Origin of the sequence: Pseudosporangium ferrugineum, assembly GCF_003002065.1 — a bacterium.
In the GTDB taxonomy this organism is placed as follows: Bacteria; Actinomycetota; Actinomycetes; order Mycobacteriales; family Micromonosporaceae; genus Actinoplanes; species Actinoplanes ferrugineus_A.
This window is the reverse complement of the sequence record NZ_PVZG01000014.1, coordinates 1-111479: the sequence shown is the minus strand read 5'-3', so window position 1 is coordinate 111479 and position 111479 is coordinate 1. Positions and strand designations below refer to the sequence as shown.

112 protein-coding genes, 2 tRNA genes, 2 pseudogenes and 2 riboswitches are annotated in these 111479 nt (G+C 72.0%); of the genes and pseudogenes, 67 read left to right on the top strand and 49 right to left on the bottom strand.

What is annotated here, in order from left to right; translation table 11 throughout:
- Positions 1–234 precede the first annotated feature (234 nt).
- The 4 genes from CLV70_RS26880 (at position 235) to CLV70_RS26865 (ending at position 4270) form a co-directional block, all read left to right on the top strand.
- On the top strand, positions 235–855 hold the full coding sequence (locus tag CLV70_RS26880; protein ID WP_342750415.1) for a GOLPH3/VPS74 family protein: 621 nt from the start codon (positions 235–237) through the stop codon (positions 853–855).
- Positions 856–944: 89 nt separating this feature from the next.
- Positions 945–2417: an APC family permease gene (locus tag CLV70_RS26875; RefSeq protein WP_281260492.1), complete on the top strand. Its 1473-nt coding sequence runs from the start codon at positions 945–947 to the stop codon at positions 2415–2417.
- 5 nt (positions 2418–2422) lie between these two features.
- Entirely contained in the window at positions 2423–3046 is a 624-nt protein-coding gene (locus CLV70_RS26870) for a GNAT family N-acetyltransferase (protein WP_106129380.1), read from the top strand.
- Between the two features lie 297 nt (positions 3047–3343).
- Entirely contained in the window at positions 3344–4270 is a 927-nt protein-coding gene (locus CLV70_RS26865; protein ID WP_245908480.1) for an SAM-dependent methyltransferase, read from the top strand.
- Between the two features lie 145 nt (positions 4271–4415).
- Here the strand turns inward: CLV70_RS26865 and CLV70_RS26860 are convergent, their stop codons facing one another.
- On the bottom strand, positions 4416–5432 hold the full coding sequence (locus CLV70_RS26860; protein WP_106129379.1) for an ABC transporter substrate-binding protein: 1017 nt from the start codon (positions 5430–5432) through the stop codon (positions 4416–4418).
- Between the two features lie 111 nt (positions 5433–5543).
- Between CLV70_RS26860 and panD the strand changes: the two genes are divergently transcribed.
- From panD to CLV70_RS26840, 4 genes are all read left to right on the top strand, one after another.
- Positions 5544–5963, top strand: a complete 420-nt coding sequence (gene panD / locus CLV70_RS26855; RefSeq protein ID WP_106129378.1) for an aspartate 1-decarboxylase — start codon at positions 5544–5546, stop codon at positions 5961–5963.
- A 20-nt stretch (positions 5964–5983) separates the two neighbouring features.
- Positions 5984–6322, top strand: coding sequence for a hypothetical protein (locus CLV70_RS26850; RefSeq protein WP_106129502.1), 339 nt, complete (start codon positions 5984–5986; stop codon positions 6320–6322).
- Between the two features lie 67 nt (positions 6323–6389).
- Entirely contained in the window at positions 6390–7205 is an 816-nt protein-coding gene (locus tag CLV70_RS26845; protein WP_106129377.1) for an SAM-dependent methyltransferase, read from the top strand.
- A gap of 16 nt (positions 7206–7221) precedes the next feature.
- Positions 7222–8094, top strand: coding sequence for a helix-turn-helix domain-containing protein (locus tag CLV70_RS26840; RefSeq protein ID WP_106129376.1), 873 nt, complete (start codon positions 7222–7224; stop codon positions 8092–8094).
- Between the two features lie 29 nt (positions 8095–8123).
- On the opposite strand, the gene CLV70_RS26835 is transcribed toward CLV70_RS26840, so the two are convergent.
- The 3 genes from CLV70_RS26835 to CLV70_RS26825 are packed head-to-tail and all read right to left on the bottom strand — an operon-like array spanning position 8124 to position 10474.
- Positions 8124–9152 (bottom strand): hypothetical protein, encoded by a 1029-nt coding sequence (locus CLV70_RS26835; protein WP_106129375.1) that lies wholly within the window; start codon positions 9150–9152, stop codon positions 8124–8126.
- Positions 9149–9478: a PadR family transcriptional regulator gene (locus CLV70_RS26830; RefSeq protein ID WP_106129374.1), complete on the bottom strand. Its 330-nt coding sequence runs from the start codon at positions 9476–9478 to the stop codon at positions 9149–9151. The genes CLV70_RS26835 and CLV70_RS26830 overlap by 4 nt, the downstream gene beginning before the upstream one ends.
- Positions 9479–9523: 45 nt before the next feature.
- Positions 9524–10474 (bottom strand): methionyl-tRNA formyltransferase, encoded by a 951-nt coding sequence (locus tag CLV70_RS26825; protein ID WP_106129373.1) that lies wholly within the window; start codon positions 10472–10474, stop codon positions 9524–9526.
- Positions 10475–10573: 99 nt separating this feature from the next.
- Here CLV70_RS26825 and CLV70_RS26820 point away from each other — a divergent pair, with 99 nt between their 5' ends.
- Complete coding sequence (locus tag CLV70_RS26820) at positions 10574–11875, top strand: lysine N(6)-hydroxylase/L-ornithine N(5)-oxygenase family protein (RefSeq protein WP_106129372.1); 1302 nt, start codon at positions 10574–10576, stop codon at positions 11873–11875.
- 205 nt (positions 11876–12080) lie between these two features.
- Positions 12081–12482, top strand: coding sequence for a hypothetical protein (locus CLV70_RS26815; RefSeq protein WP_106129371.1), 402 nt, complete (start codon positions 12081–12083; stop codon positions 12480–12482).
- A gap of 13 nt (positions 12483–12495) precedes the next feature.
- On the opposite strand, the gene CLV70_RS26810 is transcribed toward CLV70_RS26815, so the two are convergent.
- On the bottom strand, positions 12496–14865 hold the full coding sequence (locus CLV70_RS26810) for a glycoside hydrolase family 3 protein (protein WP_106129370.1): 2370 nt from the start codon (positions 14863–14865) through the stop codon (positions 12496–12498).
- Between the two features lie 33 nt (positions 14866–14898).
- On the bottom strand, positions 14899–15660 hold the full coding sequence (locus CLV70_RS26805) for an SDR family NAD(P)-dependent oxidoreductase (protein WP_106129369.1): 762 nt from the start codon (positions 15658–15660) through the stop codon (positions 14899–14901).
- 23 nt (positions 15661–15683) lie between these two features.
- On the opposite strand from CLV70_RS26805, the gene CLV70_RS26800 reads away from it, so the two are divergent.
- The 6 genes from CLV70_RS26800 to era all read left to right on the top strand — a co-directional run bounded on the left by CLV70_RS26800 (position 15684) and on the right by era (position 23187).
- Entirely contained in the window at positions 15684–17069 is a 1386-nt protein-coding gene (locus CLV70_RS26800) for a serine hydrolase domain-containing protein (protein ID WP_106129368.1), read from the top strand.
- Between the two features lie 572 nt (positions 17070–17641).
- Positions 17642–18697: a PhoH family protein gene (locus CLV70_RS26795; RefSeq protein WP_211303895.1), complete on the top strand. Its 1056-nt coding sequence runs from the start codon at positions 17642–17644 to the stop codon at positions 18695–18697.
- 675 nt (positions 18698–19372) lie between these two features.
- Entirely contained in the window at positions 19373–19843 is a 471-nt protein-coding gene (gene ybeY, locus CLV70_RS26790; RefSeq protein ID WP_106129367.1) for an rRNA maturation RNase YbeY, read from the top strand.
- Between the two features lie 185 nt (positions 19844–20028).
- Complete coding sequence (locus CLV70_RS26785) at positions 20029–21348, top strand: hemolysin family protein (protein ID WP_245908488.1); 1320 nt, start codon at positions 20029–20031, stop codon at positions 21346–21348.
- Complete coding sequence (locus CLV70_RS26780) at positions 21341–21712, top strand: cytidine deaminase (protein ID WP_106129366.1); 372 nt, start codon at positions 21341–21343, stop codon at positions 21710–21712. The genes CLV70_RS26785 and CLV70_RS26780 overlap by 8 nt, the downstream gene beginning before the upstream one ends.
- 494 nt (positions 21713–22206) lie before the next feature.
- Positions 22207–23187 carry a GTPase Era gene (era, locus tag CLV70_RS26775; RefSeq protein ID WP_425440229.1) on the top strand — a complete coding sequence of 327 codons (981 nt, stop codon included), beginning with the start codon at positions 22207–22209 and terminating at the stop codon, positions 23185–23187.
- A gap of 4 nt (positions 23188–23191) precedes the next feature.
- Here era and CLV70_RS26770 read toward each other — a convergent pair whose 3' ends face one another.
- A complete protein-coding gene (locus tag CLV70_RS26770) occupies positions 23192–23986 on the bottom strand; it encodes a DUF4097 family beta strand repeat-containing protein (RefSeq protein WP_106129365.1) in 795 nt (264 codons plus the stop codon).
- Between the two features lie 119 nt (positions 23987–24105).
- Between CLV70_RS26770 and recO the strand changes: the two genes are divergently transcribed.
- Genes recO through CLV70_RS26755 form a run of 3 tightly spaced genes read left to right on the top strand, consistent with a single transcriptional unit; the run spans position 24106 to position 26398 of the window.
- Entirely contained in the window at positions 24106–24924 is an 819-nt protein-coding gene (gene recO, locus CLV70_RS26765) for a DNA repair protein RecO (RefSeq protein ID WP_245908479.1), read from the top strand.
- Positions 24921–25700, top strand: coding sequence for an isoprenyl transferase (locus tag CLV70_RS26760; RefSeq protein ID WP_106129363.1), 780 nt, complete (start codon positions 24921–24923; stop codon positions 25698–25700). The genes recO and CLV70_RS26760 overlap by 4 nt, the downstream gene beginning before the upstream one ends.
- 29 nt (positions 25701–25729) lie before the next feature.
- Positions 25730–26398 carry a hypothetical protein gene (locus CLV70_RS26755; protein WP_106129362.1) on the top strand — a complete coding sequence of 223 codons (669 nt, stop codon included), beginning with the start codon at positions 25730–25732 and terminating at the stop codon, positions 26396–26398.
- 7 nt (positions 26399–26405) lie between these two features.
- Here CLV70_RS26755 and CLV70_RS26750 read toward each other — a convergent pair whose 3' ends face one another.
- Both CLV70_RS26750 and CLV70_RS26745 read right to left on the bottom strand, forming a co-directional pair.
- The gene (locus tag CLV70_RS26750) at positions 26406–27080 is read right to left on the bottom strand and encodes an HAD family hydrolase (RefSeq protein WP_245908478.1); all 675 of its coding nucleotides are present in this window, start codon (positions 27078–27080) and stop codon (positions 26406–26408) included.
- On the bottom strand, positions 27077–27373 hold the full coding sequence (locus tag CLV70_RS26745; protein WP_106129499.1) for an MTH1187 family thiamine-binding protein: 297 nt from the start codon (positions 27371–27373) through the stop codon (positions 27077–27079). The genes CLV70_RS26750 and CLV70_RS26745 overlap by 4 nt, the downstream gene beginning before the upstream one ends.
- 90 nt (positions 27374–27463) lie before the next feature.
- Between CLV70_RS26745 and CLV70_RS26740 the strand changes: the two genes are divergently transcribed.
- Positions 27464–29164, top strand: coding sequence for a CehA/McbA family metallohydrolase domain-containing protein (locus CLV70_RS26740; protein WP_106129360.1), 1701 nt, complete (start codon positions 27464–27466; stop codon positions 29162–29164).
- Positions 29161–29646, top strand: coding sequence for a hypothetical protein (locus CLV70_RS26735; RefSeq protein ID WP_245908477.1), 486 nt, complete (start codon positions 29161–29163; stop codon positions 29644–29646). The genes CLV70_RS26740 and CLV70_RS26735 overlap by 4 nt, the downstream gene beginning before the upstream one ends.
- 35 nt (positions 29647–29681) lie before the next feature.
- On the opposite strand, the gene CLV70_RS26730 is transcribed toward CLV70_RS26735, so the two are convergent.
- The 3 genes from CLV70_RS26730 to CLV70_RS26720 are packed head-to-tail and all read right to left on the bottom strand — an operon-like array spanning position 29682 to position 32492.
- A complete protein-coding gene (locus CLV70_RS26730; protein ID WP_106129359.1) occupies positions 29682–30485 on the bottom strand; it encodes an energy-coupling factor transporter transmembrane component T family protein in 804 nt (267 codons plus the stop codon).
- Positions 30482–31882 (bottom strand): ABC transporter ATP-binding protein, encoded by a 1401-nt coding sequence (locus tag CLV70_RS26725; RefSeq protein WP_106129358.1) that lies wholly within the window; start codon positions 31880–31882, stop codon positions 30482–30484. The genes CLV70_RS26730 and CLV70_RS26725 overlap by 4 nt, the downstream gene beginning before the upstream one ends.
- 16 nt (positions 31883–31898) lie before the next feature.
- Positions 31899–32492 carry an ECF transporter S component gene (locus tag CLV70_RS26720; RefSeq protein WP_106129497.1) on the bottom strand — a complete coding sequence of 198 codons (594 nt, stop codon included), beginning with the start codon at positions 32490–32492 and terminating at the stop codon, positions 31899–31901.
- 65 nt (positions 32493–32557) lie between these two features.
- A riboswitch (TPP riboswitch) is annotated at positions 32558–32664 on the bottom strand.
- An 87-nt stretch (positions 32665–32751) separates the two neighbouring features.
- On the opposite strand from CLV70_RS26720, the gene CLV70_RS26715 reads away from it, so the two are divergent.
- Both CLV70_RS26715 and CLV70_RS26710 read left to right on the top strand, forming a co-directional pair.
- A complete protein-coding gene (locus CLV70_RS26715; RefSeq protein ID WP_106129357.1) occupies positions 32752–33567 on the top strand; it encodes an alpha/beta fold hydrolase in 816 nt (271 codons plus the stop codon).
- A 75-nt stretch (positions 33568–33642) separates the two neighbouring features.
- The gene (locus CLV70_RS26710) at positions 33643–34167 is read left to right on the top strand and encodes a DUF6328 family protein (protein ID WP_106129496.1); all 525 of its coding nucleotides are present in this window, start codon (positions 33643–33645) and stop codon (positions 34165–34167) included.
- On the opposite strand, the gene CLV70_RS26705 is transcribed toward CLV70_RS26710, so the two are convergent.
- The 7 genes from CLV70_RS26705 to CLV70_RS26675 form a co-directional block, all read right to left on the bottom strand.
- Positions 34145–34750, bottom strand: a complete 606-nt coding sequence (locus tag CLV70_RS26705) for a hypothetical protein (RefSeq protein ID WP_245908486.1) — start codon at positions 34748–34750, stop codon at positions 34145–34147. The two genes, CLV70_RS26710 and CLV70_RS26705, sit on opposite strands and share 23 nt — an antisense overlap.
- 30 nt (positions 34751–34780) lie before the next feature.
- Positions 34781–35188, bottom strand: coding sequence for a Fur family transcriptional regulator (locus CLV70_RS26700; protein WP_106129355.1), 408 nt, complete (start codon positions 35186–35188; stop codon positions 34781–34783).
- A complete protein-coding gene (locus tag CLV70_RS26695) occupies positions 35185–35502 on the bottom strand; it encodes an ArsR/SmtB family transcription factor (RefSeq protein WP_106129354.1) in 318 nt (105 codons plus the stop codon). Before CLV70_RS26695 ends, CLV70_RS26700 begins: the two co-directional genes overlap by 4 nt.
- Positions 35499–36383, bottom strand: coding sequence for a metal ABC transporter permease (locus CLV70_RS26690; RefSeq protein WP_106129353.1), 885 nt, complete (start codon positions 36381–36383; stop codon positions 35499–35501). The genes CLV70_RS26695 and CLV70_RS26690 overlap by 4 nt, the downstream gene beginning before the upstream one ends.
- Positions 36380–37162, bottom strand: a complete 783-nt coding sequence (locus CLV70_RS26685) for a metal ABC transporter ATP-binding protein (RefSeq protein WP_106129495.1) — start codon at positions 37160–37162, stop codon at positions 36380–36382. The genes CLV70_RS26690 and CLV70_RS26685 overlap by 4 nt, the downstream gene beginning before the upstream one ends.
- Positions 37159–38088: a metal ABC transporter substrate-binding protein gene (locus tag CLV70_RS26680; RefSeq protein WP_106129352.1), complete on the bottom strand. Its 930-nt coding sequence runs from the start codon at positions 38086–38088 to the stop codon at positions 37159–37161. The genes CLV70_RS26685 and CLV70_RS26680 overlap by 4 nt, the downstream gene beginning before the upstream one ends.
- A 76-nt stretch (positions 38089–38164) precedes the next feature.
- A complete protein-coding gene (locus CLV70_RS26675) occupies positions 38165–38425 on the bottom strand; it encodes a DUF6703 family protein (protein WP_106129351.1) in 261 nt (86 codons plus the stop codon).
- A gap of 34 nt (positions 38426–38459) precedes the next feature.
- Here CLV70_RS26675 and CLV70_RS26670 point away from each other — a divergent pair, with 34 nt between their 5' ends.
- The 4 genes from CLV70_RS26670 (at position 38460) to CLV70_RS26650 (ending at position 41567) form a co-directional block, all read left to right on the top strand.
- Positions 38460–38801, top strand: a complete 342-nt coding sequence (locus CLV70_RS26670; RefSeq protein WP_106129350.1) for an antibiotic biosynthesis monooxygenase family protein — start codon at positions 38460–38462, stop codon at positions 38799–38801.
- Between the two features lie 17 nt (positions 38802–38818).
- Positions 38819–39469, top strand: coding sequence for a hypothetical protein (locus CLV70_RS26660; RefSeq protein ID WP_245908476.1), 651 nt, complete (start codon positions 38819–38821; stop codon positions 39467–39469).
- 60 nt (positions 39470–39529) lie between these two features.
- Entirely contained in the window at positions 39530–40909 is a 1380-nt protein-coding gene (locus tag CLV70_RS26655) for a glycine--tRNA ligase (protein ID WP_106129349.1), read from the top strand.
- Between the two features lie 199 nt (positions 40910–41108).
- Positions 41109–41567, top strand: a complete 459-nt coding sequence (locus CLV70_RS26650) for a DoxX family protein (RefSeq protein ID WP_106129348.1) — start codon at positions 41109–41111, stop codon at positions 41565–41567.
- A gap of 136 nt (positions 41568–41703) precedes the next feature.
- Here the strand turns inward: CLV70_RS26650 and CLV70_RS26645 are convergent, their stop codons facing one another.
- Entirely contained in the window at positions 41704–42186 is a 483-nt protein-coding gene (locus CLV70_RS26645; RefSeq protein ID WP_106129347.1) for an XdhC family protein, read from the bottom strand.
- Between the two features lie 19 nt (positions 42187–42205).
- Here CLV70_RS26645 and dusB point away from each other — a divergent pair, with 19 nt between their 5' ends.
- A complete protein-coding gene (dusB, locus tag CLV70_RS26640) occupies positions 42206–43360 on the top strand; it encodes a tRNA dihydrouridine synthase DusB (RefSeq protein ID WP_106129346.1) in 1155 nt (384 codons plus the stop codon).
- Positions 43361–43411: 51 nt separating this feature from the next.
- Here the strand turns inward: dusB and CLV70_RS26635 are convergent, their stop codons facing one another.
- The 5 genes from CLV70_RS26635 to CLV70_RS26615 all read right to left on the bottom strand — a co-directional run bounded on the left by CLV70_RS26635 (position 43412) and on the right by CLV70_RS26615 (position 46441).
- Positions 43412–43783 (bottom strand): hypothetical protein, encoded by a 372-nt coding sequence (locus CLV70_RS26635; protein WP_106129345.1) that lies wholly within the window; start codon positions 43781–43783, stop codon positions 43412–43414.
- 49 nt (positions 43784–43832) lie between these two features.
- A complete protein-coding gene (locus tag CLV70_RS26630; protein WP_106129344.1) occupies positions 43833–44309 on the bottom strand; it encodes a roadblock/LC7 domain-containing protein in 477 nt (158 codons plus the stop codon).
- A 49-nt stretch (positions 44310–44358) separates the two neighbouring features.
- A complete protein-coding gene (locus CLV70_RS26625; protein WP_106129343.1) occupies positions 44359–45378 on the bottom strand; it encodes a DUF4388 domain-containing protein in 1020 nt (339 codons plus the stop codon).
- Positions 45379–45417: 39 nt separating this feature from the next.
- Positions 45418–45798: a roadblock/LC7 domain-containing protein gene (locus tag CLV70_RS26620; RefSeq protein WP_106129342.1), complete on the bottom strand. Its 381-nt coding sequence runs from the start codon at positions 45796–45798 to the stop codon at positions 45418–45420.
- A gap of 145 nt (positions 45799–45943) precedes the next feature.
- Positions 45944–46441 (bottom strand): DUF4388 domain-containing protein, encoded by a 498-nt coding sequence (locus CLV70_RS26615; RefSeq protein ID WP_158277830.1) that lies wholly within the window; start codon positions 46439–46441, stop codon positions 45944–45946.
- Positions 46442–46589: 148 nt separating this feature from the next.
- Between CLV70_RS26615 and CLV70_RS26610 the strand changes: the two genes are divergently transcribed.
- The 15 genes from CLV70_RS26610 to CLV70_RS26540 all read left to right on the top strand — a co-directional run bounded on the left by CLV70_RS26610 (position 46590) and on the right by CLV70_RS26540 (position 64584).
- Positions 46590–46946 (top strand): VOC family protein, encoded by a 357-nt coding sequence (locus CLV70_RS26610; protein WP_106129340.1) that lies wholly within the window; start codon positions 46590–46592, stop codon positions 46944–46946.
- A gap of 25 nt (positions 46947–46971) precedes the next feature.
- On the top strand, positions 46972–48189 hold the full coding sequence (locus CLV70_RS26605; protein ID WP_106129339.1) for a deoxyguanosinetriphosphate triphosphohydrolase: 1218 nt from the start codon (positions 46972–46974) through the stop codon (positions 48187–48189).
- A gap of 19 nt (positions 48190–48208) precedes the next feature.
- Positions 48209–50053 carry a DNA primase gene (dnaG, locus tag CLV70_RS26600; RefSeq protein ID WP_106129338.1) on the top strand — a complete coding sequence of 615 codons (1845 nt, stop codon included), beginning with the start codon at positions 48209–48211 and terminating at the stop codon, positions 50051–50053.
- Complete coding sequence (locus CLV70_RS26595) at positions 50050–50574, top strand: hypothetical protein (RefSeq protein ID WP_106129337.1); 525 nt, start codon at positions 50050–50052, stop codon at positions 50572–50574. Before dnaG ends, CLV70_RS26595 begins: the two co-directional genes overlap by 4 nt.
- A 34-nt stretch (positions 50575–50608) precedes the next feature.
- Positions 50609–51529 carry an ABC transporter ATP-binding protein gene (locus CLV70_RS26590; protein ID WP_106129336.1) on the top strand — a complete coding sequence of 307 codons (921 nt, stop codon included), beginning with the start codon at positions 50609–50611 and terminating at the stop codon, positions 51527–51529.
- Between the two features lies 1 nt (position 51530).
- On the top strand, positions 51531–52283 hold the full coding sequence (locus CLV70_RS26585) for an ABC transporter permease (protein WP_106129335.1): 753 nt from the start codon (positions 51531–51533) through the stop codon (positions 52281–52283).
- A gap of 297 nt (positions 52284–52580) precedes the next feature.
- Positions 52581–53390: an ABC transporter permease gene (locus tag CLV70_RS26580; protein ID WP_106129334.1), complete on the top strand. Its 810-nt coding sequence runs from the start codon at positions 52581–52583 to the stop codon at positions 53388–53390.
- A 461-nt stretch (positions 53391–53851) separates the two neighbouring features.
- Positions 53852–54991: a YihY/virulence factor BrkB family protein gene (locus CLV70_RS26575; protein WP_106129333.1), complete on the top strand. Its 1140-nt coding sequence runs from the start codon at positions 53852–53854 to the stop codon at positions 54989–54991.
- Between the two features lie 300 nt (positions 54992–55291).
- Positions 55292–56470, top strand: a complete 1179-nt coding sequence (locus tag CLV70_RS26570) for an ROK family transcriptional regulator (protein ID WP_106129332.1) — start codon at positions 55292–55294, stop codon at positions 56468–56470.
- A gap of 101 nt (positions 56471–56571) precedes the next feature.
- Positions 56572–58125, top strand: coding sequence for a sugar ABC transporter ATP-binding protein (locus CLV70_RS26565; protein WP_106129493.1), 1554 nt, complete (start codon positions 56572–56574; stop codon positions 58123–58125).
- Positions 58122–59198 (top strand): ABC transporter permease, encoded by a 1077-nt coding sequence (locus tag CLV70_RS26560; protein ID WP_106129331.1) that lies wholly within the window; start codon positions 58122–58124, stop codon positions 59196–59198. The genes CLV70_RS26565 and CLV70_RS26560 overlap by 4 nt, the downstream gene beginning before the upstream one ends.
- A 62-nt stretch (positions 59199–59260) precedes the next feature.
- Positions 59261–60304: a substrate-binding domain-containing protein gene (locus tag CLV70_RS26555; protein ID WP_106129330.1), complete on the top strand. Its 1044-nt coding sequence runs from the start codon at positions 59261–59263 to the stop codon at positions 60302–60304.
- A 40-nt stretch (positions 60305–60344) separates the two neighbouring features.
- Positions 60345–61529 (top strand): Gfo/Idh/MocA family protein, encoded by a 1185-nt coding sequence (locus CLV70_RS26550; RefSeq protein WP_106129329.1) that lies wholly within the window; start codon positions 60345–60347, stop codon positions 61527–61529.
- A gap of 799 nt (positions 61530–62328) precedes the next feature.
- Positions 62329–63399, top strand: a complete 1071-nt coding sequence (locus tag CLV70_RS26545) for a sugar phosphate isomerase/epimerase family protein (protein WP_106129328.1) — start codon at positions 62329–62331, stop codon at positions 63397–63399.
- A 177-nt stretch (positions 63400–63576) separates the two neighbouring features.
- A complete protein-coding gene (locus CLV70_RS26540; RefSeq protein ID WP_106129492.1) occupies positions 63577–64584 on the top strand; it encodes a sugar phosphate isomerase/epimerase family protein in 1008 nt (335 codons plus the stop codon).
- Positions 64585–64735: 151 nt separating this feature from the next.
- Here CLV70_RS26540 and CLV70_RS26535 read toward each other — a convergent pair whose 3' ends face one another.
- Positions 64736–65038, bottom strand: a complete 303-nt coding sequence (locus tag CLV70_RS26535) for a hypothetical protein (protein WP_106129327.1) — start codon at positions 65036–65038, stop codon at positions 64736–64738.
- A 207-nt stretch (positions 65039–65245) separates the two neighbouring features.
- Between CLV70_RS26535 and CLV70_RS26530 the strand changes: the two genes are divergently transcribed.
- The 4 genes and pseudogenes from CLV70_RS26530 to CLV70_RS42145 form a co-directional block, all read left to right on the top strand.
- Positions 65246–65318 (top strand) — tRNA-Asn (locus tag CLV70_RS26530).
- Between the two features lie 210 nt (positions 65319–65528).
- Positions 65529–66545, top strand: a complete 1017-nt coding sequence (locus tag CLV70_RS26525; RefSeq protein WP_106129326.1) for a helix-turn-helix domain-containing protein — start codon at positions 65529–65531, stop codon at positions 66543–66545.
- Positions 66535–67290, top strand: coding sequence for a hypothetical protein (locus tag CLV70_RS26520; RefSeq protein ID WP_211303894.1), 756 nt, complete (start codon positions 66535–66537; stop codon positions 67288–67290). The genes CLV70_RS26525 and CLV70_RS26520 overlap by 11 nt, the downstream gene beginning before the upstream one ends.
- A 140-nt stretch (positions 67291–67430) precedes the next feature.
- Positions 67431–68066: pseudogene (locus CLV70_RS42145) on the top strand (Crp/Fnr family transcriptional regulator); the annotation flags it as partial.
- A gap of 126 nt (positions 68067–68192) precedes the next feature.
- Here CLV70_RS42145 and CLV70_RS26505 read toward each other — a convergent pair.
- Genes CLV70_RS26505 through CLV70_RS26495 form a run of 3 tightly spaced genes read right to left on the bottom strand, consistent with a single transcriptional unit; the run spans position 68193 to position 71352 of the window.
- Complete coding sequence (locus CLV70_RS26505; RefSeq protein WP_106129325.1) at positions 68193–69263, bottom strand: lipocalin family protein; 1071 nt, start codon at positions 69261–69263, stop codon at positions 68193–68195.
- Between the two features lie 44 nt (positions 69264–69307).
- Positions 69308–70189: a Rieske 2Fe-2S domain-containing protein gene (locus tag CLV70_RS26500; RefSeq protein WP_106129324.1), complete on the bottom strand. Its 882-nt coding sequence runs from the start codon at positions 70187–70189 to the stop codon at positions 69308–69310.
- Positions 70186–71352 carry a monooxygenase gene (locus tag CLV70_RS26495; protein ID WP_106129323.1) on the bottom strand — a complete coding sequence of 389 codons (1167 nt, stop codon included), beginning with the start codon at positions 71350–71352 and terminating at the stop codon, positions 70186–70188. Before CLV70_RS26495 ends, CLV70_RS26500 begins: the two co-directional genes overlap by 4 nt.
- 146 nt (positions 71353–71498) lie before the next feature.
- Here CLV70_RS26495 and CLV70_RS26490 point away from each other — a divergent pair, with 146 nt between their 5' ends.
- Together CLV70_RS26490 and CLV70_RS26485 are read left to right on the top strand one after the other, a co-directional pair.
- Complete coding sequence (locus tag CLV70_RS26490) at positions 71499–72674, top strand: histidine kinase (RefSeq protein ID WP_146164164.1); 1176 nt, start codon at positions 71499–71501, stop codon at positions 72672–72674.
- A complete protein-coding gene (locus CLV70_RS26485; RefSeq protein WP_106129321.1) occupies positions 72671–73363 on the top strand; it encodes a response regulator in 693 nt (230 codons plus the stop codon). The genes CLV70_RS26490 and CLV70_RS26485 overlap by 4 nt, the downstream gene beginning before the upstream one ends.
- Before the next feature lie 155 nt (positions 73364–73518).
- Here the strand turns inward: CLV70_RS26485 and CLV70_RS26480 are convergent, their stop codons facing one another.
- The gene (locus CLV70_RS26480) at positions 73519–74496 is read right to left on the bottom strand and encodes a ribonucleotide-diphosphate reductase subunit beta (RefSeq protein ID WP_106129490.1); all 978 of its coding nucleotides are present in this window, start codon (positions 74494–74496) and stop codon (positions 73519–73521) included.
- Between the two features lie 56 nt (positions 74497–74552).
- Positions 74553–76865, bottom strand: coding sequence for a ribonucleoside-diphosphate reductase subunit alpha (locus CLV70_RS26475; protein WP_342750416.1), 2313 nt, complete (start codon positions 76863–76865; stop codon positions 74553–74555).
- A 72-nt stretch (positions 76866–76937) separates the two neighbouring features.
- A riboswitch (cobalamin riboswitch) is annotated at positions 76938–77147 on the bottom strand.
- Between the two features lie 165 nt (positions 77148–77312).
- Here CLV70_RS26475 and CLV70_RS26470 point away from each other — a divergent pair.
- The 9 genes from CLV70_RS26470 to CLV70_RS26430 all read left to right on the top strand — a co-directional run bounded on the left by CLV70_RS26470 (position 77313) and on the right by CLV70_RS26430 (position 85782).
- Positions 77313–77939, top strand: a complete 627-nt coding sequence (locus CLV70_RS26470) for a DedA family protein (protein WP_158277829.1) — start codon at positions 77313–77315, stop codon at positions 77937–77939.
- Positions 77855–79042 carry a glycosyltransferase gene (locus CLV70_RS26465; RefSeq protein WP_106129318.1) on the top strand — a complete coding sequence of 396 codons (1188 nt, stop codon included), beginning with the start codon at positions 77855–77857 and terminating at the stop codon, positions 79040–79042. The genes CLV70_RS26470 and CLV70_RS26465 overlap by 85 nt, the downstream gene beginning before the upstream one ends.
- The gene (locus CLV70_RS26460; RefSeq protein WP_106129317.1) at positions 79039–79686 is read left to right on the top strand and encodes a DUF998 domain-containing protein; all 648 of its coding nucleotides are present in this window, start codon (positions 79039–79041) and stop codon (positions 79684–79686) included. Before CLV70_RS26465 ends, CLV70_RS26460 begins: the two co-directional genes overlap by 4 nt.
- A complete protein-coding gene (locus CLV70_RS26455; protein ID WP_106129316.1) occupies positions 79677–80279 on the top strand; it encodes a DedA family protein in 603 nt (200 codons plus the stop codon). Before CLV70_RS26460 ends, CLV70_RS26455 begins: the two co-directional genes overlap by 10 nt.
- 80 nt (positions 80280–80359) lie before the next feature.
- Positions 80360–81568: a sensor histidine kinase gene (locus CLV70_RS26450; protein ID WP_146164163.1), complete on the top strand. Its 1209-nt coding sequence runs from the start codon at positions 80360–80362 to the stop codon at positions 81566–81568.
- Positions 81565–82236 (top strand): response regulator, encoded by a 672-nt coding sequence (locus CLV70_RS26445; protein ID WP_106129314.1) that lies wholly within the window; start codon positions 81565–81567, stop codon positions 82234–82236. The genes CLV70_RS26450 and CLV70_RS26445 overlap by 4 nt, the downstream gene beginning before the upstream one ends.
- A gap of 85 nt (positions 82237–82321) precedes the next feature.
- Positions 82322–84085 carry a hypothetical protein gene (locus tag CLV70_RS26440; protein WP_211303893.1) on the top strand — a complete coding sequence of 588 codons (1764 nt, stop codon included), beginning with the start codon at positions 82322–82324 and terminating at the stop codon, positions 84083–84085.
- A gap of 30 nt (positions 84086–84115) precedes the next feature.
- Positions 84116–85234: a hypothetical protein gene (locus CLV70_RS26435; RefSeq protein ID WP_146164162.1), complete on the top strand. Its 1119-nt coding sequence runs from the start codon at positions 84116–84118 to the stop codon at positions 85232–85234.
- Positions 85231–85782, top strand: coding sequence for a hypothetical protein (locus tag CLV70_RS26430; protein ID WP_106129312.1), 552 nt, complete (start codon positions 85231–85233; stop codon positions 85780–85782). The genes CLV70_RS26435 and CLV70_RS26430 overlap by 4 nt, the downstream gene beginning before the upstream one ends.
- A 5-nt stretch (positions 85783–85787) precedes the next feature.
- Here the strand turns inward: CLV70_RS26430 and CLV70_RS26425 are convergent, their stop codons facing one another.
- Positions 85788–86516, bottom strand: coding sequence for a hypothetical protein (locus CLV70_RS26425; RefSeq protein WP_146164161.1), 729 nt, complete (start codon positions 86514–86516; stop codon positions 85788–85790).
- Positions 86517–86770: 254 nt separating this feature from the next.
- Here CLV70_RS26425 and CLV70_RS26420 point away from each other — a divergent pair, with 254 nt between their 5' ends.
- On the top strand, positions 86771–88306 hold the full coding sequence (locus CLV70_RS26420; RefSeq protein WP_106129310.1) for a PepSY-associated TM helix domain-containing protein: 1536 nt from the start codon (positions 86771–86773) through the stop codon (positions 88304–88306).
- A gap of 130 nt (positions 88307–88436) precedes the next feature.
- Here the strand turns inward: CLV70_RS26420 and CLV70_RS26415 are convergent, their stop codons facing one another.
- The 15 genes from CLV70_RS26415 to CLV70_RS26345 all read right to left on the bottom strand — a co-directional run bounded on the left by CLV70_RS26415 (position 88437) and on the right by CLV70_RS26345 (position 104234).
- Complete coding sequence (locus tag CLV70_RS26415; protein WP_106129309.1) at positions 88437–89618, bottom strand: GNAT family N-acetyltransferase; 1182 nt, start codon at positions 89616–89618, stop codon at positions 88437–88439.
- Positions 89615–90841, bottom strand: a complete 1227-nt coding sequence (locus CLV70_RS26410) for an MFS transporter (RefSeq protein ID WP_106129308.1) — start codon at positions 90839–90841, stop codon at positions 89615–89617. Before CLV70_RS26410 ends, CLV70_RS26415 begins: the two co-directional genes overlap by 4 nt.
- A gap of 52 nt (positions 90842–90893) precedes the next feature.
- Positions 90894–91190 carry a putative quinol monooxygenase gene (locus tag CLV70_RS26405; RefSeq protein WP_158277828.1) on the bottom strand — a complete coding sequence of 99 codons (297 nt, stop codon included), beginning with the start codon at positions 91188–91190 and terminating at the stop codon, positions 90894–90896.
- An 11-nt stretch (positions 91191–91201) separates the two neighbouring features.
- Positions 91202–91750: a hypothetical protein gene (locus CLV70_RS26400; protein ID WP_211303892.1), complete on the bottom strand. Its 549-nt coding sequence runs from the start codon at positions 91748–91750 to the stop codon at positions 91202–91204.
- Positions 91751–91906: 156 nt separating this feature from the next.
- A complete protein-coding gene (locus tag CLV70_RS26395; protein ID WP_106129306.1) occupies positions 91907–93064 on the bottom strand; it encodes an NB-ARC domain-containing protein in 1158 nt (385 codons plus the stop codon).
- A 273-nt stretch (positions 93065–93337) separates the two neighbouring features.
- Positions 93338–93880 (bottom strand): flavin reductase family protein, encoded by a 543-nt coding sequence (locus CLV70_RS26390; RefSeq protein WP_106129305.1) that lies wholly within the window; start codon positions 93878–93880, stop codon positions 93338–93340.
- A 4-nt stretch (positions 93881–93884) separates the two neighbouring features.
- Positions 93885–95237 (bottom strand): FAD-binding oxidoreductase, encoded by a 1353-nt coding sequence (locus CLV70_RS26385; RefSeq protein ID WP_106129304.1) that lies wholly within the window; start codon positions 95235–95237, stop codon positions 93885–93887.
- Positions 95234–95584: an avidin-fold protein gene (locus CLV70_RS26380; protein ID WP_106129303.1), complete on the bottom strand. Its 351-nt coding sequence runs from the start codon at positions 95582–95584 to the stop codon at positions 95234–95236. The genes CLV70_RS26385 and CLV70_RS26380 overlap by 4 nt, the downstream gene beginning before the upstream one ends.
- Positions 95581–96882, bottom strand: coding sequence for an ATP-grasp domain-containing protein (locus CLV70_RS26375; RefSeq protein ID WP_106129302.1), 1302 nt, complete (start codon positions 96880–96882; stop codon positions 95581–95583). The genes CLV70_RS26380 and CLV70_RS26375 overlap by 4 nt, the downstream gene beginning before the upstream one ends.
- A 27-nt stretch (positions 96883–96909) precedes the next feature.
- Positions 96910–98022, bottom strand: coding sequence for an NAD(P)/FAD-dependent oxidoreductase (locus CLV70_RS26370; RefSeq protein WP_211303891.1), 1113 nt, complete (start codon positions 98020–98022; stop codon positions 96910–96912).
- Positions 98019–99578 (bottom strand): class I tRNA ligase family protein, encoded by a 1560-nt coding sequence (locus CLV70_RS26365; protein WP_106129301.1) that lies wholly within the window; start codon positions 99576–99578, stop codon positions 98019–98021. The genes CLV70_RS26370 and CLV70_RS26365 overlap by 4 nt, the downstream gene beginning before the upstream one ends.
- Entirely contained in the window at positions 99575–99946 is a 372-nt protein-coding gene (locus CLV70_RS26360; RefSeq protein ID WP_106129300.1) for a cupin domain-containing protein, read from the bottom strand. Before CLV70_RS26360 ends, CLV70_RS26365 begins: the two co-directional genes overlap by 4 nt.
- Positions 99943–101283, bottom strand: coding sequence for a SidA/IucD/PvdA family monooxygenase (locus tag CLV70_RS26355; RefSeq protein WP_106129299.1), 1341 nt, complete (start codon positions 101281–101283; stop codon positions 99943–99945). The genes CLV70_RS26360 and CLV70_RS26355 overlap by 4 nt, the downstream gene beginning before the upstream one ends.
- Positions 101284–101349: 66 nt before the next feature.
- Entirely contained in the window at positions 101350–102987 is a 1638-nt protein-coding gene (locus CLV70_RS26350) for a peptide ABC transporter substrate-binding protein (RefSeq protein WP_211303890.1), read from the bottom strand.
- Positions 102988–103040: 53 nt separating this feature from the next.
- Positions 103041–104234 (bottom strand): acyl-CoA dehydrogenase family protein, encoded by a 1194-nt coding sequence (locus CLV70_RS26345; RefSeq protein ID WP_106129298.1) that lies wholly within the window; start codon positions 104232–104234, stop codon positions 103041–103043.
- A gap of 217 nt (positions 104235–104451) precedes the next feature.
- Between CLV70_RS26345 and CLV70_RS26340 the strand changes: the two genes are divergently transcribed.
- The gene (locus tag CLV70_RS26340; protein ID WP_106129297.1) at positions 104452–105804 is read left to right on the top strand and encodes a hypothetical protein; all 1353 of its coding nucleotides are present in this window, start codon (positions 104452–104454) and stop codon (positions 105802–105804) included.
- On the top strand, positions 105801–106151 hold the full coding sequence (locus CLV70_RS26335) for a TraR/DksA family transcriptional regulator (protein WP_106129296.1): 351 nt from the start codon (positions 105801–105803) through the stop codon (positions 106149–106151). Before CLV70_RS26340 ends, CLV70_RS26335 begins: the two co-directional genes overlap by 4 nt.
- On the opposite strand, the gene CLV70_RS26330 is transcribed toward CLV70_RS26335, so the two are convergent.
- Complete coding sequence (locus CLV70_RS26330) at positions 106052–106681, bottom strand: GNAT family N-acetyltransferase (protein ID WP_245908475.1); 630 nt, start codon at positions 106679–106681, stop codon at positions 106052–106054. The genes CLV70_RS26335 and CLV70_RS26330 overlap by 100 nt on opposite strands.
- 194 nt (positions 106682–106875) lie before the next feature.
- On the opposite strand from CLV70_RS26330, the gene CLV70_RS26325 reads away from it, so the two are divergent.
- The 5 genes from CLV70_RS26325 (at position 106876) to CLV70_RS26310 (ending at position 110113) form a co-directional block, all read left to right on the top strand.
- Positions 106876–108144 carry an NAD(P)/FAD-dependent oxidoreductase gene (locus CLV70_RS26325; RefSeq protein WP_106129486.1) on the top strand — a complete coding sequence of 423 codons (1269 nt, stop codon included), beginning with the start codon at positions 106876–106878 and terminating at the stop codon, positions 108142–108144.
- A 139-nt stretch (positions 108145–108283) separates the two neighbouring features.
- On the top strand, positions 108284–108448 hold the full coding sequence (locus CLV70_RS40165) for a hypothetical protein (RefSeq protein ID WP_170148663.1): 165 nt from the start codon (positions 108284–108286) through the stop codon (positions 108446–108448).
- A gap of 48 nt (positions 108449–108496) precedes the next feature.
- Positions 108497–108570, top strand: a tRNA-Ile gene (locus tag CLV70_RS26320).
- A 148-nt stretch (positions 108571–108718) separates the two neighbouring features.
- Entirely contained in the window at positions 108719–108973 is a 255-nt protein-coding gene (locus tag CLV70_RS40485; protein ID WP_211303900.1) for a type II toxin-antitoxin system RelE/ParE family toxin, read from the top strand.
- Positions 108974–109273: 300 nt separating this feature from the next.
- The gene (locus CLV70_RS26310) at positions 109274–110113 is read left to right on the top strand and encodes an IS5 family transposase (RefSeq protein ID WP_106129294.1); all 840 of its coding nucleotides are present in this window, start codon (positions 109274–109276) and stop codon (positions 110111–110113) included.
- Positions 110114–110211: 98 nt separating this feature from the next.
- Here CLV70_RS26310 and CLV70_RS26305 read toward each other — a convergent pair whose 3' ends face one another.
- The gene (locus CLV70_RS26305) at positions 110212–110646 is read right to left on the bottom strand and encodes a DUF6907 domain-containing protein (protein ID WP_146164160.1); all 435 of its coding nucleotides are present in this window, start codon (positions 110644–110646) and stop codon (positions 110212–110214) included.
- Positions 110647–111072: 426 nt separating this feature from the next.
- Between CLV70_RS26305 and CLV70_RS26300 the strand changes: the two are divergent.
- Positions 111073–111479: pseudogene (locus CLV70_RS26300) on the top strand (hypothetical protein); the annotation flags it as partial.

Here is a 111479-nt window from a genome sequence, read left to right as displayed (position 1 = left end):
TCCCCTTCTTCGCCGCGCGGCGGCGACTCGAAGAATTGAGGTGATCGGCGCGTGGCGTACTACCACGACCCTCGAGCTTTGCACCGTCATGACCCACGCTCGGCCGCCTACGACGAGTCCACGTCGGCCCGCAGCCCGGGGGCTCGGCATGCCGTGCCTGGTGACGCGGTCGGTTCGGCGGAGTCATACCCGGTGACGCTGCCGCACGGCGGCTTGCGGGGCCGAGGGTGGCCGTTGCTGGCCGACGACATGTTCCGGCTGGCGCACCGCGACAGCACAGGCACACCCTTGCTCGACCCGCACGTGGCGGGACTGGGCCTGGCGGCGGCATTGCTGGGCGAGTTGCTACTGACAGGGCACGTCAGCGTGCGAAGTGGGCTGGTCGTCGTCAGCGACAGGGCGGCGCCGTCGGATGTTCTGGCGCACACGGTGCTGGACCAGCTTCTCAGCGAGCGCGAGCAGCATCCGGTGCGGACCTGGTTGGCGTACCTGGGCCGCAGCGCTGTCGAGGAAGTCGCGGCGCGTATAGAGCGTGCCGGCCATCTCCGGGCCGAGGTCTCGCGGCGGATCTTCGCGCGCACCGTCCGGTATGTGCCCACCGATATGAACACCGCCGCGTGGCCGTGGGCGCGGCTGGCACGACTTCTGCGCCGAGGTGGTCCGCTGGACGACTTCGACACCCTGCTCGGTGGTCTGGTGGTCGCCGCGGACCTGCACCGCGTCGTGCTCATCGGCGAGGCCGACGCCTTCTTCACAGCCATGCGCCCTTTGCTAACAGCGGCGGCCGACCCAATCCGGGAGCTGATCACCCACACCCGCGCCGCTGCCGGTGACGCAGTGATCACCAAGACCTGACCCCTCACTCGCCGTTCCCCCTGGCCGGTTCAACCCCTCATTAGGAGTCGACAAACGTGTCCCCTTCACGTCGTGAATCTTCGAGCTCTGTGACAGCGGCATTGGCAAGATCCCGGCTGGGTGTGTGGCCGCTGGTCTGGATCGTGATGGCCGCCGCCGCCCCGCTGACGGTGGTCGCCGGAGGCGCGACGGCCGGGTTCGCCGTCACCGGTATCACCGGTATCCCGCTCGGTTACGTCGTGGTCGCGCTGATCCTGGCGGTGTTCTCGATCGGCTATGTGGCGATGTCGCGCAAGGTCGTCAACGCGGGAGCGTTCTACACCTACATCACCCACGGCCTCGGCAAACCCGCCGGAGTCGCCGGGTCGTTCGTCGCGGTCGTTGGTTACAACCTGATGCAGACCGGCCTCTACGGCGGGTTCGGGGTAGCCGCGCACGACTTCGCCACCGCTCACCTCGGCACGTCGGCGCCGTGGTGGATGTGGGCCATGCTGGCCTGGGCACTCATCGCGTTCCTCGGCGGGCGGCGCATCGACCTCAACGGCCGCGTCCTCGCCGTGCTGCTGATCGCCGAGATCGCCGTCGCCATCGTCCTCGCCATCGTGCAGGTCTCGCATCCGGCCGGCGGGAACACCTCGTTCACCACCCTGTCGCCGGGCAACCTGTTCACCGCCGGGCTTGGCGCGGCCCTGGCCACCGCAATCGCCGGGTTCGTCGGCTTCGAGGGCACAGCGGTGTTCAGCGAGGAATCCAAGGACCCGCAGAAGACCGTCGCCCGTGCCACGTACCTCGCGCTGGCGATCATCGGCGTGCTCTACGCATTTTGCGCTTGGACGATGTCGGTAGCCACCGGCCCGGACCAGATCGTCGCCAGGGCAACCTCGGACGGCTCGCAACTGATCTTCAACCTGTCCAGCCCGTACGTGCCCGCCGCGCTGATCACCCTCGGGCAGTTGCTGTTCGTCACCAGCCTCTTCGCGGCGCTGCTGGCCTTCCACAACACCGCCGCCCGCTATTTCTACGCCCTCGGCCGCGAAGGTGTCCTACCGTCCGCGCTGGGCAAGACCAGCCCGAAAACCCGCGCCCCCATCTACGGGTCTCTCCTGCAGACCGCCATCGCGCTGATAGTGATCGCGACCTACATGCTCGCGGGCTGGGACCCGTTCACCCGCATGTTCTTCTGGCTGACTGTGCTCGGCGGCGTGGCCGTGTTGATCCTTATGTGCGCCACGTCTGTCTCGGTGTTGGTCTACTTCTTCCACCCGCGCCACCGTGACGGCGTCGGCACCGCCCGCGGCATCCTCGCCCCGGCCCTGGCTACGGTGGCGCTCGGCGCGGTGCTGTCGGTGACCCTTGTCCAGATGCCGATCCTGCTCGGGGTCGGCGCGACGTCACCGGTGCGGTGGCAACTGCCGGGCGTCTTCGCCGTCGCCGCCGTCCTGGGTGCGGTGTGGGCGCTGGTCCTCAAGGCCCGCCGGCCCGACGTGTATGCCGTGATCGGCCTCGGTGCCAACAGTGCTGTGACCGAACCGGCCAGCCCGTTAGTCACGGCCGGCCGGTGACCGGTATGACGCAGCCGCACACCACCAGCGCCGCCATACGCTCCGCAACCTACGACGACGCCCCCGCGATGGCCGAGCTGCTCGTCGAGGCGTTCCTGCACGGCGACCTCGGCCCGTGGCTGATCCCGCACCTTCACACCCGCGCTCGCGTCTACCGGCCCTACTTCGCCCTGCTCACCGAGCAGGCCCTCGACCACGGCCACGTTCAGATCAGCGGCGACGCCAGCACGGACCTCGTGGCGGTGGCGATCTGGTACCCGATCGCGGGCGGCCCGCCCCCGGTGGCGGCTGACTACGACACCCGCCTCGCCGATATCACCGGGCAGTACCAGCACCGGTTCGTCGCCTTGGACGACGTGATGCACCGCCATCACCCCTACGACGCGTGGCACCACTACCTGGCGTTCCTTGCCGTCCACCCCGACCGGCAACACCACGGCCTCGGCAGCACCCTGCTCGCCCACCATCATGCCGAGCTGGACGCCACCGGCACCCCGTCCTACCTGGAAGCCACCGGCTCCCGCAACGCCCGCCTCTACGCCCGGCACGGCTACCGCCCCCGCGCCAGCTACCGCATCGGCGGCGACGGACCGGCCCTGCACCCGATGTGGCGACCACCCGCTACCTGACCTCTACTCACCCGACAGGGACGGCCCAGGACGACGAAGCGTTCAACCTCGGCCGTGATGCGGCGTCCCGAACACTGCGACCCGCACCCGGGCGGTGAGCCGGACTCCCCAGCACCGGTGCACCGCCCGGCCCGAACCGCCCCGGCCGACACCGCAACGCCCACTTCCAAAGGCTCTGATCATGACTTCGCCCGCACTGCTGACCTTGTACGATCCACCCCGCAGCAGGACCGACCCTCGGCAGCCCAAGGCGTACAACGCCCTACGTGCCAAGCGCGATGCGCCGCTATCGGCTGCGTGGCAGCCTCCGCCGTCGCTGCAACGACCGATGGGGAGGCGGTCGTCTTGACCCAGCCTGGAGAATGGCTCGACCTCACGCGGCCACAGGCCGCCCGCCGCTACGACGCCCTGCTCGGCGGCAAGGACAACTTCGAGTCCGACCGCGCCTCCGCGCAGCAGATCCGCCAGGAATTACCGTCGGTCGACCTCGCCGCTCGGGAGCTGCGCCGGTTCCTTGAGCGGGTCGTGCACCATCTGGCCGCCGACTGCGGCGTCCGCCAGTTTCTCGACATCGGATGCGGGCTGCCACATGCACCGAACGTGCCCGAGATCGCCCAAGCAGTCGACCCCACCACCCGCGTCGTCTACGTCGACCCCGACCCCCTCGTTGGCGCCCACGCCCGCGCCCTGCTGACCAGCCACCCCGACGGGGCCGCCCACTTCAGGTCCGGCGGCTTGAACGACCTGGACGCGATTCTGGCCGACGACACGGTACGAGACCTCATCGACTTCACCAAGCCGGTCGCGGTCCTGCTACTGGCCGTGCTGCATTTTGTCCCCGACGACCAGCATGCCTACGACGCCCTCGACCACCTCAGGACCGCACTGCCACCCGGCTCGTACGTCGCGGTGTCGCACGTGACCTTCGACCCGCTGTCGGCCGACCAAGCCGACAGGCTGGCGAAACTCGCTGACCCCGGCGCCGGCCACGGACCCTTCCGCGCCCGGACCCACGATCAGCTCACCGCGCTGCTCGACGGGCTCGAGTTGCTGGAACCAGGCGTGGTCTCCGTCGTGGACTGGCATCCCGACCGCGAACCCCGCCCGCAGATCGGAGCCGATCAAGCTGTCGCCTACGGCGCCCTGACCCTTATAACCCTCGCCACCCGCGACGTCGGTCAGCCCTCGACACAGGAAGGACAGACGGCTGATGTTGCGCAATGACCTGACATCGCGTGACCTCACGACGGACACCGGCTCGCTCACGGCGACGATCACAGCCACGTGCCAGGCGCAGTGCGCCGGGGCGGATCGCTGCCGAGCCGCGTAGCAGGAACGGCGCCGATGGCCGTCCCTGCTACGGGTGGTGTCAGGCGGCGTTGGAGAGGTCCGTCACCGCGGTCGCCTTGTCGCCGTCCGTGGCGTTCTTGAGCTGAGGCACCAGCACGTCGAGGGCGTACAGCAGCGCGTTCGGTCCGCTGTAGGCCAGGGCCCCGCCCAGCGGCGTCGAGAAGGACGTGTAGAGGGTGCGGTCCTCGGTCACCACCTTCAGCCGGCTGAAGGCCGGGGAGGTCAGCATGTCCTTCTTGGTCGCGCCGTTGACGAACAGCACGTCGCGGTCCAGCAGGTCGAGGCGTTCCTCGCTGATCTCGTCCTTCTCGGTCTGGGCCGCGAAGCCGAGGGCGTCGAAGAGGGCCCGGCGGGGGTCCTTGGCCGGGATCAGCCAGTGCTGGCCCTTCTCCGGGCCGAAGTCGACGACCAGGGTCTTGCCGGCGAACTGGGGGTTGGCCTGCTTGGCCTCGGCGATCTTCGCGTTGACCTTGTCGACCAGGGCCTGGGCCTCGGCCGGCTTGCCGAGCGCCTTGCCGGTGGTCAGGGTCTGCACGTCCCAGGGGGTCTGCTCGTCGGCGTACGCGCTGGACTGGATGACCGTGGGGGCGATCTGGGACAGCTTCTCGTACGTCTCCTTGGTGATCGTCTCGTAGATGCCGAGGATCAGGTCGGGCTGCTGCTTGATGATCGCCTCGAAGTTCATCTCGGCGGAGAAGGTGCTGATCTTCTGGCCGCCGAGGGCCGACTGCACCCACGGGTACGCCGGGTATTCGGTGAACCATTCGCGGGTGCTGACCGGCACGACGCCGAGGGCGAGGACCGGGTCCTGGTCGTTCCAGCCGACGGTGACGACGCGGGTGGGCTGCTTCTCGATGGTGGTCGAGCCGAACTTGTGCTCGATCGTCACCGGGAAGGCCGCCGCGGCCGCGCCCGACGCCGCCGGGGTGGCGGGCTCGTCGTCGTCGGCTGCGCAGGCGGTGGCGGTCGTGGCGGCGAGCAGGCCGGCCGTGGCGACGGTGAGGACCCGTCGCCAGCGTCGGGTACGGGGGGTCATGGGCGCTCCTGATGATCGGGGGTCCGTTGGCTCGACCTGTAGGTTAGGTTAGGCTAACTTCGCTTCGCTCCCCGGGGTTCGCCCCCACCCTTTTTCTGGAGGACCACAGCCATGCAGCGGACCCTGCTCGGTGGCAAGATCCACCGCGCCACCGTGACCCAGGCAGACCTGCACTACGTCGGCTCCATCACCATCGACAGGACCCTGATGGACGCCGTGGACCTCGTCGAGGGCGAGCAGGTCCAGGTGGTCGACATCGACAACGGCGCGCGGCTCGTGACGTACGTGATCGAGGGCGCGGCGGGTTCCGGCGTGATCGGGATCAACGGCGCCGCCGCCCGGCTCGTCTCCGTCGGCGACCTGATCATCATCATGTCGTTCAAGCAGGTGGACGAGGCCGAGCGGGCCACGTACGAGCCCCGGGTCGCGCACGTCGACGCGCAGAACCGGCTGGTGGACATCGGCTCCGACCCGTCCGCGCCGGTGCCCGGCGCCGACGACCAGCTCTCCGGCAAAGTCCTGGTCCACTGAGGAATCGCGACATGGGCGCGCTGACCGTCTGCCGGGACTGCTGCTGCGGCAGCGCCGACAAGCACCCGGGGGTCGATCATGACGGGCAACTCACGGCCATCCGTGGCGCGGTGGGAGAGCGGCATCGCGTACGCGTGAGCGAATGCCTGCGCGTCTGCGAGCGGTCCAATGTGGTCGTGGTGCACCCCACACCGGCCGCCCGCCGGGCCGGTGCCCGCCTGGTTCACCTCGGTGACGTCCTCGATGATCACCTGGTGGACGCGGTGGTGGACTGGCTCGACGCGGGCGGGCCCGGGAAGGCCGAGGCCCCGACCGTCCTCATCGGATGCATTTTCGACCCGAAGGACTACGCCGACTGACCGGAGATCCGGTCTATGCTTGCCCGCGACGATCGAGCAAGGTGCAGACGACCCTGAGGATGCGCACGTGGCAGACGGTCCGGCCGCCCCCGGCGGAGAACGCGACATTCCCAAGCTGGACACGACGGTGCCGCAGACGGCGCGGATCTGGAATTACCTGCTCGGGGGCAAGGACAACTTCGCAGTGGACCGCGAGGTCGGCGACCAGATCGTGGCCACCCTGCCGCAACTGGCCGAGAACGCCCGCCTGTCGCGGGCCTATCTCGCCCGCGCGGTGCGCTACCTCGCCGGCGAGCGGGGCATCCGGCAGTTCCTCGACATCGGCACCGGCCTGCCCACCGCCGACAACACCCACGAGGTCGCCCAGTCCGTGGCGCCCGACGCGCGCATCGTCTACGTCGACAACGATCCGCTGGTGCTCGCGCACGCCCGCGCGCTGCTGACCACCAGCGCGGAGGGTGCCACCGCCTACGTCGACGCCGACCTGCGCGACGCCGGCACGATCCTGCGCGAGGCCGCGCACACGCTCGACCTCGACCAGCCCGTCGCCGTGTTCCTGATGGGCATCCTCGGCCACATCGAGTCGGACGACGAGGCGCGCGACATCATCGGTTCGATCCTGGACCGGCTGCCCTCGGGCAGCTACCTTGCGATGTACGACGGCAGCGACACCAGCGAGGCCAACACCGAGGCCGTCCGGATCTGGAACATCTCCGCCAACCCCAAGTACCACCTGCGGAGCCCCGAACGCATCGCCGGCCTCTTCGCCGGACTCGAGATCGTCGACCCCGGCGTGGTGTCGGTGACCCGATGGAAGCCCGAGCCGGGGGCGGAGAACGCCGTTGAGATCGACCAGTACGCCGCTGTCGGGCGCAAACCGTAACCAGAGGACCATGCCGATGAGTGCGCCCGAGCAGAACGGCGGGCCCACGGTCCGCCGGCTCCAGCTCGGCGCGCGCCTGCGCAGCCTGCGGCTGGCCGCCGGGATCACCCGGGACCGGGCCGGCTACGAGATCCGCGGCTCCGAGTCGAAGATCAGCCGGATGGAGCTGGGCCGGGTCGCGTTCAAGGAGCGCGACGTCACCGACCTGCTGAAGCTCTACGGAATCACCGACGCCGGCGAGCACGAGCGGCTGCTGGCGCTGGCCCGGGAAGCCAACTCGCCCGGCTGGTGGCACTCGTACGGCGACGTGCTCACCACGTGGTTCCAGAACTACCTCGACCTCGAGCAGGCCGCGGAACTGATCCGTACGTACGAGATCCAGTTCGTTCCGGGCCTGCTCCAGACCGACGCCTACGCCCGCGCGGTCATCATGCTCGGGCACGGCACCGCCTCGGCCGAGGAGATCGACCGCCGCGCCGACCTGCGGATGGCCCGTAAGCAGCTGCTCGGCCGGGAGAACCCGCCCCGCCTGTGGGCGGTGATCGACGAGGCGGTCCTCAAGCGTCCGATCGGCGGCCGGCACGTGCTGCGCGAGCAGATCGCGTACCTGATCGAGCAGTCCACCCTGCGCAACATCCGGCTGCAGGTCATACCGTTCAGCACCGGCGGCCACGCGGCGGCCGGCGGCGCCTTCTCGATCCTGCGGTTCCCGCACGAGAACCTGCCGGACGTGGTCTACATCGAGCACCTGACGAGCGGCCTCTACCTCGACAAGCGCGAGGACGTCGACCACTACGCGGCGGCGATGGGCCGGCTGTTCATCGAGGCCGAGCCGCCGGACCGGACCCCGGAGATCCTGCGCCGGGCCCTGCGCGACCTCGACGACTGAGCGCCGCGGCCGGCAGGGCCCGGCCCCCGTCAGGCCACGACCCGGCTGTTCTCTCGGTTGCCGGGCTCGCCGGCCAGGTCGCCCCGCCGCGGCCGGGCGATGATCGCGGCCACCGCGATGAGCGCGAAACCCCAGATCGGCAGCTGCTCGAGGTCGCTCGGGCTCAGGAACCAGCCCTCGCCGAGGTCCAGCGCGCGCATCAGATCGACGGTGGGCGCGAAGGCGAAGCCGCGGGAGTGCACCAGTTCGCCCGTGCCGACCGGGTCGGCCACGGTCAGGTAGCGCACGAGCGAGGCCACGAAGCCCGCCGCCGACGGGAGCACCGCGACCAGCCCCACGGTGGCCAGGACCGTGCTGCGCCGGGGCCGCCGTGCCGCCCGGATGCGGTGTGCCAGCGCCACCCCGGCCAGCCACCCCGCGGCGAGGCCGAGCAGCGTTCCGGCGATCGTGAGCGGCAGGTACGACGCGGGACGCTGCGGCCAGCCGGCGAGCTGGATCCCCTCGGTGCCGTCGGCGTAGCGGTAGACGTACACGTCGAGGCGGGTCTCGGCGTTCTCCGCGGCGAAGTGGACGTCGGTGAGGCCGGGGGAGGCGTCGCCGGCCGTGACCGGCCCGGTGCGCCAGCCGTCGGCGGCCAGCTTCTGGTGGATCCGTTGCGCCGCCTGCTCGATGCCGGTGCCGGCGGCCACGGGTGCCGAGGCGAACAGATAGCGGTCCGAGGAGCCGCTCTGCTCCAGGCCCGGCAGGATCCGCTGGCTGAGCGCCGCCGCGTCGGGGAGCGCGGGATAGCCGGCCGTGCCCGCCCACGAGCCGAGGGCGGCGCCCAGCGCGCCGCCGACGAGCATCGCCAGCACCGCGGCCACCACGGCGAGCGGGCGGCGGGCCGGCGGACGGAAGCGTTCGCGCAGGCCGTCCAGCACGAGCCAGCCCCGCTCGGACCGGGTCGGCCGGCCGCCGGTGGCCTCCATCAGGGTCGCGACGAGCTCGCCGCCGTGCTTGCGGCGCAGCCTGGCCGGGTAGGCGGCCAGCAGCGTCCGGTGACCGCCGTGCGCGCTCATGCGGCACCTCCGGCGACCCCGGGCCGGAGCCCGAGCTGGTGGTCGGCGACGGCGGCGTGGCGCCGCAGCCGGCCGGCCTCCTCGGCGAGGGCGGCGGCACCGCTGTCGCTGAGCCGGTAGTAGCGCCGGAGCCGGCCGTCGACGGCCTCCTCGCGGTCGATCTCGATCAGGCCCTGCTGATCGAGGCGGTCCAGGGCGCCGTACAGGGTGCCGGGCCGCAGCGTCAGCTCCCCGCCGGAGAGGTCCACGACGGACTGCACGATCCCGTAGCCGTGAAGCGGCCGGGCGGCGAGCGCCGTCAGTATGAAGAAGGTTGGTTTCTGCACGGCGGAGACAGTACGGCCGCCGATGTATAACGTCAAACGTAGTGTTCAGCGCGGGTGGCTCGTCAGGTAGCCGCCCATCGTCGTGAAGTAGTCGTGGGCGGCCAGCTCGACGCCGTCGTCCGTGCGTACGCGCTTGATGAGCAGGGCCCGGCTCCGGCCGCGACGGGCCTCGGCGCCCGCGACCACCGCCACGCCGTCGCCCTCGCGGTAGAAGATGCGGCCCGGGGTGCCGCCGTAGATCGCCTCCGACACGCCCGCCGCCACGATCTCCAGGCGGCGGCCGCGGTGGAAGCAGAACGCCTGCGGGTACGGCGCGGACTGGGCCCGGACGAGGCGGGCGAGCTCCTCCGCCGTCCAGGTCCAGTCGATGCGGATGTCCTCCTCCGCGCGCTTGTGGAAGAAGCTGGCCCTGCTGCGGTCCTGCGGGACGAAGTCGCGGCGGCCGGAGGCGAGTTCGGCAAGTCCGTCCACTGTGATGGGTCCGAAGAGCTCGAGCGTCTTGTGGAACAGGTCCGTGGTGGTGTCCTCGGGGCCGACCGGGACCGAGCGTTGCAGCACGATCGGGCCGGCGTCCAGCGTCTCGTCCATGAGGTGCGCGGTCACGCCGACCTCGGGCTCGTCGTTGAGCAGGGCCCAGATCAGGGGCGAGAATCCCGCGTACGCCGGCAGCAGCGCGTCATGCACGTTGAGCGTCCCGAACGCCGGCAGGGTGAAGACGCGCGGCGGGATCCAGGTGCGCCAGTTGGTGGCCACGATGACGTCCGGCGCGACCTCCTTGAGCGTCTCGTACAGCTCGTCGTCGTCCGGACGCTCGCGGATCAGCACCGGTACGCCCGCCGACGCCGCGAGTTCCTCGACGGAGTCGGACCACACCTTCTCGTACGCGCCCTCGCCACGCGGGTGCGTCACCACCATGACGACCTCGTGTTCCGAGTCCAGCAGGGCCTGCAGCGTGCGGTGTCCCCACGTCTGGAACCCGAACATGACGACTCGCATGGATTTCTCCCTCACCAGGCACTGCGGACGACGGCTGTGCTTAGGTTAGGCTAACCAACACCTCGGGGTCAGGTCGGCCCCGCCGTGGAGGGGACGGACATGTCTGAACCTGAACTCGATGTCGTGGGAATCGGCTTCGGCCCGTCGAATCTCGCCATGGCGATCGCCGTGACGGAGCACAACGGCACCGCCGGCGCGGGTCCGGCGGTCACGGCGCGCTTCCTCGAACGGCAGGCGTCGTTCGGATGGCACCGCGGCATGCTGCTCGACGACGCCACGATGCAGGTCTCGTTCCTCAAGGACCTGGTGACGCTGCGGAACCCCACCAGCGAGTTCAGCTTCCTGCGGTACCTGCACAGCCAGGGCCGGCTGATCGACTTCATCAACCACAAGAACCTGTTCCCGCTCCGCGTCGAGTTCCACGACTACTTCGCGTGGGCCGCCGAGCAGGTCGCCGACCAGGTCACGTACGACGCCGAGGTGCTGTCCGTGAGCCCGGTCGAGGACGCCGCCGGCGACATCACCGCGGTGGACGTGCTGTCCCGGCAGGGCGGGCGGCTGACCACCCACCGGGCCCGCAACCTCGTGGTGGGCACCGGGTTGCGGCCCCGGCTGCCCGAAGGCGTGGCAGCCTCGCCGCGGATCTGGCACACCAGCGAGCTGCTGCACAACCTGCCGCGCCTCCGTGGCACCGAGCCCCGCCGCTTCGTGGTCGTCGGCGCCGGCCAGAGCGCCGCCGAGGCCGTCGCCACCCTGCACACCGAGTTCCCCGGCGCCGAGATCTGCGCGGTCTTCTCCCGGTACGGCTACTCGCCGGCCGACGACAGCTCGTTCGCCAACCGCATCTTCGACCCCGAGGCGGTCGACGACTTCTACCGCGCGCCCGAGGGCGTCAAGCGGCAGCTGATGGAGTACCACGCCAACACGAACTACTCCGTCGTCGACATCGACCTGATCGACGACCTGTACCGCCGGGCGTACCAGGAGAAGGTTCTGGGCCGGGAACGCCTGCGGATGCTGAACGTCTCGCGGGTGACCCGGATCGCCGACGGGCCGGACGCCGCGGTGGCCACCGTCCGGTCGCTGGTGACGGGGGAGAAGACCACTCTGGAGGCCGACGTGGTGGTCTGCGCGACCGGGTACCACCAGGCCGACCCGTACGGCATCCTCGGCGACGTCGCGGAGCTCTGCCGGCGCGACGAGCAGGGGCGTCCGGAGGTGCGGCGGGACTACCGGGCGGCGACCGACCCGCGGCTGCGGGTGGGGATCTACCTCCAGGGCGGCACGGAGCACACCCACGGCATCACCTCGGCGTTGTTGTCCAACACCGCGATCCGGGTGGGGGAGATCCTGGACTCCGTGGTGGCCCACCGTACGGCGCCCGCCCTCGTGGCGGCCTGACCGTTCGGGTTTTCAAACGGGACGTATTTCCAATGTCGACTCATCCGTTCGGCCGAGTTCGAGTCTTGATCGTTGTCCTGATTCGGTACGCGGAGGAGACTTCGTCCTCGCGTTGATCCCTCCCCCTCGACGCCTAGGACGTGTGATGACTCAGCCTCGCCAATCCCTCTCCGCACCGGCCCGGAAGCGAAGTCCGCTCCCGTGGGTGCTGCTCGCCGTGTTCGTCGTCGCTCTCGGCGTCGTGCTCGTTCCCAAACTGGTCGGCTCGGGCGGTAACGACGACCCCGCCCCGGTCGCCGCCTCCCAGGCCGACCCCCTGCTGACCGCCGTCGACAAGTGCGACCCGGTCAAGCAGGGGCTCAAGCTCTCCGACAAGAACCGCAAGCTGACCATCAACGGCGCCGGCAAGAAGTTCCCGGTGGGTCTCAACGAGGACGCCATGACCTGCGTCCTCGACACCATCGGCATGCCCGGCACGCTCATCGACCGGATGCGCTCCACCGTCTCCGCCGACGGCCAGCTCGAGGGCGACTGGCCCAGCTTCACCGCGACGTGGACGAACGACGCCGACAAGGGCCTCGACGTCACGGTGACCCGCACCAGCTGACCCGTTCCCGCGGTCAGATCTCCAGCGAGGCCGACAGGCGCGGATCGTCGAGGGCGTGCGCGGCAGTGATCGCGTACGCCCCCGGCACGGTGCGCCAGCCGCCGTCCCAGACCTGCCAGGTGCGCTCGGGCAGCGCCACCCGTACGGTCACCGTCTCGCCGGGGTGCGCCTCGACCGGGGCGAACCCGGCCAGCGCGCGGGCCGGCCGGGCCGGGGCGTCGGGCCGGCCGCCGATCGGGCCCGCGTACACCTGCACCACCTCACGCCCGAACCGCGTGCCGGTGTTCGTCAGGGTCACGACCGCCTCGGTGGCCGACGCCTCGATCGCCTCGTAGCGCCAGGTCGTGTAGCCGAGGCCGTGGCCGAACGCGTACCGCGGCGGGGTGCCCGCCAGGTCCCACGCGCGGTAGCCGATGAAGACGCCCTCCTCGTACTCGACGACGCCGTCGCGCGGCGCCACCTCCAGCACGGGGCAGTCCTGCTCGCGGCGCGGCCAGGTGGTCGGCAGCCGCCCGCCGGGCTCCTCCACGCCGAGCAGCACGTCCGCCAGCGCCGCGCCCGCCTCCTGGCCCGGGAACCACGTCAGCAGCACCGCCGCCACGTCGTCCGCCCACGGCAGCAGCACCGGCGAGCCGGCGTTGACCACCACGACCGTCCGCGGGTTGGCCGCGGCGACCCGGGCCACCAGCTCGTCCTGCCGGCCGGGCAGCGCCAGCGAGGTCCGGTCGAAGCCCTCCGACTCGACCTGCTCGGTGGTGCCGACCACGACGATCGCCACGTCCGACGCGGTGGCGAGCGCGACCGCCTCGGCCAGCAGGCCGTCCGGGGAGACCCCGGGACCCTGGTGGCCGAGCGTCGCGGAGACCGTGTGCCCCATCCCCGGCTGGAGGGTCTGCCGCAGCACCACTTCCACGGGTACGCCGGCGGCCAGCTCGACCGCCGTCCGCTGCTCCTTCGGCGAGAGCAGCAGGTCGGCGCGGCCGGTGCCGGGCGGGTGCAGCGTCCCGGCGTAGCGCGACTCGCCGCCCACGGACAGGTCGAAGGTGCCGAACCCGGAGACCGCGAAGGTGTGCTCGCCGCCGCGCTCGGGCGTGAACGTGGTGCGCAGCTCGATGCCCGTGACGTCGGCGGGGGCGATGCCGCCGGGCAGATCGCCGATCCAGCGCACCGTCGCCGTGGGCACCTCGAACGCATAGTCCGCGCCGAGCAGCGTCACCGAGGCGGGCTCGCCCAGCGCGGGCAGGAACGGCCGCGGGTCGGCGCCGACCGCGTGCGCCACGTCGACGCCGGGCAGGGCGCGGGTGAGGCCCTCCAGCGGCGAGATCACGTGCGGCGGGGTGACCTGGGCGCTGCCGCCGCCGAGCACCCGGGCGTCGGTGGCGAGCGCGCCGATGACCGCCACCCGGGTCAGCGCGGCGGGCTCCAGCGGCAGGGTGTGGTGCTCGTTGCGGGCCAGGACGAACGACCGGGTCGCCACGGTGTGCGCCACGGCGTCCCCGTCCAGGTCGGCGGGGAAGGACGTGACCGCCGCGGGTACGCCCTTGAGCAGCCCGACGCGCCCGGCCAGCGTGAGCACCCGCCGTACCTTGTCGTCGATCAGCTCTTCCGCCACCTGACCGGCGCGCACCGCCGCGACCAGCGCGGCCCCCCACGGGTTCTCCAGGGCCGGCATGGCGATGTCGAGGCCGCCGAGCGCCGTCGGCACCGTCTCCCGCGCCGCCCGCCAGTCCGACACCACGATGCCGTCGAAACCCCATTCATCCTTCAGTACGTCCGACTGAAGCACCCCGTTCGCGGCCATCGGCAACCCGTTCACGCTGTTGTACGCGCTCATCACGCCCCAGCCGCCGGCCCGCACGACCCGCTCGAACGGCGCGAGATAGACCTCCCGCAGGGCGCGCTCGCCGATCCGCACGTCGACGGTCATCCGGTCGGTCTCGAAGTCGTTGCCCACCAGGTGCTTCACCGTCGTGCCGACGCCGTGCTCCTGCACCCCGGCCACGAACCCGACGCCGATCTCGCCGGAGAGCAGCGGGTCCTCGGAGTAGCACTCGAAGTGCCGGCCGCCCAGCGGGGTGCGCTGCAGGTTCACGGTCGGGCCGAGCAGCAGGTGCACGCCCTTGCGCCGGGACTCCTGCCCGAGCAGCCGGCCGGCCGTACGGGCCAGCTCCGGGTCCCAGGTGGCGGCGAGGGCGGTCGGGCTGGGCAGGGCGATGGACGGATCCTCGGGGGCCCAGCCGGTGCCCCGTACGCCGATCGGCCCGTCGCTCATGATCAGCGAACCCAGGCCGATCCGGGGGATCGCGGGCAGGGACCAGAAGTCCTGACCGCCGAGGAGTGACACTTTCTCCTCGAGCGTGAGCTGGTTGATCAGGTGGTCCATGGAAGCGCTCCCATCGCGTCGGCTGCGACGATCTTACGTGCGCAGGTAAGAGGCACCGTTCAGGTCGATGATCGAACCCGACGCCCACTCGGCCTCCGGCGACGCCAGCCAGTGCACCGCGCCCGCGATCTCCGCCGGCCGCGCGACCCGGCCGAACGGGCTCTGCGCCCGGATCTCGTCGCCCCGCTCCGCCTTCAGATGCTCGTTCGTCATGTCCGTCTCGACGAACCCCGGAGCCACACAGGCCACCCCTATCCCGTACGGCGCCAGCGCCACCGCCAGCGACTGGGCCATCGCGTTCAGGGCTGCCTTGCTCGCGCCGTACGCCGGCTGCTGCGGCTCGCCGCGGAACGCGCCCCGCGACGACACGTTGACGATCCGGCCCCCGCGTTCCCGCATGTGCTGGGCCGCCGCCCACGCCGCGTTCGCCGCGCCGAACAGGTTCACGTCGAACGTGCGGCGCCACGTGGCCTGCCACTCGTCGTACGCCGTACCGAAGACGGGGTGGGGTGGATCCGCCCGGCCGAACGCGCCGGCGTTGTTCACCAGCACGTCCAGGCCCCCGAGCCCGGCCGCCGCTTCGTCCACCATGGCGCGTACGGCCTCGGGGTCCGCCAGATCGGCCCGGACCACGACGTGGCCGGTGCCGGGCAGCTCCGCGGCCAGCTGCCCGGCCAGCGCCGCGGAATCGCGGTGATGGACCGCCACGCGGTCGCCGCCGGCCGCGAACCGCCGGGCGATCGCCCGGCCGATGCCGCGGGAGGAGCCGGTCACCAGGATCGCCCGACCTGTCATACCCCCACCCTAAGATCTCCGCTGTGGAGCCACTCACGAACGCCCGGCAGCGCCTCGAGCGCGCCGTCCGCAGGGTCCAGGCCGACGCCCGGGTGCCGGCCCTGTCCGTCGCGCTGCACCGCGCCGACCGCGAGCTCTGGACCTGCACGGTCGGTTCGTCGGGCAACCCGGAGCATCCGCTCGGCCCCGGCAGCCGCTTCCGCGTCGGCTCGGTCACCAAGACCTTCACGGCCGTCCTGGTCCTCCAGGCGCGCGACGACGGCCTGCTCGACCTCGACGACCCGGTCTCCGCCCACCTCGACGTGCCCGCCCACGGCGGCGCCACCCTCCGCGCCCTGCTCTCCCACACGGCCGGCTACCAGCGTGAGCCGCACGGCGACGTGTGGGACGTGCTGGCCGCCCCCGACGACCGCCGGCTCCTCGACGACCTGGCCCGCGCCGAACGCGTCCTGCCCGCCCACCGCCGCTACCACTACTCCAACCTCGGCGTCGCCGTCCTCGGCCAGCTCGTCGCCCGGCTGCGCGGCGGCACCTGGGCCGAGGTGCTCCAGGAGAGGATCCTCGACCCGCTCGGCCTCGCCGCCACCACGGTCGAGCCCACGGCCGGCGCGGCGGTCGGCTACCTCGTCGACGCCTACTCCGACGCCGCCCGCCCCGAGCCCCAGCTGGACATGGGCGGCGTCGCCCCGGCGGCCCAGCTCTGGAGCACGGCCACCGACATGGCCCGCTGGGCGGCGTTCCTGGCCACCCCGGAGATCATCGACCCGGGCGCCCTGGTGCTGTCCCGGGACACCCTCGACGAGATGCGCTGGCCGCGGACCACGACCGACGAAACCCTCTGGACCGGCGGCTTCGGCCTCGGCCTGATCCTCATCCCCCAGGGCGGCCGCGTCCTGCACGTCGGCCACGACGGCGCCATGCCCGGCTTCCTCGCCGGCGTCTACGGCCGCCGCGGCGGCGAAGGCAACCCGGGCGCCCTCGGCGCGGCGGTGCTGGCCTCCTCCGGCACGGCAACCGAGATCAACGAACTGGTCCACGAACTCCTCACGATCGCGGTCGACGCCGACCCGGCCGAGATCCGCCCCTGGTCGCCCGGCCCACCCGCCCCACCGCAATACCGGGACATCCTCGGCCCCTGGTGGAGCGAGGGCTTCCCGCACACCTTCAGCTGGCACGACGGCACCCTCCAGGCCCGCGCGGCCGACGCCCCGGCCGACCGCCCACCCTCGGTCTTCCGCCCCATCCCCGACCGCCCGGACACCCTCCGCACGGTCTCGGGCCGCGAGACAGGAGAACTCCTCAGACTCACCCGCAACGACACGGGCGCGGTGGTCCGCATGCACTGGGCGACCTACCGCTTCACCCGCCACCAGGAGACCTTCGACGGGATCGCGGTCTCCGAGGGCTGACCACCCGGTCCTGTCACCCGGTCCTGTTGCCCGCGGCCTGTTGTTCGCGGCCCTTGGCGCGCGGCGCGTTGTCCGTGGCGCGTTGGCCCGCCACTCGCCCTCCCCGGCGTGTCACCTCGTCGCCTGCCCCGGGCTGGAGCCCTCTGCTCCCCGTCCACCGCTCGGCCGCCTCGTCCTCGGCGTGCCGCCCGTCCGCCGCCCTGCCGCCCCGTCCTCGGCGTGCCGCCCGTCCGCCGCCCTGCCGCCCCGTCCTCGGCGTGCCGCCCGTCCACCGCCCTGCCGCCCTGCCTGCATCGCCCTACCGTCGTTTGCGCGCTGCCACTGGTCGCTGCGCGCCGCCTATCGGCCGCCCGTCGGCCTTCACCGGTCGCGCGCGCCGCCTATCGGCCGCCCGCCGCGCGGCGCCTCTCATCGGCTGCTGGCGGCCGACCGGTGGGCCGGCGGGAAAACGGCGGATAATGGCCTCGGCGGGTCCGCTCCGGAGCGGATACGATGGCACGATCCTTACGCGCGCCGCCGCAACGGCGGGGATGAGAAAGAGAGCAGGTGGCGTAGGCCGTACGGCCGCCCCTATGACCGGCACCGAACACAGCAGCGCTGCCGCTCGGGTGCAGACCAGGATCTCGGTCTCCGACCCGAAGATCATGGTGAACCTGCTCGGCACCAAGGACGAGATCCTGCGGCTCGTCGAGCGCACCCTCGCCAGCGATGTGCACGTCCGCGGGAACGAGATCACGATCACCGGCGCACCGGCCGACAACGCCACCGCCGAGCGGCTGTTCTCCGAGCTCATCGAGCTTATCGAGAAGGGCGAGACGCTCAGCGTCGACGCTGTCCGGCGTACCGTCGCCATGCTGGAGCAGAACACCGCCGAGCGCCCGGCCGAGGTGCTCACCCTCAACATTCTGTCCCGGCGCGGGCGCACCATCCGCCCCAAGACCCTCGGCCAGAAGCGGTATGTCGACGCCATCGACGAGAACACCATCGTCTTCGGCATCGGCCCCGCCGGCACGGGCAAGACGTACCTCGCCATGGCCAAGGCCGTGCAGGCGCTCCAGGCGAAGCAGATCAACCGGATCATCCTCACCCGCCCGGCCGTCGAGGCGGGCGAGCGGCTCGGCTTCCTGCCCGGCACGCTCAACGAGAAGATCGACCCGTACCTGCGCCCGCTCTACGACGCCCTGCACGACATGCTGGACCCGGAGACGATCCCGCGGCTGATGCAGGCCGGCACGATCGAGGTCGCACCCCTGGCCTACATGCGCGGCCGGACCCTGAATGACGCCTTCATCATCCTCGACGAGGCGCAGAACACGACGCCCGAGCAGATGAAGATGTTCCTGACCCGGCTCGGCTTCGGCGCCAAGATCGTGGTGACCGGCGACGTCACCCAGGTCGACCTGCCCGGCGGCACCAGCAGCGGCCTCCGCGTGGTCCGAGAGATCCTCCGGGGCGTCGAGGACGTGCACTTCGCCGAGCTGTCCAGCTCGGACGTGGTCCGTCACCGGCTCGTCGCCGAGATCGTCGACGCGTACGCCCGCTACGACGCCGACCAGGAACAACAGACCACCCAGCAGTCCGTCCGAGCGGTGCAGGAACGCGCCGCCGGCGGCCGACGGCGGCGCTGAGCCGGCCGTGCCCACCCGGTCGCCCCGCCCCGGACCGCCCACCGGCCCGCCGCGCGACCACGCGCCCACCCGCCCCACCGGGCCCGCCCGGCTCACCCAGCCGTCCCGGCTCACCCAGCCGTCCCGGCACGGACCGCCCACCGGCCCGCGCCGGGGTCGCGTTCCGGTCCCGCACACCGGGCCGGTCCGGCACGGACCGCCTGCCGGTGCGCGAGGCGACCACGTTCCGCCCCGGCACGGATCGCCTGCCGGTCCGCCAGGCGACCACGTTCCGCCCCGGCACATCGGGTCGGTCAGGGCCGGGCCGACCGCCGGCGACGTGCTGGCTCCAGTCACCCGGCCGGTCCGGCCTGCACCGCGCGCCCGGCCGGTCCGGCCTGTGTCGCTCGCCCGGCCGGTCCGGCCTGTGTCGCTCGCCCGGGCGGTCCGGCCTGCGTCGCTCGCCCGGGTGCCGGGCGACCGCGTGCGGGCCGGGCGCAGCGGGCCGTCGCGGCTCGGGTCGTTCGGCGGCCTGCCGGGTGACCGCGTGCGGGCCGGGGGTGCCGCGCCGGTGGGGGTGGTGGGGCGGCATGTGAGGATTGTCGTCGGCCAGGCTCGCGGGCCGGTTCGGCCAATGACCATCGGCGTCGTGCGGAGCGGCGCCGGACACGATCGAGACCAGGGGTAGCGCACCACATGTCCATCGAGATCGCCAACGAGTCGGGAGTCGAGGTCGACACCGACGCGATTCTCGCGGTGGCCCGGCACGCGCTCGAGGAGATGGGTGTCAACCCGCTCGCCGAGCTGTCGATCCTGCTCGTCGACATCGACTACATGACCGAGCTGAACCATCGGTGGATGGGCAGCGACGGGCCGACCGACGTCCTCGCGTTCCCGATGGACGAGGGCAGCGTCGACCACGGGCCGGGCGAGGCGGGCACGGGCGAACCGGCCCTGCTCGGCGACATCGTCCTGGCGCCCGAGGTGGCCGCCAAGCAGGCCGTGGCGGCCGAGCACACGGCGGCGGACGAGCTCCACCTGCTGACCGTGCACGGCGTGCTGCACCTGCTCGGCTACGACCACGCCGAGCCCGACGAGGAGCGTGAGATGTTCGCGCTGCAGGCCCGCCTGCTGCAGAGCTGGCGTTCCGGACGGCGGACCGGCTGATCCCGATGGACCCGTCCACACCGGCCGCCGCCACCGACCCGACCGCCCTCGCCGCCGCGACCCACCCGGCCGTCCTTGCTGCCGGCGCCGACCCGGTCGCGCTTGCCGCCGGCGCCGACCCGGGCGTGCTCGCCGGCGCCGACCCGGTCACGCTCGCCGCGGGGGCCGCCGCCGGGCTTCCCGACGTGCAGCTGATCATTTATGCCGTCGTCCTGGTCTTTCTGGCCGGCCTCGCCTCCATGACCGACGCCGCGCTCGCCACCGTCTCGCCGGCGCGGGCCGCCGAGATGGAGCGGGAGGGGCAGCGGGGTGCGGGTGCGCTCGCCGCCGTCGCCGGGGACGTGGTGCGGCACCTCAACCTGCTGCTTCTGCTCCGGCTGCTGTGCGAGCTGACCGCCACCACGCTGGTCGCGCTCGTCGCCGTGGACAGCTGGGGGGTCGGGTGGCGCGCCGCGCTGGTCACCGCCGGGGCGATGACGCTGGTCAGCTTCGTCGTGGTCGGGGTCGCCCCGCGTACGGTCGGGCGGCAGCACGCGTACGCGGTCGGTAAGGCCACCGCGCCGCTGGTCCGGTGGATCGGGCGGGTGCTGAACCCGCTGGCGTCGCTGCTCATTCTCATCGGTAACGCCGTCACGCCCGGTAAGGGGTTCCCCGAGGGGCCGTTCGGCAGCCAGGTGGAGCTGCGGGAGCTGGTCGACCTCGCCGAGCAGCGCGGCGTCGTCGAGCACGGCGAGCGCGAGATGATCCACTCGGTGTTCGCGCTGGGTGACACCATCGCGCGCGAGGTGATGGTGCCGCGTACGGAAATGGTCTGGATCGAGGGCCCGAAGACGCTGCAGCAGGCGCTCTTCCTGTTCCTGCGGTCGGGCTTCTCGCGGATCCCGGTCATCGGCGAGAGCGTCGACGACGTGCTCGGCGTGCTCTACCTCAAGGACGTGGTCCGGCGTACCCAGAACGGCGACCCCGCGGCGTCCGCGATGCCGGTCGCCGAGCTGATGCGCACGGCGACGTTCGTGCCGGAGTCGAAGCCCGTCGACGACCTGCTGTCCGAGATGCAGGCGGCCCGCACCCACCTGGTCATCGTGGTCGACGAGTACGGCGGCACGGCCGGGCTGGTCACCATCGAGGACATCCTCGAGGAGATCGTCGGCGAGATCACCGACGAGTACGACGTCGAGCGCCCGCCCGTCGAGCACCTGGACGACGGCGCGGTGCGGGTGACGGCGCGGCTGCCGATCGAGGACCTCGGCGACATCTTCGGCGTCGAACTGCCCGCCGACGAGGTGGAGACGGTCGGCGGCCTGCTCGCCCAGACGCTGGGCCGGGTGCCGATCCCCGGCGCGACCGTCGACGTGGGCGGCCTGCACCTGATCGCCGAGGGCACCACCGGCCGCCGCAACCGCATCGACTCGGTGCTGGTGCGCCGCGTCGAACCCCCGTCGGGTGAGCCCACCGACGAGCAGAACGTTCCCGAGACCGAGGAAAGACAGCACGCCGATGCCTGACCTGACCATTCCCGGCGCCCCCGCGGACACCGAACTCAGCGCCGAGGACGCGAAGCTGGTCACCCTGGCCCGCGGCGCCCGGGCCCGGGTGGGCGCGGCCGAGGGAGCTTCCGTACGCGACCAGGACGGCCGCACCTATGCGGCGGCCACGGTGTCGCTGCCCCACCTCCGGCTGACCGCCCTGCAGCTCGCGGTGGCGTCGGCGGTGGCCGCGGGCGCGACGAAGCTGGAGGCGGCGGCGCTGGCCACCGGCGCGGCGACCCTGGACGCCGACAGCCACGCGGCGGTACGCGACCTGGCATCGGACGCCCCGGTCCACGTGGTGGCGCCGGACGGCACGTTGCTGGGCACGGTGACGGAATGACGGGTCCGGCGGGCGGGGGCGAGGAGCGCCGGCTGACCCCGGGCGAGAGAAACGAGCAACGCCGCCAGGAACGCCGCGCAGCCCGCCGCCAAGCAGACTCCGGCGGAACAGGCCGCGGAGCCGGCGGCCGAGGAGCCGGCGGAACGGGCCGGGGAGCCGGCGGAACGGGCGGAAAGGGAACCGTCGGCACGGGGCGCGGAGGCGCCGGGGCCGGCGGAAGCCGGGGCACCAGCGGCGGCGCGGGCCGCGGGACCGGCGGCGGCGCTGCGAGCCGGGGAGCGGCGGGCGGCAGCGCGGGCCGGGGAACAGGCGGCGCGAGCGGCGCCGGCCGGGCAGCCCGCGGCCACGGAGCTGACGCCGGCGCGGGCCGGGGAGCCGGCGGCGCGGGCCGGGGGACCGAGGGCCGGGGGGCCGGCGGTGCGGGCCAGAGGGCCGGAGGTGATGCCGCCCGGGTCGGCGGGACGGGGCGGCAGGGCGGTGCGTCCGGGGAAGCCGTGAGCCCGGGGTCCGACGCGAACGCGCCGGCGGGTGGTGCGCGTACCGAAAGGGGGAGGACGCACCGGCACAAGGCCGCGCGGGCGACGAGGGTCGGGGACGGCACCTACCGTGCCGGGTTTGCGTGTTTTGTCGGGCGGCCCAACGCCGGGAAGTCCACGCTGACCAATGCGATCATCGGGCAGAAGATCGCGATCACGTCGAACAAGCCGCAGACCACGCGGCATGTCATCCGGGGGGTGTTGCATCGGGAGGACGCTCAGCTGGTGCTCGTCGACACGCCCGGGTTGCACCGGCCGCGGACGTTGCTGGGGGAGCGGCTCAACGATCTCGTGCGGGAGACGTGGAGCGAGGTCGACGTCATCGGGGTGTGTTTTCCGGCGGATGAGCCCGTGGGGGCCGGCGACCGGTTCATCTCGACCGAGATCGCCGAGCTCAAGGCTACCGTCGTCGCCGTGGTGACCAAGGTCGATCTGGTGCCGCCGGCGGTGCTCGCCGAGCGGCTGCTCGCCGTGAGCAAGTTGTACGACTTCGCCGACATCGTGCCGGTCAGCGCCGTTTCCGGGCATCAGGTGGACACGCTCGTCGACGTCATCGTGGGGCATCTGCCGGAGTCGCCGCCGCTGTATCCGGACGACGTGCTGACCGAGGAGCCGGAGCAGGTGCTCATCGGGGAGCTGATCCGGGAGGCCGCGCTCGAGGGGGTCCGCGACGAGTTGCCGCACTCGATCGCCGTGCTCGTCGACGAGATGCTGGTCGAGGGAAACCTGACCAAGATCTACGCCAACGTGTACGTGGAGCGCAGCAGCCAGAAGTCGATCGTCATCGGCGCCGGGGGCGCGCGGCTGAAGGACGTCGGCATCCGGGCGCGGGCCGAGATCGAGGCGCTGCTGGGGCGCAGGGTGTACCTCGACCTGCACGTCCGGATCGCCAAGGAGTGGCAGCGCGACCCCAAGCAGTTGCGCCGCCTGGGGTTCTGAGCGGCTACTGGCTGGTGATGGTGGCGTTGCCGCTGCCGGCCCGCACGTCGAGCACCGCCGTCGCCTTCGGGTCCGAGGACACGTCGGATTCGAAGTCGCCGGAACCGACGTGGTGGGCCACCCGGTAGGCGCCCGGCGGCACGGCCAGGTCGACGTTGCCGCTGGACACCCGCGCGGTGACCGACGCCGGCTGCATCAGCTCGAGCTCGATGTTGCCCGAGGTGGCCTCCGCGGTGATCGCGTTGCCGCCGGTCAGGTTCGTCCCGTCGATGTTGCCCGACCGGGTGGTCAGCGTGGCCGGCCCGGCGAGGCCCTCCGCGACGATGTTGCCGGAGCGGGCGGTGGCCGTGGTCCTGCCGGTGATCCGGTCGAGGTGGATCTCGCCGGAGTTCACCGTCACGTCGGCCGACCCCACCTGCACCAGGTTGAGGCCGCCGGAGGTGAGCTCGCCGCGGACGGCGACGCCGGTGGGCGCCTCGATGTCGTACGAGACCCGGCAGTTGGGGCCGCAGCTCGTGTCGACGGCCAGGCTCGTGCCGGTCAGCCGGTACGACACCCCGGGGTCGGCCCCGTCACTGCGCACGATCCGCTTGATGCGTGTCTCCGCGATCGGCGCCGTCCGCACCGAGACGTCGCCGCGGGTGCCCGACACCACCACCTCGGTGATCTTCACCTTCTCGGTGTCGTCGAAGGTCAGCTTGGCGGCCCCGAAGCCCTGGTCGCAACCGGTGAGGGTGGCCGCCGCGGCGGCGGCGACCAGGGTCAGTGCGCCGGCGCGCCGGCTCAGTCTCGCGGTCATGCCGCAAACGCTATGAGCCCGGGTACGTCCGGCGCCATCGGTCCCTCCACCCAGCCGTCCCCGAGATGACCCTGAGATCCGGGTCAGGGTCCGTCGTACCCAGGAGGCAGAATGTCGGGGTGCCCGCCGGATACCGACGCCAGCTCTACCGCGACGACGCGGTGGTGCTGCGCGTGCAGAAACTCGGCGAGAGCGACCGGATCATCACCCTGCTCACCCGCCGCCACGGCCGCCTGCGCGCGGTCGCCCGGGGGGTGCGCCGCACCACCTCGCGGTTCGGCGCCCGCCTCGAGCCGTTCGGCCACGTCGACGTGCAGCTCGCCGGCTCCCCGGAGGGGGTCGGCAGCAGCCTCCACTCGATCAGCCAGGTCGAGGGCGTCGCCCTGTACGGCAAGCGTTTCCTCGCCGACTACCCCCGCTACACCGCGGCCAGCGCGATCGCCGAGACCGCCGAGCGCCTCACCCCGGTCGAGCGCGAGCCGTCCCTGCGCCTCTTCCAGCTCACCCTCGGTGCCCTCAAGGCGCTGGCGGTCGGTGAGCACGCCACCAGCCTGGTCCTGGACGCCTACCTGCTGCGCGGCATGTCCCACGCGGGCTGGGCCCCGGCGCTGGCCGAGTGCGCGGTCTGCGGCACCCCGGGCCGGCACGGCGCCTTCTCGGTGCCGGCGGGCGGCGCCGTCTGTCCCGACTGCCGCCCTCCGGGCGCCGCCCACCCGGCCCCGGCGACGGTCGCCCTGATGCTGGCCCTCACCCAGGGTGACTGGGAGCTCGCCGACACCACCGACCCTCCCGTACGCCGGGAGTGCAGCGGCCTGGTCGCGGCGCACCTGCAATGGCACATGGAACGCAACCTGCGCGCCCTCCCGCTGGTCGACCGGCGCGAGTCCCCGCCGGCCCCGCCCACCTCCATCAGTGATCGACGGGAGATCCCGCAGTGACACGTCCGCCCACCCCGCACATCTCCGGTGCCACGCCGCCGAAGCTGCCGAAGGACGCGATCCCCCGGCACGTGGCGATCGTCATGGACGGCAACGGCCGCTGGGCCAAGGAGCGCGGCCTGTCCCGCACCAAGGGCCACGAGCAGGGCGAGTTCTCGCTGTTCGACACCATCGAGGGCGCGATCGAGCTCGGCATCCCGTATCTGTCGGCGTACGCGTTCTCGACCGAGAACTGGAAGCGCTCGCCGGAGGAGGTTCGCTTCCTCATGGGCTTCAACCGGGACGTCATCCGCCGCCGGCGCGACGAGCTGGTCGACCTCGGCGTGCGCGTGGTGTGGTCGGGCCGGGCCGGGCGGCTGTGGAAGAGCGTCATCTCCGAGCTCCAGACGGCCGAGGAGATGTCCCGCGGCAACAAGACGCTCACCCTGCAATTCTGCGTCAACTACGGCGGTCAGGCCGAGATCGCGGACGCGGCGGCGGCGATCGCCCGGGACGTGGCGGCCGGCCGGTTGCGCCCCGACAAGGTCAACGAGAAGACGATCCAGAAGTACCTCTACCACCCCGAGGTGCCGGAGGTGGACCTCTTCCTGCGGCCGTCCGGCGAGGAGCGCACGTCCAACTTCCTGCTGTGGCAGTCGGCGTACGCGGAGCTGATCTTCCTCGACACCCTCTGGCCCGACTTCGACCGCCGCCACCTCTGGTACGCCTGCGAGCTGTATGCCCAGCGCGACCGGCGCTTCGGCGGGGCCGTGCCCAACCCGGTCGCGCCCGGCTGACCTTGCCGCGCCGATCTACCGTGCGTGTCATGGTGATCGATGCCCTGCGGCGCGGCTGGCCGGAGCAGATCCTGACCGGCCGGTACGCGTTCCGCACCCGGCGGCGTGAGGGTGTCGCCGGAGCGCTCGCCGAGGGTCTGCGGCTGGTCAGCGACGAGCTGCTCGACGCGGCCGACACCCGGCAGTTGCAGGTGCTCGTGGGCGGGCGCCCGGTCATGGTCGTGATGCAGGACGTGCGCGGGGCCTGGCTGCCGGCGCCTCCGGGTCCCAAGGTGTGCGGCATCGACCCGGTCGGGCCGCTGCTCACCCTGCTGCCGGTCACCGAGGGCAACGCCGGGTGGCGGATCGCCGACGTGCTCGACAACCGGCTGGGCCGGGTCATCGGGACGCTCGAGACCACCGGCGGCTTCGTGCGGCCGGTGCGTACGGTCATCCTCGACCCGTCCCGCCGCGTCGCCGGGACCATGACCGAGCCGCTGGCCTCGTTCCTGTTCCAGTGGCTCCAGCTCGGCATCGGCTGGGGCCGGCGCCGGTTCACGTTCCGGGTCGACGGCCGGCCGGTGGCCCGCATCCGGCAGGTCTCGCGGCTGTGGGCCCGGGAGTTCCTGGTCGACGTGTCCGAGGTGGGCGGACGCCTGGACCCGCGGCTGGTGCTGGCCTGCGGCGTCGAGCGTTTCCACCCGCTCAGCACCTCCTGAGCGGCCGTCAGGCGGTGATGACCGCCACCGCCGCGTCCACGTCGGACAGGTCCGGCAGCACCGCGTGCGCCCCCGCCAGCACCAGCTCCGCCATGCTCGTGCCGCCGGTGGCCACGCCGACCGCCAGCGCGTCGTTCGCCAGGGCCGCCGACACGTCGTTCGCGGTGTCGCCGATGACCACGGGCTGGAAGCTCTCGCCGTACTTCGTCTCGGCCCGCTCCCGGCAGCGGCGCACGAGGGTCGCCCGTACGCTGTCGTCGGTGCCGTAGCCGCCGATGTCCGCGTCGAACGCGCCGGCCAGGCCGAAGGCCGCGATCTTCGCCTCCGCGACCTGCGGCACGTTGCCGGTGACCAGGGTCTGCACCACGTCCCCGCGGGTGCTCAGCGAGTCCAGGACGGCGCGTACGCCGGGCAGCAGCGCGCCCTGCTCGGCGAAGAGGTGGCGGGTGGCGTGCACCCGCTCGACGTATCGGGCGAAGAACCGCTCCGGCGTGCAGTCGGTGACCCCGTGGACCTCGAAGACCTCCGCGCAGATGTCCAGGTCCGTACGCCCGCCGAAGCTCGGCGTAGCCCGCCACGCCAGCCCGGTGACCTCGGTGAACGCGGCCTTCCAGGCGTTCGCCGCGACCCCGCCCCCGCGCAGCAGCGTGTAGTCGATGTCCCACATCACCAGCCGTCTCACCGCTCGGCCAGCCGCCGCTCGACGTGCGCGACCTTGGCGTCCAGCGCGCCGGTGACGCCCGGCCGCACGTCGGCCTTGAGGGTGACGCTGACCCGCGGGGCCCGCGCGGCGACGGCGTCGACGGCCTGCTTGACGACCGCCATCACCTCGTCCCACTCGCCCTCGATCGTGGTGAACATGGCATCGGTACGGTTCGGCAGGCCCGAGGCCCGCACCACGCGGACGGCCTCGGCGACCAGATCGCCGACGGACTCGGAGCCGCCGAGGGGCGTGACGGAGAAGGCAACCAGCATGCCGCTCATGGTGACACCGGTCCTCACCTGTTCGCTCGCCGGCCACGACGGCGACATCCCGGGTTGGTGGCGGCCCGCGAGATTGACGCCATGAGCCACGGCCACCACCACCATCACCACGACGACCACGACCCGGTCGTCCCGGCCCTCGACGCCGGCGTACCCGACAGCGAGCTGTCGCCGTCCGACGTGTCGCGCCGCGGTTTCCTGCGCGGCGCCGGCCTGCTCGGCGCCGGGGCCGCCGCCTCCGTGCTCGCCTCGCCGTCGGCCGCCGCTGCCGCCGGGCTGCCGCACGCGCACGGTCCCGCCGGCGGCGGCATCGCGAAGGGCGGCTTCCGCTGGCTGGCCGGCGATCATCACATCCACACCCAGTACAGCTCCGACGCCCAGTACCGGGTGCTCGACCAGGCCCGGCACGGCCGGGCGTACGGGCTCGACTGGGTCGTCATCACCGACCACGGCAGCAACGCGCACGCGAAGATCGGGGTGGAGAAGGTCAATCCCGACATCCGCAGGACCCGCGAGGAGCTGCCCGAGCTGCTGACCTTCCAGGGTCTGGAGTGGAACATCCCGGCCGCCGAGCACGCCACCGTCTTCGTGCACCCCGGCCGCAACGAGGTCGACGTGCTCAAGCGGTTCGAGCAGGCGTACGACGGCTCGCAGCTGCCGTCGGCCAACACCGTGGAGCAGAACGAGGCCGCCGCCGTGGCGGGCATCAGGTTCCTCGCCGAGCAGGTCCGGCAGCGCAAGGTCGAGGGCGCGCTGTTCCTGGCGAACCACCCGGCCCGGCGCGGCATCGACTCGCCGCACGAGATCCGCAACTGGCGCGACGCCGACCCGACCGTCGCGATCGGCATGGAGGGCGCGCCGGGCCACCAGGCCGCCGGCATCAAGGCGCCGAACGGGCGGGGCGGCGCGCGCGGCTACTACGACAACAACCCGTCGGCCGCGTCGTTCGGCGGGTACCCGCTGGAGTCGTACCGCACCTGGGGCGGCTTCGACTGGATGACCGCGACCGTCGGCGGCCTCTGGGACAGCCTCCTCGCCGAGGGCCGGGCCTGGTGGGTCACCGTCAACTCGGACAGCCACGTGGTGCACCTGGACCAGTCGGAACGCGGCCCGGGCAGCGATTTCGAGGCCAACGGCAAATATGACGACCCGATCCACACGGGTACGGTCAACACGGGCGCGGGCGACTTCTGGCCCGGCTACTACGGCCGGACGAACGTCGGCGCGACCTCGTTCGGATACCGGGCGGTCATGGACGGCCTGCGCGCCGGCCGGGTCTGGGTCGACCACGGGCGACTGATCAAGAACCTGGATGCCCGGGTACGGGTCTCCGGCGACCGCCGCCCCGCCACGGGCACGCCGCTCGGCGGGATCCTGCACGCGCGCCGCGGCACGGCGACCGAGCTGACCCTCGACATCGACCTGCAGGACGTGCCGAACTGGGCCCAGTTCGTCCCGGTACTCAAGCGCGTCGACGTGATCGTGGGTTCGGTGACCGGCCCGGTGGCGGACCGCGACTCGTTCCGGGCCCCGGACACCCGGGTGGTCACGTCGTTCGAGGTCTCGCCCGGCGCCGCGAAGCTCACCGTCACGTACCCGCTGGGCCGCCTCGACAAGCCGTTCTACCTGCGCCTGCGGGGCACGGACGGCAACCGCACGCAGCCCGGCCTGATGGGCCCGGCCGTCGACCCGAACGGTCCGCGGCTCGACGTCATCGGCGACGCGGACCCGTGGGCCGACCTGTGGTTCTACACCAACCCCATCTGGGTCCTGCCGAAGTGACCCGCGCCTTCGACGGCCGCCCGGTCATCGGCGTCACCCTCGGCCACCCGGACCCGGCGACGGCGGAGCACTGGCTGTCCGGGCTGCGCCCGGCGCCGGTGCTGGCCTGCACCCACCTGGTCCCCGGCCGGCTGCCGCACGTCGCCTGCACCCTGGTCTTCGCGGGCGAGCCGCCGTCGTCCCTGGCCGCCCTGCCGCCCTTCGAGGGGGAGCGCGAGGGCGGCCGGGCGGTCCTCTACCCGGGGGTCGAACACCTGACCGGCGACCTGACGGTGGAGCGACTGCTGACGGTCAGCGCGATCGGCCGGGTCGAGGTCCTCGGCGGCACCGCGGCGGACCCGTCGGCCGTGATCCGCACGAACGACTTCGTCCGCCCACTGTGGCGCGCCGGCACGCTGACACTGGTCACCATGCCGGCGGCGGACGACCGCCTGGTCCCGTTCGAGACCCGCCACCCCACCCCCTGCTGCACCACCCACTGACCAACCGGCTCGCTCGGCTCACGCGCGGTCCGTCCTCAGCCGAGGATGGGGTGGAAGAAGCCGGTCAGGATGCTGGTTGTCAGGGCGGCGGCCGAGGTCAGGGCCGCCGCTGCCAGCAGGGCCGTGTCCGCGGGGCGGAAGTGCTGGCGGCGGGCGTACGTGCGGGGGGCTCCGGAGTCGAAGCCGCGGGCGTCCATCGCCGTGGCCAGCCGGCCGCCGCGGCGCAGCGCGCCCACCAGGAGGGCGAAGGCCGTCGAGGCGAAGAGGCGGAGGCGGGCCACCGGGTTGCGGCCGGCGTCGATGCCGCGGGCGCGGCGGGCCAGGGTCAGCATCTGCCATTCCTCGGCGAGGAGGGGGACCAGGCGGAAGGCCGCGAGGGCGCCGATGGCGAAGCGGGCCGGCACCCGGGTGTTCTGGATGAGGGCGTCCGCCAGGTCCGTCGGGTCGATGGTGGCGAAGACGATGATGCCCGGCAGGGCCACCGCGAAGACGCGCAGGATCAGGCCGAGGGCGCCCGAGAGCACGCCGGTGGTGACGGTGAACGGGCCGAGCGACGCCAGCAGCGTGCCGGTGCGGTCGGCGGCGAACAGGACCATCGTCGCCAGGATGCCGGCCGCGCCGAGGGCGAGCGGCCAGGCCCGGCGGGCGAGGACGCCGAAGCGGACGCCGAAGAACGGGAGCAGGGCCAGCTCGACCGCCAGGGCCAGGGCCGGGGTGAGCGGGTCGAGGGTGGCGATCAGCGGCAGCGAGAAGAGCAGCGCCGCGCCGAGCTTCGCGACCGGGTTGCGCCGGGCCAGCGGCGCCGACGGGTCGGCGACGGGTTGCAGGAGAAGCGTCACGCGCGCCGCCGGCGGGGGAGGGGGTCCGGGGCCGCGGGGGCGAGGTCGTGGACCCGATCGGCAAGGGCCGTCACGAAGGCGTCGTCGTGGGTCACCGCCACGATGCCGTGGCCCTCGTCGCGCAGGCCGGCCAGGAGCGCGACCAGGTCGATCCAGGTGGCCCGGTCCTGGCCGAAGGTCGGCTCGTCCAGCACCAGCAGGCGCGGCGCGGTGGCCAGGGCCGTCGCCACGCTGAGCCGGCGGGCCTCACCCCCGGACAGCGTGTACGGGTTGGCCTCCGCCAGCGCCGTCAGCCGCAGCCGCGCCAGCAGCTCGTCCACGGTGGCCCGTACTTCGGCGGCGGGGCGGCCCAGGCGGCGCGGGCCCAGCGCCAGCTCGTCGGCGACGCGCGAGGTGACGAACTGGTGTTCCGGCGACTGGAACACCGAGCCGATCCGGCCGGTCAGGGTGGCCGCGCGCCAGCGGTGCGGCGGGCGCGGGTCGGCGAAGGCGGTCACCGTGCCCGAGGTAGGCGCGAGCAGTCCACCGAGGACGAGCGCCAGGGTCGACTTGCCCGCGCCGTTGGGGCCGACCACCGCCAGCGCCTCGCCGGCCCGGGCCTCGATGCTGACGGGACGGAGGCGGTCGCGTACGGCGACGGCTTCCCCGCGTACCAGAGCCTCGGCCGGCGTGGCGACGGCCCGGTGCCGGGGCAGCGGATAGCCCGGCACCCAGACCCCCTGCTCCGCGAGCGACGGGCCGTGACCGGCGAAGACGACCTCGGGGGAGCCGTCGGCGGCGACCCCGCCGCCCGGCGCGAGCACCACCACCCGGTCGATCAGCGGCAGCGCCTGCTCGACCCGGTGCTCGACCAGGATCAGCGTGGTGCCGACCCGGGCGATCGCCTCGCGGATCAGCTCGCCGCCGGCCGGGTCGAGGTTCGCGGTCGGCTCGTCGAGCAGCAGCAGGCCCGGGCGCAGGGCCAGGACGCCGGCCAGGGCCAGGCGTTGCTGCTCGCCGCCGGAGAGCGCGGCGGTGCGGCGGGTGATCGGGTACGGGAAGCCGACCCGGTCCAGGGCGTCGCTGACCCGGGGCCAGATCTGCGCCGCCGGCACGCCGGTGTTCTCCGGGCCGAACGCGACGTCGTCGCCGCTGCGGGCCATGACGAGCTGGGTCTGCGGGTCCTGGAAGAGTAGGCCCACCCCCTCGCCGTCGATCTCCACCGTGCCCTCGGACTCGCCCGAGTCGGCGGGCAGCAGCCCGGCCAGCGCGGCGAGCAGGGTGCTCTTCCCGGCCCCGGAGGGACCGAGCAGCAGCACCCGCTCGCCGTGCCCGATGCGCAGGTCGACGCCGCGGACCGCCCACGACCGGCGCCCCGCGTGGCGCCAGCCGAAGTTCCGCAGTACGACCTCCGCCATCGGTGCGCCTCCGCCGTCAGACCAGGGCCCGGTCCCGGCCGGCCGCGAACCGGTCGAGAACGCCGGTCGGGGCCAGCGCCCGGGTCAGCGCCCAGCCGCCGGCGCCCGCGATGACCGTGCTGCTGACGATGGTGAGCAGCGCGTACGGGATCCGGTAGTCCCAGAGATCGTAGGCGGAGTTCCAGGCGAAGAAGTCGAACAGGGCCGCGCTGAGCCCGGTCAGGGCCCCGGCGAGCAGGGCGGCCGGCAGCTTCCACGACCGGTAGAGCAGCAGCGCGAAGGCGAGTTCGGCGCCGAGGCCCTGCACCAGGCCCTGCGGGATGATCACGGCGCCCCAGCTGGAGCCGAGCAGCGCCGAGATGACCGCGGCGACCGTCTCGGTGTAGAGCGACGCGCCGGGCTTGCGGATGATCAGGCCGGCGAGCACGGCGGGCATCAGCCAGACGCCGTAGAGCAGGGTCTGGGCCGGCGGGAAGAAGGTGAACGCTCCCTCGGTGGCCTTCCAGACGATGCCCCAGGCCCAGAAGATGACGCCGAACGCGACGGCGATGACCGAGGCGATCACGATGTCGATCGTGCGCCAGCGGTACGGGTTGGTGGTGCCCTTCATGTATCCCTCCCAGGGGTGCCGGGAGGAGACGCACGCCACGGACCGGGCGGACCCGGGCGTGGCGCGGCTGGAGAAGACCGAACTCCCTGCGCTGGCATTACCCAGATCAGGTTCGAGGGTCTGCGGGTGTGACCCCGCACTCTCAGCGCTGTGCGCTCCCCTGTCGGTGAGGCTCGTACGCGACGGGCCCCATGGCATGGCATGTGTTTCGATGACGCTAACACCACGCAGGCAGGATGCGCAGCGTAGGAGGCGTCACATGGAGATCGAGGCCCGCGGGCTCACCTTCGGCGTGGTCGCCGGCGGGCCGGAGGACGGCGTGCCGGTGCTCCTGCTGCACGGCTTCCCGCAGGACCACCGGGAGTTCGACCTCATCCTGCCGCGGCTGCACGCGGCGGGGCTGCGGACGTACGCGCTGGACCAGCGGGGGTATTCGCCGGGGGCGCGGCCCGGCGCCGTGGCGGAGTACAGGCTCAGCGAGCCGGCGGCGGACGCGGTGGCGGTGCTCGACGCGCTGGGCGTGGACCGGGCCCATGTGGTCGGCCACGACTGGGGCGCCCAGGTCGGGTGGCTGCTCGCGGCCCAGCACCCGGAGCGGGTCCGTACGCTCACCGTCGTCTCGGTCCCGCACCCGCGCGCGCTGGCCGAGGCGCTGCGGTCGGAGCTCACGCAGCGGTTGCGGTTCGCCTACATGGGCGTGTTCCGGTCGCGGATCGCCGAGCGGCTGCTGCTGGCCCGCGACGGGCTGGTGCTGCGGCGGATGATGAGCGCGATCGGTCCCCGCGCCGCGCTCTACGCCCGCGCGATGGCCGAGCCGGGCCGCCTCACCGGGGCGTTGAACTGGTATCGGGCGCTGTCCCGCGGCCAGCTCGCCGGTGTCGGCAGGATCACCGTGCCGACCACGTACGTGTGGAGCGACGGCGATCCGGTGGTCGGCCGGGCCGCCGCCGAGGCCACCGGCGCCTGGGTCGAGGCCGGCTACCGCCTCGTCGCCCTCCGGGGGATCGGCCACTGGGTGCCGGAGGAGGCGCCGCAGGCGCTCGCCGAGGCGACCCTGGCACGCATCGGCGTTTGACGGTCCGCCGCATCGGGAAACCCGTGCGCCACACGACGGGGAGGAGACGACCGGATGGCCGCCGAGAAGCGTCGCATGAAGAACGAGTCGGAGAAGCAGCGCTGGGACCGCAACTTCGCGGATCTGCTTCAGGAGTTGCGCGTCGCCCAGACCGGCGTGCAGATCCTCTTCGCCTTCCTGCTGACGCTGCCGTTCAGCAACGGGTTCCCGAAGGTGACGGAGTTCCAGAAGGACACGTACGTCCTCGCCCTGATCACCGCCGCGTTCGCCACCGCCATGATCATTTCTCCGGTGGCCTTCCACCGGGCCCTGTTCCGGCAGGGCCGCAAGCCGGAGCTGGTCCGCTACGCGCACCGGATGGCGACCGGCGGCCTCGCGTTCATGCTGGTCTCGATGGTCAGCAGCGTCCTGCTGATCACCGACTACCTGCTGGACTTCTGGATCGCCGTGCTGCTCACCGCGGTGACCGGCGCCTACTTCCTGACCTTCTGGGCGGCGATCCCGTTCGCCCGCCGCAACTGGCTGGACGAGGACGCCGAGGAGGAGGACGAGGACTTCGCCGACGAGGCCGCGGAGCCTAACGTCCCCTCGAAGGCTTGAGCCCCAGGTCCTTCAGCTCCAGCGCGGCCAGCGCGTCGACCGCCGCCGCGTCGCCGTTGCGCCACGACTGCGCGATGTCCGGGCCGAGCTTCGCCAGCTGGTCGAGGGGGCGGCCGGCCAGCGCCCGCAACGCCAGCAGGTCGCGCCCGGCCGGCTCGTTGCGGACCCGGGCGGCGACGCCGGCCCGGCGCATCCAGCGCAACCGCAGCGGCAGCCAGAGGAAGAGCACCAGCGCCAGCGGGACGGCGGCGGTCACCACGGCCAGCGCCAGCGCCACGTCGCCGACGACCTCCTGCTGCTGCCGCCCCGCCTCGGCGAGGTTGTTCGCCGCGCCGGCCGCGCTGGAGAACGGGGAGGTGAGCTCGTCGCCGACCAGCGGCACCCGGCCCACCTTGCCGCCGATGTCGCCGAGGTTGCCCGCGATGCCGGCGCCGGCCTCCTCGAGCTTCTTCCCCGGCACGCCCAGCTTCTGCACGAGGTCCTGGACCCAGAGCGCGGCGCGGATCCAGGCGTAGACCCAGAACACCACGAGAAGATCGGTGAGCAGCTGGCGTACGGCGGTGGGCAGCCGGTCGGCGTACATCTTCACGCGGGCCAGGATCCCACGAAGACGTCAGGAGCGCGCGGCCGCGCATTCCGGGCACGTACCGAAGATCTCCATGGTGTGCGAGACGTCCACGAAGCCGTGCTTGCCGGCGACCCGCTGCGCCCAGGTCTCCACCGCCGGGCCCTCGACCTCGACCGTACGCCCGCAGTCCCGGCAGACCAGATGGTGGTGGTGGCCCTCGCTGCACCGGCGGTAGAGGTGCTCGCCGCCGGGCGGGCGCATCACGTCGATCTCGCCGGCGTCGGCGAGCCCCTGCAGCGTGCGGTAGACGGTGGTCAGGCCGACCCGTTCGCCGCGTTCGCGCAGGATGGCATGCAGGTCCTGAGCACTGTGGAAACCCTCGCAGTCGGCGAGGAGGTCACGCACCGCCGCCCGCTGCCGAGTGTTCCGGACAATAGTAGTTTCGTCCGTCATGTTGCCTCCCTCGCGTGGCTCACGGCGTCGGCGACGATGTGGGCGACGTGTTCGTCCACGAGTGAGTATGCGATCTCGCGTCCACGGCGGGCGCCCCGGACCACCCCCGCGCCGCGCAGAACGCGCAGATGCTGCGAGACGAGCGGCTGCGGGGCGCCCAGCTTCTCGACCAGCTCGTGCACGCAGCGCTCGCCGCCGCCGAGCTCCGCGACGATGGCCACCCGGATCGGCGCGGACAGCGCCCGCAGCAGCTCGCCGGCCGCCTCGTACGCCTCGTAGCCGCTCGCCTGCCCCGGCACGACGTTGGCGCTCATCGGACTCCCGCCTCCAGCACGACGTCGGGGGGTTCGGCGTGGTGCGCGGCCCCTTCGACGCCCAGGCGCCCGCGCAGCACCCGCCAGGTCGCGGCGCCCGCGGTCAGCGCCACGAACGCGGCGATGGCCAGGATGACGATGGTCGCCCCGGGCGCGGTGTCGATCTCGCCAGCCACCCACACCCCGGCCGCCGCGGCGGTCACCCCGATCGCCATGGCCGTCGCCATCGTGCCCCGGAAGCCGCGGGTGACCTGCTGGGCCGCCGCCACCGGCACCACCATCAGCGCGCTGACCAGCAGCAGCCCGACGGTGCGCATGGCGATCGTGACGGTCACCGCGGTGGTCACGGCCATCAGCAGGTTGAGCGTACGGACGGGCAGCCCGGACACCCGCGCGTACTCCTCGTCGTGGCACACCGCGAACAGGGCGGGCCGCAGCCCCAGCATCGCGACCAGCACGGCGACGCCGAGGACCGCGATCACCGTCAGGTCCTGCCGCGACGTGGTGGTCAGCGAGCCGAACAGGTACTGCATGAGGTTGGCGTTGCCGCTGTCCTCGGACAGCCCGACGAGCACGACCCCGCCCGCGATGCCGCCGTAGAAGAGCAGGGCCAGGGCGACGTCGCCGGACGTACGGCCACGCTCGCGCACCAGCTCCACGGCGATCGCGCCGATCACGGAGACCACCACCGCGGTGATCACCGGCGAGCGCTGGAGCAGCAGCCCGACGCCGACGCCGGTCAGCGCCACGTGGCCGATCCCGTCGCCGATCAGCGACAGCCGGCGCTGCACCAGGTAGATGCCGAGGGCCGGCGCGGTCAGCCCGATGATCAGCGCGCCGACCAGGGCACGGATCATGAAGTCGTACTGGAGGAGGCTCATGGGTTCGCCGGCATCCGGTCGGTGGGGGCCACGCAGATCCGGGAGCGTTCCGGCTCGGCGTGCGGGTGGACGTGGTCGTGGCCCGGCCCGGCGTGGTGCCCGGCGGGTTCGGGGACCGCACCCTCGTACGCGATCCGCCCGTCGTGCACGACCACGGCCTTGTCGATCAGCGGTTCCAGCGGGCCGAGCTCGTGCGCGACCAGCAGGATCGTGCCGCCGCGCTCGCCGAAGCGGGCCAGCGCGGCCGCGAACGCCTCCTGGCTGGCCGCGTCGACGCCGGCCGTCGGCTCGTCGAGCACGAGCAGGTCCGGCCGTCCGGCGAGGGCGCGGGCGATCAGGGTGCGCTGCTGCTGGCCGCCGGAGAGGGTGGCGACCGGGTCGCCGATGCGGTCGAGCAGCCCGACGTCCTCCAGGGCGGCCCGGACCGCCTCCCGGTCGGCGGCGCGGGCGGGGCGGAAGATGCCCCGGCGGGCCAGCCGCCCGGACGCCACGACCTCGCCGACCGTGGCCGGAACGCCGCCGCCGGCGCCCATCCGCTGCGGGACGTAGCCGATCCGGGCCCACTCGCGGAAGCGGCGCTGCGGCGTACCGAAGAGGTCGATCTCGCCGCCGGCCAGCGGGACCAGGCCGAGGATCGTGCGGATCAGGGTCGACTTGCCCGAGCCGTTGGCGCCCAGCACCGCGACGACCTGACCGTCGCCGACGTCGAGGGTGACGTCGCGCAGCACGGTGCGGCCCGCGTACGCGACGGCGGCGTGGCGCACCGCGACGGCGCTCACGACGGGCACCCGAGGGCGGCGGTCAGGGCGGTCAGGTTGGCGCGCATGACGGAAAAGTAGTCCGCGCCGGGCTCGCTCACACCTTCGAGCGGGTCCAGGACCGCGGTGCGGGCCCCGACCTCGCGGGCGATGGTCTCGGCGACCTTGGGGCTGACCAGCGTCTCGAAGAAGATCGTGGTGGCGCCGGCCGCCCTGGCCCGCTCGGCGACCTCGGCGAGGCGCCGCGGCGACGGCTCGGCCTCGGGGGAGACGCCCGTGATGCCGACCTCGGTCAGGCCGTACCGGTCGGTGAGGTAGTGGAAGGCCGTGTGGCTGGTGACGATCTCGCGGCGCGCGCAGGTCTTCAGCCCGGCGGCGTACGCCGCGTCGAGCGCGGTCAGCTCGGTCCGCAGCGCCGTCGCCCGCTCGGTGTACGCCGTGGCGTGCGCGGGATCCGCCTGCCCCAGCCGCTCGGCGAGCCTGCCGGCGATGGTCGCGTAGCGCACCGGGTCGAGCCACACGTGCGGGTCGGTGCCGCCCCGGGCCTCGGCGTGCTCCTCCTCGCCGGGCTCGTGCTCGTGCTCCCCGGCGGCCAGCAGCTCGACCGCCGAGCCGGCGTCGAACGCCCGGTCCTTCGCCTCCTGCGCGACGGCCTCGTCCACGGCGGGCTGGAAACCGGCCAGGTACACCACGAGCCCGGCGTCGCTGATCCGGCCGACCTGACGGGGGTTGAGCTCGACGTCGTGCGGCTCCGCGCCCGGCTTGGTCAGCTGGGTGACGTGGACCGCCGGGCCGCCGATCCGCTCGGCGAGGAACTGCAGCGGGTAGAACGCGGTGACCACGTCGAGGCGGCCGTCCGTCACGCCGCTCGCCTTCTCACCGCAGGCACCGGTGGCGCCCAGCAGCAGCACGGCGGCGGTGGCGGCGAGGATCCGGCGGAGCGGCATACCTCAACAATGCGCGATATTGGTAATGATTGTCAAAAGCGCATGTGTTCGGAGTGCCTTGGCGGCGGGCACCGGTTCAGAGGGCCTTGGCGACGGACACCGCGAAGAGCAGCACCAGCATGAGCACGCGTACGGCGCGCAGCGCGGGCGTCTGCACCGGCCACGTCGTGAACGTCAGCGCCGCCAGGGCCAGCCCGAGCGCGAACAGCAGCGCGGCGCCGACGATGCCGGGCAGGAACACGCCGGCCAGGAACACCGCCAGCGCGGCGATGAACGCGGTGGTCGGGTTCACGCCGGCCAGCCTGCGCAGCAGGTTCTCGGACGGGGGCGGGGTCACGTCGGTCTCCTGGGGGTGTGCGTACGCTCACGTCATGCTCGTGCTGAACCGCTTCGTCGTCCCGCCCGACACGCAGGACTCGTTCGTCGAACGGGCGCACGCCGCCCTGGCCGCCCTCGCGGCGAGCACCGGATACACCTCCGGGCGGCTCACCCGCGCGCTGGACGACCCCGCCTACTGGACCCTCGTCACCGAGTGGGAATCCGTCGGAGCCTACCGCCGGGCGCTCGGCGGGTTCGACGTGAAGGTGCACGCCACCCCGCTGCTGTCCGAGTCGCTCGACGAGCCGTCCGCGTTCGAGACCCTCGCCGCCGCCGAGCCCGGCTCCGCGGTGGTGGCGCACGGCAGCGACCGGGCCGCCGAACCCTGGCGCTGAGCCGTACGCTTGATCGCATGACCACCCTCGGCGACCCGGCGTCCGGCGGCCCGTACCCGACCGGCCCGGCGGGCTACCCGGTCCCGGGCGGCGCCGGCCTCGCGGTGCCGGACGCCCCGCCGCCCGCCCCGCCGGAGGCCCAGCCGCCCGCCCCGCCGGAGGCCCAGCCGCCCGCCCCGCCGGAGGCCCAGCCGCCCGCCCCGCCGCGGGGGCCGGGCGTGATCCCGCCGTTCCCGGCGCCCCCCGTCGAGGGCCGCGGCCGCCGCGTCGGGCTGGGGCTCGGCCTCGGGGCCGCGGTGCTCGTGCTCGTCCTCGGCGGGGGAGTCGCCGCCGCCGTCGGCCTGACCACGGTCGCCACCAACGCGCTGAACGAGCAGGCCGACGTGGTGGTCGGCGACTACCTCGACGCGATCCGCGACCGCCGCTACGGCGCCGCCTACGACATGCTCTGCCAGCAGACCCGGGACACCCGGAGCGAGGCCGAGTTCACCCGCGAGGTGTCGGCCGAGGAGCCCATCGCCTCCTACGACGTCGGCCGGTTCGACATGGTGCAGCTCTCCGCGCCGGTGGACGTCACCTATGTCGACGGCTCGACCGGGCGGCTGCGGGCGTACCTGGCACAGAACCGCCGGACGGGCGGTTTCGAGGTGTGCCGCATCGAGGAGTAATCTCCTGATTTTGTCCAGCCCTTTGAGTCCCCGCCGACAACCAGCCGGCGTAGGAGGAACATGCCCGTCGACCGTATCGACGCCGTCGTCAGCCTGGCCAAGCGCCGGGGCCTGGTCTTCCCCTCCAGCGAGATCTACGGAGGCACCCGCTCGGCCTGGGACTACGGTCCGCTGGGCGTGGAGCTGAAGGAGAACGTCCGCCGGCAGTGGTGGCGCACCATGGTCCAGCAGCGCGATGACATCGTCGGCCTCGACTCCGCCGTCATCCTGGCCCGCGACGTGTGGGCGGCCTCCGGCCACCTCGACGCGTTCGTCGACCCGCTGACCGAGTGCCAGTCCTGCCACAAGCGGTTCCGCGCCGACCACCTCGAGGAGGCGTGGGAGGCCAAGCACGGTTCCGCCCCCGCCTCGCTGAGCGAGCTCAACTGCCCCAACTGCGGCAACAAGGGCACGTTCACCGAGCCGAAGATGTTCAACGGCCTGATGAAGACGTATCTCGGCCCGACCGAGAGCGCCGAGGGCCTGCACTACCTGCGGCCGGAGACGGCGCAGGGCATCTTCGTCAACTACAACAACGTCGCGACCGCCGCGCGCAAGAAGCCGCCGTTCGGCATCGCGCAGGTCGGCAAGTCGTTCCGCAACGAGATCACCCCGGGCAACTTCATCTTCCGTACGCGCGAGTTCGAGCAGATGGAGATGGAGTTCTTCGTCGAGCCCGGCACCGACGAGACGTGGCACGAGTACTGGCTCGAGCAGCGCTGGAACTGGTATCGCGACCTCGGCATCAGCGAGAGCAACCTGCGCTTCTTCGAGCACCCGAAGGAGAAGCTCTCGCACTACTCGAAGCGCACGGTCGACATCGAGTACCGCTTCAAGTTCGGCGGGACCGAGTTCTCCGAGCTCGAGGGCATCGCCAACCGCACCGACTTCGACCTGAGCACCCACTCCAAGCACTCCGGCGTGGACCTGTCGTACTTCGATCAGGAGAAGCAGGAGCGCTGGGTGCCGTACGTCATCGAGCCGGCGGCCGGGCTGACCCGCGCGGTGCTGGCGTTCCTGCTCGAGGCGTACGACGAGGACGAGGCGCCGAACACCAAGGGCGGCGTCGACAAGCGTACGGTCATGCGCTTCGACCCGCGCCTGGCGCCGATCAAGGTGGCCGTGCTGCCGCTGTCGCGCAACCCGGAGCTGTCGCCCAAGGCCCGTGGCCTGGCCGACCTGCTCCGCAAGCGCTGGATGGTGGAGTTCGACGACTCGCAGGCGATCGGCCGTCGCTACCGCCGCCAGGACGAGATCGGCACGCCGTTCTGCGTGACGGTCGACTTCGACACCCTGACGGACGACGCGGTCACGGTCCGCGACCGCGACACGATGAAGCAGGAGCGGGTGTCCCTGGACACCATCGAGGAGTACCTCATCAAGCGGCTGCCCGGCTGCTGAGGTAACCCGTTCTTCCGCCGATGGCGGGTGGCCCCACCCCGGGGCTGCCCGCCATCGACGTTTCGGGATGGTTACCCCGTCCCGCTATTTGGGAGCGCTCCCATGGATTTGCTGGGAAATCGATGATTATCGTTGCACTTTCAAGCTTTTCCTGCCAGCCTCGTGCTGTCCTGTACCGGGTCGTCCCGCAAGGAGAGCTATGTCCAGTCATCGCCTCGCCCTGCCCGTTTGGTCGCTGTTCCGCATCGTCGTCGGCCTGCTGTTCCTCTGCCACGGACTAGCCACGGTCTTCGGCGTGCTCGGCGGCGCCCGCGGCACCGGCCAGGCCGTCGCGGCCGGCACCTGGCCCGGCTGGTACGCCGGCCTGATCCAGCTCGTCTGCGGCGCCCTCGTGCTGGCCGGACTCGCCACCCGGCCCGCCGCGATCCTCGCCTCCGGCTCCATGGCGTACGCGTACTTCTCCGTCCACCAGCCGGACGGGCTCTGGCCGATCGAGAACGGCGGCGTCAACGCGGCGCTCTACGCGTGGGTGTTCCTGGCCATCGCGGTGATCGGCCCCGGGCCGTGGTCGCTCGACGAGCTCATCGCCCGCCGCCGCCGCGGCACCGTCGCCGCCCCCTCCGCGCCGGACCCCGTGCTCGCCGCCGACCGCGCCTGAGAAGCGCCGCCGTGCGCGGTCTGCGAAACGCCGCCGTGCGCGGTCCGTGTGACGCTGCCGTGCGCGGTCTGCGAGATGCCGCTGTACGCGGTCTGTGTGACGCCGCCGTGCGGCGCTGAGAGGCGCCGCCGGCGGGTCAGAACGCGAAGCCGCCCGGTCGGTCGTTGCGATCCGCGACGAGGCCCGCCAAGGTCGCCAGGGCGATCTCGGCGGGCGTGCGGCTGCCGATGTTCAGGCCGATCGGGCGGTGCACCCGGGCGATCTCCGCCTCGCCGACGCCGAGCTCGCGCAGGGCGGCGAGGTGCGGGCCCTCCCTGTTCGGGTTGCCCAGGATGCCGATCCAGCGGGCCGGGCCGGCGAGCGCCGCCTTGAGCACGTCGCCGATCTCCGGCCGGTGATGGTCGGTCAGCACGATGTCGGTGTGGCCGGTGATCTCCGCCGCGGCCAGGTCGCCGACGCAGACGTCGCCGTGCGGCCTCGGCAGCCCCCGCAACCTGGTCGGATCCGGCTCCACGAGCGTGCACCGGAACCCCACCTCGATGCCGAGGCGCAGCAGGGCCTCGGCGACCGGGGACTCGAAGACGGCGACCAGGTGGCGCGGGCTCTGTACCGATTCCATGCCTGGAAACTACTGTGCCATGCTCGACGACGTGACCCTCGCTCTCTCCACCGAGCCGCTCGCGCTGGGCCGGCACCGGGTGTGGCCGCCGGTCGTGCTCGCGCCGATGGCCGGCATCACCAACGTCGCCTTCCGCCGGCTCTGCCGCGAGCAGGGCGGCGGCGTCTACGTCTGCGAGATGATCACCACCCGGGCGCTGGTCGAGCGGATCCCCAAGACGCTCAAGATGATCCAGTTCGCGCCCGACGAGGAGTTCCGCAGCCTCCAGCTCTACGGCGTCGACCCGGACGTGACCGCGGCGGCCGTCCGCATGATCGCCGAGGAGAACCTCGCCGACCACATCGACCTCAACTTCGGCTGCCCGGTGCCCAAGGTCACCCGCCGCGGCGGCGGCAGCGCCCTGCCCTGGCGGCGCAAGCTCTTCGGCCGCATCGTCGGCCAGGCGGTCGCCGCGGCGGCCCCGGCCGGCATCCCGCTCACCGTCAAGATGCGCAAGGGCATCGACGACGACCACCTGACGTACGTCGAGGCCGGGCTCATCGCCCAGGAGGCAGGCGTGGCGGCGGTCGCGCTGCACGCCCGTACGGCGGAGCAGCGGTATTCCGGCACGGCCGACTGGGACGCCATCGCGACCCTCAAGCAGGCCCTCGACGTGCCGGTGCTCGGCAACGGCGACATCTGGGAAGCCGCCGACGCGCTGCGGATGGTCGCGCACACCGGCGTCGACGGCGTGGTCGTGGGCCGCGGCTGCCTCGGCCGCCCCTGGCTGTTCAAGGACCTCCAGGCCGCCTTCACCGGCGTCGCGTCGCAGGAGCTGCCCACCCTGGGCGAGGTCGCGGCGATCATGTCCCGGCACGCCCACCTGCTGGTCGAGGCGCTCGAGGACGAGAAGCACGGCTGTGCCGACTTCCGCAAGCACGTCGCCTGGTATCTCAAGGGCTTCCCGGTCGGCGGCGACCTGCGCCGCTCCCTCGCGATGGTGTCGTCCCTCGCGGAGCTCGACGACCTGCTCGCCCGCCTCGACCCGCACCTGCCGTTCCCGCGCGAGTCGCTGGGCCAGCCCCGGGGCCGCATCAACGCCCCGGGCAAGGTCTCTCTCCCGTACGGCTGGCTCGACAGCCGCGACGACGACACCGTCCCCGAGGGCGCCGAGATGGAGAACAGCGGCGGCTGAACGGCGAACGGGGAGGGCCGGCGACCCTCCCCGCTGCCGTACGCGCCGGGCTCAGACGTCGAGGTCGTTCTCGATGCGCTTGAGCTGGTGGCGGGCCATGGCCAGGTTGGCGCGGTCGCGGCGCAGGGCCACGTACAGGAAGAGGCCCTTGCCCGAGCGGCTCGTGAGCGGCCGGATCATGTGGTACTGGGTGTCGAGAGTGATCAGGATGTCCTCGATCTTCTCGGTCAGGTTGAGCATCTCCATCGCGCGGAGCTTGGCCCGGACCACGTCCGTGTTGCCGGCCGCGGCGACCGTCAGGTCGAGCTCCTTGCCGCCGCCGGCCGTGCCCAGCGCCATGCCGCTCGTGTGGTCCACGAGGGCGACGCCGATGGTGCCGTCGATGTCCATGATCTCTTTGAGTGCGGTGTCCATGTCAGGCATGGAGGATCCTCCGTCTTCGTGCGGGATGGTGTGCGGGGTGTGCAGGACCTCAACGTCCTCGGAACGTGCTCTGCAGGGTCGCCATCGGCGTACGCCGGGCCAGCGGCGTCGGCGGCCCCGCCTGCTGCGGAATCTCCGGCCGGACCGGCGCCGGCGCCTCCAGGATCAGGAGCTTGACCAGGCGGCGTACGGTGCGGCGGGCCTCGAGATGGACCATCGCCAGGTTGGCGTTGCCGGAGGTGACGAGGGTCAGCAGGGCGTTGGGCCCCGCGGTGTACGAGGTGATGTATCCGCCGTCGCACTCCACCACGGACTCCCGCAGCTCGCCGTGGTTGACGGCGTGCGCGAAGCGCCGGGCGAGGGCGAGGTGGGCGGCGGCGAGGGCGGCGAGGCTGTCGGGTTCGATGCCGTGGGCGTCGTGCGCCACCACCATGCCGTCGGCGGTGGCGAGGACGCTTCCGGACAGCTCGGGCAGCCGGTGACGGAGGTTGCCGAGCTCCGTCAGTACCGCCGGATCCACCGTCATCCGCGGTCCCTCCTTCGTGTCGGTCGCCGCCGGGCGGGCGGGGCGCGCGTCACCGCAGGGCTCGCAGTGCGGTGCGGATGCGCTTCAGCAAAACTTCGTCGGTGCCGGGATGGACGTGCGCGGTGTCCGCGGCGACCTCCCGGGGGAGCTTGGCGCCGGGTTTGCGCCGGGCCAGCCGCGGCGCCCGGTACGCCGTGCCGTTGGCCGTGGCCGGGTCGGGTTGCCGCTGCTGCGGGGGAGGGTCGCCCGAGGCGAGACCCGGACGGGGGCTCGTGACGATGGGGACCGTCGGGCCGTCCGGACCACCCGGAGCGGGCCGCTGGACGTCCACGGCCGTGCCCCGCGCCCGGGGCAGCCGGACGAATTCCGGCTTGCCGGCCCGTTCCCGCGGCGCGGGCAGCTCGATCAGGCCCGCCGCCGCCAGCCGGCGCAGCTCCTGGATCGTGGCGTACCCGGCCCGGCCGAGCAGTTGCGCCAGGTCCGCGGGGGTCCGCTGGCCGTCGGCGTGCACCAGCAGCTCCCACTGCGGCGCGGTCAGCGTGATCCGCTCGCGGGGCGGCCGGGTCGCCGGGATCACCGCCGCCGTGTCGATCTGCGGGTACGGGAAGATCTCGTCCAGCAGCCGCCCCCGCCGCCGCGACTCCCGGGTGACCGCCGCCGGGTCGACCCGCACCAGCTCGCCGAGCCAATGCGTCGCGCCGTCGAGGAAGTCCACCGGCGCCGACACCGGCGACAGGGCGAAGTACGCGGCGTCGTAGGTGGCACCCAGTACGCACAGTTCCATCTCCCCCTGGGTGATGTGTCCCTGCTCCAGCAACAGCCGGCCGACCGTCGCGTGCGAGGTGCCGGCATCCAGCGCCGCCTGCCAGGTCCGGGGCGCCAACCGGCCGGAGGCGGTCAGCAGCTCGCCGACGCCCGGGGCGGCGGCCGACTCGGCGTACGTCACCAGGCCCTCGACCAGGTAGACCGTGCCGCCGGGCGGTCCGCCGACGATGAGGGCGCCGGTCCGCCGCTCGCCCGCCACCTGCGTGAGCAGCCGGCCGGGCGCCGCGGACTTCGGGGGCTTCACCTGAACTCCTCACTGGTCTCCGGTGCTATGGCTGCGGTGCTACGTCGTGATCAGCTCGTCGGCCAGGCTCTGCATGCGGCGGCGGGCCACGGCGAGGTTGCCGCGGATCCGGTCCAGCCACACGTACAGCACCAGCCGGCTGTCGAAGTCGGTCTGGACGAGCCGCAGCAGGTGGTAGCCCCCCGCGGTCGTGATGATGAGGTCCTCGAGCAGGTCGTGCGGTACGGCCGACACGAACAGCGACCGGCTCTGCGCGGCCTGTACGACGTCGGCCGTGCCGGCGGCCGCGGCCTCGTGGTCCTCGTTGGGTGCGGCTCCGCTCGTGGCGATCGCGAAGCCCGTGGTGTAGTCGACGATGCTGGCGCCGATCGCGCCGGGGATCGCCATGGCCTCCTGCAGACAGTTCTCGACCCCGGGCACATCTCTCCTCAGCCGAGTGATGCGATTGCGGGTGGTTCCGGGTGGGCTGCGCCGGCGGGATGCGCTTCCCGCCGTCACAAGGGGCCATCCTGCGGCGGGCTCGCGGGAGCCAGTCGCACCCGGTGTGCGTCATGGTTCTCGATGCTCATCGCGGCGAGTCCGGCCGCGGCCGGTGCCGCACCGGCCGGGGCCCGCACGGCGCCGGCCGGGCCAGCAGCCGCCGCGCCGCCTCCGGCCCGAGGTTGCCCAGGTCGGCCTGGGCGATCGTGCCGAACCAGTGCCGCTCGCCGGGCACGAAACGCAGCGCGCCCTCGTCGCCCTGCAGCAACGCGTGGGTAGCGGCGGTGATCGATGCCACAACGCGGCAGGCGAGCTCGTGGTGGCCCAGATGGCCGTCGCGCAGCAGCAGCCGGCCGACGCTGCGGGTGCCGTGCCCGGCCTCGTACGCCGCCCGCCACTGCGCCGCCGACAGCCGCCCGCACCCGACCAGCCGCTCGCCGATCCCCGGGCAGGCCGGCGACTCCGCGTACGTGATGCGCCCCGCCACGAGATAGACCACCCCGCCCGGCGTGCCGCCCACGTGCAGGGCGCCGGTGCGCCCGGCCTCGGCCAGCGCGGCCAGGCGATGACTCAGCGAAATCACGATGCCCCTCCTCCTTTCGGCCAGTGTCGGCCGGCGTGCCGGAGGATGACGCACGACGAGTGCGTTGTTCGCGCTCCGGCGCGCCCCGGCGGCCATCTGGGCGTAACATGATCGCCACTTTCGATGGCGTCTCGTGGAGGTTTGCCCTATGCCCGGCACGTGGGAGCAGGTCGTCGTCGACGCGGAGGATCCGGCGCGGCTCGCCCGCTGGTGGGCGGAGGCGCTCGGCTACCGGATCGTGCGCGAGGTGCCCGACGAGGTGGAGATCAGGCGTACCCCCGACGCCCTTCCGGGTCTGCTCTTCGCCGCCTCCCCGGACGCCAAGACGGTGAAGAACCGCCTGCACATCGACCTGCGCCCGGAGGACCAGGAGGCCGAGGTGGAACGCCTGGTCGACATGGGCGCCCGGCCGGTGGACATCGGGCAGCACGACGTGGACTGGGTGGTGCTGGCCGACCCCGAGGGCAACGAGTTCTGCGTGCTCGCCGCGAAGCCGGCCGGGTGATCGCCGCCCGCTCTAGGGTTGACCCATGACGGGCGACGCGGAGCGGTGGGTGAACGAGCCCGCCAAGGACAGCGGCTACGGGCGCACCCAGTTCGAACGGGACCGCGCCCGGGTGCTGCACTCCGCCGGGTTCCGGCGCCTGGCGGCCAAGACCCAGGTGCACACGGCCGGGTCCGACGACTTCCTGCGTACGCGTCTGACGCACTCCCTGGAAGTCGCCCAGATCTCCCGCGAGATGGGCGCCCGGCTCGGCTGCGACCCCGACGTCGTCGACGTGGCCGGGCTGGCGCACGACATCGGCCACCCCCCGTTCGGGCACAACGGCGAGGCGGCCCTCGACGCGGTCGCCCGCCCCTGCGGCGGCTTCGAGGGCAACGCGCAGACCCTGCGCGTGCTCACCCGGCTCGAGGCCAAGGTGGAGGGCGCCGGCCTCAACCTCACCCGGGCCTCCCTCGACGCCAGCTGCAAATACCCCTGGCCCCGGCGCCCCGGCACCCGCAAGTTCGGCGTCTACCCCGACGACCTGCCCGTCTTCACCTGGCTGCGCGGCGGCGCCCCGGCCGGCGAGCGCCGCTGCCTCGAGGCGCAGGTCATGGACTGGGCCGACGACGTCGCCTACTCCGTGCACGACGTCGAGGACGGGGTGCACGGCGGCTACCTGTCGCTGCGCCCCCTGCTCGAGGACCGGGGCGAACGCGCCGAGCTGTGCGCCGACGTGGCCACGACATACTCCGACGAAACCCCGGAAGCCCTCGGCGAGGCCCTCGACCTGCTGCTCGCCGACGAGGTGGTGGCGGGCGCCGCGGACTACGACGGCACGTACCGCGCCCAGGTCGCCCTCAAGCGGATGACCAGCGTCCTGACCGGCCGCTTCGTCTCCTCGGCGGTCGGGGCTACCAACAGCAGGCACGGGTACGGCCGGGTCCGCCGCTACGACGCGGACCTGGTGGTGCCGCGTACGGTCCGCAACCAGTGCGCGCTGCTCAAGGGCATGGCCCTGCGCTACGTGATGCGCGCCCGCGCCGCCGAGTCCTGGTACGAGCAGCAGCGCGCCATCCTGACCTCCCTCGTCGAGCTCCTCTGCGACCGGGCCCCCGGCCACCTCGACCCGATGTTCGCGGCCCTGTGGAAGGCCGCCCCCGACGACACCGCCCGCCTGCGCGTGGTGGTCGACCAGGTCGCCTCGCTGACCGACCCGGCGGCCGTCGCCTGGCACCGGACCCTCTTGGCGGGCCGCGGATAGCGCGAGGCAGTATTGACCCGTGGCGGGCAGGGTCAAGGACGAGGACATCGCGCTGGTCCGCGACCGCACCTCGATAGCGGACGTGATCAGCGAAACCGTGACGCTGCGCTCGGCCGGCGGCGGCAACCTGAAGGGCCTCTGCCCCTTCCACGACGAGAAGACCCCCTCCTTCACCGTCTCCCCCGCCCGGAATGTCTATTTTTGTCATGGTTGTGGTGCTGGTGGGGACGCGATCAAGTTTTTGATGGATGCCGAGCATCTGACGTTCGTCGAGTCGCTCGAGCGGCTCGCCGGGCGGGCCGGCATCCAGTTGCGCTACGACACCTCCGACGAGCGGCCCGGCACGCCCCGGCAGCAGCCCGGGCAGAAGCAGCGCCTCATCGCCGCGCACGCCGCCGCCGCCGAGTTCTACCGCGACCAGCTGGGGCGGGCCGGCGCCCGCAGGGCCCGCGAGTTCCTGGCCGAGCGGGGGTTCGGGCGCGACGCCGCCGAGAAGTACGGCTGCGGCTACGCCCCCGAGGGCTGGGACCTGCTCACCAAGCACCTGCGCCAGAAGGGCTTCACCGCCGAGGAGCTGACCACCGGCGGCCTCGCCAAGCCGGCCCGTTCCGGCTCGCTCATCGACCGGTTCCGCCGCCGCCTGCTCTGGCCCATCCGCGACCTCAGCGGCGACGTCATCGGCTTCGGCGCGCGCAAGCTGTTCGACGACGACGACGGCCCGAAGTACCTGAACACCCCCGAGTCGCCGCTCTACAAGAAGTCCCACGTCCTGTACGGCATCGACCACGCCAAGCGCGAGATCGCGAAGCGCGGCCGGGCGGTGATCGTGGAGGGCTACACCGACGTCATGGCGTGCCACGAGGCGGGGGAGCCGACCGCGGTCGCCACCTGCGGCACGGCCTTCGGCGTCGACCACATCGGCGTGCTCCGGCGGCTGCTGATGGACAGCGACAGCTTCACCGGCGAGATCATCTACACCTTCGACGGGGACGCGGCCGGGCAGAAGGCGGCGCTGCGGGCGTTCGAGGAGGATCAGCGGTTCGTCGGCCGTACGTTCATCGCGGTCTCCCCGGACAACATGGACCCGTGCGAGCTGCGCCTGGCCAAGGGCGATCTGGCCGTGCGCGACATGATCGCCGGCCGGGAACCGCTGGTGGACTTCGCGCTGCGGCAGACCCTGTCCCGCTTCGACCTCGACACCGTGGAGGGCCGCGTCGACGCCATGCGCCGGGCCGCGCCGCTGGTCGCGAAGATCAAGGACCGGGAGAAGCGTCCCGAGTACGCCCGCAAGCTCGCCGGCGACCTCGGCATGGAGCTGGAGCCGGTGCAGCGGGCGGTCGCCGCGGCGATGTCCCCGGACGCACCGGTCGCCGCGCAGCGCCGGGCCGCGGACAGCCCCCAGCGCCAGGTCGAGCGGGAGACGCTGAAGCTCGCCCTCCAGCTCCCGGTGCTGTCCGGCCCGATGTTCGACGCGATCGAGGTCGACGCGTACGGTGACCCGGTTCTGCGGGCCGTGCGCGCCGCGATCGCGGCGGCGGGCGGCACCGCCTCGGCCACCGGGGGTGCGGTCTGGATCGAGGCCGTCCGCGACGCCTGCGAGGATCTCAGCGCCAAGGCCGTGGTCGGCGAGCTGGCGGTGGACCCGCTGCTGGTCGACGGCGAGGCCGACCTCCGGTACGTGCAGATCACGCTGGCCCGGCTGCAGGTCGGCTCGGTGACCACCCGGATCAAGGACCTCAAGTCCAAGGTGCAGCGCCTCAACCCGGTGGCGCACAAGGACGAGTATCTCGCCCTCGCCGGCGAGCTCTTCTCGCTCGAACAGCACGCCCGAGCCCTCCGCGACCAGGCAGCAGGTGCCCTGTGAAACTGTTCCGCCGCAATCCGAAGCTCCCCGCCGGCCGGCGGCCCCCGCTGGAGAGCGAGGAGCGCGTCCTCGCCTGGGCGGCCACCGGGGACGAGGGCGTGCTCGTCGCCACCAACCGGGGCCTGTGGCTGCCGGACGGCCGGCGGCTGGGCTGGCACGAGATCCACCGGGCCGCGTGGTCGGGGCGGGAGCTGCGGATCACCCCCGCCGAGCAGGCCCAGCAGCGCGACGGCTACACGGTGCTGGTGGACGCCCCGGTCATCGGTTTCCTGGTGCTGGAACCCGGAGAACTCCCCGACCACGTCCGTACGCGGGTGAGCCGCTCGGTCGCGTACACGTCGCATCATCCGCTGCCGCCGAACGGCGGGGTGCGCGTGGTCGGCCGGCGGGTCAGCGGGGTGGACGGCCTGACCTGGTCGGTCCGGTACGACGCCAAGACGGCGGTGGACGCCGAGCCGGTCGTCGAGGTCACCGACCAGCTCGTGGCCGCGGCGCAGGAGGCGTCGGCGCCGCCGGCCTGAGTTTTTGTCGGACCCCCTCGCTAGGGTCCCCGGAGTGTCCCTCATTCACGCCCGCGGGCTGGTCAAACGCTTCGGCGACTTCACCGCCGTCGACGGCATCGACGTCGACGTGGCGCGCGGGGAGGCGTTCGGCTTCCTCGGCCCCAACGGCGCGGGCAAGAGCTCGACCATGCGCATGATCGGCTGCGTGTCGCCGCCGACCGGCGGCGTGCTGCGCATCCTCGACCGGGATCCGCGCCGCGAGGGGCCGGCCATCCGCGCCCGCCTCGGCGTCTGCCCGCAGCTCGACAACCTCGACCTGGAGCTGACCGTCCGGGAGAACCTGACGACCTATGCCCGGTTCTTCGGCCTTCCGCGCAAGGTCGCCCGCCGCCGGGCCGACGAGCTGCTCGACTTCGTGCAGCTGACCGAGCGCGCCGACAGCAGGGTGGAGCCGCTGTCCGGCGGGATGAAACGGCGGCTGACCATCGCCCGCGCCCTGGTCAACGAGCCCGAGATCGTGCTGCTCGACGAGCCCACGACCGGCCTCGACCCGCAGGCGCGGCACCTGGTCTGGGAGCGCCTGTTCCGGCTCAAGCAGCAGGGCGTCACCCTGGTGCTGACCACCCACTACATGGACGAGGCCGAGCAGCTCTGCGACCGGCTCGTGGTGATGGACGGCGGCCGGATCGTGGCCGAGGGCTCGCCCCGCGCGCTGATCGAGCGGCACTCGACCCGCGAGGTGGTGGAGCTGCGCTTCGAGGCGGAGTCGCAGGAGGCCTTCGCCGGCAAGCTGGCAGGGGTGGGGGAGCGGCTCGAGATCCTGCCCGACCGCATCCTGCTCTACGTGGCCGACGGGGACGCCGCGGTCGCCGAGGTCCAGGCGCGCGCCCTGCCCCCGGCGAGCGTCCTGGTGCGCCGCAGCAGCCTGGAGGACGTGTTCCTGCACCTCACCGGCCGGACCCTGGTGGACTGACATGACCTGGTACGTGCTCGAATACCACCTCGTCAGCTACCGGCGCGTGTGGCGTGCCAGCCTGCTGTCGTCGTTCGTGCTGCCCCTGCTGACGATGCTGGGCTTCGGCGTGGGCGTGGGTGCGTACGTGACCGGCGGCGTCGGCGGGGTGCCGTACCTCGACTGGATGGTCCCCGGCCTGCTCGCCTCCACGGCCATGCAGATCGCCATCGGCGACTCGTCCTGGCCGGTCCTCGGCGGCTTCGAATGGCAGCGCACCTACTTCGGCCAGGCGGCGGCCCCGCTGCGGGTCGCCGACATCCTCGGCGGCAACCTGCTCTTCGTCGTGTTCCGCACCCTCACGGGCAGCGCGGCCTTCCTGCTGACGGCCCTCGCCTTCGGCACCCTCCACTCCTGGTGGGCGCTGGCGGCCCTGCCGATCGCCGCCCTGGTCGGTCTGTCCGTCGCGGCCCCGACCTTCGCGTACGCCGCCACGATCCGCAGCGACAGCTACCTGGCCATCCTCTTCCGCCTCGGCGTGATCCCCATGTCCCTCTTCTCCGGCGTCTTCTTCCCGGTCGAATCCCTCCCACCCCCGGCCCGCTGGCTCGCCTACGCCTCCCCCCTCTGGCACGGCGCCGACCTGACCCGGTCCGCCACCCTGGGCACCGCCCCGTCCTGGTCAGCCCCCGGCCACCTCCTCTACCTGACCCTCTGGGCAGCAACCGGCTGGTACCTAGCCCACCGCCAATTCACCCGCCGCCTGGTCGTCTGACATGCCCACCCAACCCCCACAGCCCGCCGCACCCCCGCAGCCCGCTCTCCCTCGACCCGTCGGAGTCCCGCAGCCCGCTCTCCCTCGACCCGCTGGGCCCGCTCGACCCGCTCGACTCCCTCGGCCCGCCGGACTTCTTTGGCCGCCGGACCCGACAGCTCGCCGGACGCCCATAGCCCGCCCGGACCCCCATAGCGCGCCCGACCCGCACGGCCCCACCCGCCTTCGACAGCCCGCCTGACTCCCGCCGCCCGCCCGCTCCCGTTGTCCTTCGTCCACCGCCTTGAGGAGCCCCACGTGGTCACCTTCGTCCTGCCGCGGCTCATCTCCTTCGAGGGGGCGGCCCGGCGGTCGGCGTCCGTCGTCGAACGCAACGCCGCGACGCTGCGCAGCGCGTACTGGCTGGTCATGGCCTCGGGTTTTCTCGAGCCGATCCTCTACCTCCTGTCGATCGGCGTCGGCGTGGGCAGCCTCGTCGGCGACCTCACGCTGGCCGACGGCCGGGTCGTCTCCTACGCCGCGTTCGTCGCCCCCGCGATGCTGGCCAGCTCGGCCATGACCGGCGCACTCTCCGAAACCACGTTCAACTTCTTCGGCAAGATGAAGTTCATGAAGCTGTACGACGGGATGCTCGCCACCCCCGTACGCCCCATCGAGATAGCCCTCGGCGAACTGGCCTGGGCGATGATCCGCGGCAACCTCTACGCGGCCGCCTTCCTGATCATCATGGTCGCCATGGACCTGACCACCCCCCTCCGCGCCCTGGCCGCCTGGACCGCCACCATCCTCGTCGGTCTCGCCTTCGGCGCCGCCGGCATGGCCCTGTCGACCTACATGCGCAGCTGGCAGGACTTCGACCTGGTCGCCTCCGCCCAGTTCGCCCTCTTCCTCTTCTCGGGCACCTTCGTCCCGGCCACGGCCTACCCGGCAGCCCTCCGCTGGCTCGTCGAAGCAACCCCCCTCTACCGCGCGGTCGACCTGGTCCGAGCCATCACGACGGGCGGCCTCGGCTGGACCCAACTGATCGACATCGCCTACCTCCTGACGGTGGTAGCAATCGGCCTGTCCGTAGCAGGCCGCCGAATCGAAAAACTCCTCTGCAAGTAACCCACCCCGACGCCCACCCCCGCCCTGCCTGGTGGCGCCCGATCGGATCGTCCGGTCCGACGCTCGCGGCTGCCTCATGCATCCGCGAGCCTTCAATCGGCCGACCCGTCCGCCACAGGAGCGGGCCGTGGAAGCCTGTCCGCCATCCTTGGTCCGCCGTTCGCAGCCAACCGCTCGGCCCGCGGCCCGCAGCCGCCTGCCCGGGCGCCGTCGCTGCCTCATGCATCCGGGATGCCGCGCCCGCCCGGCCGCCCGCCGCGCTCGCCAGTTCGTCGGCGTTCCCGTGTGCGGTGCGCTGACCTGGAGATCCGCTGGACGCAAGCCGGGCCGAAAGTGGTTAAAGGAGCAGGATGGCGGGCATCACCCAGCCAGGTCGCGATTCCGCCGGCCGGCCGGGAGTCAGCCGGTTCGGGCGGACCGCGGTCAGAATCTGACGCGTAGCGCCCTGGAGGTATCCCGCGATGAGTCTTCTTCGCAAGGCCGAGGAAACGTCGCATGAGCACCGCGACGACAAGAACGCTGCCACGGCTCGTGCGGCCGGGGCCAGGGATGCCGCCGGGGCGCAGAAGGGGCTCGATCTTGATGCCGCGGCGACGTCGCGTACCGGGGGCGACCGGGACAACGATCTTTCGGCGCCGGGGCCCGATGCCGGGCCGGACAGTCCCGCGCAGCTGAAGGGCAAGGGTATCTTCGGGGCGCTCAAGCGGACCTTCAAGCAGTTCTCGCAGGACAACGTCACCGACTGGGCGGCCGCGCTCACGTACTACGGGGTGCTGTCGATCTTCCCCGGGGCGCTGGTGCTGGTGTCCGTGTTGGGCATGCTGAGCGACGACGGGCAGCAGACCGTGCAGGAGACGGTGCAGCAGGTCGCGCCCAGCGAGCAGATCCAGAATCTGGTGAACCAGGTTCTCACGCAGGTGCAGGACCCGGGCAAGGCCGGGCTCGCGGCGATCATCGGTATCGTCGCCGCGTTCTGGTCCGCGTCGGGGTACATCGGCGCCTTCATGCGGGCGTCGAACGCGATCTACGACGTGCCCGAGGGCCGGCCGATCTGGAAGACGTTGCCGATCCGGCTCGGGGTGACCGCGGTCATCGGCGTCATGCTGGTCATCTCGGCGTTCATCGTGGTGTTCACGGGCGACGTGGCCCGGGTGGTCGGCGAGAAGATCGGCCTCGGCGACGCGGCGGTCACCACCTGGAACATCGCGAAGTGGCCGGTGCTGGTGATCATCGTCAGCCTGATGTTCGCGATCCTGTACTGGGCCTCGCCGAACGCCAAGACGGGCGGCTTCCGCTGGGTCAGCCCGGGTGGCATCTTCGCGGTGCTGGTGTGGGTGGCCGCCTCCGCCGGGTTCGCGCTCTACCTGGCCAACTTCGCCAACTACAACAAGACGTACGGAACGCTCGGGGGTGTCATCGCCTTCCTGGTCTGGCTGTGGATCTCGAACATCGCCATCATGCTGGGCGCCGAGCTCGACGCCGAGCTGGAGCGCGGGCGTGCCATCGCCGCCGGCCACTCGCCGGACGACGAGCCGTTCCTCCAGCTCCGCGACGATCGCAAGCTCAAGAAGGGCAGCGAAAAGGGCCTGAGTACGTCCTGACCCGGCAAGCCCCGACGGCCGCGGCACCCGCACAGGGCCCGCGGCCGTCGCGCGTCCGGGAAAGGACCCCGGAGACGTCCGGGAAGGACGCCGGAGACGACCGGGCAAGGGCGCGGGCGGCGAGCGGAGAGGGCACCGGCGGCACGCCGGAAGGCGCGAGCCACGCCGTTACTTTTGAATTCCGCGACAAAAGTTTGTAGTGATCAACGAGAAGGTATGGACTACCGCGGCGGAAGGGCCCTAGTGTGACGGGCGTGACACCACACCGTTTCGGCGGTGTGAACGGCCCGGAGGTTGCCCGTGCATCTCGTCGACGCTCCCCATCTGCGCCTTCTCCGTCTGCTGCGGGACGAGGGTCCCATCTCCCGTGCGGAGCTCGGTGACCGGCTCGATCTGACCCGCCCGCGGCTGCTGGCCGAGGTCGAGCGCCTGGTCTCGGCCGGCTACATCGCCGAGGCCGGGATGGCCGCCTCCCGCGGGGGACGCCGCTCCACGCTGGTCGAGCTGCATCCCCGGCTGCGGTTCGCCGCCGTCGATCTCGGTGCCAGCTCCATCGACATCGAGGTCACCAACGGGCGGCTCGAGCCCGTCGCCGCGTACCGGGAGAACGCCGACATCCGCAGCGGGCCCAAGGCGATCCTGCACCGGGTCAACGAGCTGCTGGCGAAGGCCAGGATCGACGGCGCCTTCGAGCGGCTCGACGCGGTCGGGATCGGGGTGCCCGGGCCGGTCAGCTTCCGTGACGGGGTGCCGGTGTCCCCGCCGATCATGCCCGGCTGGGACCGCTATCCGGTGCGCGAGCTGCTCACCCGCGAGCACGGCTGCCCGGCCGTCGTCGACAACGACGTCAACATCATGGCCATCGGGGAACGGCACGGCGGGGTCGCCCACTCGGTCGACGACTTCCTGTTCGTCAAGATCGGTACGGGAATAGGGTGCGGGATCCACCTGGCCGGCGACGTCTACCGCGGGGTGGACGGCTGCGCCGGCGACATCGGCCACATCCAGGTCGACGCGCACGGTCCGATGTGTTCGTGCGGCAATGCGGGGTGCCTCGAGGCACTCTTCAGCGGCGCAGCCCTCTCCCGCGACGCGACCGCCGCGGCGCGCAGCGGGGAGTCGCCGGCCCTGGCCGAGCGGCTGGCGGCCAACGGGGATCTCGGCGCCCGCGATGTCGCCGACGGGGCCGCCGAGGGTGACGTCACCTGCATCCGGCTGATCCGGGACGGCGGGCGCAGGGTCGGTGCCACCCTCGCCACGCTGGTCAGCTTCGCGAACCCGTCGATGATCGTGATCGGGGGCGGGCTCGCGCAGCTGGGCCACATCCTGCTGGCGGAGATCCGCAGCGTCGTCTACCGGCGCTCGCTGCCGCTGGCGACCGGGAACCTGCCCGTGGTGCTCAGCGAGCTGGGCGCCCGCGCGGGCGTCACCGGCGCCGCGGTCCTCGCCAGCGACACGGCCTTCGAGCAGGCGTCATGACCGCCCCGGACGAGGCGGCCGGGAGCGACCGCCGGAAGGAGCCGGCCGGGAGCGACTGCCGGAAGGAGCCGGCCGGGAGCGACCGCCGGAAGGAGGCGGCCATGAACGGCCGCGGGGAGGAAGCGGCGGTGAACGGCCGGGGGGAGAGCGAGGTCGTCCTCAAGCTGGAGGGCGTCGTCAAGACCTTCCCGGGCGTACGCGCCCTGGACGGCGTCGAGCTCGAGGTCCGCGCCGGCGAGGTCCACTGTCTCCTCGGGCAGAACGGCGCCGGCAAGTCCACCCTGATCAAGATCCTGGCCGGGGTGCACCACGCCGACGAGGGCAGCATCAGCCTGCTGGGCCGGCCGTTCGCACCGGCCAGCCCGCAGGCGGCCATGCGCGCCGGGATCGCCACGATCTACCAGGAGCTCGACCTCGTCGACGAGCTGTCGGTGGCCGAGAACGCCTTCCTCGGTCACGAGGAGAGCCGCGGCGGGTTCCTGCGCCGGCGCGCCACTGCCGCCCGTACCCGGGAGATCCTGGGCCGGCTCGGGCACCCGCAGATCCCGCCGCGCCGCCTGGTCCGCTCGCTGCCCGCGGCGGGCAAGCAGATCGTCAGCATGGCCCGCGCGCTCTCGCACGACGCCAAGCTGATCGTCATGGACGAGCCCAGCGCCGTGCTCGCTCATGACGAGGTGGAAAACCTGTTCCGGATCATCCGGGAGCTGACCTCGCACGGCATCGCGGTCATCTACATCTCGCACCGGCTCGAGGAGATCCGCGACATCGGCGACCGGGTCACCGTCCTCAAGGACGGCCGGACCACCGCGGCGAACCTGCCGGCCCGCGACACCCCGACCCGGGAGCTCGTCAGCCGGATGACGGGCCGCACCATCGAGTACGTCTTCCCGCCGCGGGCCGCCGCCGCGCGGGGCAAGCCGCTGCTGGAGGTCGAGGGCCTCACCCGGGAGGGCGAGTTCGCCGACGCGTCGCTGACCGTACGGGCGGGGGAGATCGTCGGGATCGCCGGCCTGGTCGGCTCCGGCCGGTCGGAGCTGCTGGAGACGATCTTCGGCGCGCGCCGGGCGGACGCGGGAACGGTCCGGGTGGACGGCAAGGTCATCCGCAGCATCGGCGCCGCGGTGCGCCACGGCGTCGGCATGGCCCCGGAGGAGCGCAAGAGCCAGGCGCTGCTGCTGGACGAGCCGATCTACCGCAACATGACGCTCTCCTCGTTCTCCGGGTACGCCCGCGGCGGCTTCACCGACGCCGGCAGGGAGCGCGAGGCGGCGCTGCGCACGGCGGACCAGCTGGAGCTGCGGCCCCGCGACGTGAGCCGGCCCGTACGCACGCTGTCCGGCGGCAACCAGCAGAAGGTCGTCGTCGGCCGCTGGCTGCTCGACAAGACGAAGCTGCTGCTGCTCGACGAACCGACCCGCGGCGTCGACGTCGGCGCCCGCGCGGAGCTCTACCAGGTCATCCACGATCTCGCGGCCGGCGGCGTGGGGGTGCTGCTGGTCTCCAGCGAGGTGCCCGAGGTGCTCGGACTCGCCGACCGCGTCCTGGTCATGCGCGAGGGGCACCTGATCCACGAGGCGCCCGCGGACGAGATCGACGAAGACACCGTTCTGGACCTCGTCATGGCGGGGTCCCTCATGGAGGGAGAACCGGCATGACGGATCAGAGCACGAAGCCCGGCGTGCCGGCGCAGTCCCCGCCGGTCGACGCGGGCGTCGCCGCGTCGCTGCCCCGGCAGAGCTGGTGGAAGAGCGACGGAGCGGATCCCGTACGCCGCAACCTCGGCCTGGTCGGCGTCCTCGTCGTCCTGGTCATCATCGGCATCGTCACCCGCCCCGAGCTGTACGGCGACGCCGGCTGGGTGACCGACAACGTCTGGACGATCCTGCAGCAGGCGTCGGCGATCGGCGTGGTCACCGTCGGCATGACGTTCGTGATCATCGGTGGCGGCATCGACCTCTCCGTCGGCGCGATCGTCGCGGTGGCCGGCGTCTGGTCCACCACGCTCGCCACGCAGAGCTACGGCACCGCCGGCATGATCTTCACGGCGATCGTGGTCGGCGTGGTCGTGGGACTCATCAACGGCGTGCTGATCTCGTACGGAAAACTCGTGCCCTTCATCGCCACGCTCGCGATGATGGTCGCGGCGCGCGGCCTGGCCGCCCAGATCTCCGGCAAGCAGACGCAGGTGTCCTCGAACACCACCATCAACGACATCGCCAGCACCAAGATCCTCGGCATCCCGATGCTGGTCATCATCCTGGCGCTGGTCGTCGCGGCGGGCTGGGTGCTGCTCAACCGCACCACCTTCGGCCGCCGCACGGTCGCCGTCGGCGGCAACGTCGAGGCCGCCCGCCTGGCCGGCATCAACGTGCGGCTGCACACCGTGCTCCTGTACGCCCTGTCCGGCCTCTGCTGCGGCATCGCGGCGATCATGCTCACCTCGCAGGCGACCAGCGCGCAGGCCGCGATGGCGAACCTCTACGAACTCGACGCGATCGCCGCGGCGATCATCGGTGGCACGCTGCTCAGCGGCGGCCGCGGCACCATCATCGGCGCCCTGTTCGGGGTGCTGGTCTTCTCCACCATCACCAACCTGTTCGCCATCAACAACCTCTCCACCGAGGTCCAGAACATGGTCAAGGGCGGCATCATCGTCGCCGCCGTCTTGGTCCAGCAGTTCCGCTACCGCTCACTCACCCAGTTGTTCGGGCGCAAGCCCACTTCCTGATCCTGCCCCCCCACCTCACCGGCGACCGTCGACGGCCGCCCGGTCACCCCTGGGAGAAAACGATGAACGCTCTGTCCCGTCGTCGCATCCTCTTCGGCGGCGCCGCCGTGGGCGCCGGCGCCCTGCTCACCGCCTGCACCAGCAACGACCCCGGCGAGAACACCCAGATCAACACCAACGCCGGCGGCGACAACAAGAACGCCGCGCCGGGCCAGAAGGTCGTCATCGGCTTCTCCGCGCCGGCCGCCGACCACGGCTGGGTCGCCGCGATCACCAACAACGCCAAGGCGCAGGCCGGGGCGTACCAGGACGTGGAGTTCCGCAGCGTCGAGGCGGGCGCCGACGCGGCCGCCCAGCGCGCGGCACTGTCCACCCTGATCGCGCAGAAGCCCAACGTCATCGTGCTGCTGCCGCACGACGGCAAGGAGCTCAACGCGGTCGGGCTGCAGGCCATGCGCGCCGGCATCCCGGTGGTCAACCTGGACCGGGCGTTCCCGGACCGGGGCGCGTACCGGCTGCAGATCAAGGGCGACAACTTCGGCATGGGCCTGGCCGCCGGCACGTACATCGGCGAGCAGCTCAAGGCGAAGGGCGTGGCCAACCCGATCATCGGCGAGATCCCCGGCATCGACTCGCTGGAGCTCACCCAGGAGCGCACCCGCGGCTTCAACGAGGCCCTCGCGGTGTACGGCTTCAAGGTCGCCAACCGCCGGCCCGCCGAGTTCACCGCCGACACCGGCCAGCGCGCCGCCACCGAGATCCTCCAGGCGCTGCCGAAGATCGACGCCCTCTGGAACCACGACGACGACCAGGGCATCGGCGTGCTCGCCGCGATCAACCAGACGAACCGCAAGGAGTTCATCATGGTCGGCGGCGCGGGCTCCAAGGCCGCGATCGAGGCCATCGCCGCGGACAACAGCCCGCTGAAGGCGACGGTCACGTACAGCCCGTCGATGGCGTCGTCGGCGATCTCCCTGGCCCGGCTGATCGGGCAGGGCAAGGGCATGGCCGACCTGGTCGAACTCCAGGTGCCCAAGGAGATCACGCTCGCCTCCGAGACGATCACCAAGGAGAACGCGGCCCAGTACAGCAAGCTCGGCTTCTAAAGCGGTCCGCCACTTCGTCGCTTCGTCGTAAGGAGATCTCATGGGGCAGCTGCGGGTCGGCATGATCGGTTACGCGTTCATGGGCGCCGCGCACTCTCAGGCATGGCGCACCGTCAACCACGCGTTCGACCTGCCGCTGTCGGCGCGCCTGTCGGTTGTCTGCGGCCGCGACGAGAACAAGGTCGCGGCCGCGGCGTCCAAGCTCGGCTGGGAGTCGCACGCCACGGACTGGCGCCAGGTCGTCGCCTCCGACGAGGTCGACCTGGTGGACATCTGCACCCCGGGCGACACCCACGCGGAGATCGCGCTGGCCGCGCTCGCCGCCGGCAAGCACGTGCTGTGCGAGAAGCCCCTGGCCAACTCGGTCGCCGAGGCCCGGCAGATGGCCGAGGCGGCGGCGGCCGCGCAGGCGCACGGCGTCCGTACGATGTGCGGCTTCAACTACCGCCGGGTGCCCGCCGTGGCGCTGATGCGCGAACTGGTGGCGGCGGGCCGGATCGGCACGGTCCGGCACGTCCGCGCGGTGTACCTCCAGGACTGGATCGTCGACCCGGAGTTCCCGCTGGTCTGGCGGCTGCGCCGGGACGTGGCCGGCTCCGGGGCGCTGGGCGACATCGGCGCGCACATCGTCGACCTCACCCAGTTCGTGACCGGCCAGCAGATCACCGGCGTCAGCGCGCTGACCGAGACCTTCGTCCGCGAACGGCCACTGCCCCTGGAGGCGGCCGGCCTGGCCGCGTCCGGCAACGGCCACGCCGGCTCGGGCGAGGTCACCGTGGACGACGCCGCGCTGTTCCTGGCCCGGCTCGACGGGGGAGCGATCGCCACGTACGAGGCCACCCGCTTCGCCACGGGCCGCAAGAACGGCCTCCGGGTGGAGCTCAACGGTTCCCTCGGCTCGGTCGCGTTCGACTTCGAGCGCATGAACGAACTCGAGTTCTACGACGCCACGCTCCCCACCAGCGAGCAGGGCTTCAGCCGCATCCTGGTGACCGAACCCGATCACCCGTACATGGCGGCGTGGTGGCCGGCCGGCCACCTGATCGGCTACGAGCACTCGTTCACCCACGAGGTCCGCGACCTGATCGCGGCGGTCGCGGCCGGCGAGGACCCGGCACCGTCCTTCGCGGACGCCCTCCAGGTCCAGCTCGTCCTGGACGCCGTCGAAAAATCGGCGGCCTCGTCCGCCTGGGTCCCCGTGGAGGCCGCCCTGGCAACTGTCTGACCCTGCCCCCGTCGCGAGGGAGACCCGGTTGCGCCCCGGGCCGCCGGACGGACCAGGGAAAAGCCGCCGATCAAAGGGTTCCCGATCGACGGACAATTCAACACCGTTTTCCGGTACGGGCACAGCACGGTCCCGTGGCACCACGCCCGGGCCCGTGCCGTCCCGGCCCCCTCACGCCCCACCGGCCGGTTCACCCCGTCCGCTTCCCGAACCCACCCAGACCACGCCGCCGCACCCACCCGGGCGCCACTTCCCGCACCGCGCCCTGCTCGCCCCGGCCTCGCGCCCGCTGCCGCCTTCTTCGCGGCCCTCGGCCGGCCGTCGGCGGTGCTCCGCACCGTCCTACCTGGTCGCCCTCCGCCCTCGCTCACCCACCCCGGGTGCATCTGCAGCGTGCATCTGCACCCGGCGCGTCCGCACGTGTCTCCGTCCAGTGCATGTCCGAGTGTGCATATGGCGTACAGATAACGCTCTCGCGGGCGGTGTGCCGCCTTGCCCCGGGGCCGCTTCCGGGGCAGCTCACCGCGCTCGACGGCATCGGATATCGTAAATGTCCTTGCCCTATGTGGATCATGTCGTCGCCGGTCAGGGCGTCGCACGGCGAGTACGGCGCTGATCCGAGGGGCGGTCGAGGCTCGTATCCGAGGGTAGACAACCCCACGGATGGAGGCGTCATGGCAACCCGTCGGTCCGCCACGGCGGCAGCGGTGTCTCGCGGCCAAATGGTCCATACTGGACCGCGCACGAACCGATGCACGTGCGAATGCACCGGTGACGCCTCGCTCCAGGAGGGATTCTGATGCGTCTGCGCCACCACTCGGGCCGGGTCGTCCACCTGAGCCACGGCACCGACCTGCGGCCTGCCCGGGATCTCCCGGCCGTCGTCGAGCAGCTCGACGCGTACGCCGCCGCGGTCCGGGCCGGCCAGGACGTGGACACCCTCGGGGTGAGCCTCTGGCTCCCGCCCACCCTCGCCGCCGCCCTCGCGATCGACGGGCGCTCCCGAACCCGGCTTCGCGCCGAACTCGACGCCCGCGGGCTCGAGGTCGTCACGTTGAGCGGAGTGCCCTACGCGGAGGGCGGCGACGAGGGCCCCGAAGCCCCCGACTGGAGCAGCCCGGCCCGGCTCGAGTACACCCTGGACCTGGCGCGCATCCTGGTCGACCTGTTGCCCGACGACGCGGTCCGCGGCGCGGTCAGCACGATCGGCATCGGCCGCCGCGACGGCTGGGACGATCCCAAGCGCAAGGAGTGCTCGCGCATCCTGGGCCGGCTCTCCGGTGGGCTCGCCGAGGTGGCCTGGCAGACCGGCCGCGCCGTACGCGTCGGCTTCCGGCCGGAGCCCGGCGCCGTGCTCGACGGTTCCGCCTCGGTCGCTGCCGCCTTCGCCCGGCTCGACAAGGAGCGCCTCGGCGTCTGCCTGGACCTCGCCCACCTGGCGTGCACCTGGGAGGACCCGGCGGCCTACCTCGACCGGCTCGGCGGCGCGGGCATCTCGGTGATCCAGGCCCGGCTCGCCGCCGCGCTGCAGGCCGCGGATCCGGTGGCCGCCACCGGCGCCCTGCGCGGGTACGTCTCCGAGGGCAACCCCCGCCCCGTGACGACCCCCGACGGCGGGTACGTGCCCGACCTCGCCCAGGCGCTCCGGGAATACCCGCCGGGGCCGTGGCGCGTGCTCTGTCCCGTACCGTGGCAGTCCGAACCGCCCGCGCCGCTGACGGCGACCACCGAGGTCTCGCGGGCGGCGCTGCGGCACCTGATGTCCGGGGCCGTGCCCGGGACCGAATACCTCGACGTCGAGGGCGCCGGCACGGTGGAGCTCGCGGAGCTGGGCCTGTCACCCCCGCAGGACGCCCGCCTCTCTTGTTGAGACGCGCCCGCCCACCTAGAGTTTGACCTGGCACCCCCCGGTACGGGCGGGCCCGCCGGGAGGCGCAGACCCGGCGCGGAACCCGACAGCCCTGACCTTCGCGGTGTGCCGCCGCCGGTCACCCTCGCGCCGGCCCCGGGAACCCTCTTCGTCACGCTTGCGAACAGGGAGATTGACATGGCGCGACCCATCACGCTCTTCACCGGCCAGTGGGCCGACCTGCCGTTCGAGGAGGTCTGCCGGCTCGCCGCCGAATGGGGCTACGACGGCCTCGAGATCGCCTGCTGGGGCGACCACTTCGAGGTGGACCGGGCGCTCGCCGAGGACGACTACGTCGACCGCAAGCGCGAGCAGCTCGCCAAGCACAACCTGCGGGTGTTCGCGATCTCCAACCACCTCGTCGGCCAGGCGGTCTGCGACCACCCGATCGACGAGCGCCACCAGGACATCCTCCCGGCGGCGATCTGGGGCGACGGCGACCCCGCCGGCGTACGCGACAGGGCCGCGGAGCGGATGAAGGACACCGCCCGGGCCGCCGCCAAGCTCGGGGTGAAGACGGTGGTCGGCTTCACCGGCTCGTCGATCTGGCACACCGTGGCCATGTTCCCGCCGGTGCCGCCGGCCATGATCGAGCGCGGCTACCAGGACTTCGCCGACCGCTGGAACCCCATCCTGGACGTCTTCGACGAGGTCGGGGTGCGCTTCGCGCACGAGGTCCACCCCAGTGAGATCGCGTACGACTACTGGACCACCCGCCGCACCCTCGACGCGATCGGCCACCGCCCGGCGTTCGGGCTGAACTGGGACCCGTCCCACTTCGTCTGGCAGGACCTGGACCCGGTCAACTTCATCCTCGAGTTCCAGGACCGGATCTACCACGTCGACTGCAAGGACGCGAAGGTCCGTACGGGCGACGGCCGCCGCGGCCGGATGGCGTCCCACCTGCCCTGGGCCGACCTGCGCCGGGGCTGGGACTTCGTCTCGACCGGGCACGGCGACGTGCCGTGGGAGGACTGCTTCCGCGCGCTGAACGCGATCGGCTACGACGGCCCGCTCTCCGTCGAGTGGGAGGACGCCGGCATGGACCGCCTGGTCGGCGCCCCCGAGGCGCTGCAGTTCGTCCGCCGGCTGGCGTTCGACGCGCCGTCCGCGGCGTTCGACGCCGCCTTCTCGTCGTCCTCCTGACCACCCCACGCAGAGAGCCCGGCCCCGATGGGCCGGGCTCTCTGCGGTGCGGCGTACCTCAATGAACCATTTTCAACCTGACATCGAGCCCGACGGTGCCGCGCCGCCGACCAGCGGCGGGAACTGCCGGCCTCGCCACGTTGAAAAAAGTTCAGTAAGTGGTGCCGGTGCTGTTCGAGCTCGCGCTGGAGGTCGACAGGTCGCCGGTGCTCGACGACGAGGTGCTGGCGGAGTGCAGCTTCTCACCGATCTTGGACTGGTTCAGCTTGTCCTTACCCTCGGTATAAAGCTTGTTGGCCTGCGCCTGGGCGACGCCGGCGGCCTCCTGGACCGTCGGGTGCTCCCACACCTTCTTGGCGTTGGCCGTGATCTCTTCGTACTTCTCCCGGCCGGCCCGGCTGCCCAGGACGAAGCCCGCCGCGAGACCCGTGATGAACATGAGCTTTCCGCGCATGGCGGCTCCTTCCGTTCGGTGACGCGCGTGCGTCTGATCGCTGCATACCCATCCTGCCGCTCAGTCATTCCCCCCGCCCACGTTTCCTCCCGGTAGAGCCCCCGCCGGGAGTGTCGCCCACCCCTCCCGGCGGCGTAGCCCTCGGATGTTGTATTGTTTCTCCGGTCGCCATGACAGCTCGCGAAGCGGGAGGTCGGGGCGCAGCAATCCCCTGTAGCTCAATTGGCAGAGCAGCCGGCTGTTAACCGGCAGGTTATTGGTTCGAGTCCAATCGGGGGAGCTTTTCCCAGGTCAGGGGTCATTTCGGTGGCCCCTTTTTGTCGTACCATCCCTGGTTTCACCGGTTATCGGTTCTCATCGACAGCCTCGGTCATAGCGGATCGACTGGTGGGGCGCTCACGGCGAACCCAGTTGACCGACGCCCGGCCGGCGCACACTGTTCGGTGTTCGGTATTGACCGAACACCGAACAGGGGTGGAGGATGGCACAGATGGATACCGAGGCGCTCGTCATCGACGCGTTCGCCCAGTTGGGGATCGACGCTGATGGGCCCACAGGTATGCCCGATCTCGGTGTCGACCTGGTGCTTGACGCCAACGGGGTGCGCTTGGCACTTCACTTGAAGAGACGTGCTCTGGTGACTGACTCCGTCGCGGAGGAGGCACTCCGGAGGCACGCACCGTCGGCCGGCACGTTGCTCATCGTCGCCGACCGGGTGACCGAGACGGCTCGCAGGATCCTGACCACGCGCCGGGCCGGCTATTACGACCTGCGCGGTCGGCTAGCTCTGCGTACTCGTGGCGTCGTGATCGATGCCGAGGTGGAGCCACTCCAGGAGCGGTCTCAGCGAACGAGCGCGCTGAGCGGAAAGGCGGGGCTGGAGGTGGCTTCCGCCGTCCTGATGCAGCCCATGCGTGGGACGGCGGTGCGTGAGCTGGCGCGTCAACTTGGGCGTTCGGCCAGCACGGTCTCCGAAGTCCTCTCCCTGCTTCGCCGCGAGGAGCTGGTGGACGCCAAGAACGCGGTTACGGATTCTCGCTTGTTCTGGCTTGTTGCCGATCGCTGGGCGACTCCGCGCACGTACCTTGCTCAGTTGCCCTCGCCCGGTGAAGAGCCCATGACTCAGGCTCTGCGTCTCGGCCTGGTGGATATTGAGCAGGAACAAGGCTGGGCGCTCACCGACTCGGCTGCCGCGGCCGCATACGGTGCGCCGCTGGCGTTCCGGTCGGGGCAGGTACTCGACTTCTATGTTCCCGATCAGGCGGTTCGGCATCGCGCCACGACGCTGCTCGGCGCTGCCGGTAGACCTTCACAAGCTCGAGCAGCCGTCAGGATCGCCCCGGTGCCCGCTGTTGTGCAGCGTCGTATCGACCTCGACACGAACCCGATGGAGTGGCCGCTGGCGCACCCTCTGTTCGTCGCGCTCGATCTCGCGCAGGATGTCGGCCGCGGCCGGGAGATTCTGGACGCCTGGACGCCCGACGAACGGTGGAGCCGTGTCTGGTAAGCGCGTTACCTTCATCGGCGAGGCGATGATCACCCTCGTGCAAGGAGTGATCGAGGTCCGGGCCCTGATCGGTCAACCCCCAGTGGTGGTCGGAGGCGTCGCCGTCTTGTCCCGGCTGTCGAATCCGTACCGCGCCACCGTTGACCTCGATGTGGTCGACCGGCTGCTCGGCGAGGTGCCTCACCTTGAGGTACTGCGTGCTGCCGACGGCGCCGAGCCGATTCAGCCCGCAGCAGTCCTCCTCACCACCCCGTACGGCCCGGTGAAGGTTGACGTCCTCGAGGTACGTCAAGTCGAACTCGACATGCCCAGCGACGATCCCGGTGACCGTTTGCACGCCTCAGCTCACGCGTGGGCCAATGACACGGCCACCGACATCACGCTCGAGATCCTCCGAGCAAGCGGTGAGCGCTTCGAAGTCACCACGCCCGTGGCGGAGCCGGGGCCGTTGGTGGCTATGAAGCTTCAGGCGGTGATGAACCGCTCGCTCGACAAGCAGGGGACTGACCTGCTCGACATCATTCGCCTGACCATCGATGAGGCCACCCGACCTGTAGCGCTCGACCAGATCAGCTGCGTTGATCTGTCGATTGCTGACGACATCGCGCTTCACGTGGATCTCTGGTTGGTGCGCCGTCGCGATCAGGCGCTCCGCCGGATCCACTCCGCCGGCGGCGGAGACATCGAATCGGGCGATGTCGAACTGGTCTCCGAACTCCTTCTGGCGGCGTGCGCCCGTCGCTGACCCTGTCGCCTCCGACGCGCTGTCCCGGCATCGCCATTGCCGGGGCATGACGAATGGTGACGAGGCGGACGCGGCCATAACTGGTAGTGCTGCCAACTTGGTAGCCCGCGTACTGTGGTCGCTGTCGATACATTCAGTGCATGCTTGACTACGGTAAGTCTGGGCTGGTTGCTCATCTCCCGCGGGACGAGTGGCACCGGATGCAGCACACCGGAATTCTCGTACGCTTCGAGCCCCGCGATGTGCTCCTGCGCCAAGGGGATACCACCCAGCACGTGCACGTGGTCGTGGCCGGTTGCGTCAAGATCGTCCGGTCAGAGAGTGACGGCAGCCGCGCGATCCTGACCCTACGGGCCGCCGGCGACGTCGTCGGTGACCTGGCCGCCGTCGACCTGCAACCCCGCTCGGCCACGGTCACCGCCCTCACCACCACGGTCACCCGGCTACTGACCGGCCCGCAGTTCCGGCGCTTCCTGACCCGGCCCGCGTTTGCCGCGGGCTTCGCCACCTACACGGTGAGCCGGCTGCGCACCTCGGATGCCCAGCGCACGGCGATGGCCGTGTTGTCCGTGCGGGAACGGCTGGCACGGGCGCTGATTCAGCTCGACCGGGAGAGTCGACGTGCCGACGGGCGGCCCGCGATCCGCCTGTCCCAGGCGGAACTCGCCGAACTGGTCGGCGCCTCGCGCAACGCTGTCGTGGTCGAGCTGACCGCCCTGCGCGAGGCCGGCATCGTGGCCACCGGACGGCGTGAGGTCACCATCGTGGACCAGGTGGCGCTGAGCGCCCGATCACATGGGTTTCGCCCAGAACCGGGCAGAGAGCCGCTCGTCGCCTCGGCGGGGTGCAGGCGCCATCCCCGCCGCTGGGGCGGGGATGGCGCCCGGCGCCGGACCGGTTCGTCAGGGCTTCCAGTTGCCGATCATCTCGACGTAGTTCTTACCGCTGACCAGGGTGTTCCGATAGGTGCCGGTGAAGGCGGCGGTGGCTTCCAGGCGCCCGTTCTCGCCCTGGGCCAGTTCCTGGTTGTCGGTGCCGGTGATGTCGACGGTGAGGTCGGCCGAGAGGGCGGGGATCCTGATCCGCCAGCGGGTCGGGTACACCTGGCCGCTGGTGGGGCTGGTCCAGAACTGGTCCGCGCGCTTGGCGACCGGCTCGACCGCGACGACCTCGTGGGAGCCGTCGCGGTGCATGACGGTGGCCCAGGAGTTCTCCTCCGTGTCGGTGAGCGTGTCCCAGATCGCCACGGCGTCGCCGTTGGGCAGGTTGAGGTTCATCCAGGTCCAGTGCAGGCTCGGGTCGTCCGGGGTCGGCCCCCATTGGCGGTCGAGCCAGGACCGGCCGGTCACCCGCTGGGCCTTGCCGTCGATGGTCAGGGTGCCGGTCGTGTGCATGTCCGGCATGGCGTACTCGAAGTTGGTGTCGCCGAGGAGGGGGAAGACGCCGGTGCCGCCGTAGCGCAGGACCGGTCCCCGCGAGGTGAGAGTGACGTCGAGGGACCCCCACGGCACGGTGAGCGACACGGACATTCTCTCCGCGTTGCCGGTCCACTTCAGGCCGGGTGCCGAGATGTCCAGACCGGTGGAACTCCAGTGGTAGTCCTCCGCATCGACGCCGAGCATGTAGTTCCTGTACCAGCCGGTGGTGACGTCGGTGACGGCGAACGACACCAGCCGTCCGAACCCGTTGGGGACGTTGATGGTCTGCACCATCAACCCGACATCGTGACCGCCGGCCTTCACCTGGCTGGTGAAGTAGAGGGAGTCGGCCCAGCGGGTCTGCGGTCCGGCCGGCTTGGATCCCAGGTCCGCGTCGGGGTCGACCATCGCCGGAATCCCTCTGTTCACGGCCGTGGCCGGCTCGGCCCGGGTCGGATGGCCGGCGGCCTGGGCGCCGGTCGGCACGAGGTTGGCGGAGAGCAGTGCGGTCAGGGCGACAGCGCCGCCCAGCTTGATACCGGTCCTTCTTTTCAACGGAACCTCCGATGGTGATGGAAAAGCGCGACGTGCAGGCCGGGTCAGGCGGTGGTGATCACGCCGTCGACGATGCGGACCGGGATGCCGGCCAGCGGTGCCGGCGGTGGCCCGCCGGTCACCCGGCCGTTGCGGTCGAACGTTCCGCCGTGGCAGGGGCAGCGGAATCCGTCGTCCTCCAGGCTGACGGGGCATCCCTGATGGGTGCAGGCCGCTCTGAAGGCGAGGTAGGAATCGGGCGCGGGATGCAACAGATAGGCCGGGCCGCCGTCGGAAGTGGTGAATTTCAAGGACTCGCCGACGGGAAGGTCGGCGACCGGCACGATCGCCACCCCGGTACCCGTGCCCTTGCCGGTCCTTCCGGCATCCCGGCGGCCGAATGCGACCGCACTGCCCACGCTGACGCCGGCCGCGGCAAGCGTCGCCGCGACGGATCCGCCGATCACCATTGCCCGCCGTTCGGCGTTTCCCTCGGGCCACCTCCTGCGCGCGGCGGCACGCAGGAAATTCCTTACCGTGAACCTGCCCTGATCCCCGGCGATGGCCAGCGGCGTCCAGGCGAAGACGACGAAGATGTCCGCACCGAGGTAGTACGGGCTGACGTCCCAGCTCGTGGTGAGGAAGAAGCTGAGCGCCAGCAGGGCACCACCGATCGCCGCGGCCCGGGTCCAGAAACCGACCAGGACGGCCGCTCCGACGGCGACCTCACCGAAGGCGATCGCCAGCCCCGTGAACGTCGAGTGTTCGGCGCTGAGCCGGACGACGGCTCCGATCGGCGAGGTCTCGGCTGCCGCCAGCATCTGCTGCTTGACGCCGAGCGGCGCGGACGGATCCAGATAGACCCTGTCGAGGACCTTGGACAGGCCGGCGTACAGGAAGGTGAAGCCGAGGAAGAGACGCAGCGGCAGCAGTACGAAATCCTTCATGGCGCCGAAACGGTGAGCAGGCCGGTGCACATCTCATCGGTTGTTCCGTCGCCCCAGATGACGTATCGCGGCGGAGTGTCCTTGAGCTGCGGCAGCTTCTGGCGAAGAGTCGCGTCGTGGGTGCACGTGAGCCTGAGGGTGTCCCCCTTCTTGAGGGCGACGGGAGCCGGCAGCTCGTGCAGCGCCTGGTCGTCGAAGTTGAAGGCCGGAACGTCGAGCAGGGTCTGCTGCGCGGGCGTCCCGGGATTGAGTTCCACCTTGATCGACTTGCCCAGAAGGTGCATGTGCCCGCGCGTCGCGTGGATCGTGATCGGTTGCGGAACCTGAATGGTGCAGGTCTGGGTGTTACCCGGCTCGGGGGCGGAGTGCCCGCATTCCCGGAGCAGCTCCTCCTCCTTGCCGCCCTCCTGGTCGCCGAAGCGCTTCTTGACGTCCGCGAGCGACGCGGCGCGTTCGCACAGCGGGCCGGATTCGTTCTTGGCGCACGGCAGTTCGATCGGCCCGTTCATGGGCAGGGTGTCCAGCGCGGTCGTGTCAGGAGTCCCCTTGGTGACACGCAGCCGGACCCGGGACCGGTCGGATCCGGCGGGCTTGCCGTCGGTGGCGAGCAGGTTGTAGTGAACCTGCAGAATCACCAGGCTGCCGGGTTCCATGCGATATCCGACGTCACCGTCGAGGAGGGTCTCCTGGGCGCTGGGCGTCCAGGTGTCCACCCACGTCGAAGAACTCAGGCCGTCATTGCCGAAGCAGGTGTAGCCCTCACCCGGATCCTTGGCGTCCTTCTCGCGGGCGGCGGCGGCTTCCTCCGGGGCGACCACGAAGGTGATGGCGTGATGCGCGATCGGCTCGTTCTGGGCCTGGAATCGGACGCCGGTCAGATATTCCGGTGCGGCGACTTTCGGATCCAGCACCAGGCATCGATACTCGTCCGTGCCGCCGTTCGGGGGAGCCGGCGTGTATGGCTGCGCCACGCTCAACTCGACGAACCGTTCGCCGGACCGTAGCGGCAGAGCCGGCGCCTGCGAAGACGCATGGATATGAGCGGGCGCGGCCGCCTCCGTGCTGCCGGAATCACCGCCACCACAGGCCGACACCGTCGTCAGCAGCGCGCCCACGACGACGGCGACTGCCGGGCCGTTTCTGAGTTTGACCAGGTTCCTCATGGGGATGAATGGTGTGTCCCGGGGGCATTCGTGAGCATCCTCCCGGTGGTGCGAAACCGAACTCCTCCCTCGGGTGCAAGCAGGAGGCGGGGAGTACTGCACAGGGACGATGCGGGAGCGCGGAACGGGTGCCTACCATCGCCGCCATGACGCCGAAGCGGGTGCTGCCCGGACTTCCAGACGCGATGCGCAGGCACCCGTTCCTCGGAGACACGTTGCTGGCCACGGCGCTGGCCCTGACGGCGACCGGCTTGGCACTGATCGAGTCCTCACCGGAGAGACACCTACCCACGACGCCGGCCGACCTTGCCGGGTTCGTCCTCGCGGTGATCGCCGTCGCCGCGCGCCGCCGGTTCACCGTCGCCGCCCTGGGCGTCAGCGTCGCCGGGGTGACCGTGCTCACCGCCGTCGCCCATCATCAGGACCCTGCCCTGACCGCGGCGATCGTCCTGCTGACGTACACGGTTGCCACCCGCACGGAGCAACGAACCGCCTGGCTCACCGCGGGTGGTGTCGCCGCCCTGCTGACCATCGGCACGCTCGTCTGGGCCCCCTTGAACGGGCACAGGCTCAGCACCATTGCCGTGATCGGCGTCGGCGCCGCGATCGGTGATGCGACTCGCAGCCGCCTCGCCTACGTCGCCGAGGTGGAGCAGCGGGCGCGGCAGACCGAGCAGTCCCGCGAGGAGGAGGCGCGGCACCGGGTCGCGCAGGAGCGGATCCGGATCGCCCGGGACATTCACGACGTCATCGCCCACCACATCGCGGCGGTCAAGGTGCTGGCGGCCGGGGCCAGGCGCATCGTGGACCACCGTCCGGAGCAGGTCACCCCGGCACTGGAACACATCAGCCAGCTGGCGGACGACGTACTGAAGGAGATGGGATCCGTCATCGGCCTCCTGCGCCACGAGCCCGACCGGGATGTGCTCACGATCGAACCGACCCGGGGGCTTGCCGACCTCCAACGGCTCATCGGCGACTTCACGGCGACGGGCCTGTGTGTCGAGCGCCGGCAGATCGGAGTTTCCCGGGAGCTGCCGGCCATGGCGGATCTGGTGGCCTACCGGATCATCCAGGAAGGGCTGACCAACGCCCGGAAGTACGGTGACGGAAGGGCTCACCTGACGATCGAATACACCAGCACCGGGCTCACCGTCGACATCGTCAACAAGGTGGGCGAGCGTCGTTCCGGGCAGAGCTTCGGTTACGGCATTCTCGGCATGGGCGAACGGGTGGCCGCGAACGGCGGCCGGTTCACGGTCGGCCACGCCGAAGGCAACGCGTTCTCGATCCGGGCCGAGCTGTCCGCGCCGGCGCCATGACCATCAGATTGTTGCTCGTCGACGACCAGGCCCTGATCCGGGCGGGATTCCGCATGTTTGTGGACCCGGAACCCGACATCGAGGTCGTCGGCGAAGCCGGCGACGGGTTCGAGGCGGTCGACCTCGCCCGGGCCCGGCGCGCCGACGTCGTCCTCATGGACCTGCGCATGCCCGGCATGGACGGCCTGGAGGCCACCCGGCGGATGGCGCAGGCCGAGGATCTGGCCGACGTCCGGGTGCTGGTCCTGACCACGTTCGAAGACGACGAGAACGTCATCCTCGCGCTGCGGGCCGGCGCCAGCGGGTTTCTCGGCAAGCATGTGGAACCGGCCGAACTGACCAACGCCATCCGGGTGGTAGCGACGGGCGAAGCGCTGTTGTCTCCCCGCGCGACGAGAGGGCTGATCAGCCACTTTCTCCATCAGCCGATGGCCGCATCGCTGCCCGTCGCGCCCAGCCTGGCGCAGCTCACCAACCGGGAGAGGGAGGTCCTGTCGCTGGTCGCCTGCGGCCTCTCCAATGACGAGATTGCCGGCCGGCTGCACCTGTCGCGGCTGACGGTCAAGTCGCACGTGACGCGGACGATGACCAAACTCGGCGCACGAGACCGTGCACAGCTCGTGGTGATCGCGTATCAGAGCAGGCTGGTCCGCGTCGACGAGCCGTTCCCGCCGGAGTCCTCGGCGTGACGGCATCGTCGATGCTCAAGGCGGCGGGGCTTCCACGAACAGCGTGCCGCCCGCGTGCTCGACGCCTCCGGGGCGTTGCTCCAGCGCGCCCTGACCACGCGCCAGGGGTGACCGGCTCACGGCCGCGACCGTCCCGGCCTGTGAAGCGCCGCGGGTCAGAAGTCGTCGTCGAAGCCGACGGTGCCGGTCACCCCCACCTGGTACGCCGAGACGCGGCGCTCGAAGAAGTTCGACAGTTCCTGGACGTCCTGCAGCTCCATGAACGCGAACGGGTTCTTCGAGCCGTACATCGGGTCGATGCCCAGCACGGCGAGGCGGCGGTCCGCGACGTGTTGCAGGTATTCGCGCATGTCGGCGAGGGACATGCCGGAGATGCCCCGGGTGAGCAGGTCCTCGGCGAACTGGACCTCGCACTCGACGGCCTCGGCGAGCATGTCCCTGACCTGCTGGGCCATGTCGGCGTCGAACAGGTCGGGTTCCTCCCGGCGGACCGTCTCGACCACGTCGAAGGCGAAGGCCATGTGCATGCTCTCGTCGCGGAACACCCAGTTGGTGCCGGACGCCAGGCCGTGCAGCAGGCCGCGGGAGCGCAGGTAGTAGACGTACGCGAAGGCGCCGTAGAAGAACAGGCCCTCGATGCAGGCGGCGAAGCAGATCAGGTTGAGCAGGAAGGCGCGCCGGTCGGCCTTCGACGTCAGCGCCCGCAGCTCGTGGACGGAGTCGATCCACCGGAAGCAGAACTCGGCCTTGCGGGCGATCGACGGGATGTTCTCCACCGCCGCGAAGGCCTCGGACCGTTCCTGCTCGTCCGGCACGTACGTGTCCAGCAGGTTCAGATAGAACTGCACGTGCACCGCCTCCTCGAACAGCTGCCGGGACAGGTAGAGGCGGCCCTCGGGCGAGTTGACGTGCTGGTAGAGGTTGAGCACGAGGTTGTTGGCCACGATGGTGTCGCCGGTGGCGAAGAAGGCGACCAGCCGGGAGACGAGGTGCCGTTCGGCGGGCGACAGGCGATGGAGGTCGGCGAGGTCCGAGTGCAGGTCGACCTCCTCGACGGTCCAGGTGTTCCTGATGGCGTCCTTGAACCGGTCGAAGAAGTGCGGGTAGCGCATCGGCCGCAGGGTCAGGTCCATGCCGGGGTCGAGCAGCAGCTGCCGGTCGGCGGCGGGGCGGGGTGCGGGAACGGTGGTCACTGGCAGGCCTCGCAGCTCTCGGGGTTCTCCAGGGAGCAGGCGACGGCGGTGGTCGCCTGCTGGATCCGCGTCGCGGGCCGCGAGCGCAGGTAGTACGACGTCTTCAGGCCGGCTTTCCAGGCGTGCAGGTACATCGAGGAGAGCTTGCCGATGGTCGGTGCGCTCAGGAACAGGTTGAGCGACTGGGACTGGTCGATGTAGGGCGCGCGGGCGGCGGCCAGGTCGATCAACGCCCGCTGGGGGAGCTCCCAGGCCGTACGGAACAATTCGCGGACGTCGGCGGGCAGGTCGGCGATGCCCTGCACCGAGCCCTCGGCCCGCTTGATCCGCTCCCGGATCGGCGCCGTCCAGAGGCCGCGGGCCTTCAGTTCGCGTACGAGATAGGTGTTGATCTGCAGGAACTCGCCGGACATGGTCTCGCGCTTGAACAGGTTGGACACCTGCGGCTCGATGCACTCGTAGCAGCCGGCGATCGACGCGATGGTGGCCGTCGGGGCGATCGCGATCATGAGCGAGTTCCGGAGGCCGTGCTCGGCGATGCGGGTCTTCAGGCCGGCCCACCGCTCGGTCTGCGAAGGCGTGGCGCCCCACAGCTCGTGGTGCAGATCGCCCTGCGCGGCACGGGTCTCCGGGTAGGCCGGGTGCGGGCCGAACCGTTCGGCGAGAGCGACGCTCGACTCCAGGGCGGTCAGGAAGATCTCCTCCTGGACGCGGGTCGACAGTTCCTTGGCCTCGGCGGAGTCGAACGGCAGCCGCAGCGCGAAGAACGCGTCCTGCAGGCCCATCAGGCCCAGCCCGATCGGCCGCCACCGCGGGTTGGACCTTCCGGCCTGCTCCGACGGGTAGAAGTTGAGGTCGATGACCCGGTCCAGGAAGACGACCGCGGTCCGTACGGTGGCGCGCAGCTTCTCCCAGTCGACGCCGCCGCCGGCGAGGTGCGCGCCCAGGTTGATCGAGCCCAGGTTGCACACCGCGGTCTCGTCGTCGGAGTTGACCTCGAGGATCTCGGTGCACAGGTTCGACAGGTGGATGGTGTTGCCCGGCGCGCCGGTCTGGTTCGACAGGGCGTTGGCGCGGTCCTTGAACGTCATCCAGCCGTTGCCGGTCTGGGCCAGGGTGCGCATCATCCGGCCGTACAGATCCCGGGCCTTGACGGTCCTGACCGCGTTCTTCTCCGCCCTCCGGTAGGCCTCGTCGAACTCGTCGCCGACCAGGTCGGGCAGCTCGGGCGCGTCGGACGGGTCGACCAGCGACCAGTCGCCGTCGGCCTCGACGCGGCGCATGAACTCGTCCGGGATCCAGTTCGCCAGGTTCAGGTTGTGCGTACGCCGGGACTCCTCGCCGGTGTTGTCGCGCAGCTCCAGGAACTCCTCGATGTCCGGGTGCCACGGCTCCAGATAGACGCAGGCCGCGCCCTTGCGCCGGCCACCCTGGTGGACGGCGGCCACCCCGGCGTCGAGCGTCTTCAGGAACGGCACGATCCCGTTGGACCTGCCGTTGGTGCCGCGGATCAGCGCACCCCGGCCGCGGACCCGGGACCAGGAGATGCCGATGCCGCCGGAGAACTTCGACAGCTTCGCGACCTGGTGGTAGCGCTCGTAGATGGAGTCGAGCTCGTCCCGGGGGGAGTCGACCAGGAAGCAGCTCGACAGCTGGGTGTGCCGGGTGCCCGAGTTGAACAGCGTCGGTGAGCTGGGCAGATAGGCCAGACTCGACATGAGCCGGTAGAAGTCGATCGCCTCGGCCGGCGTCTGCGACAGCCCGCACGCGACGCGCAGCAGCCAGTATTGCGGTGTCTCGAGCACGTCACGTGAGAGCGGGTGGCGCAGCAGGTAGCGGTCGGCCACCGTCCGCAGGCCGAAGTATTCGAACCTCAGATCACCGGCGACGTCGACGGCGTCGTCGAGCTTGCGGGCGTTCCTCGCCACGAACGCGGCGGTCCCGTCGCCGATCAGGCCCTGCTGGTGGGCGTGCCGGATGGACTGGCTGAAGGTGGCCACGCCCTGGTTGCGGACCTCCTTGTCCACGAAGGTGGCAAGGAGGCGGGCGGCCAGCTTGGAATACTGCGGCTCCTCGCCGATCAGCTCGGCCGCCGTCTGAATGGACAGCTTGTCCAGCTCGGCCGTGGTGGCGCCGTCGTAGAGGCCGCTGATCGTCCTGGTCGCGACCCGGAGCGGGTCCACCTCGTCCAGATCGGCCACCCAGCGCTCGACCGCCTTGACGATCTTGTTGACGTCGACCGTCTCCAGATCGCCGTTGCGTTTGCGTACCCGCATCTCGTCCCCCAAACCTCGTGAGGGCGCGCGCAGGGGGACGCCGCCGGCCGGGGCCGGCTGATGGCGTCGGCCGTCCCGCGCGGCCTTCGACCACCGCACGCCACGGCGGCGCACGGTGCGCTGGCAGGTCTTCGGACTCGCGGGCGTCGTACGCGCTGCCTACTGGCCGTCGCTTCCCAGGCCGTGGCGGCCCAGTGCTCTCTGACGGCGGTCGTTCCCACTCACCGCTGCGGGGCAGTCCCGGACTTCCACCGGGTTCCCTCTTGCCTCGAGCACCACCGGGGTGATGATCGAACCAGCTGCGTGCACACCATATATGGGTAGGGGCCCCGGCTGGCAACACCAGATGGTGTGCCGGGCGTGTTGCGACCCGCCGGTGGGCATCACGCCCGGGGACCAGCGGACCCCCTACCAGCGAGCTACCAGGAACGCTCCGCGGGTGGACGCCCGATGCGGGGCCCGCGCCCGAGGATTCTCGGCATGGATCCGACCCAGGCCGTGCTCGAGCACCCGTACGCGATGCTCGGGCCCCTCGTGCTTCTCGAGGGGCCGGCCACCACCGTCACCGCGGGCTCGCTCGTCGGCGCCGGCGTCGCCGCGTTCTGGCCGGTCTGGGTGATCGTCGTGCTCGCCGAGGTGGCGGGGGACACCCTCCTCTACCTTGCCGGGCGCTGGGCCCACCGGTTCCGGTTCCTGGCCCGCCGTGTCCCGCTCGCCGAGGCGGTCGCCCGCAGGCTGCCCCGGCTGGTCGTCACCGCCAAGGTCGTCGACGTGCTCGCCATCCCGGCGTTCCTGTCGGCGGGCGCCGCGCGGGTGCCGTACCGCCGGTTCCTGGCCTGGGTGGGTGCGGCCTCGGCCGTACGCGGTCTGGTCCTGATCTCTTTGGGCGCCCTGCTCGGCAGCCGGCTCACCGGCCTGCTCGAGCTGCCCGGCGGCGTCCTCCTGCTCTCCGCGGCCGTCGCTGTGCCGGTCGCGCTCGTCCACGTCGCCGTGCGGCGACGCTTCTCCCCGGGAGACACCCCATGCGCATCCTCATCGGCGCCGACACCTATGCCCCCCACGTCAACGGCGCCTCGGTCTTCGCCCAGCGCCTCGCCGCGGCGCTGACCCCCCGCCACGAGGTGCACGTCGCCGCGCCGGCGACCGGCCGCCGCAGCACCGTCACGGTCACCTCGGCGGGCGTCGTCGAGCACCGGGTGCGGTCCCTGCCGGTGCCCGGGCACCCCGGCTTCCGGTTCAGCCCGCCGGTGGCGCTGCGCTCGGCGGCCCGCCGGATCCTCGATCGGGTACGGCCGCACGCGGTCCACGTGCAGAGCCATTTCCCGCTGTGCCGGGCGCTGGTCGACGCGGCCCGCGAACGTGGCCTGCTCGTCATCGCGACCAACCACTTCATGCCCGAGAACCTGGTGCACTACCTGCCGATCGGCGACTCCGGGCGGTCGGTCGTGCACGACTGGGCGTGGCGCGACGCCGCCCGCGTGCTCGCCAAGGCCGACGTGGTGACCGCGCCGACCCCGTACGCCGCGGCGCTGGCCACGGTGGCCGGCGTGCCCGGCCCGGTGCTGCCGATCTCCAACGGCATCGACCTGACCCGCTTCGGCGGTGCCGCGGATGCCGCCGGGTTCCGGCTGCTGCACGGGCTCGCCGACAAGCCCACCGTCACGTACGTCGGCCGGCTCGACGCCGAGAAGAACCTCGACGTCGTGGTCCGCGCGTTCGCCTCGGTGCGCCGGTCGCTCGACGCGCAGTTGCTGCTCGTCGGGTCGGGTGCCCAGGGCCCGGCGCTGCGGGCGCTGGCGGCGCGGCTCGGGCTCGGCGAGAACGTGATCTTCACGGGCTTCGTGCCCGACGGCGACCTCCCGTCCGCGTACGCGGCCACGACGGTCTTCGTCAACGCGGGCACGGCCGAGCTGCAGAGCCTGGTCACGCTCGAGGCGATGGCCTGCGGCCGGCCGGTGGTCGGCGCGGACGCCGCGGCCCTGCCGCACCTGGTCGTCGACGAGGGGACCGGCTACCTGTTCCCGCCCGGCGACGTCGACGCCCTCGCCGGCCGCCTGCTGGCCGTGCTCGGCGACCCGGCGCGGGCGCGGGCGATGGGCCGCCGGGCGCGGGCCGTCGCCGAGCAGCACGACGAGACCCGCACGGTCGCCGCGTTCGAGGCTCTCTACGCGATCCGGTCCGCGACCGCGCCGGTCGGGGTGGCGGCGTGACCGCGGTGGCCGTCCGGGCGGATCCCGGTCGCTGGGTACGCGACGCCAAGCTCGGCCTGGCCGTCACGGTGGGCGCGGGGGCCGGGCTGTTCGTCGTCGGCGACGCCGACCCGCTCGACGAGATGATCAGCGACTCGATCCGTACGGTGCCCGGCGCGCTGCTACTGGCGCTGGCGGCGTGCGGCCTGGCCGTGGCCGGCGGGAGGCTCCTGGCCGGCGTGCGGCGGGCGCTGCCCGACTCCCGGCTGCTGACCGTGCTGCTGACGCTCTGGTGCGTGTCGCTGCTCGCGGTGGCGTTCTTCCCGACCAACCTGCCGGGCACCCCGCCCGGCACCGTCGCGATCGTGCACCGCTGGGGCGCCGGGCTGGTGGCCGCGCTGCCCCCGTTGATCGCGCTGCTGGTGGCCGACAAGGCCGGTCGCCGCGCGGAGACCGCCCAGGTCCGCCTCCTGCGGGCCTGCGGCCTGGCCACGCTCGCCGCGTGCGTCGCGTTCGGTGCCGTGCACGGCCCGGCGGCCCTGCTCGGCACGACCTTCGGGGCGTACGCGGGCCTCGCCGAACGCCTGCTGATGGCCCTCGTGGTCGTGGTCATGGCCCTGTGCTGCCGGGTGATCGCCGACGAGGAGCGCGCGCGATGGACCTGATGCACCTCATCGAGGCGGCCGTGACCTCTCCCGTCATCTATCCGGTCCTGCTGCTGCTGGCCATGCTCGACGCGGTGCTGCCCGTCCTGCCGTCCGAGTCGGTGGTCATCGCGGCCGCGGTCTACGCCGCGTCCGGCGGGTCGAATCTCCCCCTGATCATGCTCGTCGCCGCCGTCGGCGCGTTCGCCGGCGACCACCTCGGCTACGCGCTGGGCCGGCTCCTGCGCCGCCGTCGCTCCACCGGCCGCCTGGCCCGGGCCGTCGACCGCGTCGCGCCGCACCTGCACCGCCGCGGCGGCTCGCTGATCGTCGCGGCCCGCTTCGTACCCGGCGGCCGTACCGCGGTCGTCGCCGCCAGCGGCGCGACCGGCTACCCCCTGGCCCGGTTCTCCCTGTTCGCCGGCGTGGCCGCGGTCCTGTGGGCGACCTGTTCCGGCCTGATCGGATTCGTGGGCGGCGCCGCCTTCGAGGCGAACCCGGCGCTCGGCCTGGCGCTCGGCCTCGGCCTGGCCGTCTCCATCACCGCGCTCGGGGAACTGGTCCGCTTCGTGCGTTCCGGCCGTCGCGCCGCCGCCCGGCCGGCGGTGGCCTGACGCGCAGCGAGGGGGCGCCGCTCGGGCGGTCCCTCCGTGGAGGGACTTCTTTTCATGATCGGATCAGTAGCGTCGTGGAGGTGAGCGTGGCCGGGGTACGACCAGTGGCGAAGCGGTGGCGGTTGATCGTCGGATCGTCGGCCGGCCTGCTGCTGGTGTTCACGGCGACCACCGCGATCCTCGGGTACGACGTTCCGGTGCTGGCGGCGTACGCGGCCGCCACCGCCCAGTGCGCCGCCCTGCCGCTGGCACTGCTGCGCCCGTGGCCGGCCACCGCCCTGCAACTGGCCGGGGTGGGGCTGTTCGCCTGGACGCAGCCGGCCGGCGACGGGATGTGGCCGCTGTCGGTGCCGGTGATGGTCGTGCTGGTCGCGTACATCGGGTTGATCGGGCTGACCCGCTCCTGGTCCGTCGCCGTGCTCGTCTGGTGGGTCACCGTCCTGTTCTGCCTCGTGCTGGTGCAGACCGGCCCGCACGGGCGGACCGGCGCCGAGGCCTCGTTGATCATCTTCGCCACCAACTCGGTGCTGGTGCTGTTCGCGACGATCGGCTGGACCCAGCGCGGCCGGGTACGCCGGGAGCTGGCGGACGCACGCCGCGACATCGCCCTGGAACAGGCGCAGCGGGCGCTGGTCGAGGAACGCAACCGGATCGCCCGCGAGCTGCACGACGTCGTGGCGCACAGCATGTCGGTGATCCACATGCAGGCGACCTCCGCGGCGTACCGGATCAAGGACATCGATCCGGAGTCGAAGGCGGAGTTCTCCCGCATCGCCGCGGGAACGCGCTCCACCCTGCGTGAGATGCGGCAACTGCTGGCCCTGCTGCGCGACGAGACCGCGGACAGCGACCTGCGGCCGATGCCGGATCTCCAGCACCTGGGCGAGCTCGCCGAGTCGGCGCGCCGGGGCGGGGTCCCGGTCGACCTCGAGGTGCGGGGGGACCTGCAACAGGCCGGGCTGGCGGACAGCATCGGGCTCGCGGCGTACCGGATCGTGCAGGAATCGCTGAGCAACGTGGTCCGGCACGCGCCCGGCGCCCCCACCCGGGTGCGGGTGAGCGCCGACGACGGCGAGCTGTTCGTGGAGATCGTCAACGATGTGCCTGCCCGGGTGCCGCGGCCGATCGAGGAACCGAACCAGGCCGGCCACGGCGTCGTCGGCATGCGCGAGCGGGCCCGCCTCGCGGGCGGCTCCGTCGAGATCGGCGCCCGTCCGGCGGGCGGCTACCGGGTCGCCGCCCGATTCCCGCTGCCACCCACCGACGAAGCCGAGGGAGACGTCCGATGATCCGGATCCTTGTGGTCGACGACCAGCCGATGATCCGCGCGGGCATCCGCGCCATCCTCGATTCGCAGCCCGACATGTCGGTGGTGGGCGAGGCCGAGAACGGGCGGGTGGCGATCGACCGCAGCCGGGTCCTGCGCCCCGACGTCGTGCTCATGGACGTACGGATGCCCGAGATGGACGGGCTCGCGGCCACCGCCGCCCTGCTCGGACCGCAACGCGCCGAGGGGCGTACCCCGCGCGTGCTGATGCTGACCACCTTCGACATCGACGACTACGTCTACGCGGCGCTGCGGGCCGGGGCCAGCGGCTTCCTGCTCAAGGACAGCGAGCCCGAGCAGCTGATGCACGCCGTACGGGTGGTGGCGAACAGCGAGGCGCTGCTGTCGCCGCGGATCACCCGGCGCCTGATCGAGAACTTCCTCGACTCGCAGCCGCCCGACCCGGCGTCGGCGACCGCCCTGCAACGGCTCACCGAGCGGGAACGCGAGGTGCTGCGGCACATGGTCATGGGCAGGTCCAACGCGGAGATCGCCGGCGACCTGTACATCGGCGAGCAGACCGTCAAGACCCACGTCAGCCGCATCCTCGCCAAGCTCGGCCTGCGCGACCGCGTCCACGCCGTGGTCTTCGGCTACGAGAACGGGCTGGTGACCCCCGGCCGCCGGTGACGGCGCGCGGGTCCCTCTCGGGAGGGACCCCATCTCCCCGGTCACGGTGACGACGCCGCGGCCGGGGTTTTCTACATTTACCGGCATGAATGCAGCATTCCGGATGGCCGGTTTCCTCCTGGCGGCCCTGGTGGCGGTGCTCGGCGCCGCCGTCCCCGCGCACGCCGACGGCGCGATGTCCGGCGCCGACGTGACCGTGGCGCAGAGCCTGGGCGACCGGGAGCTGACGGTGGTCCTGCGCCGGGTGGCGAGCCTTCCCGGTCCGCTGCACGTCGACGTGCTGGCGCACGCCGGGTCGCCCGCCGGAACCCTGCGGCTCGGCGCCCTGCCGTCCGCGGCCGGGGCGCCCAGCTCCGCGTCGCTGACCCTTCCCGGCACCCCCGGCCCCGTCCCGGCCGTCCTGCGGGTGGACAGCGCGGGACCGTGGGAACTGACGATCGACGACGGGCAGCGGCTCGCCCGCATTCCGTTCGTGGTGCACGCGCAGAGCATGAGCCCGGCCGAGAGGTGGGTCTACGGAGGGTTCGTCGCCGCCGGGCTCAGCCTCGCCGCCGCGCTGGTCGTGGCGCTGGCCGCCCGGAGCGGCTGGTGGACCGCGCTGCCCGGGGCGGGTGTCGTCGCCGGAGTCGCCGTCGCGGTGACCGCGGCCCTGCTGTCGGCGTCCCAGCCCCTGCCGCCCGCTCCCGGCGAGGACCTCGACGCGACGGTCGTCAACGCCGCCGATCCGTACGCCGGGATGCCGCGCGGCGCCGCCTTCTCCCGCCCGCCGGTGACCCTGACCGTGCAGCGGCAGCCGGTGGTCGCCGGTGCGCCGGCGACGGTGCGGTTGCGGGTCACGGACGCGGCGACCGGGCTGCCCGCCGACGATCTCGTCGTCCACGACGGCGGGCTCATGCACCTCATGGTCGTGTCCCCGTCGGACCGCCTGTGGCACCTCCACCCGATCCGGACGGCGCCCGGCAGCTACGAGGTCACCTTCACCCCGGACGCCGCCGGCACCTACGCGGTGACCGCCGAGGTGGCTCGACGCGGGGGAGGCGTACAGATGCTGCGCGCGGCCGGCGGTTTCACGGCCACGGGCAGAACCCAGGACAGAAAGGCGGAGCCCCTGACCGTACGGTCGACCGGCACGATCGACGGCGTCGGCGTGCAGGTGGCCATGGCCGACCCGGTCGCCGGTACGCCCGTGACGCTGCGCGCCCGCATCGGCGACGAGGCGGACCTCCAGCCGTGGCTGGGCATGCTCGGGCACCTGATCGTCGCCGGCCCCACCCCCGAGGGCGATCCCGTGTGGCTGCACGCCCACGCCATGGACGACGCCACCGCCATGCACGACATGGAGGGCATGGACGGCATGGCGGCGATGGTCCCGATGCCCGGCGTGCTCGGGGCGACGCTGCCCGACGAGACGGTCGCCGCGTACGGGCCCGCGGTCGGCTTCACCGTCACCTTCCCGCTCCCCGGCCGGTACCGGATCTGGCTCCAGGCCGAGAAGGACTACCGCATCATCACCGTGCCGATCACCGCCGACGTCCGGCCCGCCCCCGAGGCGGCGCCCGGCCTCCCGCAGATCGGCCGGGTCACGCCGGAGCGGGCGCGGACCGGCACCCGGGACGTCACCGTCACCCTCACCGGCCGCGACGGCCGGCCCGCCACCGCACCGCAGATCCAGGTGCAGGCGGTGCTGCCCACCATGGGCCACGCCTCCCCGGTCATCACCGGAATCCCGCGCGGGCGGGGCCGGTACGCCGTGCCCGGCGTGCCCCTGATGGCCGCGGGCGGCTGGCAGCTACGGGTCACCGCGCCCGGCAGCGAACCCCTGACCATCCCGCTCACCGTCACCGACTGACCCTTCCCACCCCTACCGAAAGGCAGAATCATGCCCCGTCCATCCGCCGGTGTGCTCGGCGCGGCTGCGGTGCTCCTCGGCACCGGCACCTCCCTGGCCGGCATCGTCTGGGACGTCCAATGGCACGTCGACGTCGGCCCCGACACCTTCTTCACCCTGTCCCACCTGATGCTCTACTCGGGCAGCGCGATCGCCGGGCTGGCCGCCCTCGCGATGGTGCTGCGGGCCACCTTCGCCCAGCGCGCCGGGCGCACCGCCGACCCCGCCGAGGGCGGCCGCACGGTCCGGGTCCTCAAGTTCGACGCCCCGCTGGGCTACCTGATCGCCGGCGCAGGCGCCGCGATGTTCCTGCTCTACGGCCTGATGGATCTGTGGTGGCACACCGTCTACGGCTTCGACGCAGACCTCGGCTCGCCGCCGCACGTCGCCCTGTTCAGCTCGATCACCGTCACGATGGTGGGCTCGGTCATCGTCTTCGGCTACGCCCGCGACCGGCGGTGGGGCCGGATCGGGCTGGTCGTCTCGCTGCCGATCCTCATGACGTTCAGCCCGCTGATGCTCAACGCGCTGGCGGAGCTGCCGGCGCCGTTCGACATCGAGATCGTCAGTGCCGCGTTCTTCTGCACGCTCAGCATGCTGCTCGCCGCCGGGATCACCGGGCGTCCGGCGTACGCGATCAGGGTCGCCGCCGTCCTGGGCGCCATGCAGCTCGCCCTCTGGTTCTTCGCCCCGTGGGCATCGCACAGCTATGCGTCGATGGTCAACCTGCCGCTGCGCGACGGCCTCGGGGACGCGCCGCCGGAACTGCCCAGCGCCACCCCCATGTTCCTGCTCGTCGCGGCGGCGGTCGGCGCCGGCGTGCTGGCCTACGGCCGGCGCGCCGGGATGTCGATGCGCCTGCTCCCGCAGCTCGCCGGTGCGGTCGGCGGTCTCGTCCTGGCGTTCTCGCTCGACCTCCAGGTGCCGCTCGTCGGCAACGGCCCGCTGGCCGCCCCCGGAACCCTCGTCGCCGATGCCCTCGCCGGCCTGCTCTTCGGCGCGCTGGCCGGCTTCCTCGCCTGGCGCTTCGCCGGCCTGCTGCGCGGCGAATCCCGCAAACCGATCGCCATCGTCGTTCCCGGCCCGGCCGTCCAGGGAGGCCTCGCATGATTTCCGTACGCCGAAAGCTCGCCGCCGTGGCAGCCGCCGTCCTCGTGGTGCTGCTCCCCGCCGCCCCGGCAGCCGCCTACGAGCCGGTGAACATCGTGCACACCGAGCAGGTGCAGGCGGGCCCGTACGCGGTGACCGTCGGCTTCTCCGAGTGGCCGCTGCGCGCGATGCAGTCGCTGGACTTCACCTTCATCCCGGCCGGCGGCATCGCCGGCAAGTCGGGCAGGCTGCTCCTCGACGGCCCCGGCATCGACGCTGACCACGCCGACCGCGTCCTGGCCCGCCACCCCCGCAAGCTCGACGTCTGGGGCCTCGACGTGGTGTCGCTGGCGAAAGCGGGCGGCTACACGATCGGCTTCCGCATCGACGGTCCGCAGGGCCCGGCCGAGGGCCGCACCCAGCCGCTGCCGGTCCTGGCCCAGCCGGGCCCGCCGCTGGCCCTGAGCTGGGCGATCTGCGCCATCCCGATCGCCGGCCTGATCGTGTTCCTGGTCGTGGCGTGGCGCCGCGCCCGCCCGTCGGCGAACCTGGTGCCGCTGGCGGACTGACGCGCTCACGGGTCCCCCACCCCGGGGGACCCGTGGCCCGCGGCGGCCCGGCCCCGCAGGAACCGCACGGCGCCCAGGGCATTCAGGGCAACACCCCAGATCAGCACCACGACGGCCCACTGCGCCCACCGCAGCACCGTCAACTCACCGGACAGCAGATTCAGCGCCGCCGCGTACGGCGTGGTCCACTCCCGGACGGCGGGCAGCGCCCCCAGCACGAGCCACACGCCGAGCGGCAGCACCACGGTGGCCGCGCACGCCACCACGACCGGCCTGAGCAGCAGTCCGAGCCCGGTCCCGACGAGCTGAGCGGTGACCTGAACCAGCACACCGCCGACAACGCCGCCGCCGGCATGACTCCACCCGCCGGCCGGACTGACCACAACGGCGACGACACAGGCAACGACGCCGAAGACCGCGACCCCGACGGCCAGCACGACCGCGGTGAGCCACAGGGTGACGAGCGGGCGATAGCCGGGGGCCTGCCCGGGGCCGCGGTCGGGTGTTCTTTGCCCGGGGCGGCCGTCGGGTGTTTCTTGCCCGGGGCCGTGGTCGGCTGGGCGCTTGAGGTCCCGGGCCAGCAGGACGCCGGTGAACGGCAGCGTGGCCGACATGAGGAGCTGGACCGACTCGGAGAGCTCGACGAACGTCGCGCCGGCGGGGTCGTCCCCGGCCAGCACCCCGACGATCCCGAGCACGCCGAGGAACAGGGTGAGGCCCACCAGTACCCGCATCCTCGTCATGCTGCCGCGCCCGCCGGCCCGGCGGAACCGAAGGGACAACTACCGGACGCCCGGCCCCGGGAACTCCGCGCGCCTTCCCACCGACCAAGCACCTGAACGCCGCAACCTCCCCGTCCCACGCCCCGACGTCGTCCCCCGAGATCACCGTCTCGCTGGCCTGAGATGCCCCCGTCCTACCCGCCTGAGATTCCCCCGTCCCGCGGACCCGAGATCCCTCCGTCCCATGGACCCCGAGCGAGGAGCCCATGACCACCATTCCCCGGACCGCCGAGCCGGCGACCGTCCCCGCCCCGGCCCGCAAGCGCCCGGCGCCGACCGGCTTCGGCGCGCTGCTGCTGCGGCTGCACTTCTACGCCGGCATCCTCGTCGCCCCCTTCCTGCTGCTCGCGGCCCTCACCGGACTGGCGTACGTCTTCACGCCGCAGCTCGAGAAGGCCGTCTACGCCCACGAACTCACCGTCACCCCCGGCGGCCAGGCCAGGCCCCTGTCGGAGCAACTCGCCGCCGCCCGCGCCGTCCACCCGGCGGGCGCGATCGTCGCCGTACGCCCGGGAAGCGGCGAAGCCACCACCCAGATCGACTTCAGCTCGCCGGAACTCGACGCCGAGCACCAGCACACCGTGTACGTGAACCCGTACACGGGCGAGGTCCGCGGGCAGCTCACCACCTGGTGGGCGACCACTCCACTCAAGACCTGGTTCGACGACCTGCACACCAACCTCAAACTGGGCCCGATCGGCCTCTACTACTCGGAGTTCGCCGCAAGCTGGCTCTGGGTCATCACCCTGGGCGGCGTCGTCCTGTGGTGGCGTCGCCAGCGCGGCAAGCGGATGCTCCGCCCGGACCTCACCGCCCGCAAGGGCGTACGCCGTACCCGCGGCTGGCACGCCGCCACCGGCCTCTGGCTCTCCGTGGGCCTGCTGTTCCTGTCGGCCACCGGCCTGACCTGGTCGGACCACGCGGGCGCCAACTTCACCGCGGCCGTCGACGCCCTGCGAGGCAGCCGGCCCGCCGTATCCACGGACCTGACCGACGCGGCCGCGACCCCCGCCGGCGGCCACCACGGCACGGCCGCCCCGCCCGCCGGCGCCGACCCGGTCGCTGGTGCTGACCCGGTCGCTGGTGCTGCCCCGGCCGCCGGCGCTGCCCCGGCCGCCGGCGCTGCCCCGGCCGCCGGCGCTGCCCCGGCCGCCGGCGCCGGCCCCGCCGATCCGACCGCCATCGACAAGGTGCAGCAGGTGGCGCTGGCCGGCGGAATCGACGGACGGGTGACGATCGCCGTGCCCGCCGACGCCGGAACGGCCTGGTCCGTCACGCAGGAGGACGACCGCTGGCCGGTAGGACGCGACAGCATCGCGGTCGACGCGTCGACCGGCACCGTCGTCGACCGCATCGACTTCGCCGACTGGCCGGTGATGGCCAAGCTCACCCAGTGGGGGATCTACGCCCACATGGGCAGCCTCTTCGGCCTGCCCAACCAGCTCCTCCTGGCCGCCCTGGCCACCGGCCTGATCTGCGTGATCATCTGGGGCTACCGCATGTGGTGGCAACGCCGCCCCACCCGATCCGACCGCAAGGCCTTCGCCGGCGCCCCACCCGCGGGCCGCGGAGCCTGGCAACAGCTGCCCACGTGGGCGATCGTGGCCGGCGTCCCGGTCGTGTTCGGCCTAGCCTGGGCCCTCCCGCTGTTCGGCATTCCATTGCTCGCCTTCCTCGCAGCGGACATCGCCATCGGCACGCTCCGAAACCGCCGCAGCACACCACCCGGAGCCCCCGGCTGAGCCGCCCGCAGCAGACGAGAGCGCCGGCGGTTGACCGTTGCGGCAGGCCCCGGCGGGACCCCCAGCCTCCGGTCAGGCAGTCGAGGACCGGAAGGCGCGCCTCCGCGTACCCGCCGAGGCGGGACACCCCTCAGCCCTTCCCGAAGGCGTGCGGGACGCGTGCGGGCAGAAGGGTGCGCAGGGCGGTGGCGGCCTCGGCGGAGAGGTCGGCCAGGCCGCGGGCCACCGCCTCGAGCGGATCCAGGGTGCCGTAGGCCAGCCCGGACAGCGCGGCGGCGGTGAGGGTGGCGTCCTTGCCGTTGCGGCTCGTGGGGGTGACGGCGAGGGTTCCGCCCGTGCCGTCCAGGGTGTAGCGGCCCGCGAGCAGGTCGTCGCCGGCCACCTCGACCTCCACCCGGCCGGGGCCGCAGGACAGGCCGTTCAGGGCGTCCATGGAGAGCAGCCGGGCCATCAGCGGCGGGGTCGCGGGGAAGGACGCCGCGGCCTCGGTGCGGACGGTGAGGCCGGTGGCCCAGGTCTCCGGGTACTCGTCGGGCCCGACGGTGACCTCGATCCGCGACACCTGGTACGCGTGCTGGGCCAGGAATCGCAGCAGGAGGGCCCGTCCGAGCGCGTTGGAGCAGAGCAGTTCGTCCACGCGCAGGCAACCGCCGTAGCCGTCGATCCGGTAGGTCAGGACGCCGACGGTCTCGCCCTCGATCGTGGCGGTGGCGAGCCAGTGCGCGGCGGGGTCGAGCACGCGTGCGGCGCGGTAGTCGGGGGTGTAGGTGAAGCCGTGGCGTTCGGCGAGCAGCGTCCGGAGGTAGGCGCGGTAGGAGTCGAAGCCCTCTCCGATGCCCTGCCAGGTCACCTCGCCGGGGAGATCGGCCCGCAGCAGCGGCGCCAGGCCATCGGGGGCGAACGTGGCGGTGCGGTTGAGGGGCAGTCCGATGTAGCCGAACCGTTCGTAGAACGACGGGTGGAACGGGTAGAGCGTGGCCAGCAGGTGCCCGCCGTCGAGCAGGTCGCGGTGCAGCCGGTGGAGGAGCCGGCTGCTGTGGCCCTGCCGGCGGGCGCCGGGGTGGGTCGCCACCCACGCGACGCCGGCCATGCGCAGGACGGTGCCGCGCAGGTTCTGGTGCGCCGGGAAGGCCGACGCGGTGGCCAGGGTCCGGCCGTCCTCCTCGGCGATGAGCGTGTGGTTGTCGCGGTGGTAGGGCAGGACGGCGCGCCAGGCATCGGCGGGCGCCGGCGACTCGTCGAAGGCGTACGGATAGAGGGTGAAGGCGGTGTGCAGCCGCTCGTCACCGGTCACCGCGCGGATGCCGGTCATGGGTTCGTCCTTTCGACGGGTGCGGGAGGGGACATGCCGAGCAGCGCGAAGACGGCCGCCAGCAGGCCGAGCGCGCCGCACAGCCACCAGACGCCGTCGCCCAGCGCGACCCAGGCGGCCACGCCGAACAGGGGGCCGGCCGCCATGCCGAGGCCGAAGGTGGTCTGGTGGGCGCTGACGTAGTGGGCTCGTACGGCCGGGGGGAACGTCGCCGGGTAGGCGAACATGGTCGGTCCGTTGATCATGATTCCGAGGACGAAGACGACCGTGCAGGCGACGAGGGCCACGGCCGAGCCGCCGCTGACGCCGAAGCCCGCGACGCCCAGGGCCATCAGGACGGTGCCGGCCGTCGCCGGGACGTGGCCGGGACGCCGGCTGACGTAGCTGGTGATCTTCAGTTCGCAGAGGATCAGCACGGCCGAGGCGGTGATCAGGACCGCGCTGTAGAGGCTGGTCGGGTGGCCCTCCGAGCTGATCTTCAGGGGGAGCGCGACCGTGTACTGGACGTAGATGATCGAGCCGAGGAAGACCGACGCGAGGAAGAGGCCGAAGCGCCGGTCGCGCAGCAGGATTCCGTACGCCGCTCGCGATCCGGTTCGCGCCGGGCCGGTGCGGGGTGCGGGGCGGCCGGCCGGCAGCAGCCGCCGGGCGAGGATCGCGTACGCCAGCGCGGTGGCGGCGTCGAACCAGAGCAGCAGGTTCCAGTCCACCAGGATCAGGCCCGCCGCGATCAGCGGGCTCAGCGCGGCGCCGAGGTTGAGCGCGATGCGCATCATCGAGAAGCCCATGATCCGGATGTCGTCCGGCATCAGGTCGCTCAGCAGCACCGCCACGGCGGGCCGGTACGCCTGCGTCGCCAGCCCGGCCAGCAGCAGGGCGACGAGCAGCGCGCCGAACATCCCGGGCCGGGCCGTCAGGGGCACGACGGCGAGCACCGAGGCCGAACCGAGCATCGCCGCCGTGATGGTGGCGCGCGGGCCGATCCGGTGGACCAACTCCCCGCCGGCGAGCCCGCCGAGGACCGAGCCGGCGCTGTAGGCGGTGACCGCGAGGCCGGCCTGCCCGGCGGAGAAGCCGTGGAAGATCAGGTACAGCACCGTGAACGTCTGCACGAAGGCGCCGAGCTGGTTGATCAGTACGCCCCCGAGCAGGTAGCGCACCGGTGTCGGGGTGCGGCGCAACGCGGCCAGCACGCCCGCGGGTTTGTCGATGGTTGCGGTCATCGCCAGTTGCCTCCGGTCGGGAGAGATGCGGGGGAATCGGGGGAAGGCGCGCTCAGTGACTCACGACGAGTTCGTGATCGATTTCGACGAACTCGAGAATGAGGTCGGCGAACTTCCCGGCCATCAGGTGCTGGTACGCCGCCGACCGGGTGTGCCGGTCGTACGCGGCATGATCCGCGAAGTGGCCGACGAACAGCAGGTAGTCCGGCCGCGCGGGGTCCCGGTAGATGCGGAAGGACTGGGTGCCGTCCTCGCGCGCCGGCCCGGCGCACGCGAACTGCCGTGCGAGCCTTTCGGCCTCGGCCTGGGTGCCCGGCCGCAGCGGGAAGGGGAACAATTTCGCGAGCATTCGCCGCCCTTTCATCTGTTCGCATGCAGGAAGCCGATGACGACTGCGCCCCACCAGCACACCTGGGAGATCGCCGAGGTGGCCGCGCCGCGCAGGAGCAGCCGGGCCGGCGGGGGTTCCCCGGCGCCGCTCAGGCGCCCGGTCAGCGCCCCCGCCTGCACGCCGTTGAGGGTGAGCCCGCCGACGAGGACGAGCTTGAGGATGGTGGTGCCCGAGGTGAGGTCCGGGCTGAGCAGCGCGCCGCTGGCCACGAGGCCGGTCAGCCCGAGCCAGATCGGCACGTGCAGGCGGGTGGCGCTCGCCACGGCGTCGGCGAAGGTGGAGCGGCCCAGCGCCCAGAGGACGAAGGAGTACTCCGTCGCCAGGACCGCCCCGAAGCCCAGCGTCAGGAAGGCGAGGTGGGCGAAGAGGGCGGCATCGTGCATCGCCGGGCCCGGGTGCACCGTCGTCGACAGCCAGAGAACGGCGGCCAGAATCGTCATTGCCGCCGAGGCCGCCACGGCGTGGAAATGCGGACGCCGTTTCCGCCCGAGCGTCGGGAGGGTGCCGTTGTCGAGCATGATGATTCTCTTCCTGTGCGGAAAAGTGGATACGCCGATTACATGTCATCGGAGGATTTGATCGACACCGTCGCGCGGCGATGCAATCAACGGCAAGGAAATGCCCGCCCCGCGCGTAGGTACGAATTGTCGATGCGCGGGGCGGGCACCGGAGAATCAGACGGCGTGCGGAAGGGCGAGGGGCAATTCGCGCGCGGTGCTGCCGGCCGCTTCGAGGGCGAAGATGCGGACGAGCGGTGACAGGGTGAGCCCGCCGTGGTGGGCGTTGTCGTCGAGCAGGCCGGCGTCGATGAGTTCGTCGGCGAGTTCGTCGTCGGCGGCCGGCAGCGGGCGCACGTCGTCCTCCGCGGTGCGGGCCAGCCAGTGCAGCAGCATGCGGGCCTGATGGCTGAGCGTCAGGTACGCCGACCGCAGCGTCTCCCGCATGGACAGGTCGCCGATGCAGAGCCAGTTGAGGGCGCTGCCGCTCTGCTGCCACCCGTCGAGCAGCTGCCGCAGGATCGCGTGCGGGCGCAGGGAGATCCGGCGCAGCGCGATGTCCAGCGCGAGCGGCAGGTCACCGCAGAGCGCGGCGAGCCGGTCCAGGTCCTCGGGCCGGGCCCGGACGCTGGGCGCGAGCGCCGCCGCGATGGTGGCCACCGAGTCGGCGCGGGACAGCGGCGCGAGCGACAGCCGGCGTACGTCGCGCAGCCCCAGCAGTCGCCGCCGGCTCACCAGGATCGTGGTGCTGGTCTCGCTCTCCACCAGCAACGGGCGGACCTGCCGTTCGTCCGCGACGTTGTCCAGCAGCACCAGCAGGCGGCGCTCGGCCAGCAGCGTGCGGTACAGCCCGGCCCGGTGGCTCGGGGTGCCGTTGAGCTGATCGGCCGGTACGCCGAGGGCCCGCAGGAAGCCGTCGAGCACGTCGCCCGGGCCCTGGTGTTCACCCAGGTCGGCGTAGAGCTGCCCGTCGGTCATCTCCGCGGCGCGCTCGTAGGCGTGGTACAGGGCCAGATCGGTCTTGCCGACGCCCGCCGGGCCGTTGATCACGATGGGGGTGTCGCCGGGGGAGTGCAGCCAGGCGAGCTCGACCATCCGCCCGGCGAACCCGCGCGGCCGTTGCGGTAACTGGGCCGGGCAGGGCGGCCCGTCGGCCGGCCGCCGCGACCGCCGGGCCCGCGCGGTGAAGCTCTGGCGGCCACCGGTGGCGACGAACCAGCGCTGCCGCCAGGCGTCCCGGTCGCCGCCGCAGGCCGCCACGAAGGCGAGCGTCACCGGCAGCGAGGGCATCCGGTTCCCGCTGGCGGCGCTGGACAGCACGGACGACGAGAACATGGCCGAACAGGCCATCTCGCGGTATGTCGGATTCCCGGCCTTAACGCGTAGTTGGCGCAATTCGCTGGCGAACTCTGCCACGACGCCGCCGGCGCTGTTGACAGGCTTCTCCGGTCTCCCCATGGTGCGGCCTCCCCAAAATCGTTCAACCCCGGCGTCATTCGCTGTAGTGGCCATACAGCGGCCATTGATCGGTCCGGCCCGCGCCCTCTTTGGTGCGGGCCTTTCGCATTTGACGAACGTATGTCCTGTTCGGACGGTGGGCGACGTCGGTTAGAGAATTTCGCCCCAATGTCCGGGACCGGACAAATCCACGGTCGTGATAGCAGGATCGGCGACCGAGTGATATTCGCCATACACAAACACCAATGTCGGTTGTGGTGTGCCGGGCCCGGCGGCCAGGACGTCCCCGACCACCAGGGTGTGGTCGCCGAGGTCGAACCGGTCGCGCAGGCCGCATTCCAGCCAGCTGGCACCGGCCAGGACGAGCGCACCCGTGCGATCGCCGGGCCGGGCCGGCAGGCCGGCGACGTCGGCCGCGCGGGCGGCCGACGGCCGGGCCAGCCGCCGGGCGAGCTCGCGCCCGCCGGCCGGCAGGATCGAGACCGCCCACCGGCCGCTCGCCAGCAGATCGGCGAGGAACGCCGAGGACCGCCCGAAGGACAGCGACACCAGCGGCGGGTCGAGCGAGATCGACCCGAGCGAGTTGACGGTGACCGCGTTGTGCCGGCGACCGCCCGGGGTGTCGCGGTACGTGCTCGCGACGCACACCCCGGTGGCGAAGGCCCGCATGGTGCCCCGCAGATCGGGTGGCACGGCGTCACACCGCCTGCGGGAACGCGAAGAACCGGCCGGGATCGTACCGGCGCTTGACCTCGGCGAGGCGCTCGGCGTTGGGGCCGTAGTAGGACCGCCGCCATCCCTCGAGGTCGGGGTCGGTGAAGTTCACGTACGCGGCGTCCGGCGCGAACTCGCCGGTGTCCGCGTACAGGGCGTGCAGCCAGTCCAGGTTGGCGCGGACGACCTCCGCCGGATCGGTGCGCGCCCAGGACGTGTCGAGGCTGAGCAGGAACCGGGCGTTCCGGTGCGGGAACGCGGTGCCGTCGACCGGCACGCGGTTGATCGCCCCGCCCCACGCGAACAGCGCGGCGCCCGCCCCGTCCGGATTGCCGCTGCCGGGCCACTTCTCCACCGCCCGTACGAGCGTGGCCAGCCCGTCGTGGCCGACAGCCTCGGGCGTGCAGCGGGTCCGCACCGCGAACGCGCCACCGACGCTGCTGTGGTGCAGATAGCGCGCCGCTTCCCAGAAGTCCCGGTCGGCTATGTCCGCGCGCTCCGGCCGGGCGGCCGCGAAGGCGGGTGCCAGCAGTTCCCGCAACTCCTCGGCGGGCCCGAGGTGGTGGCCGACGACTGACACCACGCCGTCGTCGCCGGACGAGCGGGCGATGCCGATGCGGGCCGAGAAGCGGTCCGGCGCGTCCCGCATGATCTCCTGCAGCACGGCGAGCACCTCGATCGCGTACGGCCAGGACCACAGCACCAGGCAGGTCGAGCCGGCCGGTGCGGGCCGGGTCGCGAACGTGAACGCGGTGTTGACGCCGAAGTTGCCGCCCCCGCCGCCCCGGCACGCCCAGAACAGGTCCGGGTGCTCCCGCGCCGAGGCGGTCACCGTGCTCCCGTCGGCCAGGACGACGTCGGTCGAGACCAGCGCGTCGCAGGTGAGGCCGTGGGCGCGGGAGATCGTCGTGACGCCGCCGCCGAGGGTCAGGCCGCCGATCCCGACCGTGCCGGAATTGCCGAGCGGGAAGGTGACACCGTACGGCCGCAGCGCGGCGTACAGCGTGTTCATCGAGGCGCCGCCGCCCACCGTGACGTGCCCGGTGCCCTCGTCGAACCGGACGCCGCGGAGCTCGCGCAGGTCCAGCACGAGCCCGGCGGAGGCGGAGTACCCCGCGTAGCTGTGGCCCCCGCCGCGCACGGTCAGCGGCACCGACCGTTCGCGGGCCCAGCGCACGGCCCCGGCGACGTCGCCGGCGTGCGTCACCGACAGGACCGCCGCGGGCCGGGTCGTGGCGTACCGCTGGTTGAGGGCCGAGCCGGCCTCGGCGGCACCGGGGTCGCCGGCCAGCCGCAGCCGGCCGCCGGCGACCGCCGCCAGCGACGCCCACCTCATCGCGGGGCTCCCGCGGGCTCCGGCGCCGGGATCTCCTCCAGGTACGACACCCCGGTCGCGGCGTGCTCGCCGTACCGTTGCCAGACCTCGCGCAGCACCAGCCTGCCGCCGAGCCGCTGGGGGGTGTTGGTGCTGTGCCCCGCGATCACCTCGCCGGTGTGCAGGACCATCGTGTACGCGAGCCGCAGCACGCCCTCGTCGTCGCAGGTGCCGGTGATCGTGCCGCGCCGCACGTGCCCGCCCTCGAACACGGCCCAGACCAGGTCGCCGCGCTGGCGGTACTCGGCGCAGGTGCCGTCGCCGCCGTGGAGGGCCTGGAACCGGCGGCCGTCGTAGTCGATTCTCATGCGTCCACGTCCAGCAGTCCGGCGGGCATGGTCAGCGGCGTGCCGGCCGGCGGCGGGTCGACGGGGTCGGCGTCGACCTCGACCAGCGCCGCCGCGTCGGTGAGCCGTTGCGCGCAGGACGACGGGTCCGGCGCCGAGCAGACCACCAGGGAATGGCGGGCGATGTAGCCGCCCGGCGGCAGCCGCAGCACGGTGCCCGGCTCCACCATGCCGGCCGCGAGGATCAGGCCCGGTGCCTCCGCGGGTACGGCTATCGACCGTACGGTGCAGTCCTGGCCGGGGTAGCCGAACCGGATGCCGGCCACCGCCGAGGCCGTGGTGGTGAGGTCGGGCCGCCGGCCGGTGGCGATGTCGAAGAGCACGCTGCCGGGCTCGATGCCGGTGGCGACCTGGCCCAGGTACGGGATGAGGTCGCCGCCGAGGCGCCCGTTGACCTCGATGATGACCGGCCCGTCCGCGGTGAGCCGCACCTCGGTGTGCGTGATGCCGTCCTCGATGCCCAGGACCCGGTGCGCGGTCTCCAGCGTCTTCAGCAGCACGGGGTCGCGCAGCAGCGGGTCCGCGGCGTCGACCACGTGCCCCAGCTCCTCGAAGAACGGCGGCAGGCCGGTGGTCTTGCGGGCCAGGAACATCGGCAGGTATTCGCCCTTGTGCACGGCCCCGTCGATGCTGATCTCCGGCCCGTCGGCGTAGCCCTCGATGATCGCGCCGCCGCGGTAGGGCGCGTCGCCGACGAGGCTGGCCTCGTGCGCGATCCGGTACGCGTACGCCAGCTCCCGCTCGCCGGCCGCGAGCGAGACGCCCATGCTGGCGCCCAGCGCCCGGGGCTTGACCACGACCGGGTAGCCGATGCGGGCCGCGGCCCGGCGGGCCTGGTCGAGGCCGGTGGTGAGGGCGAAGCCGGGCTGCGGGAGCCCCGCCGCGGTCAGCCGGGTGCGGGAGCTGTGCTTGTCCCGGCAGCCCTGCACCCCCGGGATGCTCAGGCCCGGCACGCCGAACTCGGCGGCCAGCTCGGCGGCGGGCATCACCAGCGGCTCGTCCCAGCACATCAGGCCGGTGATCGTGAAGCGGCCGGCCAGCTCGCGGGCGGTTCCCCGGAGCCGGTCGTGGTCGAACACGTCGACCACGGTGATGTCGTCGAAGTGCTCGCGCTGCCAGGTGGGCCGGAGGTTGTTGATCAGCACCAGCCGCAGGCCGGCCTCGCGGGCCCGCCGGGCGACCGCCCGCACGATGTACTCCCGGTAGAGCTTGAGGCCGCTGCCGATCACGAGCAGCGCGCCCGGATTCCTGTCTGTCATCACGGTGTCCTCGGGTCGGATCGGATATCAGGAGAGGGAGGCCGCGACGCCCGCGCCGCGGCCCGCGAGTTCGCCGGCGATCGCGTCGACGGCGTGCGGCGCGGTGCGGAAGCCGTCGCCGCCGCTGGCCGGTCGGGCCCAGACCGCGGGCCCGACCCGGACGAAGCCGGTGCCGCCGCCGTCGGAGGTGGCGTAGTGGCAGTGCCGCACCAGCACGACCCGGTACCGTTCCGGGTCGGCCAGGATGCCGGCGGTGAGCACCCGGGCGGCCCAGTCGCCCCGGTCGCCCTCGGACAGCTCGGCCACCTCGCGGCGGGCGGCGTCCGTACTGATCTTGACGAGGGTGCCGGTCACCGCGGGCAGGAGCCAGGACCGGCCGTCCGTGCCGATCCCGCCCGCGATCGGCGTGACCGCCCAGGTGCGGACGAGTTCGCCCGGCGGCCGCAGGTACACCATGGTCTGCCGGTGCAGGGTCACCGGCAGGTCGAGCAGGCCCGCCGACCACGGCCCGGCAGCGACCAGCACCGCGTCGCCGGTCTCGGTCGTGCCGCCGGCCAGCCGGACCTCGCCGCTGTCCGGCCGCACGGCGACCACCTCCCGGCCGGGCCGCAGGTCGGCCAGCGGGTGGTGCCGCAGCCAGCGGACCGCCGCGCGCAGGATGCGGTCGGCCAGCAGGACGCCGGCGTGCGGTTCGAGCACCACCGCGGTGCCCGCCGGGAAGCCGATGTGCGGATAGGCGGCCGGGTCGGCCACCCGCAGCGGCAGCCCGATGGCCTCGGCGGTGGCCACGGCGGCGGGCACCTCGTCGCGGGGCAGGGCGGTCAGCACCCCGACCCGCCGGTAGAGGGGGACACCCGACAGGTGGTCGCGCAGCAGGGCGTCCAGCTCCTGCCAGCGCCGGTGCAGCAGGGCGGTCCGGCCGGTCGCGGCCGGATCGCCCGCCGTCAGCGCGCGCAGCGCCCGGTGCTGGTCGAACGACGTCGACTCGGGATGCGGCACGGGACCGCGCTCGAGCACGACGACGCGGTGCCCGGCCTGCACGCACCGGATCGCGGCCAGCAGCCCGGTGATGCCGGCGCCGACCACCACGACGCGCAGCCGGTCGCGGGCCCCGCCCAGCCCCCGGGCGTCCCCGCTCATCGTCCCGCTCCCGCCGGTGTGAGCAGCGGCAGCGGGCCCGGCGTCACCGAGGTGACCGCGGCCGGATCCGGGCCGTCGTCCGGGTCGGGGCCCAGGACCCCGGCCGCCAGATCGATCAGGATCGGGGCGGCTGCCCGTACGAGCGTGAGCACCTCGAAGCAGAAGCCGCCGGCCTCCGCGTCATCGGTGACCCGCCGCGCGTCGAGCCGGGCCAGGTGGTCGGTGATCGCCTCGGCGGCCCGGTTCAGGCTGAACCCGCACAGCTCGTACGAGCCGGCGAACCGCTCGGTCATCCGAGCAGCGGCGCGGCGCGAGCGGGCCGGCACCGGCAACGGCCCCCGGCCGGCCCAGCGGTTCACCCGCTCGGCGACCCGGTTCCACGGTGCCACCAGGCGCAGCTCGGTGATCCGGGCCAGCGCGTCGTGGCCGAAGCTGGTGCGCTGGTGCTCCGGGCTGGTCGCCGCCAGGTAGAACCGGATCAGGTCCCGGGGCACCCGGGCGGCGAGCTCCCGCCCGCGCACCACGTGCCCCCGGCTCGTCGAGAACTTCTGGTGGTCCAGCTCGTAGAACTCGTTGGTGAGGTAGCGGGCCGGCAGCTCGTAGCGGCCGTCGAAGGCCATCAGCATCGCCGGGCCGGCGACCGCGAACGGGAAGATGTTGTCGAACCCGAGGAAGTACGCGATCTCCGACCCGCCGCCCGCCAGCCACAGCCCGTCCTCGCCGGCGACCGACACGCCCCGGCTCTCGGCCGCCAGCGCCGTGGCGTGCATGCTCCACGCCATCGCCTCGGCGTTGGGATTGACGACCTGCCCGGCGACCTCGGCGAACGGCACCTGGATGCCCCACGAGATCGGGTACGTCACCGGGAAGTCCGGCAGGGGCCGCGACAGCATCGCGTCCATCGCCTGCGCCATGTGCGGGCGCAGGCCACCCGCGTTCGCGGCGAAATGGGCGCGCAGCCGGTCGCGGTACCGTTCGACGGGCAGCACCAGCACCCGCGCCTCGCGCATGGTCACCGGGTCGGAGGGGTCCAGCGCGTTGCGGACGTCGAGCAGGTCGCCCGCCGCCACCAGGTGCCCGCAGCTCTCGCACAGCCCGGCGCACCCCTCGGCCAGGCACTCGGGGCAGCCGCCCGCGGCGAAGCCGTCCACCAGGAACTGCCCCGACCGCGGCGAGTACGGGAACTTCAGCGTCCGCAGCTCGAGCCGGCCGGCCGCGTACACCCGGCCCAGGAAGTCGACCACCCACTTGGTGAACCGGTCGTCGTCGCCGGTGTAGCCGTCGACCCGGATCCCCATCGCCGCCAGCGTGGCGGCGATCTCCCGCGCCGAGGTGGCCACGAGCTCCGCCGGGCCGACCCCGCGGCGGTGCGCGGTGGTGACGACGAACGTCGAGGTGTCCTGGAAGCCGGTGCCCAGCAGCACCTCGCGGCCCCGCGACCGGGCGTACCGGGTGTGCACGTCGGCGGCGAGGAACGGGCCCGCGAGGTGACCCAGGTGCAGGTCGCCGTTGGCGGTCGGGGCCGGCGTGACGATCAGCGTGCGGCGGGTGCTCACCGCGGGCCCGCCTCGTGCCGGGCGACGAAGGACGCCGCCATCTCGGCGTCCCACCAGACGCCGTAGTACTCGAAGTCGTCCGGCCCGTCGTTGACGACCTGGTGCGGGGTCCCCGGTGGGAGCCGGACGACGTCGCCGGCGACGAACGGGCGCCGCTCGTCGCCCACGACCACCTCGGCGGCACCGGAGACGGCGATGAAGATCTCGTACTCGTGGTGGGCGTGCGGGGTGGACCCGGTGCCGGCGCGCAGGACGCACCAGGCACCCTCGAACGGGGCGTTGAGCGCGGGCCAGGGGAGCAGCCGCTGGCCGAGCAGTCCGTACGCGGGCTCCAGGCGCTCGCGGTCCAGGCGGCGGACGTCGATCATACCGGCATCACCACCGCTTGCCCGGAGGCGAGCCGGCCGGCGCCCCGGTCGGCGTCCCGGCGCGCCATCATGTCCCGGGCGATGTCGGCCGAGCGCTGCGCCAGCACGCTGATCAGCGAGTCGGAGATGCCGTGGGTGGCCTCGTTGACGCCCTGCAGATACAGCCCGCCGGTCGCGCCCGCGCCGAGATCCACCCGGTAGTCGCGGTTGACGGTGATCTCGGGCAGGGCGACCGCCTCGGCCAGGCGGCGGACGATGGCCGGCATCCGCGGGTCGAAGCCGGTGCCCAGGAACACCGCGTCGCAGCGCACCTCCTCGACGGCGTCGCAGCGCAGGTCGCGCACCTCCAGCACGACCTCCTCGCCGCCGCCGGGCAGCGCCTCGACCCGCGCGGCGACCACCTCGGTGAGCGGGCGAACGGCCGAGACGGGCCGGCCGAGCATCCGCTGCCGGTAGATCATCGTGTAGAGCTCGTCGAGGAACGGCGGGGCGAGCCCGGCGTAGTTGGTCAGGTGCATCTCGTCGAGCACCCGGGCGCGCGCCTTCGGCGGCATCGCGTAGAAGTCGTCCACGAACGACGGGAAGAACAGCTCGTTGACGAACTTGCTGGTCTGGTAGTCCTTCAGGCCGATCGAGCGCAGCAGCATCGTGGGGGAGGAGCCCGGGGCGTCCTCGTGCAGCGCCATGAACATCTCGGCGGCGCTCTGCGCCCCGCCGACGACCACCGGACGCAGCGGTTGCCCGGGGCGGGCCAGCTCGCGGGCGGCACCGACCCGGCTGCCGTACCGGGTGCTGTGCACGACGCGCTCGTCCGGGAGGCCGCGGAACACCTCGGGCACGAACGCGTCCCGCCCGCCGCCGAACACCAGGTCCCGGCAGATCACCGTGTCGCCGTCGGACAGCGACACGGCGAAGCCGACGATGGCGCCCTCCTCGCTGTGCACCGGCAGGATCTGCTCGGCGTCGGCGCCGTATCGCATGCGGACGTGCTCCAGGTTGTCGGCGACCCACTGCTGGTACGTCGACAGCTGCCAGCGGAACGGGTTGAAGGTGCCGAGGTTGACGAACTCGTCCAGCTCGCCGCGCTCGTGCAGGAAGTTCAGGAACGAGAACCGGCTGCGCGGGTTCCGCAGCGTCACCAGGTCCTTGACGTAGGACACCTGGCTGCGGGTCCAGGGCAGCAGGAGGTTCCGCTGCCACTTCACGTCGTCGTGGCGCTCCAGGATCCGGGCGCCGGCGGCCAGCTCGGGCGAGCCGCACTCCTCGAGGGCGACGGCCAGCGCGAGGTTGGAGGGGCCGGCGCCGATCATCGCGATATCCACGTCGTGGACGGTCATGGGCGTACCTTTCTTTCTGGGGTGCGGCGCACCGGAACCGGCGCGCCGCACGACCGGGACGCGGGACTACTTGCTGACGGTCACGCCGAGGAAGTCGAGTTCGCGGAAGAGCGTCGGCTGCACGTCACGCAGCCGCGTCGACCAGGCGGCGGTGGCCGCCTGATACCAGATCGGGACGGTCTGCATGTCCTGCAGGGCGAGGCGTTCCGCCTCCTGATAGAGCGAGTACGCCTGCTCGGCCGAGGGCGCGTTGTCGGCCCGGGTGAGCAGGGCGTCGACCTGGGGGTTCGAGTACTGGCCGACGTTCGACGCGCCGTTCGTACGGAAGAGCGGGTTGAGGAAGTTCTCGATCGACGGGTATCCGCCCACCCAGGCCGTGCGGTAGAGGTCGCGGATCGACCGGTTGTTCAGGGCGCTGCGCAGCTCGCCCAGCGTGGTCTGCGGCTTGAAGACGCACGGGTGCTTCAGCGTCTGCGAGATCTGCCGGCATACCACCTCGACCCACTCCCGGTTGCCGGAGTCCACGTTGGACGCCAGCGTGATCGGGCCCCGGAAGCCGGTCGTGTCGAACAGCTTCTTCGCCTTCTCCGGCTGGTACGTGCACAGCTCCCCGCACTGGTTCGGCACGTAGCCCTGCACGTTCGGCGGCACCAGGCCGTCGGCGGGCACCCGGGTGCCGTTGAAGATCTGCTGGATCAGGGCGGGCCGGTCGACGGCCATGGAGATCGCCTGCCGCAGTTGCCGGTTCGCGTACCGCTTGTCGAACAACGGGAACGCGATCGCCTGGTAGCCCAGGTACTTGTACGCCTTGCGGCGCGACTCGGGCAGGTCGGTCGCGATCTTGTTGCCCTGCGAGGCGGTCCACGGCGTGAACGACAGGTAGTCCAGCTTGTCGGCCAGCACGTCGGCGTACGCCTTGTCGAGATCGGTGTAGAACAGATGCTCGATGCCGCCGATCCGCGCCTTGCGCTCGCCGCTGAACTTGTCGAAGCGCTTGACGACGAGGTTCTTGCCCCTGGTGTACGAGACGAACTCGAACGGCCCGTTGCCGACCGGATGCTGCTCGTACGCCTTGCGGTCGGCGAAGAAGCTCTCCGGCATGGGGAAGAACGCGGCGAAGCCGACCTGCAGCCCGAAGCCCGAGAACGGGGCACCGAGCGTCACCGTGAAAGTCCGGTCGTCGACCACCTTCAGGCCGGACATCTCCTTCGCCGGCGGCGGCGTGGCCGGCTGCTTGCCGTCCGGCGTCGCGTTGTTGACCCGGTCGAAGCCCTCGATGTGGGCCATGTAGCTGGCGCTCTTCATCAGGTTCGGGGAGTACGCGGTGTAGTTCCAGGAGTCGACGAAGCTCTTCGCGGTCACCCGGGTGCCGTCGTGGAACAGCCAGTCCGGCTTGAGCTTGACGGTCCACACCCGGGAGTCCGGGCTGGTGATCGACTCGGCGACCGCGTTGCGCGGCGCCGCGGTGGCCGCGTCGTACTCGATCAGGCCGCGGAACAACTCGCCGACCACGGCCATGCCGCCGACCTCGGTGGTGTCGCCGGGCAGCAGGGCGTTCGCCGGCTCGGTCAGGTTGTAGGTGATCACCGCGTTCTCGTCGGTGGCGGCCGGTGCCTCCGGCGTCTCGCCGCCGCTGGTGCACGCGCTGAGCAGGACCGCCATCGTCGCGGTGGCCGCGCACAGGGCGGCCGGGAGCCTTCGCATGGTTCTCCTCTTTCGACGTACGGGAAGGGGCTGGACGTACGGGATGGGGTGGATCAGCGCTGGACGGCGGTGATGCCGAGGGCCAGCGGGAACGAGGGCCGGGCGCCGAGCAGATGGGCGCCGGCGGTCTGCAGGATCCGGTCCTGCGCCACGACGTGCTGGCACATCGTGGCGGTGTCACGCAGCCAGCGGTCCAGCGGCGAGGGCCGGTAGATCGCGGAGGTCTGCGCCAGGTCGTAGAGGCGGGTCACGATCGACCGGGCCGTACGGAACGCGTGCCGGCGCGACAGGGGCAGCGCGGCCCGTTCCAGGGCGGTCAGGTCCTCGAGCGTGCCGCCGGCGGTGAGAACCTGGTGCTGGCGGCGCAGCGCGCCGTACACCGCGTGGCGGGTGGCGGCGAAGTCGGCCTCGCAGTCCGCCAGGATGGTCTGCGTGCGGTAGTCCTCCGCCCGGCCCGCGGCGAGCGCGGTCTCCCGGGCGTGATCGAGCGCGGCCCGGGCGACGCCGAGCGCCACCCCGGGCATGTTGCGCATGTGCACCTCGGGCTGGGCGAGCACGCCCGTCCCGCTGCGGACCTCCGAGAAGTAGAGGGTGTGCTCGGCCGGCACGAACACATCGGTGATCGTGTAGTCGCAACTGCCGCTGCCGGCCAGCCCGGTCGTGTGCCACGTGTCGTGCACCTCGACGTCCGCGCGCGGCACCATCAGCAGGATCGAGCCCTGCCCCACGCCGCCCGGGCCCGGCTCGGGAACCCCGTCGCGAAAGCGGAACGCCCCGGAGACCACCCAGTCGGCGTGCGTCACGCCGCTGCCGAACTTCCAGCGGCCGGTCAACCGCCAGCCCCCGTCGACGGCGTCCGCGCGGCCACCGGGGAACAGCAGCCCCGCGGTCGCCATGTCCAGGCTGGGAAACATGCGCCGGGAGACGTCCCGGTCCAGGAACGCGGCGTACAGGCCGGTGTCCGAGCCGATCATCGCGCACCACCCGGCCGCCGGATCGCCGTAGGACAACGCCTCGATCACCTCGGTCTGCGCGATCGAGTCGAGTTCGGGGCCGCCCAGGTCGCGGGCGAAGCCCATCCGGAAGACGCCGGTGGCCCGCAGCGCCGCGACCACGTCCGGCGGCAGCCGCCGGGCCCGCTCGATCTCGTCGGCCCGCTCCCGGAGCGCGGGCGCCAGGTCCCGGGCGCGGCGCAGGATCTCGGCGGCGGTCGAGGGCGCGGCCTCCCGCAGGTCCACTGCTGTCATCACGCATCACTTCCTCACGGTTCGCGACCGCCGGAAGTGGTCCGTCCGGCGAGCCGGAACCATTGCAACCAGCGCGCGTGATTGTCAGAAACCGTTGGCCACCAGAGAAAATCAACGGCCGTCCATCGACGGGCCGGGCCGGCGGCGGCCGGAACTGGAACGGGCTGGCTATCATCCCCGGGTCGCGAACGTCGCGGCCCTGGTGGAAGCGGGACGCATGATCGAGACCTCGGAAGCCGTCGAGCGCGCCGTCGACGCCGGCCGGCCGTCCTCCTGGGCGCCCGTGTCACGCGCCGCGCTGTGGGTGTTCGCCGGGCTGGCGATCCTCGGCATCGTGACCGTCCTGCCGACCGTGAACAGCTGGAGCGACGCCAGCCGGATGGCGACCATCCAGTCGCTGGTCGACTTCCACACCCTGTCGATCGATCAATCCGTCTTTCACCGTACGGGCGACAAGGTCTTCATCGACGGCCACTTCTACTCCGACAAGCTGGCGGTGCCGTCGCTGATCGGGGCAGCCGTCTACTATCCGCTGTCGGCTTTCGGGGTGAAGCTGGGCTACGGCTGGAACCTGGCCTATTACGTCATCACCCTGCTGACGGTGAAGGTGCTCTGGCTGATCGGCCTGATCGCCTTCTACCGGTCGCTCACCGTCACGCCGCTCAGCGACCGGATGCGGATCTGGCTGACGCTGGCGCTCGGCGTCGGTTCGCTCTACTTCACCTGGTCCGCCACGTTCAACAACCATTCGCTGGCCGCCTCCTGGGTGGCGATCGGCTTCTATTTCGTGCTGCGGGCCCGGCACGGCCTCCGCAAGGGGCGCAGCCTGTTCGCCGCCGGATTGTTCTTCGCCCTCGCCGGCGGCTCCGACGTGCCGATCCTCGCCGTCTTCGGCGGGTTCTTCCTCTACGTTCTCGCCGACAAGCGGCTGCGCTCCCACGCCGCCTGGTACCTGCTGCCGCTGCCGCTCACCGCGATCCCGGCGCTGCTGGTGAACTACCGCATCTCCGGCAGCCTGGTGCCCGTGCAGCTGGTCACGTCGTATTTCCAGTACCCCGGAACGCCGTGGAAACCGCAGGCGCTCACCGGCGCCGGCATGAACCAGGGCGCGTTCCTCGCCGAATACACGTACCACGCCCTGATCGGCCGGCGCGGATTCCTGCTCTACAACCCGCTGCTGTTCCTGGCGCTGCCGCTGCTGGTGCGGGAATTGGGCGGCAGCCGTCCGTTCCACCGCGAGGCCCGGGTGGTCTGTGCGGTAACCGTCCCCATCGTCGCGTATTACCTGCTCTACTCGAACAACTACAGCGGATGGAGCTACAGCATCCGCTGGTTCGTCCCGCTGTTGCCGCTGCTGTTCTTCTTCCTGTACCCGATCCTGGCGAGCAAGTTCGTGACCCTCAAGGTGCTGTTCTTCACGGTGTTCGCGGCGGGCGCCGCCATCGCCGTCATCGGCCTCATCAACCCCTGGTCGTTCATGAGGCTCAGCCCGTACCCGATCGTGGCCAATCTGCGGACCATCCCCGAATTCCTCGAGGACGCGCGCCACGCACTCCTCGGAAGACAATGACCCCCGAGCCGGACGCGTACGAATCCCTGCGGCGGCTGCGCGACCAGGCGGAGGCGCAGCTCGCCGCGCTCGAAGCCGACCTGCGCGGGCTCTTCGAGGCGTCCCGGTCGTCCAACGCCGACGACGAGCACGACCCCGAGGGTGCCACGATCGCGTTCGAACGGGCCCAGCTCACCGCCGTCCTCGAGGCCACCCGGCGGCAGCTCACCGAGCTCGACTCGGCCCTGGCCCGCTGGGTCGAGGGCACCTACGGCATCTGCGAGGACTGCGGGCGGCCCATCCCGCCCGAACGGCTCGCGGCCCGGCCGTCCGCACGCACCTGCGTCGGTTGCGCCGGCCGTCGCTGAAGGTCCTTCCGAAAGATCAAGAACGTGCACGGTACGGCGAGCAGCGGCGCCAGCTGCGGATGCGCGTCGGCGAGCTCACCGCTGCCGGCCTCCCGGTAGCCGAGCCGGGTGTACCAGGCGCGCAGGAACTCCTTCACCGGATGGCTGCCGGTCCGGGGCACGAGCAGTTCGAGCTGCATGCCGGGCAGCCCCAGGCCGCGCGCCCGATCCTCGGCGAAACGCACGAGCTCCCGCCCCACCCCGGCGCCCTTGTGCTCCGTCGCGGCGACGAGCAGGCCGAACTCGCCGAGGGTGGGGGAGAGCTGCTGCACGCGTACGAGACCGGCGAGGTCTCCGCTGAGCCGGGCGACGGCGATCTCCCCGAGCGCGATGAGCCCGGCCAGGTCGGCCTCGGACGTGCGGGGCACGCTGTCGCGCCAGAGCCCCTGCTCGCCGTCGGCGTACGCGCGGTTGACCATGGCGGTCAGCGCGGCCACCAGCCCGGCGTCGGTCGCGGCCCGGGGACTCAGCAGCTCGATCTCCACCCTCACAGCTCTCCTCACGTTTCCCTGCGCCGGGTCCCTGTGCCCGGCTTTCCCTGCCCGGCTTTCCCCTGCCCGGCTTTCCCCTGCCCGGCTTTCCCCTGCCCGGGGCGGCGTCCGCCGTTAGTCCCTCGTTCCTCTGCCGGGGGCGGCGTCCGCCGTTAGTCTGAGGCCTGCGTCGTTCGTCCCCCTGTGAGGTGCCCGTGTCGCAACCGGTAGAGGTGGACGTCGTCATCGTCGGCGGCGGTCTTGCCGGGCTGGCCGCTGCCCGGCGGCTGGACCGGGCCGGCGTCGAATGGCTGCTCGTGGAGGCCGCCGACCGCCTCGGCGGCCGGGTCGCCACCGACGTGATCGACGGCTGGCGGCTCGACCGCGGCTTCCAGGTGCTGAACACGGCGTACCCGAGGGTGCCCGCGCTCGTCGACGTCGACGCGCTGGAGATGCGCTACTTCACGCCCGGCGTTCTCGTGCGCCGCGGCGGCCGGCTGCACCGGCTCGAGAACCCGCTCCGCGACCCGATGGCCGCCCCGCAGGCCCTGAGCAGCGGCGTCGGCTCCCTCGCGGACCGCCTCCGGTTCGCGGCGCTGGCCACGCGGTGTGCGACGTACCCGCCGGCCAGGCTGCTGGAAGCCCCGGAACTGACCGCCCAGGAGGCGCTGCGCAAGGCGGGCCTGTCGCACCGGATCATCGAGGAGGTGCTCCGGCCCTTCCTGTCGGGCGTGTTCGCCGACCGCGCCCTGGACACCTCCAGCCACGTGCTGGCGATGGTGCTCCGCTCGTTCGCCCGAGGCCGCATCGGAGTGCCGGCGAACGGCATGGCCATGCTCCCGGCGGCGGTCGCGGGCCCTCTCCCGTACCCCCAACTCCTGGTCAACGCACCCACCGTGGCCGTCACGCCGGGCCGGGTCGTCACCGAGGCCGGCGAGATCCGCTGCCGCGCAGCGATCGTGGCCACCGACCCGGTGACGGCGTCGAACCTGCTCCCCAAGCTCCCGAGACCCGACATGCGCGGCCTGACCACCTACTACTTCGGCGCCCCCCACGCACCCCTCGACGAACCCACCCTCCTCCTGGACGGCGACCGCCGCGAGATCATCGCCAACACGATCGTCATGTCCAACGCGGCCCCGGAATACGCCCCAGCCGGAAAATCCCTGATCGCAGCGTCGACGGTAGGCGTAGCAGCCCCCTCAGAGGCCTCCGAGACCGTGATCCGCGTAGAACTGGCCCGCATGTACGGCGTCCCGACCGACGACTGGGACCTTCTGAGCGTGGTACCCATCCCACACGCCCTCCCCGCCGCCCCACCACCCCAGTCCCACCTCCGCAAACCGGTAACCCTGGGCGACGGCCTCTTCATAGCGGGCGACCACCGCGACAGCCCGTCGATCCAGGGCGCCCTGGCCGGCGGCTGGCGCACGGCAGGCGCGGTGCTGGCCTCCCTGGGCGCAATGGCCGGCGCGCCGGCCTGATCCCCGCTCCGGCGGGCGGCTTGATCCCGGCTTCGGTGGGCCTGATCCCCGCTCCGGCGGGCCTGATCCCGGCTTCGGTGGGCCTGACCCCCGCTCCGGCGGGCGGCCTGATCCCGGCTCCGGTGGGTAATGGGTCTCCATGGACGAGAAGCAGCCCGCCGAGCAGGACCCCCGCCCGACCCCCGGCGACCCGGCCGACGACCACCCCGCCCAGGAAGCCCACGGCGGCAGCATGGCCCCGACCCTGGTCAACGACACGGGCGAGCAGCTCACAGACACGCCGCCGGAAGCCCCCGGACGATAGATCGCTGGCTTGGGCTGGACCCCGCGAGATAGGATCGCCGCCGGTACGGGGGCGGTAGCTCAGTGGGTTAGAGCAGGGGACTCATAATCCCTCGGTCGCGGGTTCGAGTCCCGCCCGCCCCACAACTCGTCGACCTGCAACTCCGTGCAGGTCAACTGATGCATTGCGCAAATCGCATACCTGCTGTTTAGTCCGAGCTATAGTCAGGTCATGCCTGAGGGTTCACCGCGTCGATGGTCGATCAAGACCACCGATGACGTGCGGGAATAGCTGCGAGCACTCCGGCAGTCCGACCCAGACGTCTACCGTTCGGTGAACGTTGCCATCGACATGCTCGCTGAGGTCGGGCCAGGTCTGGGACGCCCGCTGGTCGACACGTTGCAGGGATCGAGCATCGGCAACCTCAAGGAGCTTCGGCCGAGGTCGGGCCGGGACGTCGCGATCCGGATGTTGTTCGTGTTCGATCCCTGGTCGCAGGCGGTGCTGTTGGTGGCTGGGAATAAGGCTGGCGATTGGACTCGGTGATACCGGACGGCGATTCCGATTGCCGAGACCGCGTACGACGGTTGGCTCGCTGCGGAGAGAAAGCGGAGGGAGAACTCAGAGGGCATTCAATGAAATGGTGTCCTACTATGAACCTTTTGCGGAGCATCCTATTCATGCTATAAGCCAGTTGAGTTGCGATATGCCACCCTGCTGGTGGGCGAGTTCGCGCCTGTTTAATCTTGACATGCGCTGCGGATTCCGTCTGACATAGATATGACCCTGAATCGCCGCTCATGTCGACAGCAGGCCTCGCGGCTCCGTCCAGAGTAGATCTCTACCGTGACCGCTCGACGCGCCTACCCCAGCGACATCTCCGACGCCCGCTGGGCGCTGATCGGACCGACCCTGACCGCCTGGCAGCAGGCCCGCCTCGATCGGCGGCCCACCGGAGAGCCGGCCCGCACCGACGTCCGCGACGTCCTCAACGCCATTTTCTACGTCAACCGGACAGGGATCCCGTGGAAGTACCTTCCCCATGACTTTCCGCCACACACCACCGTGTACTACTACTATGCCGCCTGGCGCGACGAAGGCATCTTCGCGCAGCTCAACGTCGATCTGACCGCCCTGGCGCGAGTCAAAGCCGGCCGCGATCCGCAGCCCACCGCCGCCGTCATCGATACACAGAGCGTGAAGACGTCCAGCAACCCACCGACCTCGACGCAGGGAACCGACGCCGCGAAGAAGATCGTCGGCCGTAAGCGCAGCGTAGTCACAGACACCTTGGGGCTCCTTCTGGTGGTCATCGTCGTAGCCGCGTCCGTGACCGAGAACCGTGCCGGCATCCAAGCCCTGGACCAGCTCAAAGCCGCCTACCCCACCGTCGTCAAGACCTGGGTGGATGCCGGCTTCAAGAACCAGTTCGTCGAACATGCCGCCACGCTCGGTATCGACGCTGAGATCGTGCCGCGCAACACCGAAACCCGGGGCTTCCATGTCGTGAAACGCCGCTGGGTGGTCGAACGGAGCCTGGGCTGGCTGATGTTGCATCGCAGGCTCGCCCGTGACTACGAGACCCGCCCGAGCAGCTCCGAAGCCATGATCCACATCGCGATGATCGACAACGTCAGCCGCCGGATAACAGACGAAACAACACCAACCTGGAGAGGGACGTACTAGTAGATCAAGTACAAATCGAATGCCCTCTGAAGTCAACAGTTCAGCACCCTCCCGAAGTCTGGGTGTGCCGCCGGAGTCAATGCGGCACACCCAACTGCCTACGCGGCTGACTTGAGTGCGCGCTTAGGGCGTTCGGAAGTAGGCGGTTCGGCCGATTCGATAGCGACCGTGGCAAGCTGCGCGAGTGCCTCCGACAGCCGGATTGCCTCGGACAGCGTGAGGTAGATGCCGTGAGATTCGTCTTTGTGCAGGGAGAGTCGCGGCTCTTGCTCGCGGTAGTGCTGCCATAGGCTCAGCCGCAGTTCCGAAGGGCCGGATCCGGTGAACCGCTCGGTCGACAGCGTCACCGATTCCTCGTCGGTGAAGTGAGAGCGGTCGTCATACATCTCGCCGTCCGAGTGCTGCTCGGCACACCAGGTCGGGCACGGCGCTTCCTGCCAGAACGGGCGCCCTCCAGTTCCGGTACGGAAGCGCCCAACGTGCAGCGCAGCTCCAGCCTTGAATCCTTGAGTGAAACGATCGTCCGAGTCCATCTGCTGATTCCTCTCGTGTTGCGGTCACTCAACTCAACGAGACGGGTCAAGGCGCCGCGCCGGGTGGAATGAGTCGGCTACGCGACACCAGCTCGGTCGGAAGCGTCCCTCGTCATGCTGAAATGAGGAGACGTCCGCTGGCTGTCGGAGATGAGTGGCGAGGTCTTCACAGCCGGCCATCGGATCGCTCACACGCCCTTGAGCTGGTAAAACGCCCCGGCAGTGGGGCGCCCGGAACGCCGATGGGGCGGTTCGCATGGTGCAACGTCCGGCCCGCGTTGATCTTGCATGCGAACCGTCGGTCGGGTCTCCGGTCGACAGTTCGCCTGGTTCTGGCAGTCGGCATGGATGGCTCACGGTTCGAGGAGATGGTCGGGTTCCGCGCTTCTGTTCTGCTTCAAGGCGGTGGCGGTATCGTCGGCGCACGTGGCAGTTCGTATCGATGTTTCCGCGTTTCGCAGTTCGATCTCGGCGCAGGTGGTCGGTGCTGCTGAGCGATTGCTCCGGGATGAAGGCGTGGGAGACCTGGAAGCGGTGGGTGGCAGTGCTCGGGCGGTGGTCCGCGATGACGGGATCCGGTTCCAGCCGTGGGTTGGTGTGGTCGATCAGGCATTGATCGGGGACTGCGATTGCGAGGTCGGGCCTGTTGAGGACGACTTCTGTGCCCATGCTGTCGCAGTGGCATTGTCCGCGTTCGAGGCGGGCGTCAGGTTCTCTGCTGCGGGCAGGCCGCATGGCGCGGGACCGGTCGAGCCGGAGCGTGCGGACTTTCTGCGGGCCGTGCAGTCTCTCGGTCCGCGGCAGTTGACCGACCTGGTGGTGGAGCAGGCTGT

Excerpts from the sequence above, each read along its gene's own strand:
- CLV70_RS26870 (WP_106129380.1), top strand. The coding sequence starts at position 2,423 with ATGACGCAGCCGCACACCACCAGCGCCGCCATACGCTCCGCAACCTAC.
- CLV70_RS26860 (WP_106129379.1), bottom strand. The coding sequence starts at position 5,432 with ATGACCCCCCGTACCCGACGCTGGCGACGGGTCCTCACCGTCGCCACG.
- panD (WP_106129378.1), top strand. The coding sequence starts at position 5,544 with ATGCAGCGGACCCTGCTCGGTGGCAAGATCCACCGCGCCACCGTGACC.
- CLV70_RS26840 (WP_106129376.1), top strand. The coding sequence starts at position 7,222 with ATGAGTGCGCCCGAGCAGAACGGCGGGCCCACGGTCCGCCGGCTCCAG.
- CLV70_RS26835 (WP_106129375.1), bottom strand. The coding sequence starts at position 9,152 with ATGAGCGCGCACGGCGGTCACCGGACGCTGCTGGCCGCCTACCCGGCC.
- CLV70_RS26825 (WP_106129373.1), bottom strand. The coding sequence starts at position 10,474 with ATGCGAGTCGTCATGTTCGGGTTCCAGACGTGGGGACACCGCACGCTG.
- CLV70_RS26820 (WP_106129372.1), top strand. The coding sequence starts at position 10,574 with ATGTCTGAACCTGAACTCGATGTCGTGGGAATCGGCTTCGGCCCGTCG.
- CLV70_RS26810 (WP_106129370.1), bottom strand. The coding sequence starts at position 14,865 with ATGGACCACCTGATCAACCAGCTCACGCTCGAGGAGAAAGTGTCACTC.
- CLV70_RS26805 (WP_106129369.1), bottom strand. The coding sequence starts at position 15,660 with ATGACAGGTCGGGCGATCCTGGTGACCGGCTCCTCCCGCGGCATCGGC.
- CLV70_RS26795 (WP_211303895.1), top strand. The coding sequence starts at position 17,642 with ATGACCGGCACCGAACACAGCAGCGCTGCCGCTCGGGTGCAGACCAGG.
- ybeY (WP_106129367.1), top strand. The coding sequence starts at position 19,373 with ATGTCCATCGAGATCGCCAACGAGTCGGGAGTCGAGGTCGACACCGAC.
- CLV70_RS26780 (WP_106129366.1), top strand. The coding sequence starts at position 21,341 with ATGCCTGACCTGACCATTCCCGGCGCCCCCGCGGACACCGAACTCAGC.
- CLV70_RS26770 (WP_106129365.1), bottom strand. The coding sequence starts at position 23,986 with ATGACCGCGAGACTGAGCCGGCGCGCCGGCGCACTGACCCTGGTCGCC.
- CLV70_RS26755 (WP_106129362.1), top strand. The coding sequence starts at position 25,730 with ATGGTGATCGATGCCCTGCGGCGCGGCTGGCCGGAGCAGATCCTGACC.
- CLV70_RS26745 (WP_106129499.1), bottom strand. The coding sequence starts at position 27,373 with ATGCTGGTTGCCTTCTCCGTCACGCCCCTCGGCGGCTCCGAGTCCGTC.
- CLV70_RS26740 (WP_106129360.1), top strand. The coding sequence starts at position 27,464 with ATGAGCCACGGCCACCACCACCATCACCACGACGACCACGACCCGGTC.
- CLV70_RS26725 (WP_106129358.1), bottom strand. The coding sequence starts at position 31,882 with ATGGCGGAGGTCGTACTGCGGAACTTCGGCTGGCGCCACGCGGGGCGC.
- CLV70_RS26720 (WP_106129497.1), bottom strand. The coding sequence starts at position 32,492 with ATGAAGGGCACCACCAACCCGTACCGCTGGCGCACGATCGACATCGTG.
- CLV70_RS26715 (WP_106129357.1), top strand. The coding sequence starts at position 32,752 with ATGGAGATCGAGGCCCGCGGGCTCACCTTCGGCGTGGTCGCCGGCGGG.
- CLV70_RS26710 (WP_106129496.1), top strand. The coding sequence starts at position 33,643 with ATGAAGAACGAGTCGGAGAAGCAGCGCTGGGACCGCAACTTCGCGGAT.
- CLV70_RS26705 (WP_245908486.1), bottom strand. The coding sequence starts at position 34,750 with ATGTACGCCGACCGGCTGCCCACCGCCGTACGCCAGCTGCTCACCGAT.
- CLV70_RS26700 (WP_106129355.1), bottom strand. The coding sequence starts at position 35,188 with ATGACGGACGAAACTACTATTGTCCGGAACACTCGGCAGCGGGCGGCG.
- CLV70_RS26695 (WP_106129354.1), bottom strand. The coding sequence starts at position 35,502 with ATGAGCGCCAACGTCGTGCCGGGGCAGGCGAGCGGCTACGAGGCGTAC.
- CLV70_RS26690 (WP_106129353.1), bottom strand. The coding sequence starts at position 36,383 with ATGAGCCTCCTCCAGTACGACTTCATGATCCGTGCCCTGGTCGGCGCG.
- CLV70_RS26680 (WP_106129352.1), bottom strand. The coding sequence starts at position 38,088 with ATGCCGCTCCGCCGGATCCTCGCCGCCACCGCCGCCGTGCTGCTGCTG.
- CLV70_RS26670 (WP_106129350.1), top strand. The coding sequence starts at position 38,460 with ATGCTCGTGCTGAACCGCTTCGTCGTCCCGCCCGACACGCAGGACTCG.
- CLV70_RS26660 (WP_245908476.1), top strand. The coding sequence starts at position 38,819 with ATGACCACCCTCGGCGACCCGGCGTCCGGCGGCCCGTACCCGACCGGC.
- CLV70_RS26655 (WP_106129349.1), top strand. The coding sequence starts at position 39,530 with ATGCCCGTCGACCGTATCGACGCCGTCGTCAGCCTGGCCAAGCGCCGG.
- CLV70_RS26650 (WP_106129348.1), top strand. The coding sequence starts at position 41,109 with ATGTCCAGTCATCGCCTCGCCCTGCCCGTTTGGTCGCTGTTCCGCATC.
- CLV70_RS26645 (WP_106129347.1), bottom strand. The coding sequence starts at position 42,186 with ATGGAATCGGTACAGAGCCCGCGCCACCTGGTCGCCGTCTTCGAGTCC.
- dusB (WP_106129346.1), top strand. The coding sequence starts at position 42,206 with ATGCTCGACGACGTGACCCTCGCTCTCTCCACCGAGCCGCTCGCGCTG.
- CLV70_RS26635 (WP_106129345.1), bottom strand. The coding sequence starts at position 43,783 with ATGCCTGACATGGACACCGCACTCAAAGAGATCATGGACATCGACGGC.
- CLV70_RS26630 (WP_106129344.1), bottom strand. The coding sequence starts at position 44,309 with ATGACGGTGGATCCGGCGGTACTGACGGAGCTCGGCAACCTCCGTCAC.
- CLV70_RS26610 (WP_106129340.1), top strand. The coding sequence starts at position 46,590 with ATGCCCGGCACGTGGGAGCAGGTCGTCGTCGACGCGGAGGATCCGGCG.
- CLV70_RS26605 (WP_106129339.1), top strand. The coding sequence starts at position 46,972 with ATGACGGGCGACGCGGAGCGGTGGGTGAACGAGCCCGCCAAGGACAGC.
- CLV70_RS26585 (WP_106129335.1), top strand. The coding sequence starts at position 51,531 with ATGACCTGGTACGTGCTCGAATACCACCTCGTCAGCTACCGGCGCGTG.
- CLV70_RS26575 (WP_106129333.1), top strand. The coding sequence starts at position 53,852 with ATGAGTCTTCTTCGCAAGGCCGAGGAAACGTCGCATGAGCACCGCGAC.
- CLV70_RS26565 (WP_106129493.1), top strand. The coding sequence starts at position 56,572 with ATGAACGGCCGCGGGGAGGAAGCGGCGGTGAACGGCCGGGGGGAGAGC.
- CLV70_RS26560 (WP_106129331.1), top strand. The coding sequence starts at position 58,122 with ATGACGGATCAGAGCACGAAGCCCGGCGTGCCGGCGCAGTCCCCGCCG.
- CLV70_RS26555 (WP_106129330.1), top strand. The coding sequence starts at position 59,261 with ATGAACGCTCTGTCCCGTCGTCGCATCCTCTTCGGCGGCGCCGCCGTG.
- CLV70_RS26550 (WP_106129329.1), top strand. The coding sequence starts at position 60,345 with ATGGGGCAGCTGCGGGTCGGCATGATCGGTTACGCGTTCATGGGCGCC.
- CLV70_RS26545 (WP_106129328.1), top strand. The coding sequence starts at position 62,329 with ATGCGTCTGCGCCACCACTCGGGCCGGGTCGTCCACCTGAGCCACGGC.
- CLV70_RS26540 (WP_106129492.1), top strand. The coding sequence starts at position 63,577 with ATGGCGCGACCCATCACGCTCTTCACCGGCCAGTGGGCCGACCTGCCG.
- CLV70_RS26535 (WP_106129327.1), bottom strand. The coding sequence starts at position 65,038 with ATGCGCGGAAAGCTCATGTTCATCACGGGTCTCGCGGCGGGCTTCGTC.
- CLV70_RS26525 (WP_106129326.1), top strand. The coding sequence starts at position 65,529 with ATGGATACCGAGGCGCTCGTCATCGACGCGTTCGCCCAGTTGGGGATC.
- CLV70_RS26500 (WP_106129324.1), bottom strand. The coding sequence starts at position 70,189 with ATGAAGGATTTCGTACTGCTGCCGCTGCGTCTCTTCCTCGGCTTCACC.
- CLV70_RS26495 (WP_106129323.1), bottom strand. The coding sequence starts at position 71,352 with ATGAGGAACCTGGTCAAACTCAGAAACGGCCCGGCAGTCGCCGTCGTC.
- CLV70_RS26490 (WP_146164164.1), top strand. The coding sequence starts at position 71,499 with ATGACGCCGAAGCGGGTGCTGCCCGGACTTCCAGACGCGATGCGCAGG.
- CLV70_RS26485 (WP_106129321.1), top strand. The coding sequence starts at position 72,671 with ATGACCATCAGATTGTTGCTCGTCGACGACCAGGCCCTGATCCGGGCG.
- CLV70_RS26480 (WP_106129490.1), bottom strand. The coding sequence starts at position 74,496 with ATGGACCTGACCCTGCGGCCGATGCGCTACCCGCACTTCTTCGACCGG.
- CLV70_RS26470 (WP_158277829.1), top strand. The coding sequence starts at position 77,313 with ATGGATCCGACCCAGGCCGTGCTCGAGCACCCGTACGCGATGCTCGGG.
- CLV70_RS26465 (WP_106129318.1), top strand. The coding sequence starts at position 77,855 with ATGCGCATCCTCATCGGCGCCGACACCTATGCCCCCCACGTCAACGGC.
- CLV70_RS26455 (WP_106129316.1), top strand. The coding sequence starts at position 79,677 with ATGGACCTGATGCACCTCATCGAGGCGGCCGTGACCTCTCCCGTCATC.
- CLV70_RS26445 (WP_106129314.1), top strand. The coding sequence starts at position 81,565 with ATGATCCGGATCCTTGTGGTCGACGACCAGCCGATGATCCGCGCGGGC.
- CLV70_RS26440 (WP_211303893.1), top strand. The coding sequence starts at position 82,322 with ATGAATGCAGCATTCCGGATGGCCGGTTTCCTCCTGGCGGCCCTGGTG.
- CLV70_RS26435 (WP_146164162.1), top strand. The coding sequence starts at position 84,116 with ATGCCCCGTCCATCCGCCGGTGTGCTCGGCGCGGCTGCGGTGCTCCTC.
- CLV70_RS26430 (WP_106129312.1), top strand. The coding sequence starts at position 85,231 with ATGATTTCCGTACGCCGAAAGCTCGCCGCCGTGGCAGCCGCCGTCCTC.
- CLV70_RS26425 (WP_146164161.1), bottom strand. The coding sequence starts at position 86,516 with ATGCGGGTACTGGTGGGCCTCACCCTGTTCCTCGGCGTGCTCGGGATC.
- CLV70_RS26420 (WP_106129310.1), top strand. The coding sequence starts at position 86,771 with ATGACCACCATTCCCCGGACCGCCGAGCCGGCGACCGTCCCCGCCCCG.
- CLV70_RS26415 (WP_106129309.1), bottom strand. The coding sequence starts at position 89,618 with ATGACCGGCATCCGCGCGGTGACCGGTGACGAGCGGCTGCACACCGCC.
- CLV70_RS26410 (WP_106129308.1), bottom strand. The coding sequence starts at position 90,841 with ATGACCGCAACCATCGACAAACCCGCGGGCGTGCTGGCCGCGTTGCGC.
- CLV70_RS26405 (WP_158277828.1), bottom strand. The coding sequence starts at position 91,190 with ATGCTCGCGAAATTGTTCCCCTTCCCGCTGCGGCCGGGCACCCAGGCC.
- CLV70_RS26400 (WP_211303892.1), bottom strand. The coding sequence starts at position 91,750 with ATGCTCGACAACGGCACCCTCCCGACGCTCGGGCGGAAACGGCGTCCG.
- CLV70_RS26395 (WP_106129306.1), bottom strand. The coding sequence starts at position 93,064 with ATGTTCTCGTCGTCCGTGCTGTCCAGCGCCGCCAGCGGGAACCGGATG.
- CLV70_RS26385 (WP_106129304.1), bottom strand. The coding sequence starts at position 95,237 with ATGAGGTGGGCGTCGCTGGCGGCGGTCGCCGGCGGCCGGCTGCGGCTG.
- CLV70_RS26380 (WP_106129303.1), bottom strand. The coding sequence starts at position 95,584 with ATGAGAATCGACTACGACGGCCGCCGGTTCCAGGCCCTCCACGGCGGC.
- CLV70_RS26375 (WP_106129302.1), bottom strand. The coding sequence starts at position 96,882 with ATGACAGACAGGAATCCGGGCGCGCTGCTCGTGATCGGCAGCGGCCTC.
- CLV70_RS26370 (WP_211303891.1), bottom strand. The coding sequence starts at position 98,022 with ATGAGCGGGGACGCCCGGGGGCTGGGCGGGGCCCGCGACCGGCTGCGC.
- CLV70_RS26360 (WP_106129300.1), bottom strand. The coding sequence starts at position 99,946 with ATGATCGACGTCCGCCGCCTGGACCGCGAGCGCCTGGAGCCCGCGTAC.
- CLV70_RS26355 (WP_106129299.1), bottom strand. The coding sequence starts at position 101,283 with ATGACCGTCCACGACGTGGATATCGCGATGATCGGCGCCGGCCCCTCC.
- CLV70_RS26350 (WP_211303890.1), bottom strand. The coding sequence starts at position 102,987 with ATGCGAAGGCTCCCGGCCGCCCTGTGCGCGGCCACCGCGACGATGGCG.
- CLV70_RS26345 (WP_106129298.1), bottom strand. The coding sequence starts at position 104,234 with ATGACAGCAGTGGACCTGCGGGAGGCCGCGCCCTCGACCGCCGCCGAG.
- CLV70_RS26340 (WP_106129297.1), top strand. The coding sequence starts at position 104,452 with ATGATCGAGACCTCGGAAGCCGTCGAGCGCGCCGTCGACGCCGGCCGG.
- CLV70_RS26335 (WP_106129296.1), top strand. The coding sequence starts at position 105,801 with ATGACCCCCGAGCCGGACGCGTACGAATCCCTGCGGCGGCTGCGCGAC.
- CLV70_RS40165 (WP_170148663.1), top strand. The coding sequence starts at position 108,284 with ATGGACGAGAAGCAGCCCGCCGAGCAGGACCCCCGCCCGACCCCCGGC.
- CLV70_RS26305 (WP_146164160.1), bottom strand. The coding sequence starts at position 110,646 with ATGGACTCGGACGATCGTTTCACTCAAGGATTCAAGGCTGGAGCTGCG.